Source organism: Pseudomonas sp. GYB4201, assembly GCF_056312595.1.
Genome location: NZ_JBWGIG010000012.1, coordinates 98,745 through 183,608, shown reverse-complemented (window position 1 = coordinate 183,608; position 84,864 = coordinate 98,745). Strand labels below are relative to the sequence as shown.

Annotated in this window: 76 protein-coding genes; 33 read left to right on the top strand and 43 right to left on the bottom strand. The window is 65.6% G+C overall.

The window, feature by feature from the left end:
* Positions 1 to 350 precede the first annotated feature (350 nt).
* From AC0Z2B_RS14205 to AC0Z2B_RS14195, 3 genes are all read left to right on the top strand, one after another.
* Positions 351 to 1,409, top strand: coding sequence for a tetratricopeptide repeat protein (locus AC0Z2B_RS14205; protein WP_476297408.1), 1,059 nt, complete (start codon positions 351 to 353; stop codon positions 1,407 to 1,409).
* A gap of 109 nt (positions 1,410 to 1,518) precedes the next feature.
* A complete protein-coding gene (locus AC0Z2B_RS14200; RefSeq protein WP_476297406.1) occupies positions 1,519 to 3,000 on the top strand; it encodes an ATPase domain-containing protein in 1,482 nt (493 codons plus the stop codon).
* A complete protein-coding gene (locus tag AC0Z2B_RS14195) occupies positions 2,997 to 4,712 on the top strand; it encodes an ATP-binding protein (protein ID WP_476297404.1) in 1,716 nt (571 codons plus the stop codon). The genes AC0Z2B_RS14200 and AC0Z2B_RS14195 overlap by 4 nt, the downstream gene beginning before the upstream one ends.
* 136 nt (positions 4,713 to 4,848) lie before the next feature.
* Here AC0Z2B_RS14195 and AC0Z2B_RS14190 read toward each other — a convergent pair whose 3' ends face one another.
* The 5 genes from AC0Z2B_RS14190 to AC0Z2B_RS14170 form a co-directional block, all read right to left on the bottom strand.
* Entirely contained in the window at positions 4,849 to 5,226 is a 378-nt protein-coding gene (locus AC0Z2B_RS14190) for a response regulator (protein ID WP_476297402.1), read from the bottom strand.
* 79 nt (positions 5,227 to 5,305) lie between these two features.
* Positions 5,306 to 6,487, bottom strand: a complete 1,182-nt coding sequence (locus tag AC0Z2B_RS14185) for a hybrid sensor histidine kinase/response regulator (RefSeq protein WP_416424761.1) — start codon at positions 6,485 to 6,487, stop codon at positions 5,306 to 5,308.
* Positions 6,472 to 7,065 (bottom strand): chemotaxis protein CheB, encoded by a 594-nt coding sequence (locus AC0Z2B_RS14180; protein ID WP_416424762.1) that lies wholly within the window; start codon positions 7,063 to 7,065, stop codon positions 6,472 to 6,474. The genes AC0Z2B_RS14185 and AC0Z2B_RS14180 overlap by 16 nt, the downstream gene beginning before the upstream one ends.
* Positions 7,062 to 7,883, bottom strand: a complete 822-nt coding sequence (locus AC0Z2B_RS14175) for a CheR family methyltransferase (RefSeq protein ID WP_476297400.1) — start codon at positions 7,881 to 7,883, stop codon at positions 7,062 to 7,064. Before AC0Z2B_RS14175 ends, AC0Z2B_RS14180 begins: the two co-directional genes overlap by 4 nt.
* 34 nt (positions 7,884 to 7,917) lie before the next feature.
* The gene (locus AC0Z2B_RS14170) at positions 7,918 to 11,406 is read right to left on the bottom strand and encodes a response regulator (protein ID WP_476297398.1); all 3,489 of its coding nucleotides are present in this window, start codon (positions 11,404 to 11,406) and stop codon (positions 7,918 to 7,920) included.
* Positions 11,407 to 11,727: 321 nt separating this feature from the next.
* Here AC0Z2B_RS14170 and AC0Z2B_RS14165 point away from each other — a divergent pair, with 321 nt between their 5' ends.
* From AC0Z2B_RS14165 to gloA, 12 genes are all read left to right on the top strand, one after another.
* Positions 11,728 to 12,093 (top strand): response regulator, encoded by a 366-nt coding sequence (locus AC0Z2B_RS14165; protein ID WP_476297396.1) that lies wholly within the window; start codon positions 11,728 to 11,730, stop codon positions 12,091 to 12,093.
* Between the two features lie 149 nt (positions 12,094 to 12,242).
* Positions 12,243 to 13,184 carry a MurR/RpiR family transcriptional regulator gene (locus AC0Z2B_RS14160; protein WP_476297394.1) on the top strand — a complete coding sequence of 314 codons (942 nt, stop codon included), beginning with the start codon at positions 12,243 to 12,245 and terminating at the stop codon, positions 13,182 to 13,184.
* A 73-nt stretch (positions 13,185 to 13,257) separates the two neighbouring features.
* The gene (locus AC0Z2B_RS14155) at positions 13,258 to 14,166 is read left to right on the top strand and encodes an AraC family transcriptional regulator (protein WP_416424767.1); all 909 of its coding nucleotides are present in this window, start codon (positions 13,258 to 13,260) and stop codon (positions 14,164 to 14,166) included.
* A 449-nt stretch (positions 14,167 to 14,615) separates the two neighbouring features.
* Positions 14,616 to 15,935 (top strand): extracellular solute-binding protein, encoded by a 1,320-nt coding sequence (locus AC0Z2B_RS14150; RefSeq protein ID WP_473002634.1) that lies wholly within the window; start codon positions 14,616 to 14,618, stop codon positions 15,933 to 15,935.
* 69 nt (positions 15,936 to 16,004) lie between these two features.
* Entirely contained in the window at positions 16,005 to 16,931 is a 927-nt protein-coding gene (locus AC0Z2B_RS14145) for a carbohydrate ABC transporter permease (RefSeq protein WP_476297393.1), read from the top strand.
* A gap of 10 nt (positions 16,932 to 16,941) precedes the next feature.
* The gene (locus AC0Z2B_RS14140) at positions 16,942 to 17,778 is read left to right on the top strand and encodes a carbohydrate ABC transporter permease (RefSeq protein ID WP_416424770.1); all 837 of its coding nucleotides are present in this window, start codon (positions 16,942 to 16,944) and stop codon (positions 17,776 to 17,778) included.
* 118 nt (positions 17,779 to 17,896) lie between these two features.
* Positions 17,897 to 19,000 carry an ABC transporter ATP-binding protein gene (locus AC0Z2B_RS14135; RefSeq protein ID WP_416424771.1) on the top strand — a complete coding sequence of 368 codons (1,104 nt, stop codon included), beginning with the start codon at positions 17,897 to 17,899 and terminating at the stop codon, positions 18,998 to 19,000.
* A gap of 15 nt (positions 19,001 to 19,015) precedes the next feature.
* Positions 19,016 to 20,497 carry a mannitol dehydrogenase family protein gene (locus AC0Z2B_RS14130; RefSeq protein WP_476297391.1) on the top strand — a complete coding sequence of 494 codons (1,482 nt, stop codon included), beginning with the start codon at positions 19,016 to 19,018 and terminating at the stop codon, positions 20,495 to 20,497.
* Between the two features lie 4 nt (positions 20,498 to 20,501).
* Positions 20,502 to 21,968, top strand: a complete 1,467-nt coding sequence (gene xylB, locus AC0Z2B_RS14125; protein ID WP_476297390.1) for a xylulokinase — start codon at positions 20,502 to 20,504, stop codon at positions 21,966 to 21,968.
* A 17-nt stretch (positions 21,969 to 21,985) separates the two neighbouring features.
* Positions 21,986 to 22,924, top strand: coding sequence for a carbohydrate kinase family protein (locus tag AC0Z2B_RS14120; protein ID WP_476297389.1), 939 nt, complete (start codon positions 21,986 to 21,988; stop codon positions 22,922 to 22,924).
* Between the two features lie 404 nt (positions 22,925 to 23,328).
* Positions 23,329 to 23,694, top strand: a complete 366-nt coding sequence (locus AC0Z2B_RS14115) for a histone-like nucleoid-structuring protein, MvaT/MvaU family (RefSeq protein ID WP_416424775.1) — start codon at positions 23,329 to 23,331, stop codon at positions 23,692 to 23,694.
* 258 nt (positions 23,695 to 23,952) lie between these two features.
* Positions 23,953 to 24,471, top strand: coding sequence for a lactoylglutathione lyase (gene gloA, locus AC0Z2B_RS14110; protein WP_416424776.1), 519 nt, complete (start codon positions 23,953 to 23,955; stop codon positions 24,469 to 24,471).
* 780 nt (positions 24,472 to 25,251) lie between these two features.
* Here gloA and ahpF read toward each other — a convergent pair.
* The 8 genes from ahpF to galU all read right to left on the bottom strand — a co-directional run bounded on the left by ahpF (position 25,252) and on the right by galU (position 35,218).
* On the bottom strand, positions 25,252 to 26,814 hold the full coding sequence (gene ahpF, locus AC0Z2B_RS14105; RefSeq protein ID WP_476297386.1) for an alkyl hydroperoxide reductase subunit F: 1,563 nt from the start codon (positions 26,812 to 26,814) through the stop codon (positions 25,252 to 25,254).
* A gap of 116 nt (positions 26,815 to 26,930) precedes the next feature.
* A complete protein-coding gene (ahpC, locus tag AC0Z2B_RS14100; RefSeq protein ID WP_027977611.1) occupies positions 26,931 to 27,494 on the bottom strand; it encodes an alkyl hydroperoxide reductase subunit C in 564 nt (187 codons plus the stop codon).
* Positions 27,495 to 27,644: 150 nt separating this feature from the next.
* Positions 27,645 to 28,628, bottom strand: a complete 984-nt coding sequence (locus AC0Z2B_RS14095) for a fimbrial protein (RefSeq protein WP_476297385.1) — start codon at positions 28,626 to 28,628, stop codon at positions 27,645 to 27,647.
* Positions 28,625 to 31,033 carry a fimbria/pilus outer membrane usher protein gene (locus AC0Z2B_RS14090; protein ID WP_476297383.1) on the bottom strand — a complete coding sequence of 803 codons (2,409 nt, stop codon included), beginning with the start codon at positions 31,031 to 31,033 and terminating at the stop codon, positions 28,625 to 28,627. Before AC0Z2B_RS14090 ends, AC0Z2B_RS14095 begins: the two co-directional genes overlap by 4 nt.
* Complete coding sequence (locus AC0Z2B_RS14085; protein WP_476297382.1) at positions 31,030 to 31,749, bottom strand: fimbria/pilus periplasmic chaperone; 720 nt, start codon at positions 31,747 to 31,749, stop codon at positions 31,030 to 31,032. The genes AC0Z2B_RS14090 and AC0Z2B_RS14085 overlap by 4 nt, the downstream gene beginning before the upstream one ends.
* Before the next feature lie 66 nt (positions 31,750 to 31,815).
* The gene (locus tag AC0Z2B_RS14080) at positions 31,816 to 32,352 is read right to left on the bottom strand and encodes a fimbrial protein (protein ID WP_476297380.1); all 537 of its coding nucleotides are present in this window, start codon (positions 32,350 to 32,352) and stop codon (positions 31,816 to 31,818) included.
* A 304-nt stretch (positions 32,353 to 32,656) separates the two neighbouring features.
* Positions 32,657 to 34,012 (bottom strand): glutathione-disulfide reductase, encoded by a 1,356-nt coding sequence (gene gorA, locus AC0Z2B_RS14075; protein ID WP_476297378.1) that lies wholly within the window; start codon positions 34,010 to 34,012, stop codon positions 32,657 to 32,659.
* A 366-nt stretch (positions 34,013 to 34,378) separates the two neighbouring features.
* Positions 34,379 to 35,218 carry a UTP--glucose-1-phosphate uridylyltransferase GalU gene (gene galU / locus AC0Z2B_RS14070; protein WP_476297376.1) on the bottom strand — a complete coding sequence of 280 codons (840 nt, stop codon included), beginning with the start codon at positions 35,216 to 35,218 and terminating at the stop codon, positions 34,379 to 34,381.
* Between the two features lie 328 nt (positions 35,219 to 35,546).
* On the opposite strand from galU, the gene AC0Z2B_RS14065 reads away from it, so the two are divergent.
* Positions 35,547 to 35,825, top strand: a complete 279-nt coding sequence (locus tag AC0Z2B_RS14065; protein WP_476297374.1) for a hypothetical protein — start codon at positions 35,547 to 35,549, stop codon at positions 35,823 to 35,825.
* A 16-nt stretch (positions 35,826 to 35,841) separates the two neighbouring features.
* Here AC0Z2B_RS14065 and AC0Z2B_RS14060 read toward each other — a convergent pair whose 3' ends face one another.
* On the bottom strand, positions 35,842 to 36,198 hold the full coding sequence (locus AC0Z2B_RS14060; RefSeq protein ID WP_476297372.1) for a hypothetical protein: 357 nt from the start codon (positions 36,196 to 36,198) through the stop codon (positions 35,842 to 35,844).
* Positions 36,199 to 36,352: 154 nt separating this feature from the next.
* Between AC0Z2B_RS14060 and AC0Z2B_RS14055 the strand changes: the two genes are divergently transcribed.
* From AC0Z2B_RS14055 to alkB, 3 genes are read left to right on the top strand one after another with little or no spacing between them, the layout of a single operon-like run.
* Positions 36,353 to 36,655: a DUF1883 domain-containing protein gene (locus AC0Z2B_RS14055; RefSeq protein WP_027977603.1), complete on the top strand. Its 303-nt coding sequence runs from the start codon at positions 36,353 to 36,355 to the stop codon at positions 36,653 to 36,655.
* A gap of 23 nt (positions 36,656 to 36,678) precedes the next feature.
* Positions 36,679 to 36,840, top strand: coding sequence for a hypothetical protein (locus tag AC0Z2B_RS14050; protein ID WP_416424785.1), 162 nt, complete (start codon positions 36,679 to 36,681; stop codon positions 36,838 to 36,840).
* Positions 36,841 to 36,864: 24 nt separating this feature from the next.
* Positions 36,865 to 37,527, top strand: a complete 663-nt coding sequence (gene alkB / locus AC0Z2B_RS14045) for a DNA oxidative demethylase AlkB (protein ID WP_476297370.1) — start codon at positions 36,865 to 36,867, stop codon at positions 37,525 to 37,527.
* Between the two features lie 173 nt (positions 37,528 to 37,700).
* On the opposite strand, the gene AC0Z2B_RS14040 is transcribed toward alkB, so the two are convergent.
* Complete coding sequence (locus AC0Z2B_RS14040; protein WP_476297368.1) at positions 37,701 to 38,402, bottom strand: tRNA (adenine(22)-N(1))-methyltransferase; 702 nt, start codon at positions 38,400 to 38,402, stop codon at positions 37,701 to 37,703.
* Between the two features lie 146 nt (positions 38,403 to 38,548).
* Between AC0Z2B_RS14040 and AC0Z2B_RS14035 the strand changes: the two genes are divergently transcribed.
* From AC0Z2B_RS14035 to AC0Z2B_RS14025, 3 genes are read left to right on the top strand one after another with little or no spacing between them, the layout of a single operon-like run.
* Positions 38,549 to 39,124 carry an NAD(P)H-dependent oxidoreductase gene (locus tag AC0Z2B_RS14035; RefSeq protein WP_473002645.1) on the top strand — a complete coding sequence of 192 codons (576 nt, stop codon included), beginning with the start codon at positions 38,549 to 38,551 and terminating at the stop codon, positions 39,122 to 39,124.
* 9 nt (positions 39,125 to 39,133) lie between these two features.
* Complete coding sequence (locus AC0Z2B_RS14030) at positions 39,134 to 40,369, top strand: MFS transporter (RefSeq protein ID WP_476297366.1); 1,236 nt, start codon at positions 39,134 to 39,136, stop codon at positions 40,367 to 40,369.
* Complete coding sequence (locus tag AC0Z2B_RS14025; RefSeq protein WP_476297365.1) at positions 40,370 to 41,617, top strand: arsenic transporter; 1,248 nt, start codon at positions 40,370 to 40,372, stop codon at positions 41,615 to 41,617. It begins immediately after the preceding gene.
* A 63-nt stretch (positions 41,618 to 41,680) separates the two neighbouring features.
* On the opposite strand, the gene AC0Z2B_RS14020 is transcribed toward AC0Z2B_RS14025, so the two are convergent.
* The 8 genes from AC0Z2B_RS14020 to AC0Z2B_RS13985 all read right to left on the bottom strand — a co-directional run bounded on the left by AC0Z2B_RS14020 (position 41,681) and on the right by AC0Z2B_RS13985 (position 49,715).
* The gene (locus AC0Z2B_RS14020) at positions 41,681 to 42,574 is read right to left on the bottom strand and encodes a metal ABC transporter substrate-binding protein (protein ID WP_476297363.1); all 894 of its coding nucleotides are present in this window, start codon (positions 42,572 to 42,574) and stop codon (positions 41,681 to 41,683) included.
* A 9-nt stretch (positions 42,575 to 42,583) separates the two neighbouring features.
* Positions 42,584 to 43,453 (bottom strand): metal ABC transporter permease, encoded by an 870-nt coding sequence (locus AC0Z2B_RS14015; RefSeq protein ID WP_476297362.1) that lies wholly within the window; start codon positions 43,451 to 43,453, stop codon positions 42,584 to 42,586.
* On the bottom strand, positions 43,450 to 44,202 hold the full coding sequence (locus AC0Z2B_RS14010; RefSeq protein ID WP_473002650.1) for an ATP-binding cassette domain-containing protein: 753 nt from the start codon (positions 44,200 to 44,202) through the stop codon (positions 43,450 to 43,452). Before AC0Z2B_RS14010 ends, AC0Z2B_RS14015 begins: the two co-directional genes overlap by 4 nt.
* Positions 44,203 to 44,422: 220 nt before the next feature.
* Positions 44,423 to 45,328 carry a GTP cyclohydrolase FolE2 gene (gene folE2, locus AC0Z2B_RS14005; protein WP_476297360.1) on the bottom strand — a complete coding sequence of 302 codons (906 nt, stop codon included), beginning with the start codon at positions 45,326 to 45,328 and terminating at the stop codon, positions 44,423 to 44,425.
* A 171-nt stretch (positions 45,329 to 45,499) separates the two neighbouring features.
* Positions 45,500 to 46,831, bottom strand: a complete 1,332-nt coding sequence (locus AC0Z2B_RS14000) for a c-type cytochrome (RefSeq protein ID WP_476297358.1) — start codon at positions 46,829 to 46,831, stop codon at positions 45,500 to 45,502.
* Positions 46,828 to 48,600, bottom strand: a complete 1,773-nt coding sequence (locus AC0Z2B_RS13995) for a GMC family oxidoreductase (protein WP_476297356.1) — start codon at positions 48,598 to 48,600, stop codon at positions 46,828 to 46,830. Before AC0Z2B_RS13995 ends, AC0Z2B_RS14000 begins: the two co-directional genes overlap by 4 nt.
* Before the next feature lie 66 nt (positions 48,601 to 48,666).
* Positions 48,667 to 49,386 carry a gluconate 2-dehydrogenase subunit 3 family protein gene (locus AC0Z2B_RS13990; RefSeq protein ID WP_476297354.1) on the bottom strand — a complete coding sequence of 240 codons (720 nt, stop codon included), beginning with the start codon at positions 49,384 to 49,386 and terminating at the stop codon, positions 48,667 to 48,669.
* Between the two features lie 113 nt (positions 49,387 to 49,499).
* A complete protein-coding gene (locus AC0Z2B_RS13985) occupies positions 49,500 to 49,715 on the bottom strand; it encodes a hypothetical protein (RefSeq protein ID WP_416424798.1) in 216 nt (71 codons plus the stop codon).
* 229 nt (positions 49,716 to 49,944) lie between these two features.
* Between AC0Z2B_RS13985 and AC0Z2B_RS13980 the strand changes: the two genes are divergently transcribed.
* The 3 genes from AC0Z2B_RS13980 (at position 49,945) to AC0Z2B_RS13970 (ending at position 53,039) form a co-directional block, all read left to right on the top strand.
* Positions 49,945 to 50,727, top strand: a complete 783-nt coding sequence (locus AC0Z2B_RS13980) for a nuclear transport factor 2 family protein (RefSeq protein ID WP_473002654.1) — start codon at positions 49,945 to 49,947, stop codon at positions 50,725 to 50,727.
* A gap of 71 nt (positions 50,728 to 50,798) precedes the next feature.
* Positions 50,799 to 52,163 (top strand): carbohydrate porin, encoded by a 1,365-nt coding sequence (locus AC0Z2B_RS13975; protein ID WP_476297352.1) that lies wholly within the window; start codon positions 50,799 to 50,801, stop codon positions 52,161 to 52,163.
* Positions 52,164 to 52,214: 51 nt separating this feature from the next.
* Complete coding sequence (locus AC0Z2B_RS13970; RefSeq protein ID WP_476297351.1) at positions 52,215 to 53,039, top strand: transporter substrate-binding domain-containing protein; 825 nt, start codon at positions 52,215 to 52,217, stop codon at positions 53,037 to 53,039.
* Positions 53,040 to 53,147: 108 nt separating this feature from the next.
* Here the strand turns inward: AC0Z2B_RS13970 and AC0Z2B_RS13965 are convergent, their stop codons facing one another.
* The 3 genes from AC0Z2B_RS13965 to AC0Z2B_RS13955 all read right to left on the bottom strand — a co-directional run bounded on the left by AC0Z2B_RS13965 (position 53,148) and on the right by AC0Z2B_RS13955 (position 57,785).
* Entirely contained in the window at positions 53,148 to 53,624 is a 477-nt protein-coding gene (locus AC0Z2B_RS13965) for a BRO-N domain-containing protein (RefSeq protein WP_476297349.1), read from the bottom strand.
* 359 nt (positions 53,625 to 53,983) lie between these two features.
* Positions 53,984 to 56,404, bottom strand: a complete 2,421-nt coding sequence (locus tag AC0Z2B_RS13960; protein WP_476297347.1) for an Ig-like domain-containing protein — start codon at positions 56,402 to 56,404, stop codon at positions 53,984 to 53,986.
* 490 nt (positions 56,405 to 56,894) lie between these two features.
* On the bottom strand, positions 56,895 to 57,785 hold the full coding sequence (locus AC0Z2B_RS13955; protein WP_476297345.1) for a bestrophin family protein: 891 nt from the start codon (positions 57,783 to 57,785) through the stop codon (positions 56,895 to 56,897).
* Between the two features lie 73 nt (positions 57,786 to 57,858).
* Between AC0Z2B_RS13955 and AC0Z2B_RS13950 the strand changes: the two genes are divergently transcribed.
* Complete coding sequence (locus AC0Z2B_RS13950) at positions 57,859 to 58,584, top strand: MBL fold metallo-hydrolase (RefSeq protein ID WP_476297343.1); 726 nt, start codon at positions 57,859 to 57,861, stop codon at positions 58,582 to 58,584.
* On the opposite strand, the gene AC0Z2B_RS13945 is transcribed toward AC0Z2B_RS13950, so the two are convergent.
* Complete coding sequence (locus tag AC0Z2B_RS13945; protein ID WP_416424804.1) at positions 58,575 to 59,456, bottom strand: LysR substrate-binding domain-containing protein; 882 nt, start codon at positions 59,454 to 59,456, stop codon at positions 58,575 to 58,577. The genes AC0Z2B_RS13950 and AC0Z2B_RS13945 overlap by 10 nt on opposite strands.
* Positions 59,457 to 59,567: 111 nt before the next feature.
* On the opposite strand from AC0Z2B_RS13945, the gene AC0Z2B_RS13940 reads away from it, so the two are divergent.
* Positions 59,568 to 60,143, top strand: coding sequence for a nuclear transport factor 2 family protein (locus AC0Z2B_RS13940; RefSeq protein WP_416424805.1), 576 nt, complete (start codon positions 59,568 to 59,570; stop codon positions 60,141 to 60,143).
* A 27-nt stretch (positions 60,144 to 60,170) separates the two neighbouring features.
* Here the strand turns inward: AC0Z2B_RS13940 and AC0Z2B_RS13935 are convergent, their stop codons facing one another.
* The 5 genes from AC0Z2B_RS13935 to AC0Z2B_RS13915 form a co-directional block, all read right to left on the bottom strand.
* On the bottom strand, positions 60,171 to 60,956 hold the full coding sequence (locus AC0Z2B_RS13935; protein ID WP_416424806.1) for a sulfite exporter TauE/SafE family protein: 786 nt from the start codon (positions 60,954 to 60,956) through the stop codon (positions 60,171 to 60,173).
* A gap of 114 nt (positions 60,957 to 61,070) precedes the next feature.
* Entirely contained in the window at positions 61,071 to 61,328 is a 258-nt protein-coding gene (locus AC0Z2B_RS13930; protein ID WP_476297340.1) for a PIN domain-containing protein, read from the bottom strand.
* Positions 61,325 to 61,567, bottom strand: a complete 243-nt coding sequence (locus AC0Z2B_RS13925; RefSeq protein ID WP_416424808.1) for a FitA-like ribbon-helix-helix domain-containing protein — start codon at positions 61,565 to 61,567, stop codon at positions 61,325 to 61,327. The genes AC0Z2B_RS13930 and AC0Z2B_RS13925 overlap by 4 nt, the downstream gene beginning before the upstream one ends.
* Positions 61,568 to 61,840: 273 nt before the next feature.
* A complete protein-coding gene (locus AC0Z2B_RS13920; protein WP_476297338.1) occupies positions 61,841 to 62,122 on the bottom strand; it encodes a chorismate mutase in 282 nt (93 codons plus the stop codon).
* Between the two features lie 36 nt (positions 62,123 to 62,158).
* On the bottom strand, positions 62,159 to 62,659 hold the full coding sequence (locus AC0Z2B_RS13915; RefSeq protein ID WP_476297336.1) for a signal peptidase II: 501 nt from the start codon (positions 62,657 to 62,659) through the stop codon (positions 62,159 to 62,161).
* A gap of 163 nt (positions 62,660 to 62,822) precedes the next feature.
* Here AC0Z2B_RS13915 and AC0Z2B_RS13910 point away from each other — a divergent pair, with 163 nt between their 5' ends.
* Both AC0Z2B_RS13910 and AC0Z2B_RS13905 read left to right on the top strand, forming a co-directional pair.
* Entirely contained in the window at positions 62,823 to 63,494 is a 672-nt protein-coding gene (locus AC0Z2B_RS13910; RefSeq protein ID WP_416424811.1) for a TetR/AcrR family transcriptional regulator, read from the top strand.
* Entirely contained in the window at positions 63,463 to 64,440 is a 978-nt protein-coding gene (locus AC0Z2B_RS13905; protein ID WP_476297334.1) for a zinc-binding dehydrogenase, read from the top strand. Before AC0Z2B_RS13910 ends, AC0Z2B_RS13905 begins: the two co-directional genes overlap by 32 nt.
* Before the next feature lie 106 nt (positions 64,441 to 64,546).
* Here the strand turns inward: AC0Z2B_RS13905 and AC0Z2B_RS13900 are convergent, their stop codons facing one another.
* The 4 genes from AC0Z2B_RS13900 to AC0Z2B_RS13885 form a co-directional block, all read right to left on the bottom strand.
* On the bottom strand, positions 64,547 to 65,839 hold the full coding sequence (locus tag AC0Z2B_RS13900; RefSeq protein ID WP_416424813.1) for an MFS transporter: 1,293 nt from the start codon (positions 65,837 to 65,839) through the stop codon (positions 64,547 to 64,549).
* A 26-nt stretch (positions 65,840 to 65,865) separates the two neighbouring features.
* A complete protein-coding gene (locus AC0Z2B_RS13895; protein ID WP_476297332.1) occupies positions 65,866 to 66,258 on the bottom strand; it encodes a tautomerase family protein in 393 nt (130 codons plus the stop codon).
* A 92-nt stretch (positions 66,259 to 66,350) separates the two neighbouring features.
* The gene (locus AC0Z2B_RS13890; RefSeq protein WP_416424815.1) at positions 66,351 to 66,719 is read right to left on the bottom strand and encodes an SMI1/KNR4 family protein; all 369 of its coding nucleotides are present in this window, start codon (positions 66,717 to 66,719) and stop codon (positions 66,351 to 66,353) included.
* Positions 66,720 to 66,788: 69 nt separating this feature from the next.
* Positions 66,789 to 68,006, bottom strand: coding sequence for a sugar transporter (locus AC0Z2B_RS13885; RefSeq protein ID WP_473002669.1), 1,218 nt, complete (start codon positions 68,004 to 68,006; stop codon positions 66,789 to 66,791).
* Between the two features lie 1,313 nt (positions 68,007 to 69,319).
* On the opposite strand from AC0Z2B_RS13885, the gene AC0Z2B_RS13880 reads away from it, so the two are divergent.
* The 4 genes from AC0Z2B_RS13880 to AC0Z2B_RS13865 all read left to right on the top strand — a co-directional run bounded on the left by AC0Z2B_RS13880 (position 69,320) and on the right by AC0Z2B_RS13865 (position 74,106).
* Positions 69,320 to 70,129 (top strand): gamma-glutamyl-gamma-aminobutyrate hydrolase family protein, encoded by an 810-nt coding sequence (locus AC0Z2B_RS13880; protein WP_476297330.1) that lies wholly within the window; start codon positions 69,320 to 69,322, stop codon positions 70,127 to 70,129.
* Between the two features lie 224 nt (positions 70,130 to 70,353).
* Positions 70,354 to 71,727: a DHA2 family efflux MFS transporter permease subunit gene (locus tag AC0Z2B_RS13875; RefSeq protein ID WP_476297328.1), complete on the top strand. Its 1,374-nt coding sequence runs from the start codon at positions 70,354 to 70,356 to the stop codon at positions 71,725 to 71,727.
* 64 nt (positions 71,728 to 71,791) lie between these two features.
* On the top strand, positions 71,792 to 72,376 hold the full coding sequence (locus AC0Z2B_RS13870) for a plasmid pRiA4b ORF-3 family protein (protein WP_476297326.1): 585 nt from the start codon (positions 71,792 to 71,794) through the stop codon (positions 72,374 to 72,376).
* A gap of 110 nt (positions 72,377 to 72,486) precedes the next feature.
* Positions 72,487 to 74,106 carry an ArnT family glycosyltransferase gene (locus AC0Z2B_RS13865; protein ID WP_476297324.1) on the top strand — a complete coding sequence of 540 codons (1,620 nt, stop codon included), beginning with the start codon at positions 72,487 to 72,489 and terminating at the stop codon, positions 74,104 to 74,106.
* A 58-nt stretch (positions 74,107 to 74,164) separates the two neighbouring features.
* Here AC0Z2B_RS13865 and fabV read toward each other — a convergent pair whose 3' ends face one another.
* The 7 genes from fabV to AC0Z2B_RS13830 all read right to left on the bottom strand — a co-directional run bounded on the left by fabV (position 74,165) and on the right by AC0Z2B_RS13830 (position 84,727).
* Positions 74,165 to 75,361: an enoyl-ACP reductase FabV gene (fabV, locus tag AC0Z2B_RS13860; RefSeq protein ID WP_476297323.1), complete on the bottom strand. Its 1,197-nt coding sequence runs from the start codon at positions 75,359 to 75,361 to the stop codon at positions 74,165 to 74,167.
* Positions 75,362 to 75,573: 212 nt separating this feature from the next.
* A complete protein-coding gene (locus AC0Z2B_RS13855) occupies positions 75,574 to 78,198 on the bottom strand; it encodes an MMPL family transporter (RefSeq protein WP_476297321.1) in 2,625 nt (874 codons plus the stop codon).
* A gap of 5 nt (positions 78,199 to 78,203) precedes the next feature.
* Positions 78,204 to 78,953, bottom strand: a complete 750-nt coding sequence (locus AC0Z2B_RS13850) for a phosphorylase family protein (RefSeq protein ID WP_476297320.1) — start codon at positions 78,951 to 78,953, stop codon at positions 78,204 to 78,206.
* The gene (gene shc / locus AC0Z2B_RS13845; RefSeq protein ID WP_476297318.1) at positions 78,950 to 80,911 is read right to left on the bottom strand and encodes a squalene--hopene cyclase; all 1,962 of its coding nucleotides are present in this window, start codon (positions 80,909 to 80,911) and stop codon (positions 78,950 to 78,952) included. Before shc ends, AC0Z2B_RS13850 begins: the two co-directional genes overlap by 4 nt.
* Positions 80,908 to 82,056, bottom strand: coding sequence for a phytoene/squalene synthase family protein (locus AC0Z2B_RS13840; RefSeq protein ID WP_476297316.1), 1,149 nt, complete (start codon positions 82,054 to 82,056; stop codon positions 80,908 to 80,910). Before AC0Z2B_RS13840 ends, shc begins: the two co-directional genes overlap by 4 nt.
* Before the next feature lie 300 nt (positions 82,057 to 82,356).
* Positions 82,357 to 83,601 carry a saccharopine dehydrogenase family protein gene (locus AC0Z2B_RS13835; RefSeq protein ID WP_416424827.1) on the bottom strand — a complete coding sequence of 415 codons (1,245 nt, stop codon included), beginning with the start codon at positions 83,599 to 83,601 and terminating at the stop codon, positions 82,357 to 82,359.
* Positions 83,602 to 83,629: 28 nt separating this feature from the next.
* Entirely contained in the window at positions 83,630 to 84,727 is a 1,098-nt protein-coding gene (locus AC0Z2B_RS13830; protein ID WP_416424828.1) for a carboxynorspermidine decarboxylase, read from the bottom strand.
* Between the last annotated feature and the right edge of the window lie 137 nt (positions 84,728 to 84,864).

The following is an 84,864-nucleotide window of genomic DNA, read 5'->3' as shown; positions in this document are numbered from 1 at the left end:
CCGCGAGGGTGCGGTGGCCCTTTCCCTCACTGGAAATCTTCAGGGTTCACACCGGCCAGCGCAGCCTGGCGGCAGCGGCTACAGGATTGCGGTGAGGCTTGGAGGTGCATGCCTTGGAGGCTGTGGCGGCCTTGAGATCGCGCGCCGCCCGCGCGGCGCATCGCGACCAAGGTCGGCGCGACCCCGGCGGCTCCTACATTTGTTGCACCGCACCATGGCCTGATAAAGCAGCGTTGGCAGCCTTGTTGGCCCGACGATGGATCTTTACACCCACCCCACGTTTGACTCCCACCCCCCACCTGTCCCAAGCTGACCACCCTGCAAAAGCCCGCTGCGCTACGGACTGCTCAATGCCCAAGCTTTTCCGCAACCTGTCCCTGCTGTTCACCCTGTTCATCGTGCTGGGCGCTGCCTGGTACCTGACCCGGCCGGCGCCTGCGCCCAGCGAGCCGGAGCTGCGGCACAGTTATTCCAGGGCGCTGGAACAGGCGCACAACGGCCAGCCGGGGGCGGCGCGGGTGTTGTACCAGCAGCTGGCCCGCAAGGACCTGTCGCCCATCCGCCGTATCAGCCTGCTGGCCGAGCTGCCCAACTACCCCAGCCCCCAGGCGCTGAAGCTGGTCAAGGCCGACCTTGCCGACGGCCAGAACCTGCTGGTGCGCCATGGCGCCATCGACGCGGTGACGCGCCTGGTGCCCGACGCCCAACGCAGCCTGCTGCTGGGGCCGCTGCTGGATGACGATGACCAGGAGATTCGCTTCCACGCCGCCCGCGCGTTGCTTGGCCTGTCCCCCGACGACCTGGGCCTGTACTTCGCGCGGCTGGACGCGGTGCTGGACGAATACGTGCAAGCCCTGCTCAGCACCCCGGACGACGCCGACGGGCAGCTGCAACTGGCGCGCATCTACCTGTACAACGACGACTACACCCAGGCCCTGGCTACCCTCAAGCACGCCCATGAACTGGCCCCCGGCGACCTGGAAACCGTGGCAGTGCAGGTACGTGTGCTGGAAAAACAGGGCCAGAACGACGACTCGCGCCAGCTGCTGGCCGAGCAGCTGATTGCCCATCCCGACTCGGCGCTGCTGCAGCACGAACTGGGGCAATGGCTGATTCGCCACGGCCAGGGCGAATACGCGCTGCTGGCCCTGGCCCGCGCCTCCGAGCTGGAACCCGACAACAGCGACTACCGCTACAGCCTGGCCGTGACCCTGCACCAGATGGACCAGGTGGAAGCCGCCCAGCGCCAGCTGGACGAGATCCTGCGCAGGCAGCCGGCCAACCGCAAGGCGCGGGTGCTGTTGATCGAGTACTGGAAGCAGACCGGCCAGCTGCAGAACGTGCAGGTGCTGCTGGCGGAACTGGAGCAGCAGAACCCTGACGACCCGGCCCTGCAGCAAGGCCTGTAGCCCCCTGAATAATCGGAACTTGCCGTTGCCCGCCGCTGTCCAGTGTAGGTGCAGCGGCCCTTTGCAAGGCCTCTGTGCGCCCTGATCGCCACATGAGGACTGAGCATTGATGACGTCGAAAGCTGCCACCGGCATTGCCGGTCTCGATGACATTCTGTGCGGCGGCTTGAGCCGCGGCCATATATTTCTGCTCGAAGGCCAACCTGGCGCGGGCAAGACCACCGTTGCCCTGCAATTCCTGCTCGACGGCGCCGCCGCCGGCGAGCGTTGCCTGTACATCACCCTGTCGGAGACCGAGCGCGAGCTGCGCGAAGGCGCCCGCTCCCACGGTTGGGAGCTGGACGAGCAGATCAAGGTGTTCGAACTGACCCCACCGGAGATGCTCCTCGACGCCCAGCAGCAACAGAGCCTGCTGTACTCAAGCGACCTGGAACTGGGCGAGGCCACCCGGCAGATCTTCGCCATCGTCGAACAGCACCAACCCGACCGCGTGGTGCTCGACAGCCTCTCCGAGGTGCGCCTGCTGGCCCAGAGTTCCCTGCGCTACCGCCGGCAGATCCTCGCCATCAAGCACCACTTCGCGCGCTACAACGCCACCGTGCTGCTGCTCGACGACATGACCAGCGAGCCGCTGGACAAGACCCTGCACAGCATCGCCCACGGCGTCATTCGCCTGGAAGAAAAGGCCCCCGACTACGGCGCCGAGCGCCGCCGCCTGCGCATCGTCAAATACCGCGGGCAAAAGTACCGCGGCGGCTACCACGACTTCACCATCCACCAGGACGGCGTGCAGGTGTTCCCGCGCCTGGTGGCCGCCGAGCACCGCGCCCGCTACGAGCGCAGCCAGTTGAGCAGCGGCATCGCCGGCCTCGACGCGCTGCTGGGTGGCGGCATCGAGAACGGCTCCAGCACCCTCATCCTGGGCCCGGCCGGCACCGGCAAGTCGCTGATCGCCATGGTCTTTGCCGCGGCGGCAGTGGCCCGTGGCGAGAAGGTCGCGCTGTTCATTTTCGACGAAGAGCTGGGGCTGCTGTTCGAGCGCATGCGCTGCCTGGGCATCGACCTTGAGGGCATGCAGGCCAGCGGCGCCATGATCGTCGAACAGGTGGACGCGGCCGAGTTGTCGCCGGGCGAATTCGCCCACCGGGTGCGCAGCAAGGTCGACGAGCACCAGATCAAGACCGTGGTCATCGACAGCATCAACGGCTACCAGGCGGCGATGATCGACGAGGGCTCGCCGGTGATGCACATCCACGAGCTGCTGCTGTTCCTCAACCGCCGCGGCGCCGCCACCTTCATGACCGTGGCCCAGCAGGGCCTGGTGGGCGACATGAAGGCGCCGGTGGACCTGACCTACCTGGCCGACACGGTGATCCTGCTGCGCTACTTCGAGGCCGTGGGCCAGGTGCGCCGGGCCATGTCGGTGATCAAGAAACGCTACGGCGGCCACGAGGCGACCATTCGCGAATACAAGATCGGCAGCCAGGGCATGACCATCGGCGAGCCCTTGCATGACTTCCAGGGCGTGCTGCGCGGCGTGCCCACCTACGTCGGCGCCAGCAACCCACTGCTGCAGGACCAACCGCGATGAGCCCACAGGCCCCGGCCCCCGAGCGCGCCATCGTGCTCGCCCCCCTGGGGCGCGACAGCCAGGTGGCGCTGACCATCCTGCAGGAGGCGGGCTTCAGCGGCTCGCCGGCCAGCGACCTGGGCGACCTGTGCAGCCAGTTGCACCAAGGCGCCGGCATGGCGCTGATCGCCGAGGAAGCCCTCAATGGCCTGAACCTGGCACCGCTGCTGGACTTCCTGAAGCAACAGCCGGCGTGGTCGGACCTGCCCATCGTGCTGATGACCTACCACGGTGGCCCCGACCACCCGCCGTCCATGCGCCTGGGCGCGCAGCTGGGCAACGTCAGCTTCCTGGAGCGGCCGTTCCACCCGGTGGCGCTGGTCAGCCTGATCAACACCGCCATCCGTGGCCGGCGCCGCCAGTACGAGGCGCGCGACCGCCTCAACGACCTCAGCGACAGCCAGCAGCGCCTGCAAAGCGCGCTCACCGCCGGCCGCCTGGGCGAGGAACGCCTGCGCCAGCTCAACGAAACCCTGGAACAGCAGGTTGAGGAGCGCACCGCGCAGATCAACCAGAACGAGGAAGCCCTGCGCCAGGCGCAGAAAATGGAAGCCGTGGGCCAGTTGACCGGCGGCATCGCCCACGACTTCAACAACATGCTCACTGGCATCATCGGCAGCCTGGAGCTGATGCGCCGGCGCATCGCCCGTGGCCGCACCGAGGACCTCGACAACCTTATCGACCTGGGCGTGACCTCGGCCAACCGCGCCGCCGGCCTTACTCACCGGCTGCTGGCGTTCTCGCGCCGGCAGTCACTGGACAGCCAGCCGGTGCAGATGAACCGCCTGGTGGTGGCCATGGACGAGCTGCTGCAACGCAGCCTGGATGAAAGCATTCGCCTGCACATGAACCTGGGCGAAGAACTGTGGGTGGCCGAGGCCGACCCGCACCAGCTGGAAAGCGCCCTGCTCAACCTGGTGATCAACGCCCGCGACGCCATGCCCAACGGCGGCGAGCTGGTGGTGCAGACCCGCAACTGCCACCTGGATGCTGCTTTTACCCGTGGCCAGAGCAACCTGGCCGTGGGCGATTACGTGTGCCTGAGCGTGCGCGACAACGGCTGCGGCATGCCCCAGAGCGTGATCAACCGCGCCTTCGACCCCTTCTTCACCACCAAGCCCATTGGCCAGGGGACCGGCCTGGGCCTGTCGATGATCTATGGTTTCAGCAAACAGTCCCAGGGCCATGTGGCCATCGACAGCGAAATCGGCAAGGGCACCACGGTAAGCCTGTACCTGCCGCGCTTCCGCGGTGAGCTACCCGACCAGGCCGACGCCCCCGTGGCCCGCGCACGGCGGGCGCGCAGTGGCGAGACGGTGCTGATCGTCGAGGACGACAGCGCCGTGCGGGTACTGGTGGGTGAGGTGCTGCGCGAGCTGGGCTACACCTGGATCGAAGCCGCCGACTCGGCCGGCGCCCTGCCCATCCTCAACTCGCCCCGGCGCATCGACCTGCTGATCAGCGACGTGGGGCTGCCCGGCGGCATGAACGGCCGGCAACTGGCCGAAATCGGCCGGCACCTGCGGCCGGGGCTCAAGGTGCTGTTCATCACCGGCTACGCCGAACACGCGGCGGTGCGCGGCGGCTTCCTGGACCCGGGCATGCAGATGATCACCAAGCCGTTTGCGTTTGATTTGCTGACGGCGAAGGTGCGGGAGATGATCGAGGTGTGACGCGGCCTGCGCACACAACCCGTAGCCGCTGCCGCCTGGCTGCGCTGGCCCTGTGCCTCGCTGAAGATCTTCAGGGTTCACAATGGCCAGCGCAGCCTGGCGGCAGCGGCTACGCAATTGACGCTCTATTGCGTCGTTACACCAGCAACTGCTGGATCTTTTCACCCAGGGTATCGAGGTCGAACGGCTTGGCCAGAATCGGTGCGTTGCGGGTGATGAGGCTGCCGGACTCGATGATTTCCTGCGGGTAGCCGCTGATGAAAATCACCTTCAACTCCGGGCGCAGCTTCAGCGCCGGTTCGGCGATCTGCACGCCCGAAATGCCACCCGGCAAACGATAATCGGTGACCATCAGGTCCAGGTGCGGCTTGCGCGCCAGGATCTCGAACGCCTGGGCGCCGTTCTCGGCCTCCAGCACGTGGTACCCCTCGCCTTTCAGGTAGTCGGACAACACCATCAGAATCGAGGGTTCATCCTCGACAATGAGGACAACGTCTTGTGCATCTTCACTCATGGTAACGCCTATGTACTTTTAGGTTGGCTGCCTATGTGACCGTGGCCGCCCGTAGAGGTTGCGTGCCGCCTGGCGCTTGTTACAACGGCAGGCTGACGATGAACGTCGAGCCCTCGCCCAGGGCGCTCTGCACCGTGATCGAGCCGCCATGGGCGACCACGATCTGCTCGGAAATGAACAACCCCAGGCCCAGCCCCGCCACCACATGGGTGGCCGACACGCGCTCGAATTGCTGGAAGATGCGCGCCTGGTTTTCCTTGCTGATGCCGATGCCGTGGTCGCGCACTTCCACCAGCGCCGCGCCCTTGTGCGCGTACACGCTGACCTCGATGGGGCCGCGGCCGCCGTAGCGCAGGGCGTTGGACACCAGGTTGGAGATCACCTGTTCCACGCGGAACTCGTCCCAGGTGCCCACCACCGGTTCGCTGGCGTGCAGGCTGATGCTGCACTCGGCGGCAGCGACCTGCGGGGCGAAGTTGTCCAGCAGGTTGGCCACCAGTTGGGTCAGGTCGAACTCGCTGGGGCGGATGGACAGTTTGCCGGTGCGGATGCGCGACACGTCGAGCATGTCCTCGATCAGGCGGATCAGGCTCTGGATCTGGCGCTCGTCGCGCTCGACCATGCCGCGCATTTTCTCCAGGGTGAAGGCATCGGCGTTGTCCCGGGCCAGGTGCAGCTTGCGCAACTGGGTTTCCAGGATCAGGCCGTTGAGCGGCGTGCGCACCTCGTGGCTGACGATGGACATGAAGTCGTCGCGCATGCGCACCGCGTGCTGCAGTTCGTTCTGGGTGGCCTGCAGCTTCTTCAGCAGCACCTCCTGTTCCTGGCGGCTGCGCTCCAGGGCGTCGAGCTGCTCCTTGAGGATCTTGCGCTGGCAGTACAGGTCGACGAACACGCTGACCTTGCTCTTCACCGCATGGATCTCCAGCGGCTTGTGCAGGAAGTCCACCGCGCCGCTCTCGTAGCCCTTGAAGGCGTAGTTGAGCTCGCGCCCGGCGGCGCTGACGAAGACGATGGGAATGCTCTTGGTTTTCTCGGTGCCGCGCATCAGCTCGGCCAGTTCGAAACCGTTCATGCCCGGCATCTGCACATCGAGGATGGCCAGGGCGAATTCGTGTTGCAGCAACAGCGACAAGGCTTCGTCGGCCGACAGCGCCTTGTGTACCTCGCGGTCATCGGCCTTGATCAGCGCTTCCAGGGCCAGCAGGTTCTCCGGCAGGTCGTCGACGATCAGCAGTTTTGCTTTTATTGGGCTTGGCATGCGCTTTGTTCCAGCTCGGCGAGCAATAAGCCTATGCCGTTCAATGGGAGTATATGGTCGGGCCGGCGCAGCTTCAGCGCAGCTTCGGGCATGATTGCCACGCGCGCCTCGGCCGGGTCCTGGACAATGGTCAGACCGCCGCGCTCGCCAATGGTTGCCAGGCCGCGCGCACCGTCTTCATTGGCGCCGGTGAGTAGCACCCCGATCAGTTGCGGGCCGTAGGCATCGGCGGCCGATTCGAACAACAGGTCGATGGCCGGGCGCGAATAGTGCACCCGGTCTTCCTGGCTCAACGACAGGCTGCGGTCCTGCTCCACCGACAGGTGGTAGCCGGGGCCGGCGAAATAGAACATCCCTGGTTGTATGTCTTCCTTGTCCACTGCCTCCTTGGCAGCGCGTTGCATGCGCCGGGCGAACACTTCGGCCAGCTGGCTGTGGCGGTCATCGGGCAGGTGCAGCACGGTCAGCACCGGCAGCGCGAACGTTGGCGGCAGCATGCCGTACACGCGCAGCAGCGCCTCCACGCCGCCGGCCGAGGCGCCTACCACCACCGCTGCGTACCCGGCGCCTGCTTTCATGTCTTGCGGTAGATCCGTTCGGGTTTGGCCAGGGCTTCGAACTGGTGGCTGTAGGCAGAGAAGTCGAGGGTCTCCTTGCTGCCCAGCACCAGGAAGCCGCGGTGGCACAAGGACTCGTGGAACAGCCCGAAGGCGCGGTCCTGGAGCTTCTTGTTGAAGTAGATCAGCACGTTGCGGCACGACACCAGCTGGGTTTCGGAGAACACGCTGTCGGTGGCCAGGCTGTGGTCGGCGAAGGTCACGTTCTCGCGCAGGCTGCCGTCGAAGATGGCGTTGCCGTAGGCCGCGGTGTAGTAGTTGGAAAACGCCTGCTGGCCGCCCGCGCGCTGATAGTTCTCGGTGTAGGTGCGCACGTTTTCCATGGAGTAGATGCCTTGCTTGGCCTTGTCCAGGGACTGCGGGTTGATGTCGGTGGCGTAGATGATGGTGCGTTCCAGCAGGCCTTCCTCGCGCAGCAGGATGGCCATGGAGTACACCTCCTCGCCCGTGCTGCAGCCGGCGATCCAGATCTTGATCGAGGGGTAGGTGCGCAGCAGCGGCACCACTTCGCGGCGGATGGCCAGGAAGTGCTCGGGGTCGCGAAACATCTCGCTCACCGGGATGGTCAGGTACTGCAGCAGCTGCATGAACGCGGTGGGGTCGTGCAGCACCCGCTCCTGCAGCGCCGAGATGGTGTTGCACTCCAGCTGGCGCAGGGCGTGGTGGATCCGGCGCTTGATGGAAGCGCCGGAGTAGTCGCGGAAATCATAGCTGTACTTGAGGTAGATAGCCTCGATCAGCAAGCGGATCTCGATATCGGTATTGCGCTCCACCGTCATCAACGGCGGCCTCGCAGGTTAACGGTTCGTGGCACTAAATGCGCTCCAGCTGTGGCAACCACACGCGTATCAGGGAAAACAGCCGGTCCAGGTCGATGGGCTTGGCCAGGTAGTCGTTGGCGCCCGCCTGCAGGCAGCGCTCCTGGTCGTCCTTCATGGCCTTGGCGGTCACGGCGATGATCGGCAGCTTGCGCCAGCGCGTGTCCTTGCGGATCTCGCGGGTGGCCTCGTAGCCGTCCATCTCCGGCATCATCACGTCCATCAGCACCAGGTCGATGTCTTCCACGTCATTGAGTTTGTCGATGGCCTCGCGGCCGTTGCGACCGATTTCGACGATCGCACCCTTGTGCTCCAGGGCGCTGGTGAGGGCGAAAATGTTGCGTACGTCGTCGTCCACCACCAGGATCTTGCGGCCCTCGAAGACCTTGTCGCGGCTGCGCGCGGTCTTGAGCATCTTCTGTCTTTCCTGGGACAGCTGGGATTCGACTTTGTGCAGAAATAATGTCACTTCGTCCAGCAACCGCTCTGGCGAGCGCGCGCCCTTGATGATGATGGAGCGCGAGTACTTGAGCAGCTCGGCCTCTTCGTCGCGGGTCATGTTGCGGCCGGTGTAGACGATCACCGGCGGGAAGGCGCAGATTTCCTCGGTGGACATGCGCTTGAGCAGGTCGTTGCCGAGCATGTCCGGCAGCTTGAGGTCGATGATCATGCAGTCGTAGACGTTGTCGCGCAGCAGGTCCAGGGCCTCCTGGGCAAAGCCCACGGCGGTAATCTCGATGTCCTCATCGCCGATCAGGCGGGCGATGCTCTCACGCTGGAGGTCATCGTCTTCCACCAGCAGGATGCGCTTGAGCTTCTGGGTGAGCTTGGCTTCCAGGCGGGCGAACACGTCCTTGAGTTCGTCGCGGGTGGTGGGTTTCACCGCGTAGCCCACGGCGCCCATGTGCATGGCCGCCTCCACGCGGTCTTCCACGGAGATCACGTGCACCGGGATGTGGCGGGTGGCCGGCAGTTCCTTGAGGCGCTGCAGCACGGTCAGGCCGGAATGGTCGGGCAGGCGCATGTCCAGCAGGATGGCGTCGGGCACGAACTGCGCGGCCAGGTTGAAGCCTTCGTCGGCGCCATGGGCCACCAGGCAGTGGTAGTTCAGTTCATGGGCCAGGTCGAAGAGGATGCGCGCAAAGTTCGGCTCGTCCTCGATCACCAGGATACAGCGGCGCTCGAACGGGCCTTTCTCGCGGTCGTCGGGGAAGCGCGCGATCACTACTTCCGGCACCAGCACCGGTGCAGGCTCGGTGGCAGCGCCCTGGGGCGCAGGAATGACGGTAGGCGCGGGGTGCACCTCGTCGCGCTCCATTTCCTCGTAGCGTTGCGGCAGCACCAGGGTGAACTCGCTGCCCTTGCCCAGGGTGCTGCTGACGCTGATGTAGCCGCCCAGCAGGTTGGCCAGGTCGCGGGAAATCGACAAGCCCAGGCCGGTGCCGCCGTAGCGGCGGTTGGTGGTGCCGTCGGCCTGGCGGAAGGCCTCGAAAATCGCCTGTTGCTGGTCGGTGGCCACGCCAATGCCGGTGTCGCGCACGTGGAAGGCAATGCCGTTGTCCGGCTGCGGCGCCACGGTGAGGGTCACCTGGCCCTGCTCGGTGAATTTCAGGGCGTTGGACAGCAGGTTCTTGAGAATCTGCTCCACCCGCTGGCGGTCGGTGAACAGCATGGGCGGCGCGCCGTCCAGCAGCTCCACCGAGAAGTCCAGGCGCTTGTCGGCGGCCAGCGGTTCGAACATCGTGCGCAGGCCGTCCACCAGGCGCGCGGTGCTGGTGTTCTCCGGGCGCACGTCGAGCTTGCCGGCTTCCACCTTGGAAATGTCGAGAATGTCGTTGATCAGGTTCAGCAGGTCGTTGCCGGCGGAATAGATCGACTCGGCGAACTTGACCTGCTCGCCGGTGAGGTTTTCCTCGGCGTTCTCCGACAGCAGCTTGGCCAGGATCAGCGAGCTGTTGAGCGGGGTGCGCAGCTCGTGGGACATGTTGGCGAGGAATTCGGACTTGTACTTGCTGGAGCGCTGCAGCTCCTCGGCGCGCTCTTCCAGCTCCACCTGGGCGCGGTTGAGCTCCAGGTTCTTGGCGTCCAGGGCGTCGCGCTGCTCGGCCAGGGCGTCGGTGCGCTCGGCCAACTGCTCGTTGGTCTGCTCCAGTTCCGCCTGCTGGGTCTCCAGGTGCGCCTGGGACTCCTTGAGCACCCGCGACTGCTCTTCCAGCTCTTCGTTGGCGGTCTTCAGCTCTTCCTGCTGCACCTGCAGCTCTTCGTTGAGCTGCTGGGTCTCGGCCAGCACTTCCTGCAGGCGCTGGCGGTAGCGCGCGGCCTCGATGGAGGTGCCCATATTGCTGGCCAGCAGTTCCAGCAGTTCCACGTCGCGGTCGCTCAGCGGGCGCAGAAAGCCCAGTTCCACCACGCCGTTGATACCGTCGTCATTGTGGGTGGGCACGATCAGCACGCTGTGCGGCAGGCCCTCGCCCAGGCCGGAGGTGAACTTGAAGTAGTCCTGGGGCACCTCGTCCAGGCGCATCAGGCGCCCGGTCTGGGCCACCTGGCCGATCACGCCCTCGCCGTTGATGATGACCTGGTCGCGGTTCTCCTGCTCACGGGAGAAGCCGTAACTGGCCACGCGGCGCAGGCTGCCGTGCTCTTCGCGCACGTACACCGCGGCCACCACGCTGCCCAGGTAGTTGGCGAAGAACTGCAGCACGTTGCGCCCCAGCATCTGCAGGGTCAGTTGCCCCAGCACCTGCTCGGCCAGCTGAGTCTGCCCGGTGCGCAGCCAGGCCTGGCCTTCCAGGCGTTCGGCGCTGCGGCGCTGGGCGTCGAGGTTTTCCCCGTAGGTGGTGGACAGGGTGAGCATGTCGCGGCGGCCGAAATAGGCCAGCACGGCGCTGATCAGCACCAGGAACACGATGTAGAGGGTGATCGACATTGTGATGGTGTGCGACACGTCTTCGCTGCGCTGCTGGCGCAGGTTGTGCTCCATGGCCAGGAAGTCGTCGAACTCACCGCGCACCGCATCGGTCAGGCGCTTGCCGCGGCCGGTCTGCACCACCGAGGAGTAGTCGCCGGTGCTGCGCTTCATGTCGATCATGGACTGGGAGTAGGTCATCCACTCCTTCTGCAGCGCCGCGATGCGGGTCAGGCGGTCGACCTGGGCGGAGTTGTCGGCCACCAGTTCCTTGAGCGCAGGCACTTCGGCGGCGAGCCGCGGCTTGGCCAGCTCGAAGGGGTCAAGGTAGTCTTCCTTGCCGGTCAACAGGTAGCCGCGCATGCCGGTTTCCATGTCGATGGACAGCTTGGCGACTTCGTTGGCGTTGTTGATGACCCGGTCGGTGTGTTCCACCCAATCGATGGTGTTCATCAGGTAGCCGATGATGCTGACGAAGACTACGCCGCTCAGCAGGCCCACGCCCAGGGGCAGGCTGACGTTGCGGGTCAGCAGCTTGCGAAAGCTCTGCTCATCGATGCTGGAGGGTTTGCTCATGTCCCTTGCGTCCCTGGTGAGGTGGTAAAACAGCAGAGTTTGCCGGAATTCCACGTAGAAGATCCAAATATTCCCGCATCAACATGAGAAATTTCGCACGGAACTTTCCATGTTCTCTTACGCTTTCTAGAAGGCGACAACGGTTTTGGCCAGCAAATGCGGGATTATTTTGCATATGAGTGGCACGCCGGTATCCTTGTGCCACTGTTTTTGCGTTTTGGTAACCGTTGCACGGAACTTGCCGGCGCCCCTGCTTACTCATTAAAGACTGGCGGCGCCTGCCGCGCCCTGCCTTTTCCGTCACCGCCCAGGACTGCTCCAATGTCAAACGCCGCCGCCCCAACCATTCTTGTCGTCGAGGACGACGACATCGTGCGCATGCTGATCGTCGATGTGCTGGAGGAGCTGGAGTATCAGGTGCTCGAGGCCGCCGATGCCGAGGCGGCGCTGAAGATTCTGCGCCAGGACAACGTCATTCACCTGATGATGACCGACCAGGGCCTGCCGGACATGGAAGGCACGGCGCTGGCCAAACAAGCCCGCGAGCTGCGCACCGCCCTGCCCGTGCTGTTCGCCAGCGGCTACGCCGAAAACATCGAACTGCCCGCTGGCATGCACATGATCGGCAAGCCCTTCTCCATCGACCAGCTGCGCGACAAGGTCAAGGCCGTACTCGCCCAGCCCTGAGCCAGTCTGCCAGCAGCGTCTCTCTAAAAGGGTAATCGGCACGCAAACGATTTTCTTGAAAGTTGGATCCGAGTTTTCAAAACCCGCCTACACTTTCGGAATAATCCAAAACGCCTGTCGCTCTTCCTACCCCCAGGGACGCTGCCACCATGACGGACATCAACCCACCCGACCTGTCGCACAAGGTCTACAACACCCCTTTCATGCAACAGGTTATCCAGGTGGCGGAGCAGTTGCGACATCGCGGTGGCGCCAGCGAGGAAAAACAGACCGCGTTGTTCAAGGTTGCGTATTTCATTTTGCAGAACCCCTGGCTGTCGCCGACCCTGAACATCGAGCGCATGGCCGAAGGCGCCCATACCTCCACCGCCGCGGTCAACCGCCTGGCCAACCACATGGGCTACAACGGCTTTACCGGCCTGCGCGAGGCCCTGGTGCGGCATTTGCTGGAACTGGTGTCGCCGGCCGACCTGGTGCAGCACGAGGTGGCGCACCACCCCGAGCGCGGCTTTGACCTGAGCCAGCAGGTGCGCCTGAGCAACGGCAACCTGGAGGCCGTGCTCAATGCCAATGACGACGCGCAGTTCGAGGCGCTGGTGACGGCCATCAGCCAGGCCACCAACCTCTATATCCTGGGCTTCGGCAACAGCCACTACCTGGCCGGGCTGGCCGCCAGTTGCCTGATTCCCCATTGCGCCCACGTGATCACCCTGAACATGGAAGGCGGCAGCGAAAACGCCACCTACCGCCTGGCGACCATCAGCGAAGGTGACGTGCTGCTGACCCTGGCCTTGCCGCCCTATACCCGCGACACGCTGCGCATGGCCCAATACGCCGTGGGCCGCGGCGCCACGGTGCTGGCCATTACCGACTCGCCCGCCTCGCCCCTGGTGGACATCGCCGACCACTGCCTGTACGCCTCGCCCCAGCACCCGGTGCTGCGCAACTCCAAGGTGGCCCTGGTGGCGGTCATCGAGGCGCTGGCCACCGCCGTGCGCCTGCGCAACCACGAGCCGGTGAACGAATCCATTCGCCTGGCCGAGGACGCCCTGGCCTATATCCAGCGCACCGGCAGCGACCCGGCCGGCTGACCGGCCATTGCGCCGCCCGCCGCGGTTTGATTACTCTGGCAGCCCCTGGCAAACAACAATAAGCGGCCAAGGCATGACCCGACCCAGCAGAATCACCGATCCGTCCTACGAGCTGATGGACGATCACGAAGGCCTGTCGATCATCTACCGCCAGCACGGCTTCCCCTGCCCGCTGGTGCGCTGGCATTTCCACAAGGAATACGAGCTGCACCTGATCGTCGCCAGCGCCGGCAAGGTGTTCATCGGCGACTACATCGGCAATTTCACCGCCAATAGCCTGTTTCTCACCGGCCCCAACCTGCCCCACAACTGGATCAGCCAGGTGGAGCCCGACCAGGTGGTGGAAAAGCGCGACATGCTGGTGAACTTCACCGACGAGCTGTTCGACAGTGCCCTGCCGGTGTTCAGCGAGCTGAAAACCCTGGGCCCGCTGCTGGAGCGCGCCCGCCATGGCATCGAATTCCGCTGCCCGCACACCCTGGCCCAGGCCACCGAACTGATGCAGCGCATCGCCGACAGCCGCGGCGTGAGCCGCCTGGGGCACTTCCTGATCCTGATGGAGCTGCTGGCCGCCTGCGAGGACTACCAACTGCTGTCGGACGGCAACTCGCCGCAACTGGCCGACGAACACAGCATCGACCGCACCAACCGCGCGGTGGACTATATCTTCAGCCACTACGGCCGCGAGCTGCCGCTGGAGGAAGTGGCGCAGTACCTGGGCATGAAGCCCACGTATTTTTCCCGGGTGTTCAAGCAGGCCACCGGGCGCTGCTTCGTGGAATTCGTCAACCGCCTGCGCATCAGCAAGTCCTGCGAACTGCTGGCCGATGGCGACAAGCCGGTGACCGACGTGTGTTTCGAGTCGGGCTTCAACAACATCTCCAACTTCAACCGCCGCTTCCAGCAGCTCAAGGGCATGACCCCCAGCCATTACCGGCGCCTGGCGGTGCAGCGCCTGACCGAGCAGAACCTGGGGGCTTGAGAGCGTGTTGGTTTCGATGGGCATGCCTTCGGTTTTTTCGCGCTCATGAAATCGAGCGCCGCGCGGGCGGCGCATCGCGACCAAGGTCGGCTCCTACCGTCTGTTTCGGGCCAATCACGCCAGGACCATTGCCTTGTCCGCCCTGGTTGTTCACTGCCGATTTGTGGTGCCACCAACAAGGTGGTCGCGGCGATCCCACAGACAAAACTGGCCCAAAACAGACGTAGGAGCCGACCTTGGTCGCGATGCGCCGCGCGGGCGGCGCTCGATCTCAAGAACCCAACAAACCTTGCGCCAAGTGCAAAATAGTACAGACGCCACTGCCTCCAAGGATTTGTAACCAACCCATTTTGGGTCTGTAATCAATCCCAGCTGCTTCCCACGCTTCAGGAAGACACAACAACAATAACCAGGCTTCGTGCCCACCGGGCACCGAAGAGGAGTGTGTAATGTCGACGCCCAGAATCCTGCTTGCCCGCGCCAGCCTCGCCGCCCTGCTGGGGCTCTGCGTCACGGCCCACGCCGACCAGACGCTGACCATCGCCACCGTCAACAACAGCGACATGATCCGCATGCAGCGGCTGTCGAAAACCTTCGAGGAACAGCACCCCGACATCAAGCTCAAATGGGTGGTGCTGGAAGAAAACGTGCTGCGTCAACGCCTGACCACTGACATCGCCACCCAGGGTGGCCAGTTCGACGTGCTGACCATTGGCATGTACGAAGCGGCACTGTGGGGCGCCAAGGGCTGGCTGGAACCGATGAAGGACCTGCCCGCCGACTACAACCTGGACGACGTGTTCCCCTCGGTGCGCGACGGCCTCTCGGTGAAGGGCACGCTGTACGCCCTGCCCTTCTACGCCGAAAGCTCGATGACCTACTACCGCACCGACCTGTTCAAGGCCGCCGGGCTGACCATGCCCGAGCACCCCACCTGGACGCAGATGGGCGAGTTCGCCGCCAAGCTCAACAAGCCCGACCAGGGCCAGTACGGCATCTGCCTGCGCGGCAAGGCCGGCTGGGGCGAGAACATGGCGCTGATCACCACCCTGGCCAACAGTTGGGGCGGGCGCTGGTTCGACGAGAAATGGCAGCCTGAATTCACCGGCCCGGAATGGACCGGCGCGCTGACCTTCTACGTCGACACCATGAAGAAATACGGGCCGCCCGGCGCCTCCAGCAACGGCTTCAACGAGAACCTGGCGCTGTTCAACAGCGGCAAGTGCGCCATGTGGGTCGACGCCACCGTGGCCGGCTCGTTCGTCACCGACAAGAGCCAGAGCAAGGTCGCCGACAACGTCGGCTTCACCTACGCACCGCACGAGAAAACCGACAAGGGCTCGGCCTGGCTGTATTCCTGGGCGCTGGCCATTCCCACCAGCTCCAAGGCCAAGGACGCCGCCAGCACCTTCACCCAGTGGGCCACCTCCCAGGCCTACGCCAAGCTTGTGGCCGACAAGGACGGCATCAGCAACGTGCCGCCAGGCACCCGCGCCTCCACCTACAGCGATGCCTACATGAAGGCTGCGCCGTTCGCGAAGATCACCCTGGAATCGCTGAAGACCGTGGACCCGAAAAGCCCGTCGGCCAAGCCCGTGCCCTACGTGGGCATCCAGCTGGTGACCATCCCTGAATTCCAGGGCATCGGCACTCAGGTGGGCAAGCTGTTCGCCGGCGCACTGGTGGGCACCAGCACGGTGGAGAAAGCCCTGGCCGACGCACAGTCGACCACCGAGCGTGAAATGAAGCGCGCGGGCTATCCCAAGTAGCGCCCCCAGCCACCGGCCTGCGATGGCCAGCCCTGCCCCGGGGCTGGCCAGCCTTTCAAGGTACCTATCATGAGCACGTCCACTGCCAAGGCGCCGTCCCAGGCCCATCAAGACCTGGGCAAGCGCCGCCTGAACAACCCCGGCTGGTTCCTGGTCACCCCTTCGGTAGCGCTGCTGCTGTTGTGGATGATCGTGCCGCTGGCCATGACCGTCTACTTCTCGCTGATGCGCTACAACCTGCTGGACGGCGGCGACAAGACCTTCACCGGCCTGGGCAACTTCCAGTTCTTCTTCACCGACGAGGGCTTTATCCCCGGCATGACCAACACCCTGTTGCTGGTGGGCAGCGTGCTGCTGATCAGCGTGGTGCTGGGCGTGCTGATTGCCGCGCTGCTGGAGGCCAGCGAGTTTTTCGGCCGCGGCATCGTGCGCGTGCTGCTGATCTCGCCGTTTTTCATCATGCCCACGGTGGGCGCGCTGGTGTTCAAGAACCTGATCTTCCACCCGGTGTCGGGCATCCTCGCCGACCTGTGGCGGTACTTCGGCGCGCAGCCAATCGACTGGCTGGCCAATTACCCGCTGCTGTCGATCATCATCATTGTCAGCTGGCAGTGGCTGCCGTTCGCCATCCTGCTGCTGATGACTGCCATGCAGTCCCTGGACCAGGAGCAGAAAGAGGCCGCGCGCCTGGACGGTGCCGGGCCGGTGGCGATCTTCTGGCACCTGACCCTGCCGCACCTGGCCCGGCCGATTGCGGTGGTGGTGATGATCGAGACCATCTTCCTGCTGTCGGTGTTCGCCGAGATCTTCACCACCACCAACGGCGGGCCGGGCTTTGCCTCCACCAACCTGGCCTACCTGATCTACAACCAGGCCCTGGTGCAGTTCGACGTGGGCATGGCTTCGGCCGGTGGCCTGATCGCCGTGGTGATCGCCAACATCGCCGCCATCATCCTGGTGCGGATGATCGGCAAAAACCTCACCGACCAGCCTTGAGGCCCGCGCCATGACCCTCACACTCAAGCAACACCGGCGCCTGCAAAGCGTGCTGCTGGGCCTGCTGGCCTGGGCCATCGCCCTGCTGCTGTTCTTCCCCATCTTCTGGATGGTGCTGACCAGCTTCAAGACCGAGATCGACGCCTTTGCCACGCCGCCGCAGTTCATCTTCACGCCGACGCTGGAGAACTACATTCACATCCAGGAGCGCAGCGACTACTTCCACTTCGCCGGGAACTCGGTGCTGATTTCCTTCAGCGCCACCCTGTTGTGCATGCTGATCGCGGTGCCGGCGGCCTACTCCATGGCCTTCTACGAGACCAAGCGCACCAAGCAGACGCTGCTGTGGATGCTGTCCACCAAGATGCTGCCGCCGGTGGGCGTGCTGATGCCCATCTACCTGCTGGCCAAGGGTTTCGGCCTGCTGGACAGCAAGCTGGTGCTGATCGTGATCTACACCCTGATCAACCTGCCGATCGTGGTGTGGATGGTGTACACCTACTTCAAGGATATTCCCCGCGACATCCTCGAAGCGGCCCGGCTGGATGGCGCCACGCTGCTGCAGGAAATGGTGCGGGTGCTGCTGCCCATCAGCAAGGGCGGCCTGGCCTCGACGCTGCTGCTGTCGTTGATTTTGTGCTGGAACGAGGCGTTCTGGTCGTTGAACCTCACCAGTTCCAATGCGGCGCCCCTGACTGCGCTGATTGCCTCGTACTCCAGCCCCGAGGGGTTGTTCTGGGCCAAGTTGTCGGCGGTGTCGACGCTTGCGTGTGCGCCGATCCTGATTTTTGGCTGGATCAGCCAGAAGCAGCTGGTGCGCGGCCTTTCCTTCGGTGCCGTCAAATGACCCGTAGCCGCTGCCGCCAGGCTGCGCTGGCCCTCAAATACACCCTCAAATCCCCATGTGTCTGCAAGGGCCAGCGCAGCCTGCGGCAGCGGCTACACCTTATGTTCGGAGTAATGTCATGGCCACATTGAAAATAAAAAACCTGCAAAAGGGCTTCGAGGGCCTGTCCATCATCAAGGGCATCGACCTGCAGGTGAACGACAAGGAATTCGTGGTGTTCGTCGGCCCCTCGGGCTGCGGCAAGTCCACGCTGCTGCGCCTGATTGCCGGCCTTGAAGAGGTCACCAGCGGCACCATCGAGCTGGACGGCCGCGACATCACCCAGGTCAGCCCGGCCAAGCGCGACCTGGCCATGGTGTTCCAGACCTACGCCCTGTACCCGCACATGAGCGTACGCAAGAACATGTCGTTCGCCCTGGACCTGGCCGGCGCCGACAAGGCCGAGGTGCAGCGCAAGGTCGACGAGGCTGCGCGCATCCTCGAACTGGCGCCGCTGCTGGAGCGCAAGCCCAAGCAGCTGTCGGGCGGCCAGCGCCAGCGCGTGGCCATCGGCCGGGCCATCGTGCGCAACCCGCGGATCTTCCTGTTCGACGAACCGCTGTCCAACCTCGACGCCGCCCTACGGGTGCAGATGCGCCTGGAACTGGCGCGGCTGCACAAGGAGCTGCAGGCCACCATGATCTACGTCACCCACGACCAGGTGGAGGCCATGACCCTGGCCGACAAGGTGGTGGTGCTCAGCGCCGGGCGCATCGAGCAGGTGGGCTCGCCGCTGGAGCTGTACCACCACCCGGCCAACCTGTTCGTGGCTGGCTTCCTCGGCACGCCGAAAATGGGCTTCCTCAAGGGCCGCGTCAGCCGGGTCGACAGCCAGGGCTGCGAAGTGGAGCTGGCCGCCGGGACGCGTATCAGCCTGCCACGCAGCAGCGCCAGCCTCAGCGTCGGCAGCGAGGTGACCCTGGGCATCCGCCCTGAACACCTGGAACTGGCGCAGCCCGGCCAGCCCGGCCTGGCGGTGACGGCCGACGTCGGCGAGCGGCTGGGCAGCGACACCTTCTGCCACGTGGTCACCGACTCCGGCGAGCCACTGACCCTGCGCATTCGCGGCGACCTGGCCAGCCAGTACGGCGAGCGCCTGAACCTGTACCTCAACCCCACCCATTGCCACCTGTTCGATGCCCAGGGCATCGCCGTGGCCAAGCCGCTGCTGGCCGCGGCCTGACGAGGACCCGTACCGATGAAACTGACCCGCGACAACCTCGACAAACTGGCCGCGCACATCCAGCGCCCCGCCTACGCCCAGGCCGACACCCGCCAGGGCATCGTCCACATCGGCGTAGGCGGTTTCCACCGCGCCCACCAGGCGTTCTACACCGACGCCCTGATGAACACCGGCGAAGGCCTGGACTGGGCCATCTGCGGCGCCGGGCTGCGCAGCGACGACCGCGCCATGCACGACGCGCTCAAGGCCCAGGACTCGCTCTACACCCTGGTGGAACTGGGCGACGGCACTGGCCACGAAGTGCGGGTGATCGCCGCCATCAGCGGCATGCTGCTGGGCGAAGACAGCCCCCAGGCGCTGATCGACAAGCTGGCCGACCCGGCCATTCGCATCGTCTCGCTGACCATCACCGAAGGCGGCTACTGCATCGACGACAGCACCGGCGAGTTCATGGCCCACCTGCCGGCCATACAGCACGACCTGGCCCACCCCGACGCGCCCCGTACGGTGTTCGGTTTCCTCTGCGCGGCCCTGGCCCGGCGCCGCGACACCGGCACCCCGGCCTTCACGGTAATGTCCTGCGATAACCTGCCGCACAACGGCGCCGTGGCGCGCAAGACCCTGCTGGCCTTCGCCGACCTGCGCGAGCCGGCCCTGCGTGACTGGATCGACCGCCACGTGAGTTTCCCCAACGCCATGGTCGACCGCATCACGCCCATGACCAGCGCCGCCCACAAGCGCCAGCTGCTGGAGCAGCACGGTGTCGACGACGCCTGGCCGGTGGTGTGCGAGCCCTTCGTGCAGTGGGTGCTGGAAGACAAGTTCGGCAACGGCCGGCCAGCCTGGGAAAAGGTCGGCGTGCAGTTCACCGACGACGTCACCCCCTACGAGGAAATGAAGATCAAGCTGCTCAACGGCAGCCACCTGGCGCTGACCTACCTGGGCTTCCTGAAAGGTTACCGCTTCGTCCACGAGACCATGAACGACCCGCTGTTCGTACGCTACATCCGCGCCTACATGGACCGCGACGTGACCCCGCAACTGGCCTCGGTGCCCGGCATCGACCTGGAGGGCTACAAGGACACGCTGATCGAGCGTTTCAGCAACCAGGCCATCGCCGACCAGCTGGAGCGGGTGTGCTCGGACGGCTCGTCGAAGTTCCCCAAGTTCACCGTGCCCACGATTAACAAGCTCATCGAGGCCGGCGCCGGGCTGGACCGCGCCGCCCTGGTGGTAGCCGCCTGGGCCCTGTACCTCAAGGGCGTGGATGAAAACGGCACGCACTTCAAGATTCCCGACCCGCGCGCCGAGTTCTGCCAGGCGCTGGTGGCCGACGACGTAATGCTGACCCAGCGCCTGCTGGGCGTGGAGGAGATTTTCGGCAAGGCCATCCCGCAGTCCGCGGCCTTCGTCGCGGCCTTCGAAAACCAGCTCAAGCACCTGCGCCAACTGGGGGTCGACAAGACCCTGGAACGCCTGCTCAGCTACGAGGAGTAAGCCTATGTACCTGGGCATCGACTGCGGCACCCAAGGCACCAAGGCGCTGTTGCTGGACCCGGCCAGCGGCCAGGTGCTGGGCCAGGGCAGCGCGCACCACGACATGATCAGTGGCGCCAACGGCCGCCGCGAGCAGGACCCGGCTCAATGGGTGGACGCCCTGTGCACGGCGGTGGCCCAGGCCCTGGCCGAGGCCGGCGTCGACGGCCAGCAGGTGCGCGGCCTGGGCGTGTCCGGGCAACAGCATGGCCTGGTGCTGCTGGACGCCAGCGGCCAGGTACTGCGCCCGGCCAAGCTGTGGTGCGACACCGAATCCACCGTGCAGAACCAGCGCCTGCTCGACCACCTGGGCGGCCCCCAGGGCTCGCTCGACCGCCTGGGCGTGGCCATCGCCCCCGGCTACACCGTGTCCAAGCTGCTGTGGACCCGTGAGGAACACCCCGAGGTGTTCCGCCGCATCGCGCGCATCCTGCTGCCCCATGACTATTTGAACTTCTGGCTCACCGGCCGCGCCTGCGCCGAATACGGCGACGCCTCCGGCACCGGCTATTTCGACGTGCGCAACCGCCAGTGGGACCTGCAACTGCTGCGCGACATCGACCCCGACGGCCGCCTGCAGCAGGCGCTGCCAGAACTGATCGGCCCGCGCGACAGCGTCGGCACGCTGCTGCCCGAGGTGGCGCGGCGCCTGGGCCTGAGCCCCCAGGTGCGGGTGGCCAGTGGCGGCGGCGACAACATGATGGGCGCCCTGGGCACCGGCAACATCCAGCCGGGTGTGGTGACCATGAGCCTGGGTTCGTCGGGCACGGTCTACGCCTACAGCGCCGAGCCCACGGTGAGCCCTGAGCCCGAGGTGGCGACCTTCTGCTCCTCAAGCGGTGGCTGGCTGCCGCTGATCTGCACCATGAACCTGACCAACGTCACCAGCGCCGTGCGCGAGCTGTTCGCCCTGAGCATCGAGGCGTTCAACCGCCAGGTCGAGATGGCCCCCATCGGCGCCGACGGCGTGCTGATGCTGCCCTTCCTCAACGGCGAGCGCGTGCCCGCCCTGCCCCTGGCCACCGGCAGCCTGCAGGGCCTGACCGCGGCCAACCTGAACGCCGCCAACCTGTGCCGCGCGGCGGTGGAAGGCACCACCTTCGGCCTGCGCTATGGCCTGGACCTATTGCGCGCAGGGGGTCTGGCCAGCCACAGTATCCGCCTGATCGGCGGCGGCGCGCGCAGCGCGGTGTGGCGGCAGATGGTGGCCGACATCATGAACACCGAGGTCACCTGCCCCCGGCACACCGAGGCCGCCGCCCTGGGTGCAGCCATCCAGGCCGCCTGGTGCAACGGCGCTGGCGAGCTGGCCGGCCTGTGCCAGCGCTGCGTGCAACTGGACCCTGCCCAGGGCGCGCAGCCCATTGCCGCCAACGTGCAGGCCTACGAGCAGGTGTACCGGCACTATCGTCAGCGCCTCGAAGCGCTGTGAATTCATAGGGAGGCATCATGTATCTGGTATGTGGCGAAGCGCTGTTCGATTTCTTCTGCGAGCCGGACCGTTTCGGCCAGGCCGCGCGCCTGGGCTACGAGGCGGTGGCCGGTGGCTCGCCGTTCAACGTGGCGGTGGGCCTGGCACGCCTGGGCGTGCCAGCGGCGCTGCTGGCGGGGGTATCCCAGGACTTCCTGGGGCAACGACTGCGCACGGTGCTGGCCGGCGAAGGCGTGGCCGACGGCTACCTGCACGACTTTGACGCGCCCACCACCCTGGCCATGGTCGCCGTGGGCAGTGACGGCACGCCGCAGTACAGCTTCCGCGGCCAGGGCTGCGCCGACCGGCTGCTGACCCTGGCGCACCTGCCCGCCCTGGATGACAGCGTGCATGGCCTGCACTTCGGCTCGTTCTCGCTGGTGGTGGAGCCGGTGGGCAGCACCCTGCTGGCCCTGGCCCGGCGCGAGCACGACCAGCGCCTGATCAGCCTGGACCCCAACGTGCGCCTCAACCCGGCACCCGACATCGGCCTGTGGCGGCGACGTATCGGCGAATTTGCCAGCCTGGCGCACCTGATCAAGGTCAGCGCCGAGGACCTGGCGCTGCTGTATCCGGACCAGGCACCCGACGAGATTGCCGCCCAATGGCTCAACGAACGCTGCCAACTGGTGTTCGTCACTCGCGGCGCCGACGGCGCCAGCCTCTACAGCCGCCAGCACGGCGAATTGAGCGTGCCAGCGCAAAACGTGGCCATGGCTGACACGGTGGGCGCCGGCGACACCTTCCAGGCGGCCCTGCTGGCCTGGCTGGCCGAACACCAGCTGGACTCGCCCCAGGGCCTTGCCCAACTCAGCCGCGAACAATTACACGCCATCCTGCAGTTCGCCACCCAGGCTGCGGCGCTGACCTGCGCCAAGGTTGGGCCAGACTTGCCCTATCGCCGCCAGCTGCCCTGACCTGCCCACGCCCCGGGGGCTCTCGTCCCCCGGGCAACCCCCGTATTCAAAGGGCTTTGCCCGCCCGACTGTTACAAACTTGTACTTATTGATTAACACCTTCTTGCGAACTTTCCGAAGACCTTAGGAAAGTTCTTACAAAGTTATCGGAAACTTCAAAACTTGACATCCTACATTTGCACCGAAATGAACCCTGCGCGCTCTTCCGCACCTCACTAAAACAAATCGCTATTCGCACAAAACATTGAACCAGGCCATTTACAGCGGCACTGCCTGCCACTATTCTCTGTTTCCGCAGAGCCAGCGACTTATCAATTTCCTGATAGTGCAAGTTAACCCCCCGGGCAGCGTGGCAACGCCAGTGGCGCCCGAGTGGTTCAAATAGATGATTGGAGAATAAAAAAGTGTCCAGACTCGCCGAGTTCCGCGCCGCCGAAAGAGCCCTTCAGGCCCAGCTAGCCCAGCTGGAAACCCTGAAGAACGATGCAGGCCTGAAAAAGGAGATTGAATTCGAGCACAAGTTGCAGGAGTTGATGCTCGAGTACGGCAAGGGGCTGCGTGACGTCATCGCCATTCTCGACCCCACCCGCAACGAGCCGCGCCTGCCGTTCCAGCACGTGCGCGCCCATCGCCGGCCTCGCGCGGTCAAGGTCTACGAGAACCCTCATACCGGCGAGCTGATCGAGACCAAGGGCGGCAACCACCGTGGCCTCAAGGCCTGGAAATTGCAGTACGGGCGTGACACGGTGGAAGGCTGGCTGCGCGGCTGACGAAAGGTGAGGCGGCGCATTTTTTTTCACAGGATTTTCACAGCGGATCTTCCACGATGGAATCTGCTAATGGACTAGCGCCCCAATGCCCGCTTCGGCGGGCTTCTTATTGCCTGCGATTTGCTATTTCCCCACCTGGCATTTGGCCTGGGCGCGACAGTTGCGTATCATGGCAGGTCTTACAAGAACTCTTATCTCCCCACGGCGGCACAACCGGGTTGTGGCGTCGTTATTCATATTCCTTGTTCTGGAGTTCCCATGAGCCTGCACGACTTGAACACCTTCCCTGGCGTTACCGCCGAACCGGATGCCGCCACCCGCAACTTCGTCTTCAACCACACCATGCTGCGCGTGAAGAACATCGAGAAGTCGCTGGACTTCTACACCCGCGTGCTGGGCTTCAGCCTGGTGGAAAAGCGCGACTTCCCGGAAGCCGAATTCAGCCTGTACTTCCTGGCCCTGGTGGACAAGGCCCAGATCCCTGCCGACGACGCCCAGCGCCACACCTGGATGAAGTCGATGCCTGGCATCCTGGAACTGACCCACAACCACGGCACCGAAAACGACGCCGACTTCGCCTACCACAACGGCAACACCGACCCACGTGGGTTTGGTCACATCTGCGTGTCGGTGCCTGACATTCAGGCGGCCTGCGAGCGCTTTGAAGCGCTGGGCGTGGACTTCCAGAAGCGCCTGACCGATGGGCGCATGAAGAACATCGCGTTCATCAAGGACCCCGATGCATACTGGGTCGAGATCATCCAGCCGAACTTCTAAGCCCTGCCAAGCGCGGCGCAGGCGCGTTTGATCTGCGTTTGATCTGCTTGTGATCTTGATCTTGATCTTGATCTGGCTTTTGATCTTGATTGTATGCCCCGTAAAGCGCCAGGGCCGACTGGAGGCGTCGCTCAACGGGCTGCCCGAAGGGCCGAGGCCGCAGGCCGAAGAGACGGTAACCCGCAGGCTTCTATAGCGGGTGCCGTCTGCCCGTTGAGCGGCGCCGGAAGGAGGGGACCCGTAGCGCAGCGGAGGGCCCAAGCAGGGGCAAGCGTTTTTTGCTTACTTTTTTTGGCGTTTGAAAAAAAGTGAGTCGCCGTAAGGGCGAAACGGTCGGTGGTCGCGCCACGAAAATGGATATGTTCGAAACCCTCAAAAGCGGGATCCACATATCGTGAACACATCCATTACCAAGGGTGATGCAGTATCACCTTTCCGGCCTTACGCCGGGTCACTTTTTGACAAACGCCTCAAAAAGTAACCAAAAAAGGCTTGCCCCTGCTTGGTCCCTACGCTTCGCTGCGGGTCCCCTCCCTCCGGCGTCGCCCAAGCGGCCGACGGCCCGGAATAGAAGCGCCTCCGGTTCCGTCTTCCCCGGCTACGCCGTGGACCGCTCGGCCAACGCCTCCAGTCGGCCCTGGCGCTTTACGGGGCACACAATCAAGATCAAAGGCCTCACGGGATCAAGATCAAACGCAGTTCGCGGCGTTTTCGAGTTCTGCGGGGATTAAAAAGCCCGCAGACCTTACGGCCAGCGGGCTTTTTTTTCGGCCAGAAAAATCAGGCCGGCGCAGAAGTCCGAATCAGGTGATCAAACGCCGCCAACGACGCCTTGGCCCCCTCACCCAACGCAATCACGATCTGCTTGAACGGCACGGTAGTCACGTCCCCCGCCGCAAAGATACCCGGCAGGTCAGTCTCCCCACGCGCATCCACCATGATCTCACCACGCGGCGACAGCTCGATGGTGCCCTTGAGCCAATCGGTGTTGGGCAACAGGCCGATCTGCACGAAGATACCTTCCAGCTCCACGGTGTGGGTCTCGCTGGTCTGGCGATCCTTGTAGCGCAGGCCATTGACCTTCTGGCCATCGCCGGTCACTTCGCTGGTCAAGGCGCTGGTGATCACGGTGACGTTAGGCAGGCTGTGCAGCTTGCGTTGCAGCACGGCGTCGGCGCGCAGCTGGCCGTCGTACTCCAGCAGGGTCACGTGGGCAACGATGCCCGCCAGGTCGATGGCCGCCTCAACTCCGGAGTTGCCGCCACCGATCACCGCCACGCGCTTGCCCTTGAACAGCGGACCGTCGCAGTGTGGGCAGTAGGCCACGCCGCGGTTGCGGTACTCTTGCTCGCCGGGCACGTTCATTTCGCGCCAGCGCGCGCCGGTGGCCAGGATCACGGTCTTGGCCTTGAGGCTCGCGCCGCTGGCGAAGCGCACTTCATGCAGTTGGCCGTCCTTGCCCGGAATCAGCGCTTCGGCGCGTTGCAGGTTCATGATGTCCACGTCGTATTCCTTGACGTGCTCTTCCAGGGCCACGGCCAGTTTCGGGCCTTCGGTGTGCTGCACCGAGATGAAGTTCTCGATGGCCATGGTGTCCAGCACCTGGCCGCCAAAGCGCTCGGCAGCGACGCCAGTGCGGATGCCCTTGCGCGCGGCGTAGATGGCCGCTGCGGAACCGGCCGGGCCACCGCCCACGACCAGCACGTCGAAGGCGTCCTTGGCGTTGAGCTTCTCGGCCGCCTTGTCGCCGGCGCTGGTGTCGATCTTGGCGAGGATTTCTTCCAGGCCCATGCGGCCCTGGCCGAACACTTCGCCGTTGAGGTACAGGCTGGGCACCGCCATCACCTGGCGGGCATCGACTTCGGCCTGGAACAGCGCGCCGTCGATGGCCACGTGGCGCACGTTGGGGTTGAGCACGGCCATCAGGTTCAGGGCCTGGACCACGTCCGGGCAGTTCTGGCACGACAGCGAGAAGTAGGTTTCAAAGTTGAATTCACCCTTGAGCCCGGCGATCTGTTCGATCACATCGGCGCTCGCTTTCGAAGGGTGGCCGCCCACTTGCAGCAGGGCCAGCACCAACGAGGTGAATTCGTGACCCATGGGGATACCAGCGAAACGCAGGCTGATATCCGCGCCAGGGCGGTTGATCGAGAACGACGGCTTGCGCGCATCGTTGCCGTTGTCCAGCAGCGTGATCTTGTCCGACAGGGCCTGGATGTCACGCAGCAGGTTGAGCAATTCCTGGGATTTCGCGCCGTCATCAAGGGACGCGACGATCTCGATCGGTTGGGTGACCCGTTCCAGGTACGACTTCAACTGGGCTTTAAGATTGGCGTCCAACATGCGGGCGATTCCTTTTCAATACGGTATAAAAAACAACGCCCGGGCGAATTCGCCCGGGCGCTTTCAGGGCGATGATGGTGTTACGCGATGACGCCACTCATCATCGTCATGAGGTCTTAGATCTTGCCGACCAGGTCCAGCGATGGAGCCAGGGTGGCTTCGCCTTCTTTCCACTTGGCTGGGCAGACTTCGCCTGGGTGGGCAGCGACGTACTGGGCAGCCTTGACCTTGCGCAGCAGCTCGGAAGCGTCACGGCCAACGCCGCCGTCGTTCAGCTCGACGATCTTGATCTGGCCTTCTGGGTTGATCACGAAGGTGCCACGGTCAGCGATACCGGCTTCTTCGATCAGCACGTCGAAGTTGCGCGAGATGACGTGGGTCGGGTCGCCGATCAGTGGGTACTGGATCTTGGCGATGGTTTCCGAGGTGTCGTGCCAGGCTTTGTGGGTGAAGTGGGTGTCGGTCGACACGCCGTAGATCTCGACGCCCAGGTCTTTGAATTGAGCGTAGTTGTCAGCCAGGTCGCCCAGTTCGGTTGGGCAGACGAAGGTGAAGTCGGCTGGGTAGAAGAACACGACAGACCATTTGCCTTTCAGATCGGCTTCGGTGACTTCTACGAACTTGCCGCCGTGGTAAGCCTGGGCTTTGAAAGGTTTGACTTGGCTGTTGATGATCGGCATCAGTAAATCTCCATGGGTTGTCGAAAGGGGTGAAAACTTTGTAGGGCTCATCCTAGCCAAGTGAGCGCTGGAGCGCTCATTGGCAAAGCTGATGTGCGTGATTGGTTTTACCTATCAGCGCGCCTAATATATAGAAGAATTGCATGAAGATCAGTCGTAGGCGAAGGTGAATGTCGCCAACGCCCCTGCACTGCCGGCAGTGATGGTGTTTTCGGTCTGCAGGTAGCGCGCCTGCAGCGGTACATCGAACGTCACCTGGCCGTTTATCACGCTGCCCGCAGGCCAGCGGGCAGGATCGCCATCGGCGGCGGATTCGGGGCCCAGCTGGACCGGGTTGCCCTGGAACTGAATCTCCACGCCCACGCCTTGCGCACGAGCATCCTGGCGCAAGCCAAGGACCTTGCTGCGGTTGGAAGGATCGGTGGCGTCGGTCAGAACCACCGACACGTACAACCTGTCCCCGCCCCCTCCGCCATGGCAGGCCAGGCGCAGGTTGAAGGGCACCAGCCCCGAGCCGCTGCCCGGTCCGTTGAAGTCACGCACCAGCGGGGCGCCCAGGTCCACCATGATGTACTGGCTGCCTGGGGCCACGCTGCAGGTGGGCTGGCGCAGCACGATGTCAACGTCGCGATCGAACTGCAGACGGATCGCCTCCAACGCGCCATAGCGCCGGGAAGCGCCAGCGCTGGACAGACGCAAGCGATCCTCATGAATATCACCGGTCTTGACCAATGTGATGAAATAGGCAGGCGTTGCATTGAAACTGCCCGCGCCGATGGCGCTGCGCAGACGCGGCCAATGCAGCGGCTGCCCTGAGCTTTCCTCCTCGATACGCATGCCCACGCCCGCCACATTGGTCGGGTAGACCCCAGGGCCCTGCTGTGGCCCAGGGTCGGCAAGCAAGCCATTGTCCAGCTCATCTGGCTGGGTGCACTCGACCCTCGCCGAATTACCCTTGGCGGTGCCTTGCCAGAGGATGTCGCCCACGGCCGCCATCGACGAGACGATCACTTGAGCGCCAAGGTCCGCCGACACCATCCGGTGCCCGCTGTCCGGGGAAAACGCACAGGCGCCATGGGCGGCGCTGCCTGCAGCCAGCAGGCAGGCCAAAGCCATCGCGTGTAGTGCCTTCATGGTGTCTTCCCCTGTTCAGGCACGCAGGTCGCCTTCATCACCTGAAGCGCCTTGCCAGCCGTCTCCATTTCGTAGTCGGCGACGCAGCGCTGCGCCTGCTGGCCACCCCATTGCACCTGCAACTGCCCCTTGCCTTGCAGCCCCCTGGCCAACACCCGGCTGCCCTGCCCTACCACGCCCAATGCCGCGCCACTGTCGTCGCTGACCTGGGCGCCGAAGGGCAAAGGACCGCCAGCCGCAAGGCGCAGATCGATCAATGCCGTGCGCCCCGTGCGGGTCGGGTAGCGCAACAAGGGCACCGCCCCGGCACGCGGCGCCACCTGCTGGCTGTTGGTGGCCAGTTCCACGTCCAGCGGCAAGCCCGTGGGGTCCACCTCGACCCGGTTCAGCTGGTAAGGCACCAGTTGCGGGACAATGGCGTGGCCACGACCATCGACGCGTACCTGACTGCCGTTGACCACCCGGGCGCCCTTGGCCTCGGGCACCTCGACGATGGCGAAGGTTTCGGCCAGCGGTTGCGCAAAGGTCACGCCGCCGGGGTGGGCAACCACCGCGCCACGGGCCCCCGCCGACACCTGGCGGCTGCGGTCCCCCTGCCCCAGCGAGGCGCTGAGTTCACCATAGGGTGCCCGCCAGCCGCCGAAGCCATTGAACTGCGCCGTGCCCCGGCCTTCGCTGACGCTGACGCCGTAGTTGTAGCGGTCGGTGCCATTGCGGTACCCGGCCTGCGCCTGGTGGCCCTGGCTACCCTGGTTGAGGCCCGCAGTCAGGTTGCCGCGGCCGCCCCCCAGGGGCAGGCTCAGGTTCAGCTGCCACACCGTTTCATCGCGGCCATGCAGGTCCCGCTCGCGGCTGGCGGTCAGCACATACCCCAGGTCGGCAAAGCGGTTGGCGTAGCCCAGCGAATAGCCCAGGCGATCGCCGCCGCCCTCCCAGCTGCTGGAATGCCAGGCGCTGCCATTGAGCTGCCCCCAGGCGCTGCCCAGCGGCTGATTGATGCTGGCGGTGGTGCGCGCGCGCTCACGCAAGCTCAATGCACGGTGGTCGTACGCCTGGGCCAGGGTGCGGTAACCGGGCCCGGTGGCCTGCTGGTAACTCAGGCCCAGGCGGGTGTCGCTGGCCATCAACAAGGTGCCGTAGGACAGGCGAAGTCGCCCACCCTGCTCGCCATCGGCCTGGGCGCGCGCCAGGTCGAGGCCGACCGCGCCAACCGGCGTGTTCAGCGCCGAGCCCAGCAGCCATTGTTGATAATCGGCGGCCAGGGTGGTGCCCATGTAGCCAGTAAAGCTATCGCTCAGGCCCTGCTGCCAGGTGCCTTGGGCGAACCACGGCGCCTGTGCATGCACCTGCTCCTGCAATTGCCCCACGCTGAGGCCGAAACGCGACCGGCCTTCGCGCAACGCCAGCGGGGCGGCGGCGTTGGTCACGGTAAAGCGCTGCTCGCTGCCGTCGGCTTCGCTGACCGTGACCTGCAGGTCGCCGCCCACGCTGGCCGCGTAGAGGTCGTCGATCACGAAGGCGCCCGGGGGGACCACCACTTCACGCAGCAGCCGTTCGCCCTGGCGGATGGCCACCCGTGCGTTGCCCCGTGCCACGCCGCGCACCACCGGCGCGTAGCCGCGCTGGGAGGCCGGCAGCATGCGGTCATCACTGAACAGGTGGATGCCACGCAGCTGCTGGGCATCGAGCAGATCGCCCTGGGTGGTGACCTGACCCAGGCGCAGTTGCGCGCCCCATGGCGCAACCTCCCGTTGCAGGTAGTGGCTCAGGGTCTGGTAGCCACCGTCGCTTGAGAGGCTGCCTTGGTGCCGCCAATGCCAGCTGCCCAGGTTCAGGCCGCTGGACAGGCCAGCATAGGTTTGCGTATGGGCGTTTCCCTGGCCGCTGTCGACGTCGAACACCGACAGGTCGTAGCTGCTGAAGGCACTGGTCACCCCCCAGTCCCATGACTCGGCATCCACAAAGCCGTCGGGCTCGCGCGCCTGCCAGGCCTGGGGGATGTCCAGCGCGAGGCGCTGTTGGGGGAAATCCAGGTGTTCGGCCGCCCCGGGCAGCCATTCCCCAAGACGACGACAGGCGTCGCCGCCCTTGGGCAATGCGTCCACGGCCACCCCCAGCTGCCGCAGCAGCGGCCGGTCGAAACAGCCATGGGCGCCCGCTTCACCCACACCCTGGCGATAAGGGATCAACAGGCGCCCCAAGGGCCGCTGGTTGACCTGCACCTGCAGCCAATAGTCGCCTGGCAACACCCGCGCCGGTTGCGAGAACACGCTCAAGTCCACGTTGCCGGCAGCACCAGGCCGCAGGAAACGCTGCTCGAATTCGATCGGCTCGGGCACCTGCGCCGCCACGGCCAGCTGCAGCCCGCCACCGGCCAGCAGCCCGGAGAACCGCAGGCGCTTCATGGCAACGCTACCTGGGCTTCGCCTGGGCGCCCGGCCCCGTAGTCATCCAGGGCAATGTAGTTAACCTGCGCGGTCGCGCCTGGCGCTGCCGTCCCTTGCAGGGGAAAACGCGCGCTGCCGAACGGTGGGATGTGCCCCGCCCCCGCCTCCAGGACCTGGCCGGCGACGCGCAGTTCGACCGCGCCGAGGTTGACCACGAACGGCCTTGGGTTGTGACCTTCGACCACCCACTGTTGCTGCTCACGGCGCACGCTCCAGCGCACAGCCGCAGGCGCATCGGCCGCACGGCCTTGCAGGCCCTGGGGCCGAAACATCAGTTTGATTCGCGTGCGAATCGCCATCTGCAATTGGTTGTTGCCCGCCTCGCCCCGAGGCGGGATTTGCAATACGTTGAGCCAGAACAGGCTCTCGCGGTCGGCCGCCAGGGGCTCGCCGGTATGCATCACCCGTAGCGCCTGGCCTTGGCTGGCCTCGATGCGCACCATCGCCGGGCTGACGATAAAGGGGACGGCCAGGGTCTGCGGGCTGGCCCCCGCGTCGCCGTCGTCCAGCCACGCCTGCACAAGCGCTGGCGCGGCGTCGGGGTTGAGCAGTTGCACGGTGACTTCGGGCGCGCCGGCCGGGTAGATGACCCGGGTAGCGCCAATGATCACGCTGGCATGGGCAGGCGCTGCCAGCAGCAACGCCGCCAGCACGGCAAAAACAGGCTTGAACATGGAGGGAATCCCTTCGCTACAACAACGACGCATGGCCTGCCGGCAGGCAGGCCATGCGCGGCACCATCACGGATAGACGAGGGAGTACATCACCCGTGTGTTCACCTCACCCGCCGTCACCACGCCGGTGGCAACGTATTCGGCGTAGTACTCGAGGTTGGCGTTGCCTGCCACGATGTCCACGGCCTGGGACTTCTGGCCCGGGAAGGCCTGGTTCAGTTCCATCTGCTGGAAGCCGTCGTTGAGCAGTGCCACTTCGACGAAGTCGGCCTGGCCGGCGCCGGTGTCGGTGACCAGCCGGCCACTGGTGGGGCTAATGGTGGGACCGGCCTCGAAATAGGTGGCGACCTTGCCGGTATCAGGCATGCATTCGGTGAGCTGCAAGTCAAAACGCGTGCGGCCTGCGCTTTGCCCGACCGTGGCCAGTGCGGTGCGCGACACCGGTGGCAGGTCGACCTGGAAGTTCGGTTGCCCGCCGTTGATCTTGCAGGTGTTGCCCTTGATTTCGCCGACGAAATCAATCTGGCCGTCCGCGGCAAACGCCGCCGGCAGCGACAGCGCGGCACATAAGGCGGTTACCGCCGTGGCTAATTTCATTTTCATGGAAGCGTTCCTTATCCCTACCTAGTGAACGACAGCGCTCATCGCTGCCGCAGCGCTCGATTGCGCCGGCCCAGTATGTAATTGGCTCACTCAAAAAGAACGTCGGAAGGATTTGCCGAACGTGTAGGACCTAGGCGCCAGAGCTATAGGACACTCGTAGAAGCCACGCACAGAAAGGCTTTAGGACGGGGTTTTTGGAGATGTAACAAGGAGAGTAATGGGCTAAAAAAGGTTACGGTGGATACCACAAAATGGATCCACCGTAACCTGTTGAAAACAACAGCTAGTACATTTTGATACGTACTTAACGCACCGATGACCGCATGGTCACAAATTCTTCGGCCGCCGTCGGATGGACCCCGATGGTTTCATCGAATACCTGCTTGGTCGCGCCGGCCTTCAACGCCACCGCCAACCCCTGAATGATTTCCCCAGCCTCCGGGCCGACCATGTGCACGCCCAGGACGCGATCGGTGCTGGCATCCACCACCAATTTCATCAAGGTACGCTCCTGGCACTCGGTGAGGGTCAGCTTCATGGGCCGGAAGCGGCTTTCGAAGATTTTCACCTCATGGCCTTGCTCCAGCGCCTGCTCTTCGGTGAGGCCCACGGTGCCAATGTTCGGCAGGCTGAATACAGCAGTGGGAATGTAGGCATAGTCCACCGGGCGGTACTGTTCGGGCTTGAACAGGCGGCGGGCCACGGCCATGCCTTCGGCCAGGGCCACCGGCGTCAGCTGCACGCGGCCGATCACGTCGCCCAGGGCCAGGATCGACGGCTCGCTGGTCTGGAACTGCTCGTCCACGGCGATGAAGCCCTTGTCGTCGAGCTTCACCGCGACGTTTTCAAGGCCCAGGTTGTCGAGCATCGGCCGGCGGCCGGTGGCGTAGAAGATGCAATCGGCCTCCAGCACGCGGCCGTCCTTGAGGGTCGCGGCCAGGGTGCCGTCGGCCTGCTTGTCGATACGCTGGATGTCGCTGTTGAACTGCAGGTTCAGGCCGCGCTTGGTCAGCTCTTCGCTCAGGTGTTCGCGCACCGAGCGGTCGAAGCCGCGCAGGAACAGGTCCTTGCGGTACAGCAGCGTGGTGTCGGCGCCCAGGCCGTGGAAGATGCCGGCGAACTCCACGGCGATGTAGCCGCCGCCCACCACCAGCACGCGTTTGGGCAGCTGCGGCAGGAAGAACGCCTCGTTGGAGGTGATGGCGTGCTCGCGGCCCGGAATGTCCGGGATCTGCGGCCAGCCGCCGGTGGCAATCAGGATGCGTTCGGTGCTGAAGCGCTGGCCATCGACTTCCACGTGGTGGGCGTCGACGATGCGCGCATGGCCTTCGAGCAGCGTCACGCCGCTGTTGACCAGCAGGTTGCGGTAGATGCCGTTGAGGCGCTGAATCTCGCGGTTCTTGTTGCCGATCAGGGTTTGCCAGTTGAAATCGGCCTCGCCCAGGGTCCAGCCGAAGCCTTGGGCCTGCTCGAAGTCCTCGGCGAAGTGGGCGCCGTACACCAGCAGTTTCTTCGGCACGCAGCCGACGTTGACACAGGTGCCGCCCAGGTAGCGGCTTTCCGCCACGGCCACCTTGGCGCCGAAACCTGCGGCAAAGCGCGCCGCGCGGACACCGCCGGAACCGGCGCCTATTACAAACAGATCAAAATCGTGGGCCATTGCTTAAGTCTCCTTGGCAGGGAACCAATACTACCCTACCCAACCGGGCCACGCGCCCCCGTAACAGCGGCCGCCAGGCCGCGTCTTATTTTCGATGGCACCGCGGGGCATTCGGACGCAGCCTGCGGCAGCTGCTACAGGATTGCCATAAACCCGTAGCAGCGGCCGCCAGGCCGCGTCTGCCGGCGCCGCGTATTTTCGATGGCACCGCGGGGCATTCGGACGCCGCCTGCGGCAGCTGCTACGCGATTGCCATAAACGCGTAGCAGCGGCCGCCAGGCCGCGTCACGAGGCCACGGGCGCAGAAATGAAAACGCCGCGGCTTTCAAGGCCGCGGCGTCGGGTGTCGCATCAACCAGCCTGGCGTCAGAACGCCTTGCCAGTCTTGTAGAAGTTCTCGAAGCAGAAGTTGGTGGCGTCGATGTAGCCTTCGGCACCGCCGCAGTCGAAACGCTGGCCCTTGAACTTGTACGCCAGCACGCAACCGGCCTGGGCCTGTTTCATCAGGGCGTCGGTGATCTGGATCTCGCCGCCCTTGCCTGGCTCGGTCTGCTCGATCAGGTCGAAGATGTCCGGAGTCAGGATGTAACGGCCGATGATGGCCAGGTTCGACGGCGCATCTTCAGGCTTTGGCTTCTCGACCATGCTGTTGACGCGGTAGATGTCGTCGCGAATCATCTCGCCGGCGATAACGCCGTACTTGTTGGTTTCCGACGGGTCGACTTCCTGGATGGCCACGATCGAGCAACGGAACTGGTTGTACAGCTTGACCATCTGGGCCAGCACGCCGTCGCCTTCCAGGTTCACGCACAGGTCATCCGCCAGGACCACGGCGAAGGGTTCGTCGCCGATCAGCGGGCGGCCGGTGAGGATGGCATGGCCCAGGCCTTTCATTTCGGTCTGGCGGGTGTACGAGAAGGTGCACTCGTCCAGCAGGCGACGGATACCGACCAGGTATTTTTCCTTGTCGGTGCCCTTGATCTGGTTTTCCAGCTCATAGCTGATGTCGAAGTGGTCTTCCAGGGCACGCTTGCCGCGACCGGTGACGATCGAGATCTGGTTCAGGCCAGCTTCCAATGCTTCTTCGACACCGTATTGGATCAGTGGCTTGTTGACCACCGGCAGCATTTCCTTGGGCATGGCTTTGGTCGCTGGCAGGAAGCGAGTGCCGTAACCGGCTGCTGGGAACAAGCATTTCTTGATCATATGAGTCCTTACAAAGGGCTGTGCTTTACGAGTTTCGGCGCAGTCTAATCAGGCAGAGGCCACCTTACAATGCCCTGCCCCCGGCCAACCAATGGAGAAATAGAGAAAACCTGTTACAGATAGTTCCGCGCGCGACACAAATTTACGCCACCGTATTGGTTTTAGCAGCAATCGCGCCAAGGGCAAGGCAGAATTTCACCGCGGGGCTGTTCGCCGCCCGCCGCGTTGTATAGCATCAGACGTCCCCCGATGGCGCACCCCGCGCCCCGGCAGGATGGCCGCCGTTCGTGCCGCCGCCCTTCCACCCTTGCCTATGATGAAACATTCGATGAACAGATTCCTGGTACTTTTCACGGTCCTGGCCCTGGGCGGCTGCGCGTCTGCCACGCCCACGGTGCTGAAGAACGGCAAGCAGGGCGTGAGCATCGACTGCTCGGGCGCCGCGGCGTCCTGGGACGCCTGCTACCAGAAAGCCGCCGACGCCTGCAGCAACGGCCGCTATGACATCGTTGGCACCGCCGGCGCCGGCCCCAAGGACAGCGACAAGACCCTGGGCGCCGACATTGGCAACTACACCAGCCGCACCCTGACCATCATGTGCAAGTAACCACGCCGTGGCGCGGTCACTCGCCGGAGATACAGGCCGTGACCGCGCGCTGCACGTCATGGGGGCGGATCGGCACATTGGAGATGCGCTCATGCAGCTTGATGCTGCTGCCATCGTTGGAGCGCTTGTCGATGTCGATCACCGCCGCCGGGCCCGAGGACAGTTTCTGCGGCACGATCACCCGGTAGCCTTCGCGCCAGGGTTCGACGGTTGACGGCTTGCGGCTGTCGGCCAGGTGCTTGACCACGCAATCGCTGAATTCCTTGGGCGACTTGCCGGAAATCACCCCCATGGTCTCGGGGCTTTTCTCGATGTCCGAGACACTGGCGCACCCGCCCAGCAAAGCCACCACCGCCACCCACGCCCATTTCATAAACGAACTCCCTTGCAAAAGACTCTGTGACCGCCCAAGTGGCCATTTGCTCCACCTGGTCGCAAATTTTCCTGCGCTGCGCAGGAAACGCGGCGCCATGAAGCCTGCCATGGTATCGTTTTGGTTTGCCAAAAGATGCATCCCGGAGATTCACATGAAATTCGTACACCAGCGCGAGCACCTCAACGAAGATGACCTGGTGGTCATCGAGTGCTCCCAGCGCTGCAACATCCGCCTGATGAGCGACGCTAACTTCCGCAGTTTCAAGAACGGCGGGCGTCACACCTACCATGGTGGCCAGTTCGATACCTTCCCGGCCAAGATCACCGCGCCCAGCACCGGTTTCTGGAACATCACCATCGACACCACCGGCGCCAAGCTGGCCATGGGCGCACACCGCAAGGCGTTCACCCACAAGATCAAGATCGTGCGCCGTTCGGCCTCCAAGTTCAGCTGATTCCCTTTCGCAGGTAACTTTTCGTGACCAAGTACGTGATCCACTACAAAATCAACGGCGAGCGCCGCTGGGACTTCGCCCACCTGGCGACCGGCTCGCTGGAAGAAGCCAAGGCCGCCCTGGCCGCCATCCATGGCGACAGCGACGAGCCGATCACCGAGATCCGCGTCAGCAAGGCGCTGTAAGCGCCCTGCCCCGCCAGCCGTTCCATGAACCTGGACCTGGAACTGTTCGACGAGGCGGCCACCCGCCAGCCGCCCCGGGTCGAGCAGCTCGGCCCGCAGACCTTCGTGCTGCGCGCCTTCGCCCTGCCCTTCGTCGATGAGCTGCTGCCACCGTTGCGCAGCGTGCTCAAGGCCGCGCCCTTTCGGCGCATGCTCACCCCCGGCGGCCAGACCATGTCGGTGGCGCTGAGCAATTGCGGCCCCCTGGGCTGGACCACCGACGCCCAGGGCTACCGCTACACCCCGCTCGACCCGCGCACCGGCCAGCCCTGGCCTGCCCTGCCCGAGGTGTTCTGCCGCCTGGCCAGTGAAGCCGCCGCGGTGGCGGGGTTTGCCAATTTCGTGCCCGACGCCTGCCTGATCAACCGCTACGTGCCCGGCGCGCGCATGTCGCTGCACCAGGACAAGAACGAGCGCGACTACGATGCGCCCATCGTCTCCGTGTCCCTGGGCCTGCCGGCGATGTTCCAGATGGGTGGCCTGGCGCGCAGCGACCGCCCGCTGCGGGTGCCGTTGCTGCACGGCGACGTGATGGTGTGGGGCGGCGTCGACCGCCTGCGCTTCCACGGCGTGCTGCCGCTCAAGGAAGGCACGCACGCCGTGATGGGCCCCCAGCGCATCAACTTCACCCTGCGCAAGGCCGGTTGAGCGCCGGACGCGGCCATGCGGCCGCTAGCAGCAACTGTCTTGAAATGGCGTTGTCTGCATCGCGACTAAAGTCGGCTCCTACACTATTCGTGGTAGGAGCCGGCCTTGGCCGCGATGCAGGCGACGCGGTCCATGGGATATCCACATTCGCGTAGCAGCTGCCGAAGGCTGCGTCAGGACGCCCCCAGCAACTCGCTGATCCACCCCACCTGCTGGTTCACCTCAGCCAATTTCGCCGCTGGCACCGCCTGCCGCGCCCGGGCGAACTGCGCCAGGGTCTTGCGCCGCTGGCGCAGCACGTGCTGCCACTTGAGCAGGAACGCCGGGCTGCGCGCCTGCAGCTGCAACGGGCCGAAGTACAGCTCGCGGTCGCTGTAGCTCACCGGCCCGCTGCGCTCGGCGACGATGATCTCGTAGTCGAAGCGGTTCTCGCGCAGCACTTCCTCGTGAATGATGCGGTAGTGGTTGGCCATCAGCCACTGGCGCAACGGCTGCTCGCCGCCGTTGGGCTGCAGGACCAAGCGTTCCTGGCCGCTCAGGCGCGCAGCGCCAGCCAGCAGGATGTCGCGAATGGTCTCGCCGCCCATGCCGCACATCGTGATGGCGGTGATGCCATCGCCTGGCTCGATGGCCGCCAGGCCGTTGGCCAGGCGCACGGTCACCACAGCCTCCAGGCCATTGTCGCGCACCGTGCGCTCGGCGGCCTGGAACGGCGTCACCGCCACCTCGCCGGCCACCGCCGTGGCAATGGCGCCGCGGCGCAGCAGCGCCACCGGCAGGTAGGCGTGGTCGGAGCCGATATCGGCCAGGCGCGCCCCGGCCGGCACCTGCGCGGCCACGCGCGCCAGGCGCATGGACAATGTCTGTTGGTTCAACGGCAACCCCTTGTAGCCACGAGCGTCCGGCCTCGGCGGCCGGATCGGGCGGCGATTCTGTCGGGGACGCCGGTGAATTTCAACCGCTGGGCCGACGAATTTGCACCTATAGTGTCTTGTTCCCAACCCTATCGTGGAACTGCCCCATGACCTCCATCGCCATCGTTTACTTCAGCGGCTACGGCCACACCGCCAAGCAGGCCGAAGCCGTGCACGCCGGCGCCGCCGCAGCACCGGGCGCCCAGGCCACGCTGTACCGCATCGACGCCAACGGCGACCTCGGCGACGCCGACTGGGAAGCCATCAGCGCCGCCGACGCCATCATCTACGGCAGCCCCACCTACATGGGCGGGCCGGCCTGGCAGTTCAAGAAGTTCGCCGACACCTCGTCCAAGCCCTGGTTTGGCCAGGCCTGGAAAGACAAGGTAGCCGCCGGCTTCACCAACTCGGCCTCGGTGAACGGCGACAAGTTCTCCACCATCACCTACTTCTGGACCCTGTCCCAGCAGCACGGCCAGGTGTGGATCGGCACCGGCCTGATGCCCGCCAACACCAAGGCCCACGGCCCCAACGACATCAACTGGACCGCAGGCTTTGGCGGCGCGCTGGCGGTGTCGCCGTCGGACGCCTCGCCGGACGAGGCGCCACGCGGCGGCGACCTGGAGACCGCCAAGCTACTGGGCCAGCGCGTGGCCGAGTTCGCCGCGCGGCTCAAACGCTGAAGCCTGCGCATGCACAGCGCATCCTCTCGCCGTGACGGGGCGGCGCTGGATGCGCTGAATTTCTTCCTGGCCGACGTCCGCGATGGGCTGGGCCCTTACCTGGCCATCTACCTGCTGGCCGAGCACCACTGGGACGCCGCGCAGATCGGCCTGGTAATGACCTTGGCCGGCCTCGCCGCCCTGGTGGCGCAGACGCCCGCCGGGGCGCTGATCGACGGCACGCAGCGCAAGCGCGGCACGGTGATCATCGCCGCGCTACTGGTGACGGCCAACTGCCTGGCACTGCCCTGGACCGCCGCCTTTACCTGGGTAGCCATCACCCAGTCGCTCAGCGCCGTCGCCGCGTCGGTGTTTGCCCCGGCCATTGCCGCGCTGTCCCTGGGCATCGTCGGGCCACGGGCGTTCACCCGCCGCACCGGGCGCAACGAAGGTTTCAACCACGCCGGCAACGCCGTGGCGGCGCTGCTGGCCGGCACCCTGGCCCTGTGGCTGGGGCCCACGGCGGTGTTCTACCTGATGGCGTTCATGGCCTTGGCCAGCGTCGTCGCCACCTGGGCCATCGACCCGCGCACCATCGACCACCAGCAGGCCCGCGGCCTGGGCGGAGCAACACCCGCCGCGAGCGCCCCGGCCCTGGGCGTGCTGCTGGGCAACCGCCCACTGCTGACCCTGGCGCTGTGCTGCGCGCTGTTCCACCTGGCCAACGCCGCCATGCTGCCCCTGGTCAGCCAGAAGCTGGCGTTGCATGACCTGGCCCTGGCCACGCCGCTGACCTCGGCCTGCATCATCGCCGCCCAGCTGGTGATGGTGCCCATGGCCTGGCTGGTGGGTGCCCGCGCCGACCAGTGGGGGCGCAAGCCGCTGCTGCTGGCCGGTTTCCTGATTCTGCCGCTGCGCGGCGTGCTCTACACCCTATCCGATGACGCCGCCTGGCTGGTGGCCATCCAGACCCTCGACGGCATCGGCGCCGGCCTGTTCGGCGCGCTGCTGCCACTGATGGTCAAGGACCTGACCCAGGGCACCGGCCACTTCAACGTGGCCCTGGGCGCAGTGACCACCGTGTTCGGCCTGGGCGCGGCACTGAGCGCCGGGCTGGCCGGGCTGATGGTGCACTGGGGCGGCTACAGCGCCGGCTTCCTGACCCTGGCCGCAGTGGCCTGCGCGGCGTTGCTGTTGCTGTGGGTGAAAATGCCGGAGACACTGCCCGCCACAGACACCTCCCCTACCCTTGCCCGAGCCCGCTGAATGCACTTCACCCCCACGCAACTGTTGATCTGGGCCGTCGCCCTGCTGGCCACCCTGGGTATCCTGCTGCGCCCCTGGCGCTCGCCCGAATACGCCTGGGCTGCAGGCGCTGCGCTGCTGTTGACCGGCACCGGGCTGATCCCGCTGCCCAGCGCCCTGGCAGCGGTGGCCAAGGGCACCGACGTGTACCTGTTCCTGATCGGCATGATGGCGCTGGCGGAACTGGCGCGGCAAAAAGGCCTGTTCGACTGGCTGGCCATGGTCGCCGCCGGCCATGCCAAGGGCTCGGCAACCCGGCTGTTCGACCTGGTGTTTCTGGTCGGCACGCTGGTGACGGTGCTGCTGTCCAACGACGCCACCGCCGTGGTGCTGACGCCGGCAGTGTACGCCGCCGCCCGCGCGGCGCGCGCCGAGCCGCTGCCGTACCTGTTCGTGTGCGCGTTCATCGCCAACGCCGCCAGCTTCGTGCTGCCCATCTCCAACCCCGCCAACCTGGTGGTGTTCGGCAGCCACCTGCCGCCGCTGCCCACCTGGCTGGCGCACTTCGGCCTGCCGTCGCTGGCGGCCATCGTGCTGACCTATGCGGTGCTGCGCTTTAGCCAGCGCCACGCCTTGCGCGCGCCGCTGGCCACCGAGTTCACGCCCCAGCCGCTAACCACCAGCGCGCGGCTGACCGCCTGGGGCATCGGCCTGACGGCGGCGGTGCTGCTGCTGGCCTCGGCGCTGGATTGGCAACTGGGCCTGCCGACCTTCTGCGCCGGCCTGGCGACGGTGCTGGGCGTGCACCTGCTGGAGCGCGCCAGCCCATTGCCGGTGCTGCGCCATGTGGCCTGGGGGGTGTTGCCGCTGGTGGCAGGGCTGTTCGTGCTGGTGGCGGGCCTGACCCAGACCGGGCTCACCACCTGGCTGGCGCGGGAACTGGCGGCGCTGGCCACGCAGTCACCCACCCAGGCCGGTTGGCTGGGCGGCGTGGTGATTGGCGTGGCCAGCAACCTGATCAACAACCTGCCGGCGGGGCTGATCGCCGGCTCCATGAACCAGATTGCGCCGCTACCCACGGCCACCACCGCCGCGTTGCTGATTGGCGTGGACCTGGGCCCGAACCTGTCGGTGACCGGCTCGCTGGCGACCCTGTTGTGGCTGATTGCGGTGCGCCGCGAGGGCGGCCATGTCAGCGCCCTGGGCTTCCTGCGGCTGGGCGCGCTGGTCATGCCGCCGGCCTTGCTGGCGGCGTTGGCGCTGATATGACGCAATCGGCGGGTTGCGCACGCGAACGCGTATACCCCATAAATCGCGTCGCCTGCATCGCGATCAATGCCCGGCTTTCATCGCCGCCACCAACTTGTCGACGTTGTAATGGAACATCTTCGCGTAGGTGGAGGCCGGGCCGTCCGCCGGGCTCAGGGCTTCCACGTACAGCTCGCCACCCGGTTGCGCGCCGGTGGCCGCGGCAATCTGCTTGACCAGCCGCGGGTCGCCGGAGTTCTCGAAGAAGTAGGCGCTGACGTGCTCGCCCTTGATCTGCCGGATCAGCTTCGACACGTCCGCCGCCGACGCCTCGTTCTCGGTGGAGAAGCCCAGCGGCGACAAGAACGTCACGCCATAGGCGTCACCGAAGTAGCCGAAGGCATCGTGGGAGGTCAGCACCTTGCGCTGGGCCTTGGGGATGCTGGCGATCTCGCTGCGGGCGTAGCGGTCCAGGGCCTGCAGCTGGTCGATGTAGCGCTCGCCATTGGCCTGGAATTCGGCAGCGTCGGCGGGATCGGCCTGCTTCAGCGCGGCGACGATGTTACGCACATACACCACGCCATTGGCGGCGCTGTTCCAGGCGTGGGGGTCGGTGATCTGCTGGCCATCCTCCTCCATGCTGCGGGTCTTGATGCCCGTGGACAGCACCACCGGCGTGCCCTGGTAGCCCGACGCGGTGATCAGCCGGTCCATCCAGCCTTCCAGGTGCAGGCCGCTGACGAAGGTGATATCGGCGTGGCGCAGGGCCTGGGCATCGGCCGGGGTCGGCTCGTACACATGGGGGTCGCCGTTTGGGCCGATCAGCGAAGTCACGTGCACGTGCTCGCCGCCCACGGTGTGCACCATGTCGGCAATCACGGTGAACGAGGCCACCGCTTCCAGGGGCTTGGCCTGGGCCAGGGCGCTGAACGCGGACAGGGTAAGCACAGCAGCAGCCACAACGGGTGTGCGTTTCATGGTGGTCCTTCAGTTTGACAGGTGGGGTTGGGGGAAGAAGCGCCGCAGCATGCCGCTGCGGCCGAACAGCACCGACACGCCGTAGAAGGCGCTGGCGGTGAGCACGATGGCGGGGCCGGAGGCCACGCCCAGGTGATAAGAGACGATCAGTCCAATCAACCCGGACAGCGTCGCGATCAGGGTCGAGATCAGCATCAGCGCGGTCAGCGAAGTGGCCCAGAAACGCGCGGCGGTGGCCGGCAGCATCATCATGCCCACCGCCATCAGCGTGCCCAGGGCCTGGAAACCGGACACCAGGTTAAGCACCACCAGCAGCAAAAACAGCACGTGGTACAGCGAGCCGCGGCCGCCCACGGCGCGCAGGAAACCGGGGTCGAAGCACTCCAGCACCAGGGGCCGGAAGATCAGCGCCAGCAGCATCAGGGTGAACGAGGCGATGCCGGCGACCATGTAGATGGCCTGGTCGTCGATGGCCAGGATGGTGCCGAACAGCACGTGCAGCAGGTCGATGTTGGAGCCGTGCAGCGAGACAATCATCACCCCGGCCGCCAGCGAGGTCAGGTAGAAGCTGGCGAAGCTGGCGTCTTCCTTCAGCGTGGTCAGGCGGCTGACCAGCCCGGCCAACAGCGCCACGGTGAGCCCGGCGATCAGCCCACCCAGGCCCATGGCCGGCAGCGACAGGCCGGCCACCAGGAAGCCCAGCGCCGCCCCCGGCAGCACCGCGTGGCTCATGGCGTCGCCCACCAGGCTCATGCGCCGCAGCATCAGCAGCACGCCCACCGGCCCCGAGCCGATGCCCAGCGCCAGGCACGCCACCAGCGCGCGGCGCATGAAACCGAACTCCACGAACGGCTGTAGCAGGTTGCTGTAGAGCATCATGGCCGCGCTCCCGTGTCGGCCTGGCACAGCGCGGCGTCGGCGCTCCAGAACTCGGCCATGTTGCGCGCCTGGCGCAGGTTGGCGCTGCACAGCACCTCACCCGTGGCGCCCCAGCCGATGCGCTCGCGGGCCAGCAGCAGGGTCTGCGGGAAATGCTCGCGCACCTGTTCCAGGTCGTGCAGCACGGCAATCACCGTGCGGCCCTGGCCGTGCCAGGTGCGCACCAGCTGCAGCAGGTCGTGGGTGGTGCGCGCGTCGATGGCGGTAAAGGGTTCGTCCAGCACGATCAGCTGGGCGTCCTGCACCAGCAGGCGGGCGAACAGCACCCGCTGCAGTTGCCCGGAGGATAGTGAGCCGATGGCACGCGCCTCGAAACCTTCCAGCCCTACCGCCACCAGCGCCTCGCGGGCACGCCGGGCCAGGCCGCCGGTGAGCGCGCGCCAGGCGCCGATCTGGCCCCAGGCGCCCATGGCCACGGTGTCGGCAACACTGATGGGGAAGCTGCGATCGATCTCCGCCGCCTGCGGCAGGTAACCGATGGCGCGGGCGCTGAGGCCGCCCAGGCGCACCTGGCCCTGGGCCGGTTGCAGCACGCCGACGATGGCCTTGATCAGCGTCGACTTGCCGGCGCCGTTGGGGCCGACCACGGCGGTGAGGCTGCCGGCGTCGAAGCGGCCGCTGACGTGGTGCACGGCGGCGCGGCGTTCGTAGGTGACGGTCAGGTCTTCGAGGATGACGGCGGCGCTCATGGAATGGCCACCGCCCAGGCGACAGCGGCCCATAGCAGGGCCAGGGGCAGCAACGACAGCGCCAGGCGCTGGAGCGCCGAGCGGGTCAGGGTGGAAAGTGGGTGGGGGATCACGGGGGTTACTCGACAAGATTTGTTACACTATAACATTGCAATATTGAGATCTGTCCAGTGCCGTTTGATGAAATCGTGGGGGGATGGGACGCGGCCTTCGGCCGCTGCTACGGGGGCGGCGACGCCCAGGCCACGGCATCGTGGGGGTGCAGGCTTTCGCGGTGGGAGACGAACACCTGCACCTGGTCATGGTTGGCCTGTAGCGCCTGGGTCAGCTTGCGCGCGGCGTCCTCGACGTACATCAGGTGCTCGCCGTTAAGCTGCGCGAAGGCCTGCTCGTCGGCGCGCTTGACCGCGGTCTGCAGCGGCGTGCCCAAGGCGGCCTCGGCCTGGTCGATCAGCGCCATCAGGCCCAGTGTGCCGGCGTGCCCGGCAATGCTCACCTCGATACTGGCCACGCTGCGCTGGCTGTGGGGCGTGGCGGCGCTGGCGTTGGCGCGCAGCCAGGCCGCCACCTCCTGCGCGCCAAGGCCACCGCGCTGGCCGAACTGGTCGAGGAAACGTTGCTCCACCACCTGCCTGGCCAGCGCCGCCGAGCATGGGCAGGTCGACGAATACCCCACCTCGACCCGCGCCCGCAGCTGCAGCACGCCGGCGTGCCAATGGGCACGCAGGCGCACCGGGTAGCCCTTCCAGCCGCTGAGCCCGCTGCTGACCAGCGCCGGGCGCCGGCACAACAGGGTGAACGCCAGTTGCAGGCGCGCCTGGCGGGACTGGCAGTCGGCGTGGCTTTCCACCATCTGCGCCAGCACCCGGGCCAGGCTGGCCGGGGTCAGCGCCTGCCCTTCCAGCAGGTCGAGCAAGCGATACAGGCGCGACATGTGAATGCCCTTGGTGGCGGCGTCGGGCAGGTCGACCTGCACATCGGCCTGGGCTGCTACCGTGCCCAGGCAGCCTGGCTCGGCCACTTGCACGGGCAGCTCGATGTGCTGCATGCCGACCCAGTCCAGTGGGCCGTGGGCAGGCGGTAGGTCGGTAAGGGCGACGTCGGGAAGCGCAGCAACGAGGGGCATCGGCAAGTGTCCATGGCAATAATAATTGTTACGCTATAACATTGCAGACAGAGAAACCAGCGTAGCCGCTGCCGAAGGCTGCGCTGGCACTCATCCCCGCCGAAGATCTCCAGTGCACCCAGAGGCCAGCGCAGCCTGGCGGCAGCGGCTACGGCGGCCGGGCCGAGCCCGTCAGCGATCCCCCAGGACCTCCCGCGCCTTCAGGTTGGTGCGGGCGTTGGCCACCTGGTCGATGGTCACTGGCGCCGCGGCGTTGCCCCAGCTGTTGCGGATGTAGGTCAGCACCGCCGCCGTCTGCGCGTCCGACAGCTTCCAGCTGAAGTTGGGCATGGCCGCCGCCGTCGGGTTGGCCTGGGTGGCCGCGCCACGGCTGCCCAGCAACACCGTGCGGATCAGGCTGGAGGCGTCCGGCGCCTGGATGCCCGCCGCGCCCTTGAACGAGGTGACCATGCCGTCCACGCCCTGCCCGGTGGAAATATGGCAGGCCGCACAGTTCGCCGCGTAGATCTGCTTGCCCAGCACCATGGCCTGGTCATCGGCCTGCAGCGCGTCGGGGCGCTTGTGGTCCGAGCCGGGCAGACTCTTCAGGTACACGGCCATGGCCTTGAGGTCGGCGTCGTTGAAGTGCTGGGTCGAGTTGTACACCGCTTCGGCCATGGGCCCGGACGCCACGCTGTGAACGTTGCCGCCGGTCTTCAAATAGCCCACCAGCTCTTCCACCGACCACTGGCCCAAGCCCTGGTAAGGGTTGTTGGACAGCTCCGGCGCATACCAGCCCTGCAGCTGGAAGCCTTGCAGCGGCTGGCCGCTCTTGTCACCACCGATGAAGTTCTTCGGCGTGTGGCAGGCGGTGCAGTGGCCCAGGCCCTGCACCAGGTAGGCGCCGCGGTTCCACTCGGCGGACTGGCCGCTGTCGGCCACGTAGGTGTGGTTGCGGAAGAACAGCAGGTTCCAGCCCCACATCATCTGGCGGATGTCGAAGGGGAACGGCATGTGCGGTGCTGGCACCTTGTTGTTCACCGCCGGCACCGTGGCCAGGTACGCCTTGATGGCCAGCAGGTCCTGGTCGCTGACCAGCGCGTAGTCGTTGTAGGGCATGGCCGGGTACAGCGGTGCGCCGTGCCGGCCGACGCCGTCGCGCACCGCGTGCAGGTATTCCTGGTCGGTCCAGCCGCCGATGCCGGTGTCCTTGTCGGGGGTGATGTTGCTGGCGTAGACAATGCCAAAGCCGGTGTCCAGGGCCAGGCCGCCGGCGAACGGCTTGCCGCCGGGCGCGGTGTGGCAGGCCACGCAGTCGCCCTGTTGCGCCAGGTACAGGCCGCGCTTGACCGGGTCGACGCTGGTGGCCAGCGAGCCGGGCGTGGTGTCGGCCGAGCCGGTGAAGTCGGGCTCGGCCGGGTCGATGGCCCGCGGCCCGCGCAGGTTCCAGGCGACGAACGCCACCCCGGCAATGACCACCACAACCAGGCCACGCAGCAGCCACGTACGCGTGCGCACGCTCATGTTCTCACCAATGGGCCAGGGGCCTTGAGGTAATGGTCCTTGATGGCCTGCGCCGCCCACAGGGTCAGCGCGCCCACGGTGCCGGTGGGGTTGTAGCCACCGTTGTTGGCGAACGCCGAGGCGCCGACGACGAAGGTGTTGTGCACGTCCCAGCACTGCAGGTAACGGTTCAGGGCGCTGGTTTTCGGGTTGTCACCCATCACCGCGCCACCGGTGGTGTGCGACGACAGCTGGTCCATGGGCGAGAACGGCTTGGCCGTGGGCTCGGAGCGCACCACGGTCCTGGCGCCGATGGCGTGGCCGATCTCTACCGAGCGGTCAGCCATGAAATGCGCCGAGCGGCGGTCGTTCTCGTTCCAGTCGAAAGTCACCCGCAGCAGCGGCTGGCCATGGCGGTCCTTGTACAGCGGGTCCAGGTCCAGGAACACGTCGCGGTGCGGGTAGCTGTTGCCCATGCAGTACACCGAATTGGCGTTCTGGTAGCTCTGCTTGTAGGCGGCCTTCCAGCCCTTGCCCCAGCGCGGCGCGTCCGGCGGCAGGTTGCCTGCCAGGCCAATGGGCCGGCCGTTGGTGGAGTGCACCAGGGCCACGCCACCGCCGATGAAATCGTGCTGGCTGTGGTCGAAGTTGTCGCCGTTGAAATCGTCCACCGCCTGGGCCAGCGCACCGGCGCCGATGAAGGGGTTGAGGGTCTCGTTCTCGAAGAAAATGCCGGCGCCGGCGATGGTCTGGTAGGCGTAGTTGCGGCCCACCACGCCCTCGCCGGTCTGATGGTTGTAGGGCTTGCCGATTTTCGACAGCAGCATCAGCCGCACGTTGTCCATCTGGTAGGCGGCGATCACCACGATGTCGGCGCGCTGCTCGTGCTGCTGGCCGGCGCGGTCCACGTAGGTGACCCCGGTGGCGGTCTTGCCATCGGCCGCCAGGTTCACCCGCAACACCTCGCACTCGGTGATCACCGTGAAGTTCTCGCGGGCCACCACGGCCGGCAGGATGCACGCCTGGGGGCTGCTCTTGGACCAGTTGCCACAGCCGAAGAACTCGCAGTAGCCGCAGTAGGTGCACGGCGCCATGTGCACGCCCAGGGGGTTGACGTAGGCGCCGGAGGTGTTGCCGGCCGGCACCGCAAACGGGTGCAGGCCCATGGCCTCGGTGCCTTTGGTGAAGATATCGGCCAGGCGCGTGCGCGCCAGCGGCGGCAGGGGGTAGTCACGGCTGCGCGGGCCTTCGAAGACGTTGCCGCCCGGCTGCTTGACGCCGTTAATGTTGCCGGCCTTGCCGGAGGTGCCGGCCAGGCGCTCGAACTTGTCGTAGAAGGGTTCCAGGTCGGCGTAGGTCACGCCCCAGTCCTGCACCTGCAAGCCGTCGAGCAGCTTGCCCTTGCCGTAGCGCTCCACGGTCTGGCTGTAGCTCTGGAAGTCGTAGGGCAGGAAGCGCCAGGTCATGCCGTTCCAGTGGGTGCCGGCGCCGCCCACGTCCCAGCCGAACTGGTAGCAGTTCCAGTCACGCAGGGGCAGCGCCTGCTGCAGCGGCGTGTTGCGGAAGGTCAGGGTTTCCACCGCCTGGGGCTGCAGCATGCCGCGGCGGCTGGCGAAGCGCAGCTCGTCGGTGTCGATGCTGGTGGGGTACTGCGAACTGGTGTCGCGCCATGCGCCGCGTTCAATGGCCACCACGTTGAGGCCGGCCAGGGTCAGTTCGTTGGCCATCAACGAACCGGCCCAACCCAGCCCGACGATGACCACGTCGGCTTTGGGAAGAGAATTTGCCATCGGGCGATACTCCTTGCACAAAAGCAGAAGCAGAAGCAGACCAGTAGGGACAACCGGCAAGCGGCGTCAGGTGTCGCGCTGCACCATACTTACCGGAATGATGTCCAGCTTCTGGCCGCGTTGCTCGATGACGTCGCGAAAGTCGTACTGCGCGCCCGGGAAACCCACCAGCTTCCAGCCCACCATGTCCTTGTTGCCGCCGTAGATCGGGTCGGCGAAATAGCCTTCGCGCACGTTCTGCAGCACCAGGTTGAAGAAGCCGGCAACGGCGGCCGGGTTCATGCCGGGCAGCGGCAAGGTGCCGGCTTCGAGCAGGGTCAGCAAGGTGTCCTGGCGCTCGGGCGCCAGGTCGCTGAACGCCTTTTGCTCCTGGGCGTTGCAGTACTGCTCCAGCGCGGCCAGGGCGCTGCGGTAGCGCTCGGCGGGGGTCTGCTTGAACTGTGGCCCCTGCTGCGCAGTGCCTTCCAGGAACGGCCCCTCGCGGTATTGGGTGCCGGCGTTGCCGAACGGCCCGGCCAGTTGGCGGTCGATGAATTGCACGCAGCCGGCCTCGGTGGCGCCCATGCCCAGTTCATCCGCCGGGATCAGGCGGTCGGCGATGGCGCTCAGGGTCTTGGCTTCGGCGGCGGCGAGAAAGGTCAGCCCGCCCGCCTTGAACGGCTCGGGTGGCTGGGTGGACTCGGGGGCCCAGGGCGCTTCGCCACGAATGATGGCGGACTTGGCCGGGGGAAGCGTGCCAGCGGCGGCGAGCACGACGATGGACGTAAGTACCTCTCGACGTTGCATGAAGCGTTCTCCACTCAGGCTGTGCAGGCTCTTCTAGGGGCCTTTGAGTGAAGCAAATCAGGTATCCAAAGCTTGTCAAACCCGCTTGGATGAAGAATGACCACCGGGCAGGTTCAGGCGCGTTTCACCTGGGTGCCCTGCACCTCGTCACGGGCCAGGCGCAGTTCTTCGGCGTCCTGGTTGAGGCGGTGGATCACCCCCAGCAGGCGCTGGCGCAGCACCTCGTCGCCCAGCTGGTCGAGGGCGCGCATCACGTCCAGGGCCGCCGACTGGTTGTTGGCTGCCACGGCGTCCAGGGTCTTGCGCAGGTGTCTTGCAGGTCGGTTCACAGAGTCTGTCCTCGTTATGTCGGCGTGGACTGTAGGACAACAATGTTTCGGTTTGATTTCAGCCATTTACCGGGTCAAGTGATGTGTATCAAGCAAGCACGTATTTACCCCGGCAATGCGTGGCATGCGCACATTGAGTTGGTGGCGCCGGCGGCTGGCGGTTTACCGTGCTGGCAACCCGGTACCTGCGGGCCGGGCCACCCATAATGACAATACAAGGACTTTGCCCATGCCACATTTCCCGCGCCTGAGCTTCTCCCTTACCCAGGGCCTGAGCGCCCTGGCCCTGGCCTTTGGCGCCAGCCACCTGGTGTACGCCGCCGTCGCCGCGCCGGTGCCCGCGTTGTTCGGCGATGCCGCAATCAACCAGCAACTGAGCATGGAACAACGCCTGGAACGGGCCGAGGCGGTAACCGCCGTCAGCAACGTGATGGGCCGCTATTCGTTCCTGCATACCGCTGGTCGGCACACTGAATCGGAGTCGCTGTTCGCCCTCGACACCCCTGGCGTGCGGGTGGAAATGATGTGGGGCGTGTACGAAGGCGCCCACAGCATCCACCGCCTGTACAGCGGCATGCACGTGGACACCGAGGGCGTGAACCAGCGCAAGGGCCAGATGCACATCCACACCCTCAGCACCCCGGTGATCGAGGTGGCGGGCGACCTCAAGACCGCCAAGGCGGTGTGGGTGTCGCCGGGGGTGGAAACCGGCTTCTTCGGCAGCGACAAGGTCACCGCCAACTGGGGCTGGGCCAAGTACGGCGCCGACTTCATCAAGGAGAACGGCGAATGGAAGATCTGGCACCTGCACGTCTACGGCCTGTTCCTTTCGCCCTATGACAAGAGCTGGGTGCAGCAGCCCAACGACCACCAGATGCCGCCGCTGCCCGACGCCTTCAAGCCCGACCGCCCCGCCACTACCCACTGGATGTACAGCGCCGACAAGCCCACCGAACTGGTGCCCGCACCGCCTGCGCCGTACATGAGCTTCGACGACAAGACCGCCTACTAGCCACCCGCGGCCCGGCACCTGGCCGGGCCCACCGCCCTGCTCCCATCACAACAACAATTTGGAGTGTGCCCATGCCCCGCGTCCTTGCGCTCGCGGGCAGCGCCCTGCTGCTCGCCGTCCACAGCCACGCCTTCGCCGCCGACGCCGACATCCCCGCCGGCACCGTGCTGCAGAACATCAGCCTGCCGACCCAGGCCGCCACCACCCCCGGCAGCGCCGACCAGGGCTGGCTGGCCGAGCACGGTATCTTCCCCACCGCCAAGCTGCAGGAGTCGCTGTTCACCAGCCACAGCCTGGGCGTGCAGACCGGCGAGACCGAACTGATTTCATCGTACTCCCTGGGCCTGGAACTGGACCTGGGCAAGCTGCTGGATATACCCGGTGGCGCCCTGCACATCGAGACCGTGCGCAACTACGGGCGCAGCAACAACGCCGTGGGCGGCACCGTGGGCGCCTACCCGCTGGCGCAGATCCCGCAGAACGCGCCCAAGCGCGATGTGCCGGTGTTCACTTACGAACAGCGGCTGCTGGGCAACCGCCTGGACCTGGAGGTTGGCCGCAAGAACGTGGTGTGGTTCTTCATCGACGAGTTTTCGCTGTGGGAGAACTTCAGCCGCCTCACCCAGTACACCTGGCTGGTGCTGCCGCCGCCCTACGCCACCTGGAGCGCCCGCGCCAAATACCGCTTCGGCGAGCACGGCTACCTGCAGGCCGGCGCCTGGGAATACAACACCGGGCTGTGGGGCATGGACGGCTGGAACTGGCGCACCACCCAGGCCACCGGCGTCACCTCGCTGCTGACCCTGGGCTACGCCGACCGCCAGGGCGCGCTGCCGGCCCACGCCGAGCTGACCGGCTATTACCTCAACGCGCCGGAGGACGACCCCTACTACACCGTGGCCGGCACCTCGCAGGTGCTCGACAGCAGCCAGGCGGCGCAAAGCCACAAGGGTGCCAACGGCCTGATCGCCAGTGCCGGCAAGGTGGTGCAGCGCTTTGACGGCGAGCAGGCGCTGTACCTGTTCGCCAGCGCCGGGGCCAACAACTCCACCTGGATAAACAGCGGCGTCAGCGCCGATGCCTACACCGGTGCCTCCTGGCTCAACTCCTTCGGCCGCCACGACGACGTGCTGGGCGTGAAGGTGGAATACAACCGCCTCAGCGCCCGCAAGCAGAAGCTGCTGGAAGACGCCAACCTGGCCAGCGGCGGCAGCGGCTACAGCGGCGGGCGCGACAGCCAGCTCGTCGAGCTGTTCGCCCACCTCAACCTGGGCCGCTACCTCAGCATCGACCCGTATGTGGCCTACGGCTTCAACGCTAACACCGCCTTCGACCCCTACACCGCGCAAACCTCACATGACGGCTGGGTGTTCGGCACCGTGCTCACCGTCAACCTCGGTGCCCTGGCCGGGTTGCCCGCGCCGCGCATGGACTGAGCCTGGCGGCTGTGATTTCATCGGCGCACGCCTACAACAAGAGAGCCACCGATGAAGCGTCTGCACGCCCCCGTTCTACTGGCCGCCCTGCTGCCTGCACTGGCCTTGGCCGACACCCCGCCCTCGCGCCTGGAGCAGGTCCAACAGCGCGGCCAGTTGAACGTCTGCACCACCGGCGACTACAAGCCCTATACCTTCAAAAAGGCCGATGGCAGCTACGAAGGCATCGACATTACCCTGGCGCAAAACCTGGCCCAGAGCCTGGGCGCCACGGTGCAGTGGGTGCCCACCACCTGGAAAACCCTGATGCCCGATTTTCTCGCCGGCCAGTGCGACATCGCCGTGGGTGGCATCTCGGTGACCCTGGCGCGGCAGAAGCAGGCGTGGTTCAGCAGCACCCTGGACGTGGACGGCAAGGTGCCGCTGGTGCGTTGCGAAGACCAGGCCAAGTACCAGCGCATCGAGCAGATCAACCGCCCCCAGGTGCGGGTGATCGAACCGGCCGGTGGCACCAACGAAGCCTTCGTGCACGCGTTTTTGCCCAAGGCGCAGCTGAGCCTGCACGACAACGTGACGATCTTTGAAGAGTTGCGCCAGCACAAGGCCGACGTGATGATCACCGACGCCTCCGAGGCGCTGTACCACCAGAAACTGCAGCCGGGGCTGTGCGCGGTGAACCCGGCGCAGTACATGCAGTACGGTGAAAAAGCCTACCTGCTGCCCCAGGGCGACCTCACCTGGAAGCTATACGTGGACCAATGGCTGCACCTGGCCAAGGCGACGGGCACCTACCGCCAAGCCCAGGCCCAATGGCTCCCCACCCCCCCCGTAACCGCGGCGCCTGGGACGCGGCCTGCGGCCGCTGCTACGAACTAACGGGTGCGGCTGGAAAGCCGATCCCGTAGCAGCTGCCGAAGGCTGCGTCTGCGGTGTATCAGGTGGACCGCGGGGCCCCGGACGCGGCCTGCGGCCGCTGCTACGGGGTTATGCCCATACGCGCCACCACGGGGCTTTGTGCGGGCGGCTCACCGGCAGCACCTCGGGCATATCGCGCAGGCGAATCCACGGTTCATCCTGCCAATACAGCACCTTCACCTGCCCGCCGTGGGCGCACATGGCCGTCACCGCCGGCACCTCGCCAGGGCCCATGCGCCGCAGCGTCGGCACTACTTCCAGCGTCAGCCACTGGCGCAGCGCGCGGTTCTCCGGCATCTGGCTGTGCATGATCAAGGTCACCGCGCCGGTCTCGCTCACCAGCAGGTGCCGGCCCCACTCCCCGTCCAGCTGCACCCACGCCTCGCGGTGCTGGTCGGCGTCCAGGCTGCGGATGCGCCGTTCCACAAAATGCACGCCCATCAGCCGGCCCAGGTCGTGCAGGCACACCCAGGCCTGGTCCTCGATCATCAGCGCGCGCAAGGGCAGTTGGTGGCGGAAAAAGGTGGTGGCGACGAAGGTGGCCATGGCGGAAGCTCCTTGCGGGTGAAGGGCTGCCACGGTGGTTGGGGATTGGGGTGGCAGCTGCGTGCAGGTTAGCGAACCGGTGGGACGACCGGCAGACTCGAAAGTCTCCCACACGCAGCTGCCATAACACTTATCGCAGGCAAGGTTGCCTGAAACAAGCGGTATGGTGCTGCGGCGTTCCCATACAGGTCGCTAAACCTGATCTCCGAGGCTTCGGAGACGGTGCGCAGGGTAAGGGCGCACCGGGGGTGTGGCAACCTTCAAGATGTTAAGGTGTATTGCAAAGCGCCCATGAAAACCGCTGGTCACGTAAACCTCTGCGCCACCTCAGTGTGGAGTTTTAACAATTATTTCGTCCCTCAGGTAGCGCGCTTGCATATAGCCCACAAACGGACAGTATTTGCATGGCAATTTGAAATCAACCCATCGGCAAACACAAATAACGAACTTGATGCGCCGCCGCTACAACCGCCGGTTACTCCTACCCAGGCCTGCGCCGTTCCGATACCAGGAAGAGGACGTTGATAATAATGATACAACGCCCTCAAATCGTTATTATTCACAGGACTCCCCCCTTGATCAGCCATCCACGCCAGTGCACCCGGCTGATCGGAGAGGCTTGGCCGAACCAGAAACACCCAGACATTGCTCACTACAACAGAATACTGTGCACTCACACCGACCCGGTCCGTCACCGTAATCAACGTAGAACCATTTTTCATCCCTACGACTTTACCTTCGACATTGACTGTCGCTACCGACGCATTACTGCTGGCGTAGGTATACGGCGGGGTGCCATTCAGGCCCAGACGCAGCCCCCAGTTACCGATGAAATCCTCTCCGGTACGCGGCCAATTCTCTTCGGACCTGACCGCCAAGCCGTTCAATACAAGCGGGGTCGTATTCACCAGGGCCTTAACCGTGTACATCCGCTGATCAAAGGTAATCGCCTGGGATTCATCATCGATTTTGGTCAGCGACGCTTTGAAGGTAAGCGTCAGTGAGCTGCCATCCTTCAAGCGCTTGATGTCCGCGACCGAAAAATTGACAGGTAAATAACCTTGCGTTATCCACCCCTGAGTTACAATGTTTCCGCCACCATTCCATTCCCTCCTCACGAAAGGAGTTCCATCGGCATAAACACCTTCAGCCAGTAGCCAAACCTGTTGCCCTGTGGCAATCAACGGCCACAGCCCTACTTGTACAGTAGCTGCAGCAGCGGCAGATACCATGAACTCCGGCCCCATTCCGCTGTTGGCTGCCTGCTGGATAATCAACTGCGTCAACGAGTTTGCAGGTACAGGCAATACTTGCAATTCCAACACCGCCGACGGCAACGCCACCCCAGCACGCATCACCGAGTACTTCACATTCGCCCGCCGCCCCAGATACGCCGCCACCTTGACCAGCGGTACGCGGAAATTCACGAACTGATCACCCGGGCTACCCGCTACAGGCGTGAAGGCACTGTCGCCATCCCAGTCCAGCGTCACCATATCTCCGGCCTGCCGCGCGTAGGCACAATGCACGACGACTCCATCCGGCCCTACCTGCGAAGGGGGCAGCACCGTGCCATCCAGCCCGGCAATGGTGGGCGCGGCCAGCAATACCGGTAGTCCCGTCACCTTGATGGTACGGTACTGCGACCCCTGCCCTCGCACCCCGTAGGATACGTACGCCCGGCCGCCACCGATGGCCATCACGGTTGCATTGGGCACAGTGAAAGTCATGACTGCGGGTGGCTCGGCAGCCACCCGTTCGGTCTGTTCGTAAGCAATCACGTGCCCATCTTCGGTCAACCCACGCCAGGTCAGTACCACCTCATCGCCACGGACGAACGGCCCTGGGTAGGTAATGACCTGGACTGTCACATCGTTGTTTCCCAGGTCATCCAGGCGCAGTTCATCATTCAGCGCTGCCGGCACCGTCGGCGCCGGCAGCGCGTTCGGGTCCGCATGCACGAACACCGGGGTAATCACCGACCACGGCAGCCCACGATCATCCTCCGCCACATTGTTCACCTGGTCGTACACCCGGTAATAAATCGGCAAGTCGGTACCATCGCCGCCCAGTGCGATGACGGCGGCGGTGATATCGATGTCGATAGTGCCGTCCACCTCGGTCGGCTGCACGGTGCGCAGCGGCAGCGCGTGGCCGTTCCAGCGCAGGTCGATGACGTCGTAGCTGGCCATGTTTTCATAAGGCCTGACGGTCACCTTGAAACCCGCCTGGGCGTCGGCCTGGCTGACGCCATCGGCGGCGATGTGCGGCGGCAGCACCGGGGCGAAGAGGTTCTGGTGCTGGGGTTCAGGACTATGGTCTATGCCACCGGGGCGGGTCAACTTGATGCGATAGCGATGGGGCTCAGAGTCCTCCGCTCCACCCGAGACACGCACTACCCTGTAATGGATGGCCACGATCTGGTCGGTACCCGGAATGAATGCGCCGTAGGGAATCCACACATCGAGCGGTTGATCGCGCTGGATCACGGTGCCGGTAGCCACCGGGACATTGTCGAAAAACACCGTGACCTGGTCATTGACGTCCATGCTGGTGTAGGGGTTGACCACCACACGCACGCCAACGATCGAGTTCACCAAGCCCAGGCCGATCCCGTTCAGGTCGGCGCTGATGACCAGCGACCCGGGAATCAGCAGGTCGGGGAGCACGCGCGGGCTGTTGGCCGCGGGGCGTAGCAGGGTGCCGACCGAGGTAGGAATGCCCGGCACGATGGGGTGGATCAGGGGCAGGTTTTTCTGTTGCAGCAGGTTGAGGGACATGGGCTGTGGCTCCGCGATGAGTGGAGCCATGATTGGGCGCTTCCGCCGGCGAGCCCACAACTGTAAGAACTGACAGGTGCAGCTGAAAAGCCGATCCCGTAGCAGCTGCCGCAGGCTGCGTCAGCGGTGTATCAGGTGGAACGCGGGGGCCCGGACGCGGCCTGCGGCCGCTGCTACGAACTAGCGGGGGCGGCTGGAAAGCCGATCCCGTAGCAGCTGCCGAAGGCTGCGTCAGCGGTCTAACAGGTGGAACGCGGGGCTCCGGACGCGGCCTGCGGCCGCTGCTACGAACTAGCGGGGGCGGCTGGAAAGCCGATCCCGTAGCAGCTGCCGCAGGCTGCGTCAGCGGTGTAACAGGTGGAACGCGGGGCCCCGGACGCGGCCTGCGGCCGCTGCTACGAACTAACGGGTGCGGCTGGGAAACCGTTCCCGTAGCAGCTGCCGAAGGCTGCGTCAGCGTTGTATCAGGTGGAACGCGAGGCGCGCGGCCTCAATCAATCAACTCCGCATGCTGCGCCTGGCGCTGCATCGACTCCAGGTTCTTTTCGATGGTCTCGCAGATGGCGTCCATCTTGATCTGGTGCTCGCTGGGCTTGAACGGGCTTTGCAGGTCGGTGCCGATGCGCTCGATGGCCAGCAGCATGAAGCCCACCACGGTCGAGGCCAGCGGCGTGTACCACTCCAACGACTCCACCAGGCCCACCGGCACGATCAGGCAGAACACCGAGATGAATAGCCGCGGGAAGTACACGTAGGGGAACGGCAGCGGCGTGTTGCCAATGCGCTCCAGGCCGCCCTGGCTGTTGGACAGGTCCACCAGGGTCGACTCCAGCCGCGCCAGGCGGATGCTGTCCAGGCGCCCGGCCTTGTACTCGCGGGCCAGCAGGTTGGCCGAGCCGTTGAGGATGTCGTTGGCGAAGTTGTTGGAGCTGGCGCTGCGCTCGAACTCGTCGGCGCGCACGAAGGCCTTCAGCTCCGGTGGGCACTGGCTGCCCTTGAGCGCAGCGGCCAGGCTGTTGACGTAGGCCACGTGGCGGCGCAGCAGCGTGGCTTTCACCGGGTTGGCGTCGCCGTTCTCGTCGTCGATCAGGGTCAGCACCTGCCGGGCGAAGCTGCGCGAGCTGTTCACCAGCCCGCCCCACAGGGTGCGCGCCTCCCACCAGCGGTTGTAGGCGCTACTGTTGCGAAAACTGATCAGCACCACCAGCGCCGAACCCAGCAGGGTCAGGGGCATCAGCGGCAGGGTGACCTTGCTGTTGAGGTAGAGCATGAAGTCCACGGTCACCAGGATGTCCCAGATCAGCAGCCAGAACAGCGCCCAGCCCACGTAGCCCAGGGTCTTGATGATCAGGCGGTACTTCTTGATGATGGCGTCTTTCAAAAGCGTTAACCTCCCAGAGTCCACACCTTCGGACGCCCATTCCCGGCGAAGGTTCGCCGCAAGGTCCCGCCCCATGCGCATCGTCACCCCTGAACAATGGTTCGAAGTACAGCCGCTGGCCGACGGCGTGAAGCTGATTCACGAGCCGTTCATCAAGCCGTTCTACCGCTGCAACCTGTGGCACATCAGCGGCCGCGACCGTGACGTGCTGGTGGACACCGGCTCAGGGCTGGTCAGCCTGCGCCAGCAGTTGCCCTGGCTGACCGAGCGGCCGCTACTGGCGGTGGCCAGCCACAGCCACTTCGACCACATCGCCGGCCACCACGAGTTCAGCGACCGCCTGGCGCACCCGGCCGAAGCCGCTATCATGGCCGACCCGCGCAACGACCTGACCCTGGCCGACCTGTGCATCGGCGACCCAATGTTCGACGCCCACCCCGGCTGCCCGCTGTGCTACGAGGAATACCGGGTGAAGGCAGCGCCGGTCACCCGCCTGATCGACGAAGGCGACGTGCTGGACCTTGGCGACCGGGTGCTGGAAGTGCTGCACACCCCCGGCCATTCGCCGGGCGGCATCTGCCTGTGGGAAGCGGCCAGCGGCACGCTGTTCTCCGGCGACATCGTCTACGACGGCCCGCTGATCGAGGACGCCTACCACTCCAACCTCGAGCAGTACCGCGCCAGCCTCGAGCGGCTGCAAAACCTGCCGGTGCGTACCGTGCACGGCGGCCACTTCCCGAGTTTTTCCGGGGAGCGCCTGCGCAGCCTGGTTCGCGACTGGCTGGCCGCTCACCCCTGAGCGCGGGCCAGGGCCAGGTACGCCTGCACCGCACCGCTGGTTTCATCCGGGCGGCTGAGCATGCTCAGTTCGGTGTGCATGCCGGCGATGGCCAGCGGCTTGTACACCAGCTGCGCCAGGGCCACCTGCACCAGCGGTTCGGGCACCAGCGCCAGGCCCAGGCCCGCGGCGGCCAGGGCCAATACGGTGAGGCTGTTGCCGGCGCGGTGGGCCACCTTGAGGCTGCCGCCCAGGGCCTCGCGCAGGCTGGCTTCCAGACTGCGGTCGTGGGGGTCGGCGGCGTACAGAATCATCGGTTCATCGTGCAGCATCGCTGCGGTCAACAGAGGCTCGCCGGCCAACCGGTGGCTGCGCTCCATGGCCATCAGCAAGGGCCAGCGGCCTACCGCGTCCAGGCGCAGCGGCACGGCCTCGCCCACCACCTGCGCCGGGGTGTAGCCGATGTCCAGCTGGCCGGCCAGCAGCGCCTCGCCCTGGCGTGACGGCGCCACCTCTTCCACCACCAACTCGGCGTCCGGGTAGGCGGCGTGGAAGGCGCGCAGGTCGCTCATCAGCTTGCCGCTGAACACCGCGTTGCCGGCAAAGCCCACCCGCACCCGTCCGGTCTCGCCGCGTAGCGAGCGTTGCACGGTCAACCGCGCATGCTCGGCCTGCTCCAGGGTGCGCCGGGCCTGCTCGCGAAAGGCCTCGCCGGCCTCGGTCAGGCGCACCTGGCGGCTGGTGCGCACGAACAGCGGGCCGCCCAGTTCCTCCTCCAGCGCGCGAATCTGCATGCTCAGCGCCGACTGCACGATATGCACGCGCTCGGCGGCACGGCCGAAATGGCCCTCTTCCGCCACGGCGAGAAAGTACCGCAAGTGCCGCAGTTCCATGGTCGCCCTCAATCAATCATTTAAAGTGATGGATCTGTCAGATCTATCTATTTGAGGTTAACCGCAAACCGGCAGAAGCTGAAGCCCTCACCCACTGAACCGGAACACACCATGAGCCACACCCTGGAAGACCGCCAACAGATCACCGACCTGATTACCGGCTGGATGCACCGCGACCTCGGCAACTGGGACGAGTTGCGCAACCTGTTCCACCCCGACGGCACCGTCGCCGTGACCTGGTTCGAGGGCCTGGCCAGCGACTTCATCGACGGCTCCATCCGCATGGGCGCCTCGACCCTGCGCAACAAGCACTTCATCGCCACGCCCATGGTGACTTTCCACGGCGACAAGGCCATCGCCGAGACCAACTCGATGATCATCGGCGAAGACACCCGCCTGAACCTGGGCTGCAACACCCACGCACGCTTCTACGACCTGGTGGAAAAACGCGACGGCCAGTGGAAGCTGTTCAAGCGCCAGGCCGTCTATGACATGGGCTACTTCACCTTCCCCCTGGGCCCGGTCGAGATCGACAGCGCCGTGGTGGCCAAGTACCCGCGTGAATACGCCAGCCTGGCGTACCTGCTGGAGAAGGCCGGCTTCCCGTTGGGCCGGGTGTTCGCCACCCGTGGCAGTGAGTTGGAACAACAGATGCGCGAACACGCCAAGGCCTGGCTGCACGCGTAAGGCGACGGCGGGCGCAAGCCCGCCGTATCAGAAGGCCAGCTTGTAGCCGATGGACAGCAGCATGAACGCCAGGCACGGGCGCAGCACCGCATCGGGAATGCGCCCGGTGAGCTGGCTGCCCAGGTAGATGCCGGGCAGCGAGCCCATCAGCAGGAAGCCCAGCAGTTCCCAGTTCATGTTGCCCATGCTGGCGTGGCCCAGGCCCGCCACCAGGGTCAGCGGCACGGCGTGGGCAATCTCGGTGCCTACAAGGCGCCGGGTGGGCAGCAGCGGGTAAAGAATGAACAGCGCCACGGTGCCCAGGGCGCCGGCGCCGATGGAAGTCAGGGCCACCATGGTGCCCAGCACCAGGCCGGTGATCACCGTCAGCACATTCAGGCGCGTGCCGCTGAACAGCGACTTGTCACCGCCACGGCGGTGGGCGAACGCCAGCAGCTTGTGCTTGAACAGCACCGCCGCCGAGGTCAGCAGCAGCACATAGCCCAACGCCTGGGTGATCAGGCCATTGAGGGCCTTGGGGTTGGTGTCGAAGCTCTTCAGGAACCACAGCGTCAGCGCCACCGCCGGCACGCTGCCCAGGGTCAACCAGCCGGTCACGCCCCAGTCGATGTTCTTGTTCTTGCGGTGCACCAGCACGCCACCGGACTTGGTGATGGCCGCGTACAGCAGGTCAGTGCCCACGGCCGTCGCCGGGTTGATACCGAACCACAACAGGATCGGGGTCATCAGCGAACCGCCGCCGACACCGGTCATCCCTACTACAAAGCCGACGATAAGGCCTGCAACCACAAAACCGAAATTACCGACATCCATTGCTGAGCCTTAAACACGCGCAAAAACTGGCGGGCAGGATAGCCGCTTCCGTTATTAACGTTTAGATCGTTATTGACTATGGTTATAACCAAGCTGCGCGCCAAGCGCAGGCTGTCAGCGCATCGGCTCCCACGGATTGATGAGCTCGATGGGCAGATGCTGAAAATCCTTTGTGTTGCGAGTGGCCAGGGTCTGCAGCCGGACCTTGCGCTGCCCGCTTGGCAGGCCGGCAAGCCCGAAGAGCACTTCTGCCACGGTAATGGAGGTGGTGGTCAGGTCACCGGCGTCCTGGTTGTCCAGCCATTCGAGGACATTGGCAGCCGGCGCCGGCCGCATGAGCTCAGAAAGCACGTTGGTGTCGAGGACAATCACCGGAAAAGATCCTCGCCCCGAGGCGCCTCCGAGCGATCCGGCAGTTCAAGCTCGATGGCGTCCTCGGCGAAGCGCGCGTGAATGCGGCTGCCAAACCCGCTTTTCGCGGGGGGTTTCACCAGCGCGCGACGGAGAAGGACCCGAGCTTCCTCCTCCATTGAACGATTATTGTTGGCGGCTTCGATGCGCAGCAACGCCTTCAGGCTGTCTTCGATGTTTCTGATGGTAATACTGGCCATGAGCGCCTCCGTATTGCAATCAATGATCTCATTGCAGTCATAGCAGAAGTCGGTGGCAGCAAACTGTCTTGAACCAGCGTCGTCTGCATCGCGACTAAAGTCGGCTCCTACGCCGTCCGTGGTAGGAGCCGGCCTTGGCCGCGATGCAGACGGCGCGATCGACGACGGTACACGCGCCCCCCGTAGTAGCGGCCTCCAGGCCGCGTCATGGACCCTGCGGTGTGCCTGGTTCAACGCATGAAGCAGACGCAGCCTGGCGGCAGCTGCTACGGGTCAGTTGTTGCGCAGCGCCTTGTGGTTTTGCACCACTTCGTCGATGACCACGCGGAACACCCGTTGCACCACGTCGTCGCTGACGCCGTGCTGCGCCGCCAGCGCTGCGTAGCGCTGGGCCTGGCGGGCTTCGCGGGCCGGGTCCACGGCGTCGAGTTGTTGGCTGGCCTTGAGCTCGCCGACCTTTTGCGTGGCCACGAAGCGCTGGCCCAGCAGGCGGATCACCGCCTCGTCCAACGCGTCGATTTCCGCGCGAAGGGTGTTCAATTCATTGTCTTGCATGGTTCGTGTCCTGTTCAGCGGCGTCCCTGCCAAGGGTTATTTCTGCGCCTTGGGCGAGGCAAACATGTCCCAGGCCAGCGCCAGGGCGCCGGCGGTTATAGCGATGTCAGCGAGGTTGAACACGCCAGTGTGGGCGGCACCGACGTTGATAATCAGGTAATCCACCACGTGGCCGTCCCGAAACACGCGGTCGATCAGGTTGCCGGCGCCGCCCAGGGCAATGGCGTAGACGGCCAGTGCCTTGCCGGTAGCGGTGGGCCAGTGCTTCAGCGCCCAATAGCCCGCCCAACCGACCACCACGGCCACGCCGATGATGAAGATCAGCTGCTTGACCAACGGCGGCAGCGCGGCGCCGACGCTGAGGAACGCACCGGGGTTGAGGCTCAACGCCAGCGCCAGGTTGACGGGGTCGTTGCCAAACTGGAAGCTCTGGGTCTGCAAGGCTGCCAGGGCCAACAGCTTGATCAGTTGATCGGCGACGATGAACGCCACCCCGATCAGCAGCACCCACGCGCGGTTCTTCATCCTGCCTTGCATGCACCACTCCCTGTAGGAAAAGCTGCCACCCGAGCGGGCCCAGCGCGGGCGCGACGATAGCGCAGGGGCGGCGGCGCGTCCATCCTGGGGCGCCGTGGCGCAATGTCGCCATGCGAGCATCGCGCAACTAGACGACCGGTCTGTTTCATGCATAATGGCTGGCATGACATTGACCAAGAAAGCCGAAGCCACCCGCCAGCACATCCTCGACACCGGCCAGCAGCTGGTGCTGCGCAAGGGATTCGTGGGCGTCGGGTTGCTGGAAATCCTCAAGGCCTGCGGGGTACCCAAGGGCTCGTTCTATCATTACTTCCCGTCCAAGGAAGCCTTCGGTTGCGCGCTGTTGCAGCAGTACGTGGCCCAGTACGGCCAGCGCTTGAACGCACTCCTGGCGGCCGACGGCAGCAGCGGCCGCGAGCGGCTGATGCGCTACTGGCAGGCGTGGCTCGCCGAGGCCGGGGAAGACGGCTGGGCTGAAGACTGCCTGGTGGTGAAACTGGCCGCCGAGGTGGCCGACCTCTCCGAAGACATGCGCCAGGTGCTGGACGCCGGCGTCGCCGCGCTGGTAGCGCGCCTGGCTGCGCTGATTCGCGAAGGCCGCGCCGACGGTTCGCTGCCGGCCGGTGCCGAGCCCCTGGCGCTGGCCCAGGTGCTGTACCAGATGTGGCTGGGCGCCGCGCTGCTGGCCAAGCTGGGCCGCGACAAGACGCCTTTGCACCAGGCCCTGGCCGCCACCGGCGCGCTGCTGGCTTGCCACCCTACCCCTTCCCCCTCGCTGCCCATCCAACAACAAGGAGCTCCACATGCACAGTGCCCTGCACCCCACCTTTGGTGAGCCCGCCGACGTTCTCTGCCTGGGCGACAGCCCGCTGCCCGAGCCAGGCCCCGGCCAGGTCCGGATCAAGACGTTGCTGGCGCCGATCCACAACCACGACCTGTGGACCATCCGCGGCCAGTACGGCTACAAGCCGACGTTGCCGGCCATTGGCGGCAGCGAAGCGGTGGGCGTGATCGACGCCCTGGGCGCAGGCGTGGAAGGCATCACCCTGGGCCAGCGCTTCGCCGTGGCCGCCGTGCATGGCACCTGGGCCGAGTATTTCCTCGCCCCCGCCAAGCTGCTGGTACCGCTGCCACCGGCGATCGCCGACGAGGCCGCGGCGCAGCTGATCGCCATGCCCCTGAGCGCGCTGATGCTGCTGGAGTTCCTTGAAGTGCAACCGGGCGATTTCATCCTGCAGAACACCGCCAACGGCGCGGTGGGCAAGACCCTGGCGATGCTGGCTGCCGCGCGCGGCGTCAACACCATCAACCTGGTGCGCCGCGACGCCGGCGTGGCCGAGCTGACCGAACTGGGCATCGGCAACGCCGTGTCCACCGCCCAGGCCGGCTGGCAGGACAAGGTCCGCGCCATTGCCGGTGACGCGCCGATTCGTGCGGCCGTGGATTCGGTGGGCGGCAGCGCCGCCGGCGACCTGCTGGGGCTGCTGGCGGAGAACGGCCTGTTGGTGTCGTTCGGCTCCATGACCGGCGAGCCCATGCAGATCTCTTCCGGCGACCTGATCTTCAAGCAGGCCACGGTCAAGGGGTTCTGGGGCAGCACCGTGGGCGCGAAGTTGTCGGTGGACGAAAAGCGCCGGCTGATCGGCGAACTGCTGCGCCTGGCGGCCAGTGGCGAGCTGAAATTGCCGGTGGAAGCGATCTACGACCTGTCCGACGTGGCCCAGGCCGCAGCCGCCAGCCTGCAGCCCGGCCGCAAGGGCAAGATCCTGCTGCGCCCCTGATACCCCGGACTACAGGATTTCCGTAGCAGCGGCCGCAGGCCGCGTCCAAGGCGCTGCGGTCTTGCAGGAAAACCGCATCAGGGCCGGACGCGGCCTGCGGCCGCTGCTACGCCCCTTGGGCCGCGGCGCGCTTGCGCAGTACCGGTATCGACAGCGCAATCAACGACGCCAGCACGCACAACATCCCGGCCACAAAGAACGCCGGGATGTAGCTGGCCATCAAGGTGCGGGTCAGCCCTGCCCCGTACGCCGCGAACGCCGCCCCCAGCTGGTGGCCGGCAAACACCCAGCCAAAGACGATGTTGGCGCGCTCGCTGCCGAAGGTCTGCGCCACCAGCTTGACCGTGGGCGGCACCGTGGCGATCCAGTCCAGGCCATACAGCACCGCAAACAGCGACAACCCCCACACAGTGAAGTCGGTGAACGGCAGCATCATCAGCGCCACCCCGCGCAACCCGTAGTACCAGAACAGCAGCCAGCGGTTGTCGAACCGGTCCGACAGCCAGCCCGAGCCCACGGTGCCGAAGAAGTCGCAGATGCCCATCATCGCCAGGATGCCCGCCGCGCTGGTGGCCACCAGGCCGTAGTCGCCGCACAGGCTGATGAAGTGGGTCTGCACCAGGCCGTTGGTGCTGGCCCCGCAGACGAAGAAGGTCAGGAACAGCACCCAGAAGGTCCAGCTGCCGCTGACGTCGCGCAGCACGCGCCAGGGGCTGATCAGCATCGCCAGCAGGCTCGCGGCGCCGGCCGGTGCGGGCGCCACCGCACTGTCGCCATACGCCGGCAGGTTCATGTCCGCCGGGCGGTCACGCAGCAGCATCACCACCGCCACGGCCGCTATCGCCATGGCGCAGCAGATGAACGACAGCCCCACCCGCCAGCCATGATGTTCGGTGAGCGACGCCAGCAACGGCATGAACACCAACTGCCCTGTAGCAGTGCTGGCCGACAGCAGCCCCACCACCAGGCCGCGGCGCTGGCTGAACCAGCGCGTGGCCACGGTGGCGCCCAGCACCATGGCGGTGAGCCCGGTGCCCACGCCGATGACCACGCCCCACAGCAGCACCAGCTGCCAGAACTGCGTCATGAACATCGACCCCAGCAGCCCGCACAACACCACGGCCACGGCCACCAGCACCACCCGGCGCAGGCCGAAGTAGTTCATGAAGGCCGCGGCGAACGGCCCCATCAGGCCAAACAGGGCGAAGCGCACGGCCAGCGCCGAGGAGATCTGCGCGCTGCTCCAGCCGAACTCGCGCTCCAGCGGCACGATGAACACGCCCGGCGCGCCCATGGCGCCAGCCATTACCAGCATGGTCAGGAAGGTCACGGCGGCCACTACCCAGCCGTAGTGGACGTTGCGCGGCGCCAGGCGGCTGGCGACAAAGGTGGAAAGCATGGTCGTTCCTTCAGGGGCCGTGGCCGTCAATGAGTCGGTGCATACTGCATCTCGCCCTGGCCGAACGACCAGTCTTCGCGGTTGACCTCCACCAGGCTGATCCACACGTCGTCCTTGCGAATGCCGGTGCGCTCGTGGATACCGCTGGCCACCGCCTGGTAGAAGGCTTTTTTAACTTCGGTGCTGCGCCCGGTGTTCCAGGTCACCTGGATGAACACGATGCCGGGTGTGTAGCTGACGCTTAGGTAGCCTTCGGCCGGGTAAACCAGCTCGTCGCCGGCGTGGCGGCTGATGATCTGGAACTTGTCATGGGCTGGCACGTTGGCGGTGCGGGTCATGGCCTCGTAGACCACGTCGCTGATGGCCTTTACGGTGTCGGTGGAGGTGTCCTTGGCTACATCGATGCGCACGAGCGGCATGGCGGCGTTCCTTTTGTCATTGTTAAATAGATGATGAACAACCTTTATACGAACAATGTTTTACAACATGTTGCCATAACCTGCAAGCACGCTCAGCCGTCGTTCACGCACACCTGTTCATGCCACACCTTGAAGCTCGACCAGCGCGGTTGCGGCGGCCCCTGGCGCGACCAGTACAGCACCTGGCCGCGGGCATTGACGCAGAAATAGTCGCCATCGGCTTCGATGAAGGGCAGCAGGTCGCGGGGCACGCCCTGGTGCTTCCAGGCCGTGTGGGCGATATCGATCAGGTCCAGCTCAGCCGAACCCGGCAACACCACGGCAGGCTCGAAGGCGGCGTTGGCGACATCACTGCCGCCCTTGAGGAAGGCCCGGTAGGCCTCGGGGAAGTCCATGCCCAGGCGCTGTTCGGCAGCGTCTATCTCGGCATCGGTGGGAATACGGAACGGGTCGTGACGCATAGGCAAGTGTCCTCATGGCGCATGAGGACACTAAAGCACGGATCCACGCCCGTGGGAAACCGCAGCGGCTCAGGCCTCGCGGGGCTGCCCCACCGGCACCGGGGCCTTGGGCAGGCCATAGCGGTGGGTGATGATGCCGCACCACACCAGCCCGGCCAACGCCAGCACGCCGCCCACCACGCCGACGTTGGCCACGCCCATGTGGCTGCTGACCACGCTGCCCAGCAGCGCGCCGCCGCCGATGCCGACGTTGTAGATGCCCGAATGCAGGGCCATGGCCACGTCGGTGGCGTCCGGCGCCAGGGACAGCACCTTGGCCTGCAGGATCAGGCCGAAGCACATGATCGACATGCCCCACACCACGCTCATGCTGCCCAACCCGGCAGGGTGCCCGGCCAGCGGCAACAGCAGCGCCAGGCACAGGGCCAGGGCGGCGATGGCGAAGACCAGCAGGCCACGGGGGAAGCGGTTGTTGAACAGGCTGAAGACGATTGAACCAATCACCCCGGCGCCGCCGAACAGCAGCAACAGCACGGTGGTCATCTCGCCGCTCAGGTGTGCCACCAGCTGGGCGAACGGCTCGATGTAGCTGTAGGCGGTGAACTGCGCGGTCACCACCACGGCGGTCAGCAGGTACAGCGACATCAGCGCCGGGCGCTTGAAGATGATCGGCAGGCTCTGCAGCGAGCCGGAATTCTGGCTGGGCAACAAAGGCAGCGACCGCGCCAGGATCAACACGGTCACCGCCGACACGCCGGCAATGGCCATGAAGGTCATGCGCCAGCCCAGCCACTCGCCCACCACCCGGCCCAGGGGAATGCCCAGCACCATGGCCAGCGAGGTGCCGGTGGCCAATAGGCCCAGCGCCTGCACCTGCTTGCCCGCCGGCGCCACGCGCACCGCCAGGGACGCGGTGATCGACCAGAACACCGCGTGCGCCACGGCAATGCCGATGCGGCTCACCAGCAGCACTGCAAAGCTGGGCGCCAGGCCCGACAGCACGTGGCTGGCGATGAACATCGCGAACACGAACATCAGCAGCTTGCGGCGCTCGATGTTGCGCGTCAGCAGCATCATCGGCAGCGACATCAGCGACACCACCCAGGCATACACCGTCAACATCAGGCCGACCTGGGCCGTGGTCATCTGGAAACTGCCGCCGATGGCGCTCAACAGCCCCACCGGGACGAACTCCGTGGTGTTGAAGATAAAGGCGGCCAGCGCCAAGGCGATCACGCTCAGCCAGCTGCCGTTGCGGGTATCGGTGATGTTCATGGGTGCCGTCATTGCCTCCGCTGGATAAAGGCCTGCCCCCCGAAAAATCCACGCACGAACGCCCTGCCCGGGTGATGAATGCCCGGGCAGAGCGCTAGGTCAGATTCTTATGGGTATTGGGGGGTGAAGCCTGATGGGCGTGATTCTACGCTTCGGGCGGTAGGCTCACAACGGGGGGAGGCTTGATGTTGAGCGGTTGGCGACGACTGGGAGGGGGAAACCGTACAGCGCAGCACCGCCCCGCTCCTGCTCCTGCTCTTGCTCTTGCTCTTGCTCTTGCTCTTGCTCTTGCTCTTGCTCTTGCTCTTGCTCTTGCTCTTGCTCTTGCTCTTGCTCTTGCTCTTGCTTTGGCTTTGGCTTTGGCTTTGGCTTTTGATCTTGCTTTTGATCTTGGCCCCGTAAAGCGCCAGGGCCGACTGGAGGCGTCGATCAAGCGGTCCACGGCGTAGCCGGGGAAGACGGAACCGGAGGCGCTTCTATTCCGGGCCGTCGTCCGCTTGAGCGACGCCGGAGGGAGGGGACCCGTAGCGCAGCGGAGGGCCCAAGCAGGGGCGAGAATTTTTGGTTACTTTTTTTTCGACTGAAAAAAGTGACCCGGCGTAAGGCCGGAACGGTCGGTGGTCGCACCACGAAAATGGATATGTCCGAAACCCTAAAAAGCGGGATCCACATGTCGTGAACATATCCATTACCTAGGGTGATGCACAATCACCTTTCCGCCCTTACGGCGGGTCACTTTTTGACAAACGCCTCAAAAAGTAACCAAAAAACGCTTGCCCCTGCTTGGGCCCTCCGCTGCGCTACGGGTCCCCTCCTTCCGGCGCCGCTCAACGGGCAGACGGCACCCGCTATAGAAGCCTGCGGGTTACCGTCTCTTCGGCCTGCGGCCTCGGCCCTTCGGGCAGCCCGTTGATCGACGCCTCCAGTCGGCCCGGGCGCTTTACGGGGCATACAATCAAGATCAAAAGCCAGATCAAAAGCCAGATCACAAGCCAGATCACAAACCAAAGCAAAAGCGCTGCATTCCATTATCCTGAACACCCATGACGATTCCAGGCATGCAAATTTTAAAACACAGGGCGCCAAAACCGATAAAAACCCGAAAAACAAGGGCTTTCACGGCAAGAAACGAAAAATATTTTGGACGCAAATCACCGGGAAGTGTTTGACATAATAAACGGCTGTGGCAGGCTATCACTCAGGCTACCGACCGGCGTGGACATTTTGTCGCACAGCCGGCAGTGCTCGGAGCCTCAGGTAGCGCCTGTTTCATCCGCGGCGCGCCTGCACAAAAACGATAGGCCGTGCCTGTCCCAAGGTGATATATGTCCAACAGCAACATTGGCAATAACAAACAAAAATTCCGCAAACCCGTCGTCCTCATGTCCATGGGTGCCCAGGAACGCAAAGGGCACGACTACCAGGTCATGACCCACAAATACATCGTCCCCATCGTCGACCACGCCGGCTGCGTGCCCGTGCTGGTGCCCACCTGCTGCGGCACCGACGACCTGGAGCAGTACCTGGACATGGCCGACGGCGTGTACCTGACCGGCGCCGGCAGCAACATCGACCCGTCGCTGTACGGCCAGGACAACCAGACCCCCGGCAAGGCCCAGGACCGCGACCGCGACCTGTTCGACCTGCCGCTGGTGCGTGCCGCCCTGGCCCGTGGCCTGCCGATCTTCGGCATCTGCCGCGGCATGCAGGAGATCAACGTGGCGCTGGGCGGCGACATGTACCAGAAGGTCTACGCCGAGCCCGGCTTCAACGACCACCGCGAAAACAGCGAAGACCCGGTCGAGGTGCAGTACGCCCCGGCGCACAGCGTGCAAATTACCGCCAACAGCTGGCTGCACTCGCTGCTGGGCACTGACTCGATCCGCGTCAACTCGCTGCACGGCCAGGGCCTGAAAACCCTGGGCAAGGGCCTGGAAGCCATCGCCCGCGCCGAAGACGGCCTGGTGGAAGCCATTCACGGCCCGAGCCTGTCGTCGTTCCTGTTCGCAGTGCAATGGCACCCCGAGTGGCAAGCCGCGAAGAACCCCGATTCGGTGAAAATCTTCGAAGCCTTCGGCCAGGCCTGCCGCCGCCAGGTGCAGAAGAAGGCCGGCGCCTACGGCAGCGCCGCCTGATCAAGGGCAACACCACCCCGCAGGAGCCGGCCTTGGCCGCGATGCAAGCGCCGCGGCGTACCAGACGCGGCGCCATCGCGCCCAGGGCCGCTGCTGCGGGGCCTCACGCAATACCGTTTTCCTCCTCGCCCGGCCTCTGCGTCGGGCTTTTTTCATCTGCGGCGCTTTGACGCACCCCCTCCCCGCCCGGTACATTTGCCTGCATTCGCGACGTGGAGCTCGACATGCCTGGTTCAGCAAGAAACACCGCGCTACTGTGGATCGTGGCCTCGGGTTTCTTCATGCAGACCCTCGACACCACCATCGTCAACACCGCCCTGCCCTCCATGGCCAACGCCCTGGGTGAACAGCCGCTGGACATGCTGCCGGTGGTGGTGGCGTATTCGCTGACCATGGCCATGCTCACCCCCGCTTCCGGCTGGCTGGCCGACCGTTTCGGCACCCGGCGCATCTACTTCCTGGCCATCCTGCTGTTCGTCATCGGCTCGGTGCTGTGCGCCGCCTCGCAAAGCCTTCCCGAGCTGGTCACCGCCCGCGTGGTGCAAGGCATCGGCGGCTCCATGCTGCTGCCCATCGGCCGCCTGGCGGTGCTGCGCAGCGTCACCGGCGAGCAATACATCGCCGCCCTGGCCATGGTCTCGGTGGCCGGCCAGGTGGGGCCGCTGATCGGCCCGGTGCTGGGCGGCTGGATCTCCCAGAGCCTGGCCTGGAACTGGATTTTCCTGATCAACATTCCCATCGGCGTGCTGGGCATGGTGGCGGTGCGGCGCTTCCTCACCGACGACGCCCTGACCCAGCCGCCGCCCTTCGACTTCGTCGGCTGCGGCCTGCTGTCGTTATGCATGGCAGCGTTCTCGCTGGCCCTGGACGTGCCCGGCGACCGTCACCAGGGCTTGCTCAGCGCCGTGCTGTTTGGCGTCGCCCTGGCCGCGGCGCTGTGCTACATCCCCCACGCCCGCAGGCGGCAGAACCCGCTGTTCTCCCTGGCGCTGTTCGGCCAGCGCAATTTCAGCGTCGGCCTGGTCGGCAACCTGCTGTGCCGCATCGGCTCCGGCGCCGTGCCCTTCCTGCTGCCGCTGCTGATGCAACTGCAACTGGGCTATTCGCCGGTGCACTCGGGCCTGATGCTGCTGCCGGCAGCGGTGGGCGGCATTCTTTCCAAGCGCTACGTGGTGCCGCTGGTGCAGCATTTCGGCTACAACCGCTTCTTGCTGGTAAACACCGTGCTGGTGGGCGGCAGCATCGCCTCGTTCGGGCTGATCTCCCCCGGCTGGCCGCTGGCGCTGGAAATTCTGCAGATCGGCATATTCGGCGCCAGCAACTCCATGCAGTTCGCCGCCATGAACAGCGTCACCCTCAAGGGCCTGGGCGCCCGCGACGCTGGCAGCGGCAACAGCCTGTTCTCCATGGTGCAGATTTTGGCCATCGGCCTGGGGGTGATCATCGGCGGTGGCGTGGTCAACCTGCTGTCGGCCAGCGCCGGCGAGGCAGCCATGGCCTACCGCTGGGCGTTCATCGTCACCGGGCTGTTCACCCTGGCCTCCGGGCTGATTTTCCGCGCACTGGAAACCGAGCGACAGCTGGCACCCTCGCAGTAACCGCCCCGTCGTGTTTATTGCATAGACTCAGGAGACCCGCCCACGCCCCCGAGGGTCGCCGCCCATGCCCAAGACCCGCGTCCCTGCCCTGTTGCTGCGCATCGAACTGGCCGACATAGAACCGGTGATCTGGCGCCACCTGCTGGTGCCCCCCGGCATTACCCTGCCGCACCTGCACCAGGCGCTGCAGGCCGCCTTGGGCTGGCACGACATGCACCTGCACGAATTCCACATCCAGGGCGCCACCTACGGCGTGCCGGACACCGACGGCCCGCCGCTGAACGACGAAGCCGGCGTAACGCTGGCCCATGCCCTGGGCACCGCCAGCAGCTTCAGCTACGTGTATGACATGGGCGACGAATGGGAACACCAGATCAGCGTCATGCCGTACCTGCCCAGCAACCCACCGCCCGAGCTGCCGCGCTGCCTGGACGGCGCCAACGCCGGCCCTCCCGAGGACGCCGGCGGCCCGGGCGGCTACAGCCAGTTCGTCGAGGCCATGGCCGACCCATTGCACCCCGAGCACGAAGCCATGCTGGACTGGCACGGCCAGCCGTTCGATGCCAGCACCTGGGACATCGACCGGGTCAACAGACGCCTCAAGCGCCTGCGCCACACCTGGGACCGCGATGACTTGAACGAACGCTGAACGGCGCACCACTTTCATGCTACGACCACCCCGCCACGACACTCCTTTCACAACTACGTAAAAGGAAATGGCTAGCATCGCCGGGACTTGATCGAGCGTATGGATTAAAGATGGATCACGCCCACCGCATTCGGCTGCACGCACTACTGATTTTCTTCATTGCCCTGGCGCTGTTCAGCCTGGGCATCTGGAACGAACAACCCCAGGGCTTCGATGGCCGCTGGGCGCTGTTCCTGCAGGAGATGTTCCGCCACGGGCCCAGCCTGTTCCCCACCACCTACGGCCAGCCCTACGCCGACTACCCCGGCACGGCCACCTTCATGAGCTACCTGTGCGCGCGGCTGTTCGGGGCGCCCAACCACCTGGCCAACGTGCTGCCCACCGCCATCGCCTCGGCCGGCGTGCTGGCCCTGCTGTACCGGTTGCTGGCGCCGTCCAGCCGCGCCTGGGGCCTGCTGGCGGTGCTGCTGACTGCGCTCACCACCCAGTGGCTGGAGAAGTCGCGCTCGGTGTGCCTGGACCAGATGAGCGCACTGCTGTGCCTGGCCTGCTTCTACCTGCTGCACCGCAGCGAGCAACTCGGCTCACGAGTGCTGCGCGGCTCGGTGTTCCCGTTGTTCGCGCTGGGTTTCGCCATTCGTGGCCCCCTGGGGCTGGTGGAAGTGTGCGGTGTGGCCTGCACCTATTGGGCCCTGGGCGTGGCCCCCGACCGTGCTGCGGCCGTGCTGCGCATCAAGCGCGTGCTGGGCTACGGCGTGGTTGGCCTGTTGCTGATGGGCGGCGGCTGGTGGCTGCTGATGGAACTGGCGCGCATCGCCGGCGGCGACAGCTTCGCCCAGGACGTGCGCACCATGCAGGTGGGCGGCCGCCTGGATGAAAGCGGCAAGCCGTTCTTCTTCTACTTCCAACTGAGCCTGTACCGCTACTTCCCGGTGGTGCCCCTGGCCCTGGCCACGCTGATTGCCCTGCGCCACCGCTGGAGCACCCGCGGCCAGGACGCCGACGTGCAACTGGCCATCCGCCTGGGCGCCTGCGGCCTGATGATTCTGCTGGGGCTGTCGGTGCCGCACTTCAAGCGCGCCTACTACGTGCTGCCGATGGTGCCGCTGTTCGCCGCCGTCGCCGCCTACGGCCTGCTCAACGCCCAGGGCTGGCTGGCGCGGGTGGGCCGTGCCTACCAGTGGCTGGTGGCGGTGCTGCCGGGGCTGGGCATTATCATCGTGTTCACCTGCCACCACCTGTGGCGCAAGCATGACTACTGGCCGGACGTGTCGCTGTTCCTGCTGGTCGGCGGCCTGGTGCTGCTGCAGTTCGCCGCCCTGTGGGCCTGGTGCAGCAGCGCCGAACGCGCGCGGCGCCTGGTGCTGCTGAGCCTGGTGGCGCTGGCTGCGCAATGGTGGCTGCTGGTGAAGATGGTGGAGCCCGAGCAGGACCGCCAGTTCGACACGCAAACCTTCGTGCAGCACGTGGAAGGCCTGCGCGCGGCCAACCCCGGCACCCTGGTGTTCGTCAACCTGGGCCGCGACACCTGGGCGGTGCGCTATATGATGAACCTGGACCACGACGAGGTGCCGACGCCGCTGTTCGTCGACGCCGTGGACCCGGCCAAACTGCCACACCCGGCCTGGGTGATAGTGGCGCGCAGTGAGCGCAACCTGGTGCCGGGCCTCGAGCCTGTCTACAGCGGCCGGCTCAACGACAATCCGTTGCTGGTGTTCCAGGTGCCATAGACACCAAATCCCGCCATAAAAAAACGGGGCGCTTCAAGCGCCCCGTTTTTTCATTCCATCAACCCTGGATCAGGTTGGGAATATCGACCTTCGGGTTCACGTCGGCGTCGTAGTCGACACCGGCGATCTCGAAGCCGAACAAGCGCAGGAACTCATGCTTGTAACCGGCGAAGTCGGTCAGGTCGCTGAGGTTCTCGGTGGTCACTTCGTTCCACAGCGCCTCAACCTTGGCCTGTACTTCCGGGGCCAGTTCCTTGTAGTCGGCGCGCAGGCGGCCGTCGGCGTCGAGGATCGGCTGGGCGTTGTACAGGCTGTCCTTGAACAGGCCGTAGACCTGCTCGATGCAGCCTTCGTGGGTGCCCTGCTCTTTCATTACCTTGAACAGCAGCGACAGGTACAGCGGCATGATCGGGATGGCCGAGCTGGCCTGGGTGACCACGGCCTTGAGCACCGACACGCGCGCGTCGCCGCCCAGCGGGGCGAGGTTCTCGCGGATGTTCAGGACTTTCTTGTCCAGGTCCTTCTTGGCTTCGCCAATCGAACCGTTCCAGTAGATGTCGTGGGTCAGCTTCTCGCCCAGGTAGGTGAACGCGGTGGTCTTGGCGCCTTCGGCCAGTACACCGGCTTCCTGCAGCGCGTCCATCCACATCTGCCAGTCTTCACCGCCCATGACGGCCACGGTACCGTCGATCTCGGCCTGGGAAGCGGGTTCCAGGGTGGTCTCTTCGACGGTGCCCTTGTCAGTGTTGACGCCGCGCTGGGTCACCGATTTGCCCAGTGGCTTGAGGGTCGAGCTCAGCAGTTCGCCGGTCTTGGGGTGCAGGCGGCGCGGGGCAGCCAGGCTGTAGACAACGAGGTCAATCTTGCCCAGGTCCTGCTTGATGGCTTCGATGGTCTGGCGCTTGATCTCGTCGGAGAACGCGTCGCCGTTGATGCTCTTGGCGTACAGGCCTTCGGCCTCGGCAAACTTGTGGAAGGCCGCGGTGTTGTACCAGCCGGCGGTGCCAGCCTTCTTCTCGTCACCTTCGCGCTCGAAGAACACGCCCAGGGTCTTGGCACCGCAACCGAAGGCGGCGCTGATGCGCGCGGCCAGGCCGTAGCCGGTGGAAGCACCCAGCACCAGCACATTCTTCGGGCCATCGGTGATGGCGCCGTGCTGCTTCACGTAGTCGATCTGTTCCTTGACGTTCGCTTCGCAGCCAGTGGGATGTGTGGTCACGCAGACGAAGCCGCGAACGCGTGGTTTGATGATCATGTATAGAGCTCCCTATGCGGTGTGCTGTGGGCCAGTGTCGCGCCCATGTCTGTTTCATAGACGCCCGTAACGGCTGCGCGTCACGGGCAATGACGACAAATATGAAGTGGGCGCATTGTAAACGGATTTTCCTGCCGTGCGCGCCACCCTCCACAACCGCCACGACGATCGCCGTAGCCGCTGCCGCGAGGCTGCGCTGGCCAGCCACATCTTCAGCGTGGTTCAGGGCCAGCGCAGCCTTCGGCAGCGGCTACGGTCCGTGTCGCCACGGGGGAATACAGCAGCGCCGGAAGGAAGGCGAACGTCGACACCAGCACCGCCGCCAGGCTCAGCAACAGCAGCAGGCCCATGCTGGCCGTGCCCGGGTGCCGGGCGATGGCCAGGCTGCCGAAGGCGGTGCCGGTGGTCAGCGCCGAGAACAGCACCGCCCGCGCCGTGGGCGAGCCCAGGCACTGGCGCTGGCCGGCACGGGCGTTCATCACGAAGTAGATGTTGAACGACACGCCCACCCCCAGCAGCAACGGCAGGGCAATGATGTTGGCGAAGTTCAGCGACATGCCCAGCAACCGCGCGAACAGCGCCGTAAGCAGAGCCGACATCAGCAGCGTGGCCAGCACCAGGGCCATGTCGCGCAGCCGCCGCAACACCAGCACCAGCACCACGGCGATGGCCAGGGTGGCGTACAGCGCCGCCTGTTCGAACGCCTGCAGAATGGTGTCGGCGGCCTGCACCGTGTCCAGCGCGGCCCCCACCGCCTGTGGCGCGACCTTCTGCACGCTGGCCACAAAGCGCCGCAAGCCCTCGGTGCTCTGGGCCTGGGCGCCGGGGGTGACCTGCACGCGCACCTGGCCATCGGCGGTGAACCAGTCGCGCCGCAACCCTTCGGGCAGGCCCTCGGCGCTGATGGGCTGCGCCGCCAGCGAATCGGCCAGGCGCTTGAAGGTCACCGGCAGGAACTGCGCCAGCGCCTGGTTGGCCAGCAGCAAGGCGCTGTCCGGGCCCCGGGCCAGGCCGTCGAGCGCCGCGCTGATGCGCGCCAGCGGCGTGCCGGGCGGCACCTGGGCGCCAAGGCCGGCAATGGCCCCATGGGTGTGCGCCGCCGCCTCGCGCAGTTGCGCCGCAGTGGGCGCAGGCAGCGCCTGGCGCGGTTCGAGCACGCCGTACATCAGGTCCAGCGCCTGGCGAATCTGGTCCAGTTGCTGGGTCTGGTTCAAGGGCACGAAATCGGCCCCCGAGACCACCTGGGCCACGTCGGGCAAGGCGCTCAGGCGGGCACTGAGGATGCGCGCGCTGTCCAGGTCCGGGGCCAGCACGTTGAGGGTGAAGGGGTTGGTGTTGGGGTCGTCCATCAGCCCGGTGAGCGTCAGCATGGCCTCGGTGTCGGCGCGCTTGGTGTGCAGCGGGTTGGCGTCGAAGGGCATGCTGAGGGCGCTGTACAGCCCGGCCACGGCCAGCAGCCCGAATACCCCCAGCACCGGCCAGCGCCGCCGCGCCAGCCAGGCATCACCGCGGTGGCCGCCGGGCAGGCCGGTTTCGCCAGCGCTGGCACGGCGGCTGCGCGGCAGCAGGCCGAGCAACGCCGGCAGCACGGTCAGGGTACAGGCCAGGGCCAGCAGCATGCCGACCCCGGCGATGCTGCCCAGCTCGGCCATGCCACTGAACGAAGTGGGGGCGAACGCCAGGAAGCCGCAGGCGGTGGCCAGGGCCGCCAGGCCGATCTGCCCACCCACCTCCAGCCCGGTCAGCCGCAGGCTGGCGGCAAGGCTTTGCCCGGGCTGCTCCAGGGCCCGCAGGCGCACGCCGAACTGAATGCCGAAATCCACCGCCAGGCCAATGAACAGCACCGCGAAGGCTACCGACACCAGATTCAAACGCCCCACCGCCAACGCCGCGTAGCCCAGGGTGTAGACGAGCCCCAGCACCAGGGTCAACAGCACCGCCAGCACGGTCTGCCAGGTGCGCAGCGCCAGCACCAGCAACACGATCACCAGCAGGCCGCCGCCCAGGGCGATGGGCACCGCACGGTCGCTCAGCGACTCGAACTCCTCGTCCGCCAGCGGCACCGAGCCGGTGTAGTTGACCTGCACCCGCCCAGCCTTGACCTCGGGCAGCGCGGCGGCCAGTTGCAGCAACGCAGCCGTGGCCGCCTGCCCGGGCTCCAGCGCCTCGTGGTCAAGCACCGGTTGCAGCAGAATCAGTTGCAGCCCACCGCTGCGCCCGGCCAGTTGCGGGGTGAGCAGCGCCTGCCAGGACAACGGCGCCGGGCGCCCGGCCTGGGCCTGCTCGAAGGTGTCGGCGACCCGGCCCAGGGCAACGTTGTAGGGCACCAGGTCCATGCCCATGCTCACGCCTTCCACCAGCCGGTCCAGGGCCTTGAACAGCCCGCGGGCGCTGGGGTCGGCGGCCAGCGGGTCGAGCAGTTGGCCGCCCTGGGTCATGCTGTCGATGACGCTGTAGAGCTCGTCGGGGGGCAGCAGCATCAGCCCCTCGCGGTCGAAGAAGGTGCTGATGCCCGGCGTCGACACCTCGCGGAAATGCGCGTTGTCTGCCGCCAGTTGCCCCGCCAGGGTGACCGCTGCGTCGTGGGCTTCCTCGTCGCTGGGCGCGCGGATGACCACCACCAGGGTGTCGCTGAACTGTGGGAACTGCCGGGCGAACGCCTGGCTCTGCTGGCGCCAGGGCAGGTCGTCGGCAAACAGGTGGTCGGCGTCGGTGTCCATGCTCAGGCGGTGGCTGGCGGCCTGCAGGCTCAGCAGCGCCAGCAGCACGGCGAGCGCCAGCACCGTCCAGGGCCGGCGGGCACTGTGGTGGACCAGGGTGGCGATGAGCTGGTGCACGCCCCTCATGAGACCCGCGGCCGCTGGCCCTGGCCCACCACCGCCCCCAGGCAGGGGGCGGCGCGGGCGGCAGTGCGCAGCGCCTTCAAGGCCTTGCCCATGCGCCGCGCCAGGCCCGGCAGGCGCAGCAGCAACCAGGGCCGGCGCAGCAACGCACGCACCAACGCCAGCGGCCGCGTCTGGCCCCAGGGGTCGATGGCCCCTTGCAGCGCCGGCGGCAGGCGGTCGTCGACTTCATCGACAATGGCCCGCAGCGCCAGGAACGGCAGGCCACGCTCGCGGGCCACGGCGGCCACGGCGGCGCTCTCAAGATCAACCGCGGCGCACAGGTACAGCTGCCCGGCGGCGCGCTTGGCGGCGCCGTCGCTCAAGGTCTGGCCGAGGCTGGCCAGGGCCTGGTCGTAGCGCACCGGCACCCCGGCCATAGTCAGGCGCTGGCACAGGCGCTCGCTCCACGAGGGGTCGCAGGCAAACAGGTAGCCCTGTTCGTCCACCACGTGCGAGGGGCACAGCAACACGCCGCTGCGCAACGAGTCGTCCAGCGCCCCGGCCACGCCGAAACTGGCCAGGGCCTGCACGCCGCTGTCGGCCAGGGCACGGGCGCCCTGCCCGGCCGCTGCCTGGCCCATGCCGGCCAGCCACAGGCGGCCGCCATCGGGCAGTTCCAGCACGCGCCCCGGCAGCGCCGCGGCGTTGGCCAGGGCCTGGGCCTCGGCCTGCAAGGCCACCACTATGCCAACGGCGCTGGGCCTCACACCACCACCCTCGGGCGCGCGCGCAGTTCACGGTAGCGGGCCAGGGCATACAGCGGGAAGTACGCCGCGTAGCCGTGGTATTTCAGGTAATACACCCGTGGGAAGCCGGGCGCGTTGTGCGCCGGGTCCGACCACAGGCCGTCGGCCTGCTGGTGCGCCTGCAGCCAGGCGACGCCCCGCTGCACCGCGGCCCCGTCCACCTCGCCCAGGGCCAGCAGCGCCAGCACCGCCCAGGCGGTGGAATGCGGCGTGCTGAGGCCGCCGTTGGTGCCGGCCAGCATCGGGTCGATGTAGCTGTCATTGGTTTCGCCCCAGCCACCGTCGCGGTGCTGGCGGCTGCGCAGCCATTCCACCGCCCGGCGCAGGTACGGCTGCTGCGGGTCTTCGCCGGCCAGCACCAGCCCCGACACGGTGCTCCAGGTGCCGTAGATGTAGTTGCTGCCCCAGCGCCCCCACCAGCTGCCGTCCGCGCGCTGGGCGTCGCGCAGGTAGGCCACGCAGCGGCGCGTGGCGGCGCCGTGGTCGCCCAGCACGCCCAGGCAGGCGGCCACGCGGCCACTGACGTCCTCGGTGGGCGGGTCGAGCAAGGCGCCGTGGTCGGCGAAGGGAATGGCGTTGAGGTAGTAGCAGGTGTTGTCGGCGTCGAAGGCGCCAAAGCCGCCGTTGCGCGACTGCAGCGCCAGCATCCACTCACGGGCGCGCTGCACGCTGGGGCCATGGGCGCCGGGGCTGTCGAAGCGCCGGTCGAGCAGCTGCAACAGCGCTGCCACCAGCGCAGTGTCATCGATGTCCGGGTAATAGGCATTGAGGTACTGGAACGCCCAGCCACCGGGCCGGACGTGGGCGGCGTTCACCGCCCAGTCGCCCTTGAACTCAAGCTCCTGGCGCGCCACCAGCCAGTCGCGGGCCTGCTGCAACGCCGGGTCGACCTTGCCCGGGTCGCCGCTGTGCAGCAAGGCCATCATGCTCCAGCCGGTGTCCCACACCGGCGACATGCACGGCTGGCAGTAGGTGCTGCCGTCTTCGCGCTCCACCAGCAGGCGGTCCAGCGCGCGCTTGCAGGTCAGCCGCAGCGGGTGGTCCTTGGCGTAGCCCAGCAGGCCCAGGGCCTCGTAGGCATTGACCATGGGCGGGAAAATCGCGCCCATGCCGTCCTCACCGTTCAAGCGCGCCACGAACCAATCCCTGGCGCGGTCCAGCGCGCGTTGGCGCAGCCCCCGCGGAATCAGCCGTTCAAGGCCACGGCCGACCTTGTCCAGGCCAAGGAACAGCACCTTGAGCAGGCTGTCGCGCAGGAAGTAATCGCGCTCCTGTTCGGGCGGCGTGACGAACAGCTCGCGAATATCCACCTGGTGCGGGTTGGCCGCCCTGGCCTTCAACGAGCACAGCACGGTCAGCGGCACCAGGGTGGTGCGCGCCCAGTAGGCGATCTTGTCGATATGGATCGGCGCCCAGCGCGGCAGCAGGATCAGCTCCACCGGCACCCAGGGCACGGCGCGCCACGGCACCTGCTCGAACATCGCCAGCAGGATGCGCGTGAACACATTGCTCTTCGCCGCGCCCCCCAGCGCCAGCAGCGCCTCGCGGGCCTGGCGCATGTGCGGTGCCTGGGGCGAATCGCCGGCGGCCTTCAGGGCGTAATAGGCTTTCACCGTGCAGGAAATGTCCAGCGCCCCGCCGGTGTACTGGGCCCAGCCACCGTGGCCGTCGCGCACCTGGATCTGCCGCAGGTACACCGCCATGCGCGCCTGCAGGGCGGTGTCGATGTCGTCGGTGAAGTGCATCATCAGGATGTATTCGGCGGTGATGGTGCAGTCCGATTCCAGCTCGAAGCACCAGTGGCCGTCGGCCCGCTGGCGCTTGAGCAGGGCCTCGCGGGCGCGCTCGATGGCCGGGTCCAGCGCCAGGGTCGGCTCGGGGGCCAGGCTGGCGCCCAGCAGCATGCTGTCATCCATCATGGGCGCAGGTCCACCTGTTCGGCCACCAGCACCGGTTCCATGGAATAGGCGATGGCGCTCTTGGGCCACAGCGGTGCGCTCCATTCACTGGCCAGCGGCGTCAACGGCAGGCCGCGCGCCGCCGTGGCGAACAGCCAGCCAAGGCCTGTGTTGGAGTTGCCGCTCAGGCGGGTCAGGGTCAGGGTGCAGGCTACCGCGCGACGGGAAATCTTCACCTGGGCGCCGTGGCAGAAGTCCAGGTTCTGCTGCAGCTTGCGCAAGGTCAGCACCGCCAGGCCAATGCTCCACAGGCAGAAGCGCCGGAAGCCGCCATGGCGCACCGGGATCATCAGCGTGTACTCCAGCGCCCGCCGCAGGTGCGCATGGGCGACGCCGATCAACTCGGCCATGGCCCCGGCGTAGTTGCCCTCGTGGGCGCCGGCGTGCAGGGACTGCAATTGCACCTGGTAGCGGCTGAACACGTCCTGGGGCAACCAGCACACGCCGTGCTCGTGGTCTTCCCATTGGTCCTTGAGGATGTTGGTCATCTGCAGCCCCTGGCCGAACGACACCGCCAGGCGCATCAGGTTGTCGCGCTGGTCGCGCAGCTGCGGGTCGTGGTCCAGCAGCAGCTCGGTGAGCATCTCGCCCACCACGCCGGCCACGCAGTAGCAGTAGCAATCCAGGTCACGCAGGGTATCCAGGCCATGGCGGCCCACCGTGCGCTGAAAGTCGTGCATGCCGTGGGACATGATGGTCAGGCACTTGAGGATGGCCTCGCGTTGCGGCGGCGTGAGGCTGTGGGTCACCTGCAGCACCAGCGGCAACTGCCCCACCAGTTCGCGCTCGGCCGCCGAGGTCTCCTGGGAGAACAACGGCGCCACTTCGGCGGCGAAGGCCTTGGGGTCGATGCGGCCGGTCACCGCATCGATGAAGCCGTCCTCGAAGCGGCGCTTCTGCTGGGCGTCGAACACCGGCTCGTCTTCGATGGTGTCGGCCACCCGGCACAGCAGGTAGGCATTGGTGACAGCCCGGCGCAAGCTGGGCGGCAATTGCGGAATGGTCAACGCAAAGGTGCGCGACACCTTGGGCAGTATCGCGTCCTGATATTCATCGGCGGTGGGGGTCACGGAACCCTCAACCTCACGCGGCTCGAACATGGGCATGCCGGGGCCTTCCTTTTTTGGGGACGGTCAGAAATGGCTCAGTGTTCGGGGTGGCACGGCAGGGCTGCGTCTGTCGCGCGGCACCTGGGCTCAACCCTCGGGGAAAATCATAGTAGAAAAAATGCGGGTATCCATGGAACTTCAGGATTGCATGGAAGAGTTCATCAAGGGCTGGGAATGGTTTGCAGATAGGCACCGATGACGCGGCCTGGCGGCCGCTGCTACGAAAAGCGAGGCGGAAGAAACGACGAAGCCGCTGCCCAGGGGCAGCGGCTTCGGTTTTACCAGTGCATCAGGGGATCAGGCTGGCTGATCCCACGGGCGGTCGCCCTTGGCGTCCTTGATGCGGGTCGGCAGGCCCATCACGTCCAGCGCCTTGAGGAACGGCTCGGCTGGCAGCTCCTCGACGTTGACCATGCGTTGCGCGTCCCACTCGCCACGGGCAACCAGCAAGGCAGCGGCCACCGGTGGCACGCCAGCGGTGTAGGAAATGCCCTGGCTGTCGGTCTCGGCGTAGGCTTCCTCGTGGTCGGCCACGTTGTAGATGAACAGCTCGTGCGGCTGGCCATCTTTAGTGCCCTTGACCAAGTCGCCGATGCAGGTCTTGCCGGTGTAGCCCGGTGCCAGGGACGAGGGGTCAGGCAGCACGGCCTTGACCACTTTCAACGGCACCACTTCCAGGCCTTCGGCAGTCTTGACCGGCTGTTCGGACAGCAGGCCCAGGTTTTTCAGCACGGTGAAGACGTTGATGTAGTGCTCGCCGAAGCTCATCCAGAAGCGCACGTTCGGCACGTCGAGGTTCTTCGAGATCGAGTGCACTTCGTCGTGACCGGTGAGGTACAGGTTCTGCGAACCCACTACCGGCAGGTCGTCGGTGCGCTTGACTTCGAACATGGTGTTGCTGGTCCACTGGCTGTTCTGCCAGCTCCAGACTTGCCCGGTAAATTCGCGGAAGTTGATTTCCGGGTCGAAATTGGTGGCAAAGTATTTGCCATGGGAGCCAGCATTGACGTCGAGGATGTCGATGGAGTCAATGCGGTCGAAATGCTGTTGTTTCGCCAGTGCGGCATAGGCGTTCACGACGCCCGGGTCGAAGCCCACGCCCAGGATGGCGGTAATGTTCTTCTGCTGGCATTCCTCGAGGTGTTTCCACTCGTAGTTGCCGTACCAGGGTGGCGTCTCGCAGATTTTGCCCGGTTCTTCGTGAATCGCGGTGTCCAGGTACGCCACACCGGTATCGATGCAGGCACGCAGCACCGACATGTTCAGGAACGCGGAGCCGACGTTGATGACGATCTGCGATTCGGTCTCGCGGATCAACGCCTTGGTTGCTTCGACATCCAGTGCATTCAACGCGAACGCCTTGATGTCAGCGGGCTGTTTGAGGCTGCCCTTGGCCTTGACGCTGTCGATGATGGCCTGGCATTTGGAGATGTTACGCGACGCGATGGCAATACGACCGAGTTCGTCGTTGTGCTGCGCGCACTTGTGGGCCACCACCTTGGCGACACCTCCTGCACCAATGATAAGAACGTTCTTCTTCAATTTCTTTACTTCTCCTTGAGCCGCCAGCTTACGAAAGGCTGGACAGGTAATCGTCAAAACCAAATTCACGAACCACCTCGACGGTACCGTCGAGTTGTTTCACTACGATGGACGGCATTTTCAGGCCGTTGAACCAGTTTTTCTTGACCATGGTGTAGCCGGCCGCGTCGACGAACGACAGGCGGTCGCCAATGGCCAGGGGACGGTCGAATTGGTACTCGCCGAAGATGTCGCCGGCCAGGCACGATTTGCCGCAGACCATGTAGGTGTGCTCGCCTTCGCTTGGCGCCAGCTTGGCGTTGAGGCGGTAGATCAGCAGGTCGAGCATGTGCGCTTCGATGGAGCTGTCGACCACGGCCAGGTGCTTGCCGTTGTACAGGGTGTCGAGCACGGTCACTTCCAGCGAGGCGCTCTGGGTGATGGCGGCTTCGCCAGGCTCCAGGTACACCTGCACGCCGTACTTCTGCGAGAACGCCTTCAGGCGCGCGCAGAACTCATCCAAAGCATAGCCTTCGCCGGTGAAATGGATACCGCCGCCCAGGCTCACCCACTCGACCTTGTGCAGCAGGTGGCCGAAGCGTTCCTCAATGGTGCCCAGCATCTGGTCGAACAGGCCGAAGTCGCCGTTCTCGCAGTTGTTGTGGAACATGAAGCCACTGATCTGCTCGATCACGCCTTCGACCTTCACCGGGTCCCACTCGCCCAGGCGGCTGAACGGGCGCGCCGGGTCGGCCAGCAGGTAGTCGGAGCTGCTCACCTGCGGGTTTACGCGCAGGCCGCGGACCTTGCCTTCGCTCGCCTGCGCGAAGCGTTGCAGCTGGCCGATGGAGTTGAAGATGATCTTGTCGCAGTTCTCCAGCATCTCGCCGATTTCGTCATCGGCCCAGGCGACGCTGTAGGCGTGGGTCTCGCCGGCGAATTTCTGGCGGCCCAGCTTCAGCTCGTAGAGCGAAGACGAGGTGGTGCCGTCCATGTACTGCTGCATCAGGTCGAACACCGACCAGGTGGCGAAGCACTTGAGTGCCAGCAGGGCCTTGGCGCCAGAGTGTTCGCGCACGTAGGCGATCTTCTGCATGTTGGCCAAGAGCTTGGTTTTGTCGATGAGGTAATACGGGGTCTGGATCATGTCGAAGCCTCCGGCAAGGCCAGCCAAAAAAATGGACGCGAATTGTGCCTTCTCTCAGGGCGGGGGGAAAGGGCAGATTGCGCATTTTGCTGCGTCAATGTTTCACATTGGCAGGCTGGCGGTGATTTGCGGGAGGA

What these genes read in the sequence shown, in the direction of transcription:
- shc (WP_476297318.1), bottom strand. Translation starts at nt 80,911, where the DNA reads ATGATGGATGACAGCATGCTGCTGGGCGCCAGCCTGGCCCCCGAGCCG.
- AC0Z2B_RS14080 (WP_476297380.1), bottom strand. Translation starts at nt 32,352, where the DNA reads ATGAAAATGAAATTAGCCACGGCGGTAACCGCCTTATGTGCCGCGCTG.
- AC0Z2B_RS14190 (WP_476297402.1), bottom strand. Translation starts at nt 5,226, where the DNA reads ATGAGTGAAGATGCACAAGACGTTGTCCTCATTGTCGAGGATGAACCC.
- AC0Z2B_RS13940 (WP_416424805.1), top strand. Translation starts at nt 59,568, where the DNA reads ATGAGCCACACCCTGGAAGACCGCCAACAGATCACCGACCTGATTACC.
- gloA (WP_416424776.1), top strand. Translation starts at nt 23,953, where the DNA reads ATGAGCCTGCACGACTTGAACACCTTCCCTGGCGTTACCGCCGAACCG.
- fabV (WP_476297323.1), bottom strand. Translation starts at nt 75,361, where the DNA reads ATGATCATCAAACCACGCGTTCGCGGCTTCGTCTGCGTGACCACACAT.
- AC0Z2B_RS14025 (WP_476297365.1), top strand. Translation starts at nt 40,370, where the DNA reads ATGCACTTCACCCCCACGCAACTGTTGATCTGGGCCGTCGCCCTGCTG.
- AC0Z2B_RS13990 (WP_476297354.1), bottom strand. Translation starts at nt 49,386, where the DNA reads ATGCAACGTCGAGAGGTACTTACGTCCATCGTCGTGCTCGCCGCCGCT.
- AC0Z2B_RS14185 (WP_416424761.1), bottom strand. Translation starts at nt 6,487, where the DNA reads ATGCCAAGCCCAATAAAAGCAAAACTGCTGATCGTCGACGACCTGCCG.
- AC0Z2B_RS13980 (WP_473002654.1), top strand. Translation starts at nt 49,945, where the DNA reads ATGCCACATTTCCCGCGCCTGAGCTTCTCCCTTACCCAGGGCCTGAGC.
- folE2 (WP_476297360.1), bottom strand. Translation starts at nt 45,328, where the DNA reads ATGCCCCTCGTTGCTGCGCTTCCCGACGTCGCCCTTACCGACCTACCG.
- AC0Z2B_RS14095 (WP_476297385.1), bottom strand. Translation starts at nt 28,628, where the DNA reads ATGAAGGCACTACACGCGATGGCTTTGGCCTGCCTGCTGGCTGCAGGC.
- AC0Z2B_RS14015 (WP_476297362.1), bottom strand. Translation starts at nt 43,453, where the DNA reads ATGATGCTCTACAGCAACCTGCTACAGCCGTTCGTGGAGTTCGGTTTC.
- AC0Z2B_RS14165 (WP_476297396.1), top strand. Translation starts at nt 11,728, where the DNA reads ATGTCAAACGCCGCCGCCCCAACCATTCTTGTCGTCGAGGACGACGAC.
- AC0Z2B_RS13885 (WP_473002669.1), bottom strand. Translation starts at nt 68,006, where the DNA reads ATGACGGCACCCATGAACATCACCGATACCCGCAACGGCAGCTGGCTG.
- alkB (WP_476297370.1), top strand. Translation starts at nt 36,865, where the DNA reads ATGAACCTGGACCTGGAACTGTTCGACGAGGCGGCCACCCGCCAGCCG.
- AC0Z2B_RS14160 (WP_476297394.1), top strand. Translation starts at nt 12,243, where the DNA reads ATGACGGACATCAACCCACCCGACCTGTCGCACAAGGTCTACAACACC.
- AC0Z2B_RS14145 (WP_476297393.1), top strand. Translation starts at nt 16,005, where the DNA reads ATGAGCACGTCCACTGCCAAGGCGCCGTCCCAGGCCCATCAAGACCTG.
- AC0Z2B_RS14120 (WP_476297389.1), top strand. Translation starts at nt 21,986, where the DNA reads ATGTATCTGGTATGTGGCGAAGCGCTGTTCGATTTCTTCTGCGAGCCG.
- AC0Z2B_RS13965 (WP_476297349.1), bottom strand. Translation starts at nt 53,624, where the DNA reads ATGGCCACCTTCGTCGCCACCACCTTTTTCCGCCACCAACTGCCCTTG.
- ahpC (WP_027977611.1), bottom strand. Translation starts at nt 27,494, where the DNA reads ATGCCGATCATCAACAGCCAAGTCAAACCTTTCAAAGCCCAGGCTTAC.
- AC0Z2B_RS14085 (WP_476297382.1), bottom strand. Translation starts at nt 31,749, where the DNA reads ATGTTCAAGCCTGTTTTTGCCGTGCTGGCGGCGTTGCTGCTGGCAGCG.
- AC0Z2B_RS14055 (WP_027977603.1), top strand. Translation starts at nt 36,353, where the DNA reads ATGAAATTCGTACACCAGCGCGAGCACCTCAACGAAGATGACCTGGTG.
- AC0Z2B_RS14140 (WP_416424770.1), top strand. Translation starts at nt 16,942, where the DNA reads ATGACCCTCACACTCAAGCAACACCGGCGCCTGCAAAGCGTGCTGCTG.
- xylB (WP_476297390.1), top strand. Translation starts at nt 20,502, where the DNA reads ATGTACCTGGGCATCGACTGCGGCACCCAAGGCACCAAGGCGCTGTTG.
- AC0Z2B_RS13945 (WP_416424804.1), bottom strand. Translation starts at nt 59,456, where the DNA reads ATGGAACTGCGGCACTTGCGGTACTTTCTCGCCGTGGCGGAAGAGGGC.
- AC0Z2B_RS13890 (WP_416424815.1), bottom strand. Translation starts at nt 66,719, where the DNA reads ATGCGTCACGACCCGTTCCGTATTCCCACCGATGCCGAGATAGACGCT.
- AC0Z2B_RS14130 (WP_476297391.1), top strand. Translation starts at nt 19,016, where the DNA reads ATGAAACTGACCCGCGACAACCTCGACAAACTGGCCGCGCACATCCAG.
- ahpF (WP_476297386.1), bottom strand. Translation starts at nt 26,814, where the DNA reads ATGTTGGACGCCAATCTTAAAGCCCAGTTGAAGTCGTACCTGGAACGG.
- AC0Z2B_RS14060 (WP_476297372.1), bottom strand. Translation starts at nt 36,198, where the DNA reads ATGAAATGGGCGTGGGTGGCGGTGGTGGCTTTGCTGGGCGGGTGCGCC.
- AC0Z2B_RS14195 (WP_476297404.1), top strand. Translation starts at nt 2,997, where the DNA reads ATGAGCCCACAGGCCCCGGCCCCCGAGCGCGCCATCGTGCTCGCCCCC.
- AC0Z2B_RS13975 (WP_476297352.1), top strand. Translation starts at nt 50,799, where the DNA reads ATGCCCCGCGTCCTTGCGCTCGCGGGCAGCGCCCTGCTGCTCGCCGTC.
- AC0Z2B_RS13920 (WP_476297338.1), bottom strand. Translation starts at nt 62,122, where the DNA reads ATGCAAGACAATGAATTGAACACCCTTCGCGCGGAAATCGACGCGTTG.
- AC0Z2B_RS13875 (WP_476297328.1), top strand. Translation starts at nt 70,354, where the DNA reads ATGCCTGGTTCAGCAAGAAACACCGCGCTACTGTGGATCGTGGCCTCG.
- AC0Z2B_RS14180 (WP_416424762.1), bottom strand. Translation starts at nt 7,065, where the DNA reads ATGAAAGCAGGCGCCGGGTACGCAGCGGTGGTGGTAGGCGCCTCGGCC.
- galU (WP_476297376.1), bottom strand. Translation starts at nt 35,218, where the DNA reads ATGATCAAGAAATGCTTGTTCCCAGCAGCCGGTTACGGCACTCGCTTC.
- AC0Z2B_RS13970 (WP_476297351.1), top strand. Translation starts at nt 52,215, where the DNA reads ATGAAGCGTCTGCACGCCCCCGTTCTACTGGCCGCCCTGCTGCCTGCA.
- AC0Z2B_RS13905 (WP_476297334.1), top strand. Translation starts at nt 63,463, where the DNA reads ATGCACAGTGCCCTGCACCCCACCTTTGGTGAGCCCGCCGACGTTCTC.
- AC0Z2B_RS14010 (WP_473002650.1), bottom strand. Translation starts at nt 44,202, where the DNA reads ATGAGCGCCGCCGTCATCCTCGAAGACCTGACCGTCACCTACGAACGC.
- AC0Z2B_RS14150 (WP_473002634.1), top strand. Translation starts at nt 14,616, where the DNA reads ATGTCGACGCCCAGAATCCTGCTTGCCCGCGCCAGCCTCGCCGCCCTG.
- AC0Z2B_RS14065 (WP_476297374.1), top strand. Translation starts at nt 35,547, where the DNA reads ATGAACAGATTCCTGGTACTTTTCACGGTCCTGGCCCTGGGCGGCTGC.
- AC0Z2B_RS13870 (WP_476297326.1), top strand. Translation starts at nt 71,792, where the DNA reads ATGCCCAAGACCCGCGTCCCTGCCCTGTTGCTGCGCATCGAACTGGCC.
- AC0Z2B_RS13880 (WP_476297330.1), top strand. Translation starts at nt 69,320, where the DNA reads ATGTCCAACAGCAACATTGGCAATAACAAACAAAAATTCCGCAAACCC.
- AC0Z2B_RS14020 (WP_476297363.1), bottom strand. Translation starts at nt 42,574, where the DNA reads ATGAAACGCACACCCGTTGTGGCTGCTGCTGTGCTTACCCTGTCCGCG.
- AC0Z2B_RS13895 (WP_476297332.1), bottom strand. Translation starts at nt 66,258, where the DNA reads ATGCCGCTCGTGCGCATCGATGTAGCCAAGGACACCTCCACCGACACC.
- AC0Z2B_RS13950 (WP_476297343.1), top strand. Translation starts at nt 57,859, where the DNA reads ATGCGCATCGTCACCCCTGAACAATGGTTCGAAGTACAGCCGCTGGCC.
- AC0Z2B_RS14090 (WP_476297383.1), bottom strand. Translation starts at nt 31,033, where the DNA reads ATGAAGCGCCTGCGGTTCTCCGGGCTGCTGGCCGGTGGCGGGCTGCAG.
- AC0Z2B_RS14175 (WP_476297400.1), bottom strand. Translation starts at nt 7,883, where the DNA reads ATGACGGTGGAGCGCAATACCGATATCGAGATCCGCTTGCTGATCGAG.
- AC0Z2B_RS14035 (WP_473002645.1), top strand. Translation starts at nt 38,549, where the DNA reads ATGACCTCCATCGCCATCGTTTACTTCAGCGGCTACGGCCACACCGCC.
- AC0Z2B_RS14170 (WP_476297398.1), bottom strand. Translation starts at nt 11,406, where the DNA reads ATGAGCAAACCCTCCAGCATCGATGAGCAGAGCTTTCGCAAGCTGCTG.
- AC0Z2B_RS13925 (WP_416424808.1), bottom strand. Translation starts at nt 61,567, where the DNA reads ATGGCCAGTATTACCATCAGAAACATCGAAGACAGCCTGAAGGCGTTG.
- AC0Z2B_RS14135 (WP_416424771.1), top strand. Translation starts at nt 17,897, where the DNA reads ATGGCCACATTGAAAATAAAAAACCTGCAAAAGGGCTTCGAGGGCCTG.
- AC0Z2B_RS14200 (WP_476297406.1), top strand. Translation starts at nt 1,519, where the DNA reads ATGACGTCGAAAGCTGCCACCGGCATTGCCGGTCTCGATGACATTCTG.
- AC0Z2B_RS13830 (WP_416424828.1), bottom strand. Translation starts at nt 84,727, where the DNA reads ATGATCCAGACCCCGTATTACCTCATCGACAAAACCAAGCTCTTGGCC.
- AC0Z2B_RS14030 (WP_476297366.1), top strand. Translation starts at nt 39,134, where the DNA reads ATGCACAGCGCATCCTCTCGCCGTGACGGGGCGGCGCTGGATGCGCTG.
- AC0Z2B_RS14000 (WP_476297358.1), bottom strand. Translation starts at nt 46,831, where the DNA reads ATGAGCGTGCGCACGCGTACGTGGCTGCTGCGTGGCCTGGTTGTGGTG.
- AC0Z2B_RS14205 (WP_476297408.1), top strand. Translation starts at nt 351, where the DNA reads ATGCCCAAGCTTTTCCGCAACCTGTCCCTGCTGTTCACCCTGTTCATC.
- AC0Z2B_RS13915 (WP_476297336.1), bottom strand. Translation starts at nt 62,659, where the DNA reads ATGCAAGGCAGGATGAAGAACCGCGCGTGGGTGCTGCTGATCGGGGTG.
- AC0Z2B_RS13935 (WP_416424806.1), bottom strand. Translation starts at nt 60,956, where the DNA reads ATGGATGTCGGTAATTTCGGTTTTGTGGTTGCAGGCCTTATCGTCGGC.
- AC0Z2B_RS14155 (WP_416424767.1), top strand. Translation starts at nt 13,258, where the DNA reads ATGACCCGACCCAGCAGAATCACCGATCCGTCCTACGAGCTGATGGAC.
- AC0Z2B_RS13910 (WP_416424811.1), top strand. Translation starts at nt 62,823, where the DNA reads ATGACATTGACCAAGAAAGCCGAAGCCACCCGCCAGCACATCCTCGAC.
- gorA (WP_476297378.1), bottom strand. Translation starts at nt 34,012, where the DNA reads ATGGCCCACGATTTTGATCTGTTTGTAATAGGCGCCGGTTCCGGCGGT.
- AC0Z2B_RS13995 (WP_476297356.1), bottom strand. Translation starts at nt 48,600, where the DNA reads ATGGCAAATTCTCTTCCCAAAGCCGACGTGGTCATCGTCGGGCTGGGT.
- AC0Z2B_RS13865 (WP_476297324.1), top strand. Translation starts at nt 72,487, where the DNA reads ATGGATCACGCCCACCGCATTCGGCTGCACGCACTACTGATTTTCTTC.
- AC0Z2B_RS13840 (WP_476297316.1), bottom strand. Translation starts at nt 82,056, where the DNA reads ATGCCCATGTTCGAGCCGCGTGAGGTTGAGGGTTCCGTGACCCCCACC.
- AC0Z2B_RS13900 (WP_416424813.1), bottom strand. Translation starts at nt 65,839, where the DNA reads ATGCTTTCCACCTTTGTCGCCAGCCGCCTGGCGCCGCGCAACGTCCAC.
- AC0Z2B_RS13960 (WP_476297347.1), bottom strand. Translation starts at nt 56,404, where the DNA reads ATGTCCCTCAACCTGCTGCAACAGAAAAACCTGCCCCTGATCCACCCC.